At 65.7% G+C, this 114,649-nt stretch carries 99 protein-coding genes, 2 tRNA genes and 3 riboswitches (1 of these 104 cut by a window edge); of the genes, 33 read left to right on the top strand and 68 right to left on the bottom strand.

Annotated elements, in window-relative coordinates; all coding sequences use genetic code 11:
- The 8 genes in view from ACTIFP_RS06520 to ACTIFP_RS06485 are tightly spaced (at most 23 nt apart) and all read left to right on the top strand, a layout consistent with a single transcriptional unit that may run on beyond the window.
- Positions 1-276, top strand: partial view of a LacI family DNA-binding transcriptional regulator gene (locus ACTIFP_RS06520; RefSeq protein WP_439567913.1) — the 3' portion only. The gene continues 768 nt to the left of window position 1, outside the view; the window shows 276 of its 1,044 coding nt (coding positions 769-1,044); its start codon lies beyond the left edge, outside the window; it ends in the stop codon at positions 274-276.
- 16 nt (positions 277-292) lie between these two features.
- Positions 293-1,561 (top strand): extracellular solute-binding protein, encoded by a 1,269-nt coding sequence (locus tag ACTIFP_RS06515; RefSeq protein WP_439567912.1) that lies wholly within the window; start codon positions 293-295, stop codon positions 1,559-1,561.
- Positions 1,558-2,454, top strand: coding sequence for a carbohydrate ABC transporter permease (locus tag ACTIFP_RS06510; RefSeq protein ID WP_439567911.1), 897 nt, complete (start codon positions 1,558-1,560; stop codon positions 2,452-2,454). The genes ACTIFP_RS06515 and ACTIFP_RS06510 overlap by 4 nt, the downstream gene beginning before the upstream one ends.
- Complete coding sequence (locus tag ACTIFP_RS06505) at positions 2,451-3,266, top strand: carbohydrate ABC transporter permease (RefSeq protein WP_439567910.1); 816 nt, start codon at positions 2,451-2,453, stop codon at positions 3,264-3,266. The genes ACTIFP_RS06510 and ACTIFP_RS06505 overlap by 4 nt, the downstream gene beginning before the upstream one ends.
- A 23-nt stretch (positions 3,267-3,289) precedes the next feature.
- Complete coding sequence (locus ACTIFP_RS06500) at positions 3,290-4,045, top strand: alpha/beta hydrolase-fold protein (RefSeq protein ID WP_439567909.1); 756 nt, start codon at positions 3,290-3,292, stop codon at positions 4,043-4,045.
- Positions 4,042-5,388, top strand: a complete 1,347-nt coding sequence (locus tag ACTIFP_RS06495) for a GH1 family beta-glucosidase (protein WP_439567908.1) — start codon at positions 4,042-4,044, stop codon at positions 5,386-5,388. The genes ACTIFP_RS06500 and ACTIFP_RS06495 overlap by 4 nt, the downstream gene beginning before the upstream one ends.
- Entirely contained in the window at positions 5,385-6,248 is an 864-nt protein-coding gene (locus ACTIFP_RS06490) for an endonuclease/exonuclease/phosphatase family protein (protein ID WP_439567907.1), read from the top strand. Before ACTIFP_RS06495 ends, ACTIFP_RS06490 begins: the two co-directional genes overlap by 4 nt.
- Before the next feature lie 2 nt (positions 6,249-6,250).
- Complete coding sequence (locus tag ACTIFP_RS06485; protein ID WP_439567906.1) at positions 6,251-8,419, top strand: glycoside hydrolase family 2 TIM barrel-domain containing protein; 2,169 nt, start codon at positions 6,251-6,253, stop codon at positions 8,417-8,419.
- On the opposite strand, the gene ACTIFP_RS06480 is transcribed toward ACTIFP_RS06485, so the two are convergent.
- The 3 genes from ACTIFP_RS06480 to ACTIFP_RS06470 form a co-directional block, all read right to left on the bottom strand.
- Positions 8,416-9,579: an SGNH/GDSL hydrolase family protein gene (locus ACTIFP_RS06480; protein ID WP_439567905.1), complete on the bottom strand. Its 1,164-nt coding sequence runs from the start codon at positions 9,577-9,579 to the stop codon at positions 8,416-8,418. The genes ACTIFP_RS06485 and ACTIFP_RS06480 overlap by 4 nt on opposite strands.
- 3 nt (positions 9,580-9,582) lie before the next feature.
- Positions 9,583-11,076 carry a glucoamylase family protein gene (locus tag ACTIFP_RS06475; protein ID WP_439567904.1) on the bottom strand — a complete coding sequence of 498 codons (1,494 nt, stop codon included), beginning with the start codon at positions 11,074-11,076 and terminating at the stop codon, positions 9,583-9,585.
- A gap of 70 nt (positions 11,077-11,146) precedes the next feature.
- The gene (locus ACTIFP_RS06470) at positions 11,147-14,182 is read right to left on the bottom strand and encodes a TonB-dependent receptor (RefSeq protein ID WP_439567903.1); all 3,036 of its coding nucleotides are present in this window, start codon (positions 14,180-14,182) and stop codon (positions 11,147-11,149) included.
- 247 nt (positions 14,183-14,429) lie between these two features.
- Here ACTIFP_RS06470 and bglX point away from each other — a divergent pair, with 247 nt between their 5' ends.
- Both bglX and ACTIFP_RS06460 read left to right on the top strand, forming a co-directional pair.
- Positions 14,430-16,754: a beta-glucosidase BglX gene (gene bglX / locus ACTIFP_RS06465; protein WP_439567902.1), complete on the top strand. Its 2,325-nt coding sequence runs from the start codon at positions 14,430-14,432 to the stop codon at positions 16,752-16,754.
- Positions 16,755-16,764: 10 nt separating this feature from the next.
- Positions 16,765-18,378 (top strand): sulfatase family protein, encoded by a 1,614-nt coding sequence (locus ACTIFP_RS06460; protein WP_439567901.1) that lies wholly within the window; start codon positions 16,765-16,767, stop codon positions 18,376-18,378.
- Here ACTIFP_RS06460 and ACTIFP_RS06455 read toward each other — a convergent pair.
- A complete protein-coding gene (locus tag ACTIFP_RS06455) occupies positions 18,344-19,294 on the bottom strand; it encodes a winged helix-turn-helix transcriptional regulator (protein ID WP_439567900.1) in 951 nt (316 codons plus the stop codon). The two genes, ACTIFP_RS06460 and ACTIFP_RS06455, sit on opposite strands and share 35 nt — an antisense overlap.
- Positions 19,295-19,415: 121 nt before the next feature.
- A complete protein-coding gene (locus ACTIFP_RS06450) occupies positions 19,416-21,704 on the bottom strand; it encodes a TonB-dependent receptor (RefSeq protein ID WP_439567899.1) in 2,289 nt (762 codons plus the stop codon).
- 115 nt (positions 21,705-21,819) lie between these two features.
- Between ACTIFP_RS06450 and ACTIFP_RS06445 the strand changes: the two genes are divergently transcribed.
- From ACTIFP_RS06445 to ACTIFP_RS06400, 10 genes are all read left to right on the top strand, one after another.
- A complete protein-coding gene (locus tag ACTIFP_RS06445) occupies positions 21,820-22,788 on the top strand; it encodes an NAD(P)H-dependent flavin oxidoreductase (protein ID WP_439567898.1) in 969 nt (322 codons plus the stop codon).
- Complete coding sequence (locus ACTIFP_RS06440) at positions 22,785-24,281, top strand: carotenoid oxygenase family protein (protein ID WP_439567897.1); 1,497 nt, start codon at positions 22,785-22,787, stop codon at positions 24,279-24,281. The genes ACTIFP_RS06445 and ACTIFP_RS06440 overlap by 4 nt, the downstream gene beginning before the upstream one ends.
- Position 24,282: 1 nt before the next feature.
- Entirely contained in the window at positions 24,283-25,974 is a 1,692-nt protein-coding gene (locus ACTIFP_RS06435) for a class I adenylate-forming enzyme family protein (RefSeq protein WP_439567896.1), read from the top strand.
- A 1-nt stretch (position 25,975) separates the two neighbouring features.
- On the top strand, positions 25,976-27,205 hold the full coding sequence (locus ACTIFP_RS06430; RefSeq protein WP_439567895.1) for an acetyl-CoA acetyltransferase: 1,230 nt from the start codon (positions 25,976-25,978) through the stop codon (positions 27,203-27,205).
- A 4-nt stretch (positions 27,206-27,209) separates the two neighbouring features.
- Positions 27,210-28,364, top strand: a complete 1,155-nt coding sequence (locus ACTIFP_RS06425) for an acetyl-CoA C-acyltransferase (RefSeq protein ID WP_439567894.1) — start codon at positions 27,210-27,212, stop codon at positions 28,362-28,364.
- Between the two features lie 53 nt (positions 28,365-28,417).
- Positions 28,418-28,636: riboswitch (cobalamin riboswitch) on the top strand.
- Between the two features lie 177 nt (positions 28,637-28,813).
- Positions 28,814-30,658 carry a TonB-dependent receptor plug domain-containing protein gene (locus ACTIFP_RS06420; RefSeq protein WP_439567893.1) on the top strand — a complete coding sequence of 615 codons (1,845 nt, stop codon included), beginning with the start codon at positions 28,814-28,816 and terminating at the stop codon, positions 30,656-30,658.
- The gene (gene cobO, locus ACTIFP_RS06415; RefSeq protein WP_439567892.1) at positions 30,658-31,266 is read left to right on the top strand and encodes a cob(I)yrinic acid a,c-diamide adenosyltransferase; all 609 of its coding nucleotides are present in this window, start codon (positions 30,658-30,660) and stop codon (positions 31,264-31,266) included. Before ACTIFP_RS06420 ends, cobO begins: the two co-directional genes overlap by 1 nt.
- Complete coding sequence (locus tag ACTIFP_RS06410; protein WP_439567891.1) at positions 31,266-32,120, top strand: ABC transporter substrate-binding protein; 855 nt, start codon at positions 31,266-31,268, stop codon at positions 32,118-32,120. The genes cobO and ACTIFP_RS06410 overlap by 1 nt, the downstream gene beginning before the upstream one ends.
- Positions 32,117-33,109, top strand: coding sequence for a FecCD family ABC transporter permease (locus ACTIFP_RS06405; RefSeq protein ID WP_439567890.1), 993 nt, complete (start codon positions 32,117-32,119; stop codon positions 33,107-33,109). Before ACTIFP_RS06410 ends, ACTIFP_RS06405 begins: the two co-directional genes overlap by 4 nt.
- Positions 33,103-33,879, top strand: a complete 777-nt coding sequence (locus ACTIFP_RS06400) for an ABC transporter ATP-binding protein (protein ID WP_439567889.1) — start codon at positions 33,103-33,105, stop codon at positions 33,877-33,879. Before ACTIFP_RS06405 ends, ACTIFP_RS06400 begins: the two co-directional genes overlap by 7 nt.
- Here ACTIFP_RS06400 and ACTIFP_RS06395 read toward each other — a convergent pair.
- Together ACTIFP_RS06395 and ACTIFP_RS06390 are read right to left on the bottom strand one after the other, a co-directional pair.
- The gene (locus ACTIFP_RS06395) at positions 33,868-34,188 is read right to left on the bottom strand and encodes a DMT family transporter (RefSeq protein ID WP_439567888.1); all 321 of its coding nucleotides are present in this window, start codon (positions 34,186-34,188) and stop codon (positions 33,868-33,870) included. The genes ACTIFP_RS06400 and ACTIFP_RS06395 overlap by 12 nt on opposite strands.
- 92 nt (positions 34,189-34,280) lie before the next feature.
- Positions 34,281-34,356, bottom strand: a tRNA-Trp gene (locus ACTIFP_RS06390).
- A 92-nt stretch (positions 34,357-34,448) separates the two neighbouring features.
- On the opposite strand from ACTIFP_RS06390, the gene ACTIFP_RS06385 reads away from it, so the two are divergent.
- The 3 genes from ACTIFP_RS06385 (at position 34,449) to ACTIFP_RS06375 (ending at position 36,428) form a co-directional block, all read left to right on the top strand.
- Complete coding sequence (locus tag ACTIFP_RS06385) at positions 34,449-35,387, top strand: DMT family transporter (RefSeq protein ID WP_439567887.1); 939 nt, start codon at positions 34,449-34,451, stop codon at positions 35,385-35,387.
- On the top strand, positions 35,384-36,022 hold the full coding sequence (locus tag ACTIFP_RS06380; protein ID WP_439567886.1) for a glutathione S-transferase family protein: 639 nt from the start codon (positions 35,384-35,386) through the stop codon (positions 36,020-36,022). Before ACTIFP_RS06385 ends, ACTIFP_RS06380 begins: the two co-directional genes overlap by 4 nt.
- Positions 36,023-36,137: 115 nt before the next feature.
- A complete protein-coding gene (locus tag ACTIFP_RS06375; RefSeq protein WP_439567885.1) occupies positions 36,138-36,428 on the top strand; it encodes a hypothetical protein in 291 nt (96 codons plus the stop codon).
- 35 nt (positions 36,429-36,463) lie between these two features.
- On the opposite strand, the gene ACTIFP_RS06370 is transcribed toward ACTIFP_RS06375, so the two are convergent.
- The 32 genes from ACTIFP_RS06370 to ACTIFP_RS06215 form a co-directional block, all read right to left on the bottom strand.
- Positions 36,464-38,023 carry a fatty acid--CoA ligase gene (locus tag ACTIFP_RS06370; protein ID WP_439567884.1) on the bottom strand — a complete coding sequence of 520 codons (1,560 nt, stop codon included), beginning with the start codon at positions 38,021-38,023 and terminating at the stop codon, positions 36,464-36,466.
- A 101-nt stretch (positions 38,024-38,124) separates the two neighbouring features.
- Positions 38,125-38,763, bottom strand: a complete 639-nt coding sequence (locus tag ACTIFP_RS06365) for a DUF938 domain-containing protein (RefSeq protein WP_439567883.1) — start codon at positions 38,761-38,763, stop codon at positions 38,125-38,127.
- Entirely contained in the window at positions 38,763-39,209 is a 447-nt protein-coding gene (locus ACTIFP_RS06360) for an ABA4-like family protein (protein ID WP_439567882.1), read from the bottom strand. Before ACTIFP_RS06360 ends, ACTIFP_RS06365 begins: the two co-directional genes overlap by 1 nt.
- Positions 39,206-39,859 (bottom strand): TMEM175 family protein, encoded by a 654-nt coding sequence (locus ACTIFP_RS06355; protein WP_439567881.1) that lies wholly within the window; start codon positions 39,857-39,859, stop codon positions 39,206-39,208. The genes ACTIFP_RS06360 and ACTIFP_RS06355 overlap by 4 nt, the downstream gene beginning before the upstream one ends.
- A gap of 32 nt (positions 39,860-39,891) precedes the next feature.
- Complete coding sequence (locus tag ACTIFP_RS06350; RefSeq protein ID WP_439567880.1) at positions 39,892-40,230, bottom strand: hypothetical protein; 339 nt, start codon at positions 40,228-40,230, stop codon at positions 39,892-39,894.
- On the bottom strand, positions 40,227-41,747 hold the full coding sequence (gene gcvPB / locus ACTIFP_RS06345; RefSeq protein ID WP_439568224.1) for an aminomethyl-transferring glycine dehydrogenase subunit GcvPB: 1,521 nt from the start codon (positions 41,745-41,747) through the stop codon (positions 40,227-40,229). Before gcvPB ends, ACTIFP_RS06350 begins: the two co-directional genes overlap by 4 nt.
- Before the next feature lie 32 nt (positions 41,748-41,779).
- On the bottom strand, positions 41,780-43,138 hold the full coding sequence (gene gcvPA / locus ACTIFP_RS06340) for an aminomethyl-transferring glycine dehydrogenase subunit GcvPA (RefSeq protein ID WP_439567879.1): 1,359 nt from the start codon (positions 43,136-43,138) through the stop codon (positions 41,780-41,782).
- A 3-nt stretch (positions 43,139-43,141) separates the two neighbouring features.
- Positions 43,142-43,924: a glycosyltransferase family 2 protein gene (locus ACTIFP_RS06335; RefSeq protein WP_439567878.1), complete on the bottom strand. Its 783-nt coding sequence runs from the start codon at positions 43,922-43,924 to the stop codon at positions 43,142-43,144.
- 83 nt (positions 43,925-44,007) lie between these two features.
- Positions 44,008-44,379, bottom strand: a complete 372-nt coding sequence (gene gcvH / locus ACTIFP_RS06330) for a glycine cleavage system protein GcvH (protein ID WP_439567877.1) — start codon at positions 44,377-44,379, stop codon at positions 44,008-44,010.
- A 3-nt stretch (positions 44,380-44,382) separates the two neighbouring features.
- The gene (gene gcvT, locus ACTIFP_RS06325) at positions 44,383-45,525 is read right to left on the bottom strand and encodes a glycine cleavage system aminomethyltransferase GcvT (RefSeq protein ID WP_439567876.1); all 1,143 of its coding nucleotides are present in this window, start codon (positions 45,523-45,525) and stop codon (positions 44,383-44,385) included.
- A 54-nt stretch (positions 45,526-45,579) separates the two neighbouring features.
- Positions 45,580-45,686, bottom strand: a riboswitch (glycine riboswitch).
- Positions 45,687-45,788, bottom strand: a riboswitch (glycine riboswitch). It abuts the riboswitch before it with no gap.
- 61 nt (positions 45,789-45,849) lie between these two features.
- Positions 45,850-46,497, bottom strand: coding sequence for an NAD-dependent epimerase/dehydratase family protein (locus tag ACTIFP_RS06320; protein WP_439567875.1), 648 nt, complete (start codon positions 46,495-46,497; stop codon positions 45,850-45,852).
- Entirely contained in the window at positions 46,490-47,662 is a 1,173-nt protein-coding gene (locus tag ACTIFP_RS06315; protein ID WP_439567874.1) for a deoxyguanosinetriphosphate triphosphohydrolase, read from the bottom strand. The genes ACTIFP_RS06320 and ACTIFP_RS06315 overlap by 8 nt, the downstream gene beginning before the upstream one ends.
- Positions 47,659-49,503 (bottom strand): SPOR domain-containing protein, encoded by a 1,845-nt coding sequence (locus ACTIFP_RS06310; protein WP_439567873.1) that lies wholly within the window; start codon positions 49,501-49,503, stop codon positions 47,659-47,661. Before ACTIFP_RS06310 ends, ACTIFP_RS06315 begins: the two co-directional genes overlap by 4 nt.
- 75 nt (positions 49,504-49,578) lie before the next feature.
- Entirely contained in the window at positions 49,579-51,042 is a 1,464-nt protein-coding gene (ftsZ, locus tag ACTIFP_RS06305; protein WP_439567872.1) for a cell division protein FtsZ, read from the bottom strand.
- A gap of 153 nt (positions 51,043-51,195) precedes the next feature.
- Complete coding sequence (gene ftsA, locus ACTIFP_RS06300; RefSeq protein WP_439567871.1) at positions 51,196-52,452, bottom strand: cell division protein FtsA; 1,257 nt, start codon at positions 52,450-52,452, stop codon at positions 51,196-51,198.
- Between the two features lie 3 nt (positions 52,453-52,455).
- Entirely contained in the window at positions 52,456-53,394 is a 939-nt protein-coding gene (locus tag ACTIFP_RS06295; RefSeq protein ID WP_439567870.1) for a cell division protein FtsQ/DivIB, read from the bottom strand.
- A complete protein-coding gene (locus ACTIFP_RS06290) occupies positions 53,391-54,314 on the bottom strand; it encodes a D-alanine--D-alanine ligase (protein ID WP_439567869.1) in 924 nt (307 codons plus the stop codon). The genes ACTIFP_RS06295 and ACTIFP_RS06290 overlap by 4 nt, the downstream gene beginning before the upstream one ends.
- A 127-nt stretch (positions 54,315-54,441) precedes the next feature.
- Entirely contained in the window at positions 54,442-55,341 is a 900-nt protein-coding gene (gene murB / locus ACTIFP_RS06285; protein ID WP_439567868.1) for a UDP-N-acetylmuramate dehydrogenase, read from the bottom strand.
- 115 nt (positions 55,342-55,456) lie between these two features.
- Positions 55,457-56,890, bottom strand: coding sequence for a UDP-N-acetylmuramate--L-alanine ligase (gene murC / locus ACTIFP_RS06280; RefSeq protein ID WP_439567867.1), 1,434 nt, complete (start codon positions 56,888-56,890; stop codon positions 55,457-55,459).
- Positions 56,890-58,074, bottom strand: a complete 1,185-nt coding sequence (gene murG, locus ACTIFP_RS06275) for an undecaprenyldiphospho-muramoylpentapeptide beta-N-acetylglucosaminyltransferase (RefSeq protein WP_439567866.1) — start codon at positions 58,072-58,074, stop codon at positions 56,890-56,892. The genes murC and murG overlap by 1 nt, the downstream gene beginning before the upstream one ends.
- A 10-nt stretch (positions 58,075-58,084) precedes the next feature.
- Positions 58,085-59,323, bottom strand: coding sequence for an FtsW/RodA/SpoVE family cell cycle protein (locus ACTIFP_RS06270; protein WP_439567865.1), 1,239 nt, complete (start codon positions 59,321-59,323; stop codon positions 58,085-58,087).
- The gene (gene murD, locus ACTIFP_RS06265; RefSeq protein WP_439567864.1) at positions 59,320-60,624 is read right to left on the bottom strand and encodes a UDP-N-acetylmuramoyl-L-alanine--D-glutamate ligase; all 1,305 of its coding nucleotides are present in this window, start codon (positions 60,622-60,624) and stop codon (positions 59,320-59,322) included. Before murD ends, ACTIFP_RS06270 begins: the two co-directional genes overlap by 4 nt.
- Entirely contained in the window at positions 60,621-61,691 is a 1,071-nt protein-coding gene (mraY, locus tag ACTIFP_RS06260) for a phospho-N-acetylmuramoyl-pentapeptide-transferase (RefSeq protein WP_439567863.1), read from the bottom strand. Before mraY ends, murD begins: the two co-directional genes overlap by 4 nt.
- On the bottom strand, positions 61,691-63,067 hold the full coding sequence (locus ACTIFP_RS06255; RefSeq protein ID WP_439567862.1) for a UDP-N-acetylmuramoyl-tripeptide--D-alanyl-D-alanine ligase: 1,377 nt from the start codon (positions 63,065-63,067) through the stop codon (positions 61,691-61,693). The genes mraY and ACTIFP_RS06255 overlap by 1 nt, the downstream gene beginning before the upstream one ends.
- Complete coding sequence (locus tag ACTIFP_RS06250) at positions 63,064-64,503, bottom strand: UDP-N-acetylmuramoyl-L-alanyl-D-glutamate--2,6-diaminopimelate ligase (RefSeq protein ID WP_439567861.1); 1,440 nt, start codon at positions 64,501-64,503, stop codon at positions 63,064-63,066. The genes ACTIFP_RS06255 and ACTIFP_RS06250 overlap by 4 nt, the downstream gene beginning before the upstream one ends.
- Positions 64,503-66,197: a peptidoglycan D,D-transpeptidase FtsI family protein gene (locus ACTIFP_RS06245; protein WP_439567860.1), complete on the bottom strand. Its 1,695-nt coding sequence runs from the start codon at positions 66,195-66,197 to the stop codon at positions 64,503-64,505. Before ACTIFP_RS06245 ends, ACTIFP_RS06250 begins: the two co-directional genes overlap by 1 nt.
- Complete coding sequence (locus ACTIFP_RS06240) at positions 66,194-66,781, bottom strand: hypothetical protein (protein ID WP_439567859.1); 588 nt, start codon at positions 66,779-66,781, stop codon at positions 66,194-66,196. Before ACTIFP_RS06240 ends, ACTIFP_RS06245 begins: the two co-directional genes overlap by 4 nt.
- Positions 66,781-67,761 carry a 16S rRNA (cytosine(1402)-N(4))-methyltransferase RsmH gene (gene rsmH / locus ACTIFP_RS06235; protein WP_439567858.1) on the bottom strand — a complete coding sequence of 327 codons (981 nt, stop codon included), beginning with the start codon at positions 67,759-67,761 and terminating at the stop codon, positions 66,781-66,783. Before rsmH ends, ACTIFP_RS06240 begins: the two co-directional genes overlap by 1 nt.
- Positions 67,758-68,258: a division/cell wall cluster transcriptional repressor MraZ gene (locus ACTIFP_RS06230; protein WP_439567857.1), complete on the bottom strand. Its 501-nt coding sequence runs from the start codon at positions 68,256-68,258 to the stop codon at positions 67,758-67,760. The genes rsmH and ACTIFP_RS06230 overlap by 4 nt, the downstream gene beginning before the upstream one ends.
- Positions 68,259-68,533: 275 nt before the next feature.
- The gene (locus ACTIFP_RS06225) at positions 68,534-69,694 is read right to left on the bottom strand and encodes a Gldg family protein (protein ID WP_439567856.1); all 1,161 of its coding nucleotides are present in this window, start codon (positions 69,692-69,694) and stop codon (positions 68,534-68,536) included.
- On the bottom strand, positions 69,691-70,077 hold the full coding sequence (locus ACTIFP_RS06220) for a hypothetical protein (protein WP_439567855.1): 387 nt from the start codon (positions 70,075-70,077) through the stop codon (positions 69,691-69,693). The genes ACTIFP_RS06225 and ACTIFP_RS06220 overlap by 4 nt, the downstream gene beginning before the upstream one ends.
- Entirely contained in the window at positions 70,074-71,054 is a 981-nt protein-coding gene (locus ACTIFP_RS06215) for a cysteine synthase A (RefSeq protein ID WP_439567854.1), read from the bottom strand. The genes ACTIFP_RS06220 and ACTIFP_RS06215 overlap by 4 nt, the downstream gene beginning before the upstream one ends.
- Before the next feature lie 193 nt (positions 71,055-71,247).
- On the opposite strand from ACTIFP_RS06215, the gene ACTIFP_RS06210 reads away from it, so the two are divergent.
- On the top strand, positions 71,248-73,362 hold the full coding sequence (locus ACTIFP_RS06210; protein ID WP_439567853.1) for a TonB-dependent receptor: 2,115 nt from the start codon (positions 71,248-71,250) through the stop codon (positions 73,360-73,362).
- Positions 73,363-73,519: 157 nt separating this feature from the next.
- Here ACTIFP_RS06210 and ACTIFP_RS06205 read toward each other — a convergent pair whose 3' ends face one another.
- Genes ACTIFP_RS06205 through ACTIFP_RS06190 form a run of 4 tightly spaced genes read right to left on the bottom strand, consistent with a single transcriptional unit; the run spans position 73,520 to position 76,669 of the window.
- Entirely contained in the window at positions 73,520-74,059 is a 540-nt protein-coding gene (locus ACTIFP_RS06205) for a hypothetical protein (protein WP_439567852.1), read from the bottom strand.
- 34 nt (positions 74,060-74,093) lie between these two features.
- On the bottom strand, positions 74,094-74,834 hold the full coding sequence (gene fabG / locus ACTIFP_RS06200; RefSeq protein ID WP_439567851.1) for a 3-oxoacyl-[acyl-carrier-protein] reductase: 741 nt from the start codon (positions 74,832-74,834) through the stop codon (positions 74,094-74,096).
- Positions 74,835-74,859: 25 nt separating this feature from the next.
- Positions 74,860-75,798, bottom strand: a complete 939-nt coding sequence (gene fabD / locus ACTIFP_RS06195; RefSeq protein WP_439567850.1) for an ACP S-malonyltransferase — start codon at positions 75,796-75,798, stop codon at positions 74,860-74,862.
- 43 nt (positions 75,799-75,841) lie between these two features.
- Entirely contained in the window at positions 75,842-76,669 is an 828-nt protein-coding gene (locus ACTIFP_RS06190; RefSeq protein ID WP_439567849.1) for an LD-carboxypeptidase, read from the bottom strand.
- Positions 76,670-76,767: 98 nt separating this feature from the next.
- Between ACTIFP_RS06190 and ACTIFP_RS06185 the strand changes: the two genes are divergently transcribed.
- The 4 genes from ACTIFP_RS06185 (at position 76,768) to rplI (ending at position 79,558) form a co-directional block, all read left to right on the top strand.
- Positions 76,768-78,153: a Mur ligase family protein gene (locus tag ACTIFP_RS06185; protein ID WP_439567848.1), complete on the top strand. Its 1,386-nt coding sequence runs from the start codon at positions 76,768-76,770 to the stop codon at positions 78,151-78,153.
- A gap of 156 nt (positions 78,154-78,309) precedes the next feature.
- Positions 78,310-78,678 (top strand): 30S ribosomal protein S6, encoded by a 369-nt coding sequence (gene rpsF, locus ACTIFP_RS06180; protein WP_439567847.1) that lies wholly within the window; start codon positions 78,310-78,312, stop codon positions 78,676-78,678.
- Positions 78,679-78,689: 11 nt separating this feature from the next.
- Positions 78,690-78,914 carry a 30S ribosomal protein S18 gene (gene rpsR / locus ACTIFP_RS06175; RefSeq protein WP_088440322.1) on the top strand — a complete coding sequence of 75 codons (225 nt, stop codon included), beginning with the start codon at positions 78,690-78,692 and terminating at the stop codon, positions 78,912-78,914.
- Positions 78,915-78,928: 14 nt separating this feature from the next.
- Positions 78,929-79,558, top strand: coding sequence for a 50S ribosomal protein L9 (rplI, locus tag ACTIFP_RS06170; RefSeq protein WP_439567846.1), 630 nt, complete (start codon positions 78,929-78,931; stop codon positions 79,556-79,558).
- Positions 79,559-80,059: 501 nt separating this feature from the next.
- On the opposite strand, the gene folE is transcribed toward rplI, so the two are convergent.
- Complete coding sequence (gene folE / locus ACTIFP_RS06165) at positions 80,060-80,662, bottom strand: GTP cyclohydrolase I FolE (protein WP_439567845.1); 603 nt, start codon at positions 80,660-80,662, stop codon at positions 80,060-80,062.
- Between the two features lie 436 nt (positions 80,663-81,098).
- Between folE and ACTIFP_RS06160 the strand changes: the two genes are divergently transcribed.
- A complete protein-coding gene (locus ACTIFP_RS06160; protein ID WP_439567844.1) occupies positions 81,099-84,125 on the top strand; it encodes a TonB-dependent receptor in 3,027 nt (1,008 codons plus the stop codon).
- Between the two features lie 114 nt (positions 84,126-84,239).
- On the opposite strand, the gene ACTIFP_RS06155 is transcribed toward ACTIFP_RS06160, so the two are convergent.
- From ACTIFP_RS06155 to ACTIFP_RS06050, 22 genes are all read right to left on the bottom strand, one after another.
- Positions 84,240-86,882 (bottom strand): TonB-dependent receptor, encoded by a 2,643-nt coding sequence (locus ACTIFP_RS06155; protein WP_439567843.1) that lies wholly within the window; start codon positions 86,880-86,882, stop codon positions 84,240-84,242.
- A gap of 209 nt (positions 86,883-87,091) precedes the next feature.
- Positions 87,092-87,637, bottom strand: coding sequence for a pseudouridine synthase (locus ACTIFP_RS06150; RefSeq protein ID WP_439567842.1), 546 nt, complete (start codon positions 87,635-87,637; stop codon positions 87,092-87,094).
- Positions 87,638-87,700: 63 nt separating this feature from the next.
- Positions 87,701-87,776 (bottom strand) — tRNA-Phe (locus ACTIFP_RS06145).
- 96 nt (positions 87,777-87,872) lie between these two features.
- Positions 87,873-88,055 carry a DNA gyrase inhibitor YacG gene (locus ACTIFP_RS06140; protein ID WP_439567841.1) on the bottom strand — a complete coding sequence of 61 codons (183 nt, stop codon included), beginning with the start codon at positions 88,053-88,055 and terminating at the stop codon, positions 87,873-87,875.
- On the bottom strand, positions 88,045-89,028 hold the full coding sequence (locus ACTIFP_RS06135) for a ribonuclease (protein ID WP_439567840.1): 984 nt from the start codon (positions 89,026-89,028) through the stop codon (positions 88,045-88,047). Before ACTIFP_RS06135 ends, ACTIFP_RS06140 begins: the two co-directional genes overlap by 11 nt.
- Entirely contained in the window at positions 89,021-89,623 is a 603-nt protein-coding gene (locus ACTIFP_RS06130; RefSeq protein ID WP_439567839.1) for a Maf family protein, read from the bottom strand. Before ACTIFP_RS06130 ends, ACTIFP_RS06135 begins: the two co-directional genes overlap by 8 nt.
- Positions 89,620-89,838 carry a translation initiation factor IF-1 gene (gene infA, locus ACTIFP_RS06125; RefSeq protein WP_010162480.1) on the bottom strand — a complete coding sequence of 73 codons (219 nt, stop codon included), beginning with the start codon at positions 89,836-89,838 and terminating at the stop codon, positions 89,620-89,622. Before infA ends, ACTIFP_RS06130 begins: the two co-directional genes overlap by 4 nt.
- Positions 89,839-89,910: 72 nt before the next feature.
- Entirely contained in the window at positions 89,911-91,857 is a 1,947-nt protein-coding gene (locus tag ACTIFP_RS06120) for an alpha/beta hydrolase family protein (protein WP_439567838.1), read from the bottom strand.
- Positions 91,858-91,923: 66 nt separating this feature from the next.
- The gene (locus tag ACTIFP_RS06115; protein WP_439567837.1) at positions 91,924-92,790 is read right to left on the bottom strand and encodes a cupin-like domain-containing protein; all 867 of its coding nucleotides are present in this window, start codon (positions 92,788-92,790) and stop codon (positions 91,924-91,926) included.
- On the bottom strand, positions 92,787-93,971 hold the full coding sequence (locus tag ACTIFP_RS06110) for a GNAT family N-acetyltransferase (protein ID WP_439567836.1): 1,185 nt from the start codon (positions 93,969-93,971) through the stop codon (positions 92,787-92,789). The genes ACTIFP_RS06115 and ACTIFP_RS06110 overlap by 4 nt, the downstream gene beginning before the upstream one ends.
- A gap of 158 nt (positions 93,972-94,129) precedes the next feature.
- A complete protein-coding gene (locus ACTIFP_RS06105; RefSeq protein ID WP_439567835.1) occupies positions 94,130-96,025 on the bottom strand; it encodes an XrtA/PEP-CTERM system amidotransferase in 1,896 nt (631 codons plus the stop codon).
- Positions 96,026-96,298: 273 nt separating this feature from the next.
- Positions 96,299-97,777: an exosortase A gene (xrtA, locus tag ACTIFP_RS06100; RefSeq protein ID WP_439567834.1), complete on the bottom strand. Its 1,479-nt coding sequence runs from the start codon at positions 97,775-97,777 to the stop codon at positions 96,299-96,301.
- Positions 97,774-98,988 carry a TIGR03087 family PEP-CTERM/XrtA system glycosyltransferase gene (locus ACTIFP_RS06095; RefSeq protein ID WP_439567833.1) on the bottom strand — a complete coding sequence of 405 codons (1,215 nt, stop codon included), beginning with the start codon at positions 98,986-98,988 and terminating at the stop codon, positions 97,774-97,776. Before ACTIFP_RS06095 ends, xrtA begins: the two co-directional genes overlap by 4 nt.
- Positions 98,989-98,997: 9 nt before the next feature.
- Positions 98,998-100,044 (bottom strand): FemAB family XrtA/PEP-CTERM system-associated protein, encoded by a 1,047-nt coding sequence (locus ACTIFP_RS06090; RefSeq protein WP_439567832.1) that lies wholly within the window; start codon positions 100,042-100,044, stop codon positions 98,998-99,000.
- Positions 100,045-100,061: 17 nt separating this feature from the next.
- Positions 100,062-100,922 (bottom strand): XrtA system polysaccharide deacetylase, encoded by an 861-nt coding sequence (locus ACTIFP_RS06085; protein WP_439567831.1) that lies wholly within the window; start codon positions 100,920-100,922, stop codon positions 100,062-100,064.
- 45 nt (positions 100,923-100,967) lie between these two features.
- Positions 100,968-102,218: an XrtA/PEP-CTERM system-associated ATPase gene (locus ACTIFP_RS06080; protein WP_439567830.1), complete on the bottom strand. Its 1,251-nt coding sequence runs from the start codon at positions 102,216-102,218 to the stop codon at positions 100,968-100,970.
- A gap of 22 nt (positions 102,219-102,240) precedes the next feature.
- Positions 102,241-103,959, bottom strand: coding sequence for a hypothetical protein (locus tag ACTIFP_RS06075; RefSeq protein ID WP_439567829.1), 1,719 nt, complete (start codon positions 103,957-103,959; stop codon positions 102,241-102,243).
- Positions 103,959-104,981, bottom strand: coding sequence for an AAA family ATPase (locus ACTIFP_RS06070; RefSeq protein ID WP_439567828.1), 1,023 nt, complete (start codon positions 104,979-104,981; stop codon positions 103,959-103,961). Before ACTIFP_RS06070 ends, ACTIFP_RS06075 begins: the two co-directional genes overlap by 1 nt.
- Before the next feature lie 14 nt (positions 104,982-104,995).
- On the bottom strand, positions 104,996-106,543 hold the full coding sequence (locus tag ACTIFP_RS06065; protein ID WP_439567827.1) for an XrtA system polysaccharide chain length determinant: 1,548 nt from the start codon (positions 106,541-106,543) through the stop codon (positions 104,996-104,998).
- A 49-nt stretch (positions 106,544-106,592) separates the two neighbouring features.
- Positions 106,593-107,249: an XrtA/PEP-CTERM system exopolysaccharide export protein gene (locus ACTIFP_RS06060; protein WP_439567826.1), complete on the bottom strand. Its 657-nt coding sequence runs from the start codon at positions 107,247-107,249 to the stop codon at positions 106,593-106,595.
- Between the two features lie 172 nt (positions 107,250-107,421).
- The gene (locus ACTIFP_RS06055) at positions 107,422-108,651 is read right to left on the bottom strand and encodes a pyridoxal-dependent decarboxylase, exosortase A system-associated (protein ID WP_439567825.1); all 1,230 of its coding nucleotides are present in this window, start codon (positions 108,649-108,651) and stop codon (positions 107,422-107,424) included.
- Positions 108,648-110,180 (bottom strand): acyl-CoA ligase (AMP-forming), exosortase A system-associated, encoded by a 1,533-nt coding sequence (locus ACTIFP_RS06050; protein WP_439567824.1) that lies wholly within the window; start codon positions 110,178-110,180, stop codon positions 108,648-108,650. Before ACTIFP_RS06050 ends, ACTIFP_RS06055 begins: the two co-directional genes overlap by 4 nt.
- Before the next feature lie 35 nt (positions 110,181-110,215).
- Here ACTIFP_RS06050 and ACTIFP_RS06045 point away from each other — a divergent pair, with 35 nt between their 5' ends.
- From ACTIFP_RS06045 to ACTIFP_RS06030, 4 genes are all read left to right on the top strand, one after another.
- Positions 110,216-111,211: a GNAT family N-acetyltransferase gene (locus ACTIFP_RS06045; RefSeq protein ID WP_439567823.1), complete on the top strand. Its 996-nt coding sequence runs from the start codon at positions 110,216-110,218 to the stop codon at positions 111,209-111,211.
- The gene (locus ACTIFP_RS06040; RefSeq protein WP_439567822.1) at positions 111,208-111,474 is read left to right on the top strand and encodes an acyl carrier protein; all 267 of its coding nucleotides are present in this window, start codon (positions 111,208-111,210) and stop codon (positions 111,472-111,474) included. The genes ACTIFP_RS06045 and ACTIFP_RS06040 overlap by 4 nt, the downstream gene beginning before the upstream one ends.
- 124 nt (positions 111,475-111,598) lie before the next feature.
- Positions 111,599-112,285, top strand: coding sequence for a hypothetical protein (locus ACTIFP_RS06035; RefSeq protein WP_439567821.1), 687 nt, complete (start codon positions 111,599-111,601; stop codon positions 112,283-112,285).
- Positions 112,270-113,076 carry a hydrolase 1, exosortase A system-associated gene (locus ACTIFP_RS06030; protein WP_439567820.1) on the top strand — a complete coding sequence of 269 codons (807 nt, stop codon included), beginning with the start codon at positions 112,270-112,272 and terminating at the stop codon, positions 113,074-113,076. The genes ACTIFP_RS06035 and ACTIFP_RS06030 overlap by 16 nt, the downstream gene beginning before the upstream one ends.
- Here the strand turns inward: ACTIFP_RS06030 and ACTIFP_RS06025 are convergent.
- Together ACTIFP_RS06025 and trxB are read right to left on the bottom strand one after the other, a co-directional pair.
- Positions 113,073-113,459 carry a hypothetical protein gene (locus ACTIFP_RS06025; RefSeq protein WP_439567819.1) on the bottom strand — a complete coding sequence of 129 codons (387 nt, stop codon included), beginning with the start codon at positions 113,457-113,459 and terminating at the stop codon, positions 113,073-113,075. The genes ACTIFP_RS06030 and ACTIFP_RS06025 overlap by 4 nt on opposite strands.
- Positions 113,460-113,552: 93 nt before the next feature.
- A complete protein-coding gene (gene trxB / locus ACTIFP_RS06020; RefSeq protein ID WP_439567818.1) occupies positions 113,553-114,518 on the bottom strand; it encodes a thioredoxin-disulfide reductase in 966 nt (321 codons plus the stop codon).
- Between the last annotated feature and the right edge of the window lie 131 nt (positions 114,519-114,649).

Raw genomic sequence — 114,649 nt, 5'->3', positions numbered from 1 at the left:
TCGGGCCTGTCGGTGCCCGGCGACATCATGGTCGCGGGGTTCGACGACATTCCCCTCGCCCGCCACCTCAATCCCTCGCTGTCGACGATGCAGGTCAATATCGACCGGCTGGGATCGACCGCGATGATGATGCTGCTTCGCATCCTGCGCGGCGAAACGCTGGGCGCGGCGAGCGCGACGATCCTGACCCCGACGCTGGTCGCGCGCGGCACGACCGGCGGCGCAGTGAGCGTTGCGGCCAACGAGAAGATGCCGGTGGTCGGCGCACGCCCATGACCGATTGCGGCGCCCGATGCAGGTGACGCGGCGCCAGATGACGGGCGCGCTCGCGGCGCTGCCACTGCTGCCGATGCTCGGCGGCTGCGGCGCGCGCGGCGGCGACGCGCTGACGATCTGGGCAATGGGCAATGAGGCGGCGAGCCTGCCCGCGTTGCTGGCAAGCCTGGGGCGTCCCGGCAACGCACCCAAGGTGACGGTACAGCCGCTACCGTGGACCGCGGCGCACGAAAAATTGCTCACCGGGTTCGCCGGCAATTCGCTGCCCGCGATCGGCCAGGTCGGGAATAGCTGGATCGCCGAAATGGCCGCGATCGGCGCCATCGCCCCCGTCCCCGCGTCGGCGCGCGGCCTGCTGGACGACCAGTTCGCCGCCGTCGTCGACACCAACCGCATCGCGGGCCGGATTTGGGCGGTCCCCTGGTATGTCGACACCCGGCTGCAATTTTACCGCAAGGACATGTTCGCGCGCGCCGGTTACGCCGCGCCGCCGCTCGACTGGGCGGGATGGAAAGCGGCGCTGCACAAGGTCAAGGCGCTGGCAGGCGACGGCAATTATGCCGTGCTGCTGCCGGTCAACGAATTCGAGCAGCTGCTGACCATCGCGCTGTCGGCGGGCGCCCGGCTGCTGCGCGACCAGGGCGCCCGCGGCGCCTTTGCCGATCCCGAATTCAAGGCGGCGCTCGCCTTTTACAAATCCTTGTTCGACGAAAAGCTGGCGCCGGTCGCGTCGGCAACGCAGATTTCGAACATCTGGAACGAGTTCGCGCGCGGATTTTTCAGCATTTTTCTGTCGGGGCCGTGGACGATCGGCGACATGAAGACCCGCCTGCCCGACGCGATGCAGGACAAATGGGGCACCTCCGCCAACCCCGGCCCGAACGGCATCGGGTCGGCGGCGCCGGGTGGATCGAGCCTGGTCGTGTTCGCCGGGACGGAAAATGCCGACGCCGCATGGGACATTGTGGCGCGCCTGCTCACCCCATCGGCACAACTCAAATTTCATCAGCTGACCGGCGACCTGCCCGCGCGGCGATCGGTGTGGCGTGGCGCCGGGCTCAGCAGCGACCCGGTGGTCGCCCCCTTCGCCACCCAGCTTGAGCGCGCCACCGCGCTGCCCAAGGTGCCCGAATGGGAACGCATCGTCACCGAAATGCAGGTCGTCGCCGAACGCATGGTGCGCGGCCAGTACAACGTCGATGAAGCCGCGGCCGAGATCGATCGCCGCGCCGATCGCCTGCTCGAAAAGCGGCGCTGGATGCTCGACAAGGGTTTGGCGCTATGAGCGCGGCGCGCCGCGTCAACGAGGCCCGCGCGGGCTGGGCGATGTCGTCCCCGGCGCTCGCCGCGATCACGCTGTTCTTTGTGTTTCCGGCGATCGCGTCGCTGTTCCTCAGCTTCACCGATTTCGACATCTACGCGCTCGCCAACCTCGACAATCTGCGCTTCGTCGGGTTCCAGAACTATGCGCGGCTGATCGAAAATCCGTTGTTCTGGAAAGCGATGACGAACACCTTGCTGTTCGTGGTGCTGGGGGTGCCGTTCATCGTCGCGCTGTCGCTGTTCGCCGCGATGCTGGTCAATTCGCGCTGGCTGGCGTGGCGTCCGGTGTGGCGCGTCGCACTGTTCGCGCCCTATGTGACGACGCTCGTCGCGACCGCCGTCGTGTGGCGCTATCTGCTCCACACTCGCTATGGCCTGGTCAATTATCTGCTGTCGCTGGTCGGGATCGCGCCGATCGACTGGCTGGGCAGCCCCGACGCCTCGCTGCCCGCGATCCTGATCTTCGTCGGGTGGAAAACCTTTGGCTATAACATGATCATCTTCCTCGCCGCGCTCCAGACAGTCCCGCGTGAGCTCGACGAGGCGGCGCGCATCGACGGTGCAGGGTGGTGGACGCGGCTGCGTCACGTCACCCTGCCCGCGATCGCGCCGACCGTGTTGCTGGTGTCGGTGCTGACCGTCGCGGGCATGTTCCAGCTGTTCGCCGAACCCTATGTGATGACGCAGGGCGGCCCCGCTCAGTCGACCGTCACCGTCCTCTATTTCATGTATGAAGAGGGCTTCAAATGGTGGAATCTGGGGTCGGGCGCGGCGGTCGCCTTTCTGCTGTTCCTGTGCATCCTGGCGGTCACGCTGGTGCAGTTGCGGCTGGCCCGGCGCGGAGGCGCGCTATGAGCGCGCGCCGCTGGATGGTGACCCTGCTCGCGGCGTTCGTCGCGCTGCTCACCATTGCCCCCTTGCTGTGGATGCTCTCGGTCAGCTTCATGGCGCCGGGCGAAGCGGCGCAATTCCCGCCGCCTTTGCTGCCCGCCGATCCGACGATGGAAAATTACCATACCCTGTTCGGCAGCTATGGCATCGGACGGTTCCTGGCGAACAGCCTGCTCGTCTCGACGCTCGCGACGATGCTGGCGCTGATCTTTACCATCCCCGCGGGCTACGCCTTTGCGAAACTGCGCTTCAAGGGCCGCAACGCGACCTTTCGCCTGCTCGTTGCCGCGCTGGTCGTGCCGGGGCAGATCGGGATGCTGCCGCTGTTCCTCGAGCTGAAGGCGATGGGGCTGGTGAACAGCTATGCCGGTGCGCTAGTGCCATGGCTCGCGGGCATTTTCGGCATCTTTCTCGTTCGCCAATATTGCCTGTCGATTCCCGACGAGATGCTGGAGGCAGCGCGGATCGACGGCGCCAGCGAGGGGCAGATTTTGCGCCGCATCGTGCTGCCGATCCTGACCCCGATCATCGTCACGCTGGCGCTGTTCGTGTTTCTCGGCAGCTGGAACGACTTCATGTGGCCGCTGATCGTCCTCGCCGACCAGAATCTCTACACGCTGCCGGTGGCGCTCGCCGCGCTGAGCCGCGAGCATGTGCAGGATAACGAGCTGATGATGGCGGGCGCGGTCGTGACGACGCTGCCCGTCCTCATCCTCTTCCTCGCGCTCCAGCGCTTTTACCTCGGCGGGCTTTTGACGGGGAGCGTCAAAGGATGATGTTTTTGGCCAAGGACAATCGAATGACATATTGGACCGCGGCGGTGCTGGGGATTGCCCTCGCCGCCGCCCCCGCAACCGCAAGGACAAAAATGCCCCCCATGGTCGAGGGGCAAACGCCCCAGTCGGCGATCGAGCCCGGCAGTTATCCCTTTCAGCTGTTCCTGCCCAAGGGCTATCTGGCCGACACGGCGAAACAATATCCGCTGCTGATCTTCCTGCACGGCTCGGGCGAGCGCGGCGACGATGTCGCCAAGGTCAAGGTCCATGGCCCGCCGAAGATCGCCGACCGCGATCCCGCCTTTCCGTTCCTCACCGTTTCGCCGCTGCTCGGCGCCGATCAGGATTGGGAGATCGACAAGCTCGACCGGCTGGTCGACCATATCGCCCGGACCTATCGCATCGATCCGGCGCGCGTCTATCTTACCGGGCTCAGCCGCGGCGGCCATGCGAGCTGGCGCTGGGCGATTGCCCAGCCGCGGCGCTTTGCTGCGGTCGCACCGGTCGCCGGGCGCGGCGATCCGGGCGGCGCGTGCCGGCTCATGGACCTGCCGGTCTGGACCTTTCACGGCGACCGCGACGACGTCGTCATCCCCGAAGGCAGCTTTACCATGGCGCGCGCGATCCGCGCCTGCGGCGGCCGCAAGGTCCGCCTGACCATCTATCCCGACCTGGGCCATAACGCCTGGGATCCCGCCTATGACGACCCGGCGCTCTACGCCTGGCTGCTCGAACACCAGCTCCCCTCCCCGACGATCACCAACAAGGACAAGAAATGACGCAGACTGTTTTCCCCGACGATTTCCTGTGGGGCGCGGCGACTGCCGCCTATCAGATCGAAGGATCGCCGCTCGCCGATGGCGCGGGCGCGAGCATCTGGCAGCGGTTCAGCCACGACCCGCGGTTGATGGCGGCGAAGGGCGACACCGGCGATGTCGCCTGCGATCATTATAACCGCATGCCCGCCGACGTCGCGCTGATGAAAGAATTGGGGCTGAAAGCTTACCGGTTCAGCGTCAACTGGGGCCGCGTGCTGCCCGAGGGGATCGGGCGGGTGAACGAACCGGGGCTCGATTTCTATGAGCGGCTGGTCGACGAATTGCTGAAGCACGACATTGAACCGCTGCTAACGCTCCACCATTGGGATTTGCCCGCCGCTCTCGACGACAAGGGCGGCTGGCTGAACCGCGACAGCGCCGACTGGTTCGCCGACTATGGTTCGGTGATGTATCGCCGCCTCGACGGCCGGGTGAAGAAATGGGTGACGCTGAACGAACCCTGGGTGATCACCGACGGCGGCTATCTCCACGGCGCGCTCGCGCCGGGTCACCGCAACCTTTTCGAGACCCCGATCGCCAGCCACAATCTGATGCGCGCGCACGGCCGCGCGGTGCAGGCCTATCGCAGCGAGGGCGCACATGAAATCGGCCTCGTCGTCAATATCGAGCCCAAATATCCGGCGAGCGACAGCGCCGAGGACGTCGCCGCGACCGCCCGCGCGCACGCCTATATGAACCGCCAATATCTCGACCCGGCGCTGAAGGGCAGCTACCCCGCCGAACTCGCCGAAGTGTTCGGCGAAGCCTGGCAGGACTGGCCTGCCGAGGATCTGAAAGACATCTGCCAGCCGGTCGATTTCATCGGCATCAACTATTACACCCGCAACGTCGTGAAAGCCGACCCGAACCAGTGGCCGGTCGGCGCCTCGCCGGTCAAACAGATCGCGACGCACACAACGACCGACTGGGAGGTTTATCCGCCCGCGCTGACCGACATGCTTGTCTGGTTCCGCGACACCTATGGCGACATCCCCGTCTATATCACCGAAAATGGCGCGGCTTTTTACGATCCGCCGACCGCGGGGCCCGACGGCATCGACGATCCGCTGCGCTGCGATTATTTGCGCACCCACATCGCGGCGATCGGCGACGCGATCAAACAGGGCGTCGATGTCCGCGGCTATATGGCGTGGTCGCTGCTCGACAATCTCGAATGGTCATTGGGCTTTTCGAAGCGTTTCGGCATCGTCCATGTCGATTATCAAACGCAGGTCCGCACGCCCAAGCGCAGCGCGCGATTCTACAGCAATGTCATCGCAACCAACGGCGGCAACCTGGGATGAGGTTGCTGCTGATCCTGCTGGCGGCACTGTTCGCGCTGCCCACGGCGGCGAAGGACCGCGCCGACCGCTACAGCGCGATGACGTATAATATCCGGCTCGACATCGCGTCGGACGGCGACAATGCCTGGCCGCACCGGCGCACCGCGCTGACCAGCCTTGTCGCTTATTACGCTCCTGATCTGGTCGGGATGCAGGAGGTGTTGCTGCACCAGAAACAGGCGGTCGAAACCGACCTGCCCGGCTATCAATTCGTCGGGGTCGCGCGCGATGACGGCAAGGACAAGGGCGAGTTTTCGCCGATCGGTTTTCGCCGCGACCGGTTCGCGCTGGTTGCATCGGGCACCTTCTGGTTGTCGCCGACGCCCGCAGTTCCCGGCAAAGGCTGGGACGCTGCTTACCCGCGCGTCGCAAGCTGGGCGCGGCTGAGGGACAAGGCCGCGAAGCGCAACCTGCTCGTCGTCAACACGCATATGGACCATGTCGGCCAGGTCGCGCGGCTGGAAAGTGCCCGCCAGATCCGCCGCTGGCTCAGCGACAATCGCAAGGTGGGCGAAACATTGGTGCTGATGGGAGATTTCAACAGCCCGACCGACAGTCCGGCTTACGCGGCGATTGTCGAAGCGGGCGCAAGCGCGCTGCGCGACACGCTGGCGATCAGCCGCACCCCGCATTTCGGCCCGCTCGGCACCTTTACCGCGTTCAAGATCGAGCAGGTCGCAGCCAGCCCGATCGACCATATTTTCGTGAGTGACGACGTCGCGGTGCTGCGCCACGCGACGCTGACCCAGCAAAGCGGCGGCAAGCTGCCGTCCGACCATTATCCGGTGCTGGCGGACCTGTGCGTCGGCAAGGGCTGCTGACGATGGCGCGGTGGCTGGCGCTGGTGCTCGCGGTGCTGGTTACGGGCTGTGCACCCCGCCCTGCCCCATCCGCGCTGCCCGCCGCGCCCGCGGCGACGCGAACCGCGACCGAGCTTGCCGCCGGGTGGCAATTTCGCTTCGACAACAGCTTGTCCCCCGAAATCGCGTCAACATTGCCCGACAGCGACTGGCAGGCGGTGAGCGTGCCGCACACCTGGAACCGGCTGGGCGAATATCGCATCGGCCGCACCGACGCGACCGACAACCGGCAGGGTCAGGGCTGGTACCGGCTGCGGCTCGACGGCGCATCGCTTCCCGTGGGCAAGCGCCACGTCATCGAGTTCGAGGCGGTCGGCAATCTTGCCGACCTGTGGGCCAATGGCCGGCACATCGGCAGCCACGCCGGCGCCTTCTCGCGCTTTCGTTTCGACCTGACCGACCATCTCGATCCAGCCGGGCCGAACCTGATCCTGCTGCGCGCCGACAACAGCGCGCCGAGGCCTGGCAGCAGCACCGAGCATATCGTCCCGCTCGACGGCGATTTCTTCATCCACGGTGGCATCTATCGCCCCGCGCGCCTGCTCCACGTCGCGCCCAGCCACATCGCCCTCGACGATCAGGGCGGGCCGGGGGTCTATGCGACGCCGACGATCGGTGCCGACGGGGCGGGACAGCTTGCAATGCGCGTCCGGCTGACCGGAACGGCGGACGGACAAAGTCTTGTCGCGATACTGCGCGACGCGGCAGGACGTACGGTGGCCGAGGCGACAACACCGCTGACCGCGGGCCAGCGCGAGGCGGCGCTGCGCCTGAACGTCGCGGCGCCGCGGCGCTGGAACGGCCGCGCCGATCCCTATCTTTACCGGCTCGAAACGCGGCTGGCCGAGGCGGCGACCACGCTCGACAGCGTTGCCGTGCCGGTCGGTTTCCGCGCGTTCAGGATCGATCCGAACACGGGTTTCCATCTCAACGGCAAGCCGCTGCCGCTCCATGGCGTGTCGCGGCATCAGGATTATCTGGGCCAGGGCTGGGCCTTGAGCGCCGAGGACCATGAACGCGATATGGCACTGATCGCGGAAATGGGCGCGAACACCGTCCGCTTTGCGCATTACCAGCACGCGGCCAACTGGTTCGAACTTGCCGACCGCCACGGCATGATCGTGTGGGCCGAAATCCCCTTCGTCAACAAGGTGGCGTTCGGCGATGCGCCCGCGTCGCCCGAACTGGTCGCCAATGCGCGTCAGCAGACGGTCGAGCTGATCCGCCAGAATTTTAACCACCCCTCGGTCGTCACCTGGGGGATCGGCAACGAGGTCGACATCGACCTGGCCGGCGGACGGCTCGGTCCCAGGGCCGACGCGCGTCCGTTGCTGCGCGATCTGAATGCGCTGTCAAAGGCTGAAGACCCGACGCGTCCGACCGTCATCGCCGATTGCTGCGAAGCGACGCATGAGGATTTGTTGTCGGGCAAGACACCGATCCAGCCGCCGCTCAGCGGCGAGGCCGACCTGATGGGCTATAACCGCTATTATGGCTGGTATTATGGCAAGGTCGCCGACCTTGGCCCGCACCTCGACAAGCTGCACGCCCGTTATCCGCGCATCCCGCTGTCGGTCAGCGAATATGGCGCGGGCGGGGCGCTAAGCCAACATGTGGCTGACCCGGCGACGCATCAGATCAAATTTTCGGGCCGTCCGCATCCCGAAGAGTTCCAGAGCTGGTTCCACGAACAAAGCTGGCCGCAGCTGCGCGATCGACCGTATCTGTGGGCCAACTGGATCTGGAACATGTTCGATTTCTCGTCGAAAATCCGGCAGGAGGGCGACGCAACCGACATCAACGACAAGGGGCTGGTGACCTTTGACCGCAAGGTGAAGAAGGACGGTTTCTTCTATTACAAGGCGCAATGGTCGGCGGACCCCGTTGTCCATATCACCAGCCGCCGCTGGACGACGCGCACCGATCCGCTGACCCAGCTGCGCGTGTACAGCAATGCCGATCGGGTCGCGCTGACGCTGAACGGCAAGGCGCTGGGCGAGGTCGTATGTATCGACCGTATCTGTGCGATGGATGGCGTCCGGCTGGCGGCGGGGTCCAATGTCGTGACGGCGCGTGCGACGTTCGGGGCCAAAACCGTCGACGACCGCGTCGAATGGACGCTAACGCCCTAACGGAACAAGGAGAGCGGAATCGCTTCGCCCATCGCGCGCTGGCCCGCGGCATTGGGGTGCAGATTGTCGCCGACCTGCAGGTCGCTGCGCAGCCGCTTTGGGTTGGCGGGATCGGCGACGACCCGTTCCATGTCGAACACGCCGTCGAATATCCCGGCGCTGCGGATCCACGCATTGAGCCGGTCGCGCATCACCTCGCGCTCGGGCGTGTGATAACCCGCGCCTGCAAACGGCGTCACCGTCATCGCGATCACCTTGATCCCATGCGCCTGCGCGCGCCGGGTCAGCTGGCGATAGCCGTCGATCAACTCGTCGGCGGTGACCCCCGTATCGCCCGACTTGCCGACATCGTTGATCCCTTCGAGTAACAGCAGATGCGTGACACCGGGAATGGCCAGCACATCGCGGTCGAGCCGCGCCTGCGCACTGGGCCCGGTCACCGGCGCGACGATCGTGTTGCCACCGATGCCCTGGTTGACGACCACATGCGGTCGTCCCGCGGCGAGCAGGCGGCGCGCCAGAACGTCGCTCCAGCGGCACGGCCGGGGGTCGCGGTTGGGGCAGCTGTTCGCATCGGTGATCGAATCGCCAAAGGCGACAATCACCGGGCGAGCGCGCGGCCCGAGTACGTCGATCCCCGCCACCAGCGGCCGCAGATTGTGCGTCGCCGCCGCGTTCCAATGTTCCGCCGCGGAGAAATCACCCGGCGGCGAGATGTCCAGCTTGTCGGCGCGCGCATCGTGAACCCCGACCAGCGTGACCGGTTCGGGCAGATAGACCAGTATCTCCAGGATCTCGAACGGCGCGATTTTCACCGCCACCGGGTCGCTGGCGAGCGACGCCCCGACCGCGATCCGCGTCCCATCGCGCCCGCCGAAGCGAAGCGGCAATATGCGCCCATCGGCGGTGCGAACGCTCGCTTTGCCGATCCGCACCGGCATGCGGCCGAAATCATTGCCCAACCAGACGCGAACCGCCTTGCCCCCGGCATTGACACGAATTTGGGTCCGCAGCGTCTGGTTGCCGACTGTCACCACATCGCGTTCGCCCGGCTGCCACAGGCTGGCGGTGAAAGCGCGCGTCCAATGCTCCTGTGCGGTGGCGGCCGGTGCGACCGTCAGCGACATGGCCGCTACCCAGGCGAGAAGCGGTCGGTGCATCGGTTATTTTGGCGCCTTGTCCAGCCAGCCGCCGGTAAAGCCGATGCGCGTCAAGCCGCGCGCGATATGCGGGTTCTTGCGCATCACCTTCCACACGAAACCGCTGCGATGATTTTCCATCATCGCTAGGATCGGCCCCTGGTCGATGCCCAGATAGTCGTTCGCGACCCAGCCGTGGACCGGATCGACCGCGCCGCTGCGCGATGCCGCGGCGGCAAAGGTGAAGCTGGGGTTGAACGCATCCTTGAAGCCGTAACGCGTATAGAGCCGCTCGCCATACTGCGTCCGCATCGCCATCAGCGCCGGAATCGTCACTTCGGGCGCAAAAGGGATTGAACCGCCCGCTGCGGTCGGAACGATCGTCCCGTCGTCGACGACGCGGATCGCGCTGGCGCCGCGCGCCATATAGCCGTTGAACTCGCGCGGCGCGCCGTTCACGCTATACTGGCCCTTGAAATAGCCGGGGCCGTCCGATGCCGTCCAGCCCCAGATGTCGGCGCTATACCCCGTCCATTTGTTCGGATTGTCGGCGCCATAGCCGCGCTGCGCCAATGTCGCGCGGCGGCTGTTTTCGAAATAATCGATGCCCTTGCCGCGCATGAACGCGTCGCGGATGCCGCGGAAATCGATCCACACATGGCTGTATTGGTGGCCGAACAACGGCTCGAATTGCAGATGTTCCTGCCCGTAATAGGTGCCCCAGTCCTTTTCGAGATGAGCGGCCCAGCCCTTGTCCCACGCGTCCCTACCGACGGGGTGGGTCGGCGACCCGAGTGCGAGTACATAGACCAGCATGCCCTCGTTATACCCGACCCAGTCGTGCGTTTCGAAACCCTTTTCGGGCTTCCATCCCATGGTGATGCCGTGCGAATCCGCCAGGTTGCGCGCCTCGGTCCCGGTGTTGGTGCGCTGGACAAAGGTCCAGTCGACGCGGGTGTATATCTTTTCCGCCAGATCGCGGATCTCGGCCTCGACCGGATCGTCGCGATCGTAATAGCTTTGCGCGAACAGCGCGCCGCCCAGAAACAGGCTGGTATCGACCGTCGACAGCTCGTTGGTCTTGTACCGTGTGCCGTCGTCATTCTTCAGAAAATGATAGAAAAAGCCCTTGTAGCCCGTGTTGCCCGCGGCCTCGGGCCCCTGCGGCGCGGTCCAGTAGAAACGCAGGCAGTCGCGGGTGCGCAGCGCCGCCTCGGCGCGCGTCACATAGCCGCGCTCGGCGCCGATGCCATAAGCGGTCAGCGCAAAGCCGGTCGCCGCAATGGATGAGAAGGGATTGCTGGGCCAGCGGTCGGGCGCCAGGCAGCGCTGGGTGTCGGTGGTGTCCCAGAAATAGCGGAAGGTCCGCTCGGTCAATTCTTCCGAAAACGCCGCTTCGCTGATCGGCGCTAGCGCCGGTGGGGATGCCGCGCCCGGCGCGATCGGCGCGGGGGTGGCGGTGCAGGCGGCGGTCAGCGCCACCAGGGGCAACGCAAGCGCCCCGATCCGGAACGACATTCGATACTCCAAAAAATCAGGCGCCCGGCCCACGGGAGGGGGGTGCGGGCCGGGCGCCTAGTTCAGCCGGTCAGAAAGAAAACCCGGCCGATACCTTTACCGTGCGCGGCGGGTTGCCGCCAACTCCATTGCCCGAAATGCTAAGGTAGTTGGGCGAGCTGGGATCGTTGTTGAAATCGACATAGTTGCGATCGTTGAACAGGTTCAGGATGTCGACGCGCAGCCGCAGCCGCGATTCGTCGGTGATGAACCGCAGCGGGATATATTTGGTGATCGCGATATCCATCTGGCGGAAACCCCAGCGATCGCCGTTGCCGTCGACTTCGTTGGAGATCACATCGCGGATCGGGTTTGCCCCGCCAATGTTGAGGAAAGCTTTCCGATAGATCGGCGATGCAATCTGGAACTTGCCCGACAGCGTCATCCCGATCGGCAGATCGACCGACCCCGTGGCGACCAGGCGATGCTTGCGCACCCCGCTCGACCGGGTGACCGGATAATCGTCGATCGACGGGAAATCGAGGCTGAAGGTCTCGCCGAACTGGCGGTTTTCCTCGGCTTCGGTATAGGTGTAGGTCGCCGAGAAGCTCCACGGCGAAGCCAGCGTGTAGTTTTTCACCAGCTTCAAATAGGCGGTGTCGGCGCTCGTTTCGATCCCGTTGGTGCCGATGATGATCGACCCAAATCCCGGCGGTGCAAAACCGAACGGCGAGTTGGGTGCCGCCGGCGCCGGCGGGAAGAAGGTGCCGTCGGGGCGGCGGTTGCCGAGCAGATAGGCAAAGCCGTCCTTGCTCTCGACATGGCTGTAGCCAACCTCGGCTTCGAACAGCGGCGTCACGCGGGCGCGGAAACCGATGCTGGCCTGGTCCGAATAGGGGACTTTCAGGTCGTTATCGATAAAGCGCAGCTCGCGGCCGCCGCCCGGCCCGGCGCCCGCCAGCAGCTGCTGACGACCGGCGGGGGTCAGGAAGATCGGGTTCCATGCGACGCAGGTCGGCCCGGCGACGCACGTGTTGAGCGGATCCCCCGTCTGGAAATTGAAGGTGCGGGTTGTGAACGAACCGACGCTGATTTCCTGTTGCAGGAAGTCGAACTGGTTGCGGTCATACGACCGGCCGATACCGCCGAACAGGACATAGCGCCCCTCGTCGTCCAGCTCGTAGCTGAACCCGATGCGCGGCTGCCAGGCGCCCTTGAACGCCTTACGTTCGCTACCCGTCGAGATGAAGTCGCGGATATTGTAATCGGCGTTGACCAGGTTCGGATAATTGGCCGGCGACACCGCATTGACCGCATCGGCCGGATGGACGAAGTCGAGGAAGGCCGGTGTCCGTTCATAATCCCAGCGCACGCCGAGGTTCAGCGTCAGCCGATCGGTGACTTCCCAATCGTCCTGCACATAGATGCCGAACTGGAAATTCTTCGAATTGATGATCGGACTGCCGTTGCCGGTCGAGGCACCGAACTGGACGCGGTAGGGAACATCGTCGTTGAACGTCCCGCCGCCCGGGTTGAACGCGGGGTTATAGGTATAGACGGGGTTGAAGGCGTTGAGCTGCAGCGAGTTGAGCTCGACCCATTTCGCCTTGGCGCCGACCTTGATCGTGTGACCTTCCAGCCCGGTCCAGGTGAAGTCGTTCTGGACGCCCCAGCCCTTCTGGCCTTTTTCCTGATAGTTGCTGCCGCCACCGACGCGCAGGATGTCGCCGCGCACGACGACGCCCGGCTGCGGATTGGTCGGCGACGGGCCGGCGTAGGCGAACAGGAAACCATTGCCGAACTCAAAGGGCGTCGGCGCCCATTTGACGTCTTCGTAGGTGACCTTGAAATCGTTGATCCAGTTTTCGGCGGTATGTTCCCAGCGCGCGGTGCCGCGGATTTCCTCGACATCCTGGGAGCTGATCGTGCTGCGCGCGTTGATGCCGCTGCCCAGGAACTCGCCGGTTTCCTTGCGATACTTGCCCGACAGCTCGATCAGATCGCTGTTCGACGGCTGGAAGCTCAGTTTGCCGAAATACAGATCTTCGTTGAACGTCGCGTTGGTCGGCCCGAACACGCCCTGATATTCGGACGGGAAATAGGTGATCGGCAGATTGAGCCCCGGGGTGACGTCGACCGGATTCTGCTGACGCTTGCCTTCATAGGTCACGAAGAAGTGCAGCATGTCCTTGATGATCGGGCCGCCGAGCGCGCCGCCGAACTGGAAATCCTTGGTCTTGATCTTTGTCCCGAGCAACTCGTTGGGCCGGCGGTCGCGGAAGCTCTGATCGGTGTAGTCGATGAAGGCTTCGCCGTGGAATTCGTTGGTCCCCGACTTGGTCACCGCGGTGATCGCCACCGAGCTTACCTGGTCGAATTCGGCCTTATAGTTGGACGAAATAACGCGATATTCGCCGACCGCGAGCTGCGGAAAGGGGTTGCCCTGTGTCGAATCCTGGCCGGTGATGCCGTTTTTCAGGACATAGTCCTTTTGCCCGACGCCATCGATGAAGATGTTGACGCTCCGGCTGTCCTGCGCGCCGCCCTGCAGGCGCGACTGACTGTTGCCGCCGGTCACGAACTGGACCCCCGGCGCCAGGTCGGCAAAGGCCAGGAAGTTGCGGTTGTTCTGGGGCAGCACCTCGATCTGGCGCTGGGTGATGTTCGAACCGACCTCGCCGCCCTCCATCGATCGGATGCGGGTGCCGGTGACGATGATCGCGTCGCCTGCCGCGTCGGCGATGTCAGGCTGCGAAAAGTCGAAATCGAGCACGGCGTTCTGGCCGACCGACAGGGTGAATTCGTCGGTGTTGCGTACCCCGCCGGGGGTCGTGATTTCCAGGCGATAGGTACCGACCGGCAGCGATGCGATGTTATAGACGCCGCTCTCGCCGACCGCGACGCTGCGCGTCAGGCCGGTGTTCACATTGACCGCGGTGACCTGCGACACGCCGCCGTCGGCCTTTACGGTGCCGCGCAGCGATGCGTTCGACACCTGCGCATAGGCGGGGGTGGCAACGGCGACCGCGAGCGCCGCACCCGCGCTGCTCCACGCCAGCGCCGCAGCAACGGCCTTGGCGCGCGACCGGCGCGCGGAATTGATCGAGATTTCACGTTGAAACTTCACGGCATCCTCCCTTTTAGTGCCCCGACATTTCCCGCTTTCGCATGTACTCGCTGACCGGCCTTGCCACCGGGCAACGACGAATCGCGGGAAATCGCGTCGTTGTTTTTTTGATTTGTAACCGGTTTCACGATCACTGTATAGGGGGAAGAGACACAGATGGATGCGATCGGGGACCAGCCGGTTTTGCGCCGAATTTCGGCCAATCCGCGTGAGAATCTATAAGTAGAACGACTGGGAAGGACGAATCATGCCGCCGATTTCGCGCAACCTGACATGCCTGACGCTGGCCACGCTGTTGCTGGCCGGGCCGCTGGCCCCTGCCCCGCTGATGGCAAAGCCGACGACCGGCGCCAGCACGACCGCGAAAGCGCCCATCGATGCGGCGGGCTGGATGCGCCCCGATCCCAGGATGGACCGCTTCATCGCCGACCTGATGGCCAAGATGACACTCGACGAAAAGATCGGCCAGCTGACGCTGCTCACCAGCAATTGGGAATCGACCGGCCCGACGATGCGCGAGGGCTATAAGGACGACATCCGCGCCGGCCGCGTCGGTGCGATCTTCAACGCCTACACCGCCAAATATACGCGCGAACTACAGGCGCTCGCCGTCGAAGGCACGCGGCTAAAAATCCCGCTGATCTTTGGCTATGACGTCATCCACGGCCACCGCACCATCTTTCCGATCTCGCTGGGCGAGGCGGCGAGCTGGGATCTTCAGGCGATTGAAAAAGCAGCACGAATCTCCGCGATCGAGGCGTCCGCCGAGGGAATTCACTGGACCTTTTCGCCGATGGTCGACATTGCGCGCGACCCGCGCTGGGGGCGCATTTCCGAAGGCGCGGGTGAGGATGTCTATCTGGGCAGCCTGATCGCCAAGGCGCGGGTGCGCGGCTATCAGGGTGACGATCTGTCGCGCCCCGACACGATCCTCGCCACCGCCAAGCATTTCGCCGCCTATGGCGCGGCGCAGGCCGGGCGCGACTATCACACCGTCGACATGTCGGAACGCACCCTGCGCGACATCTATCTGCCGCCGTTCAAGGCCGCCGCCGATGCGGGCGCCGCGACCTTCATGACCTCGTTCAACGAAGTCGATGGCGTCCCCGCATCGGGCAGCCGTTACCTGCTGACCGACGTTCTGCGCGAGAAATGGGGCTTCAAGGGCTTTGTCGTAACCGATTACACGTCGATCAACGAGATGGTCCCGCACGGCTATTCGAAAGACCTGAAACAGGCGGGCGAGCAGGCGATGGCCGCCGGGGTCGATATGGACATGCAGGGCGCGGTCTATATGGAAAATCTCGCCAAATCGGTCGCCGAGGGCAAGGCCGATACCGCGCGCATCGATGCCGCGGTGAAATCGATCCTCGAAATGAAATATCGCCTGGGGCTGTTCGAGGATCCCTATCGCTACGCCGACGAAAAGCGCGAAAAGGCAACGATCTACAAACCCGAGTTCCTCGATGCGGCGCGCGACGTCGCGCGCAAGTCGATCGTGCTGCTCAAGAACAAGGACAATGTTCTCCCCCTCGCCGCCGCGGCGAAATCGATCGCGGTGATCGGCCCGCTGGGCAACAGCAAGGAAGATATGATCGGCAGCTGGTCGGCCGCGGGCGACCGCAAAACGCGCCCGATTACGCTGCTCGAAGGCTTGCAGAAGCGCGCGCCGAAGGGAACCTCCGTCACCTATGCCAAGGGCGCCAGCTATGCCTTTGAGGATGCGGGCAAGCACGACGGCTTTGCCGAAGCGCTGGCGCTGGCCGCGAAATCGGACGTCATCATCGCCGCGATGGGCGAACGCTGGGACATGACCGGCGAAGCGGCAAGCCGCACGTCGCTCGACCTGCCCGGCAATCAGCAAGCGCTGCTTCAGGAGCTCAAGAAAACCGGCAAGCCGATCATTCTGGTGCTGATGAGCGGGCGCCCGAACAGCATCGAATGGGCCGACGCGAATGTCGATGCGATCCTGGAGGCCTGGTATCCGGGCACGATGGGCGGCCATGCGATCGCCGATGTTCTGTACGGCGATTACAACCCGTCGGCCAAATTGCCCGTCACCTTCCCGCGCAATGTCGGGCAGGTGCCGATCCATTATGACATGAAGAACACCGGGCGGCCGATCGAACTGGGTGCGCCGGGCGCGAAATATGTCTCGCGCTACCTAAACACCCCCAACACCCCGCTCTATCCGTTCGGCTTTGGTCTCAGCTACACCAGCTTTAGCTATTCGCCGGTGACGCTCGACAAGGGCAAAATCCGCCCCGGCGAGCCGCTGACCGCCAGCGTGACGGTCACCAACAGCGGCGGTCGCGACGGCGAAGAGGTGGTGCAGCTTTACGTCCGCGACCTCGTCGGATCGGTCACCCGGCCGGTGAAGGAACTGAAAGGCTTCGAAAAAATCAGCCTCAAAAAGGGCGAAAAGCGGACGATCCGCTTCACCCTGACCGACGCCGATCTGGCCTTCACGCGCCAGGATATGAGCTGGGGCAGCGAGCCCGGCCAGTATAAGCTGTGGGTCGGCCCGTCGTCGGCGTCGGGATCGGAAGCGAGCTTTGAACTGACCGAATAGGAGAAAGCCGATGCGCCGGATACTGATCGCCGCGATCGTTGCCGCGCCGCTGTTGACCGCCGGAACCGAGGCCGCCGCTCGCGCGGCCGCGCCGGGTCCGGCGCGGCCGAACATCGTCTATATCATGTCGGACGACCACGCCTATCAGGCGATCTCGGCCTATGGGTCGGCGGTATCGAACCTGGCGCCGACGCCGAACATCGACCGGATCGCGCGGAACGGCGCGATCTTTACCAACAGCTTTGTCGGCAATTCGCTGTGCGGCCCCAGCCGCGCGACGCTGCTCACCGGCCGCCAAAGCCATGCTCATGGCTTTCGGCAGAATGGCGCGACCTTTGACAACAACGCCTGGGTATGGCCGCGCGCGCTGTCAGAGGCGGGTTATACGACCGCGATGTTCGGCAAATGGCACATCAACTATTCACCCGCCGGGATCGGCTTCGACGACTGGAAAGTGCTCGACGACCAGGGCGAATATTATAACCCCGACATCATCACGCCCAAGGGACGCAGCGTCGTCGAGGGCTATGCGACCGACCTCATCACCGAATATAGCCTCGACTGGCTGAAAAACAGGCGCGACAAAAGCAAACCGTTCGCGATCCTGATCCATCACAAGGCGCCGCACCGCAATTTCATGCCGGCGCTGCGCCATGTGCAGAAATATCAGGGCGTCAGCTTTCCCCTGCCCGCCAATTATTTCGACGATTATCGCGGCCGCAAGGCGGCGGCGGCGCAGGAAATGAACATCTATCGCGACATGTATGAGGGTCACGACCTCAAGATGACGGTCGCGGCAGGATCGCCGCAGCTGCGCTACAACCGCTGGCCCGGCGCCTTCGACCGCATGACGCATCGGCAGCAGGCCGAATGGGACGCGCTGATGCAGCCCGACAACGACCGGATGAACGCCGCGAAGCTGACCGGCCCGGACATGGCGCGCTGGAAATACCAGCGTTACATGCAGCAATATCTTGGCACCGTCGCAGCGGTCGACGAGGGGGTCGGCGCGGTGCTCGACTATCTGGAGGACAGCGGTCTCGATCGCAACACGATCGTCGTTTATACATCAGACCAAGGCTTTTACCTCGGCGAACATGGCTGGTTCGACAAGCGCTTCATCTATGAAGAATCGATGCGGACGCCCTTTCTGATCCAGTATCCGGGGCATATCCGCCCCGGCTCGCGCGTCGCCGCGCCGATCCAGAATATCGACTACGCCCCCACCTTCCTCGACTTCGCCGGGGTAAAAGGTGCGGACACGATCCAGGGCCGGTCGCTACGCGCGCTGTTCGGCGCCCGCCCGCCGGCCGACTGGCGCAAAGACGTCTATTATCATTATTACGAATATCCGGGCTTTCACGCGGTGCGCGCGCATTATGGGGTGCGCGGCGAGCGGTACAAACTCGTGCGCTTTTACGGCGCCGACGTCGACGAATGGGAGCTTTACGATCTGAAAACCGACCCGGGCGAAATGCACAATCGGATCGCGGATCCGGCGATGGGGAGGGTAATTACGGCGCTGAAGACGCGATTAATTGCGCTGCGCCGCCAATATGGCGACGACACCGGACCCGCTATCGCCCTGACTAATCTGCGGCAGCGTCGGCCTGCTCGATCGTGAACCGGCTATTTTCGATCTGCAATTGGTCGCCGCAATGGCTGCACGCGACCAGCATATGGAGATCGTGGCCGCAACTGCGATGGGTGAGCAGGACCGGCGGCCCGCGCTCGTCCGAAAACCAGCGGTCGCCCCATTGCAGCAACGCGAGCAGCACCGGATAAAGATCGCGGCCCTTAGCCGTCAGCCGATATTCGAACCGGTCGCTGCGGTCGGAATAAGGAACCGCCCGAATGATGCCCTGCCGGATCAGGCGCTCCAGACGGCCGGTCAGGATATTGGTCGCCATCAGCGTATCGCGCTGAATGTCGTCGAAACGGTTGATCCGCGTGAACATCGCGCGGACGACCAGCGTCGCCCAGCGGTCGCCGAACAATTCGATCATCGTGTCGACCAGCGGCCGCCCGCCGGGGCGCCGGGTGCCGACGTCGCCGTTGAAGCGGCGGCGTTCATAATGCGGGACGACCTGCGCCAGCCCCGGTCCCTCGCGCCAGTCGACATCGCGCGGATCAATCTCGCCGCGGCAATGCGCGCAGGTCGGCACCGGCTCGGTCGCGTGGCCGCAGCTCGCATGGTGCAGCCGGACCTGGAAATCGCGGCTGTCCGCCTCCCACTTATGCTGCCAGCGCAGCATCATCAGGCCGTTGGGAAACTGGTCGCGGCCCTTTTGGGTGAGCATATAGTGAAAGCCGCGGCCGCCCTTGCGCGGTACCTTGGCCAGGCAATCTTCCTCGACCAGTTTTTTCAGCCGCCCGTTGACCACCGAGCGCGCCAGCCCGGTGCGCGCGACAAATTCGTCAAAGCTGTGGATGCCGAGCAAGGCCTGTTCCATCAGCAACAGCACCGGCACATCGCCGACGACGTCGAGCGCGCGCCAGATCGAACAGGCCCTGATGGTGCGGTCGTGTTTCAAGCCCAAGCCATTTCTTGCTCCCCCGCCGCCCTACCCCAGCGACCTGGCATCGACAAGGCAGCGGGCGGGAGAGGGAGCGGTGCCCACGCCCCCTCGTCCCTGGGGAGAGCCGGTCAGAAACGCATCATCAAAAGCGCCCGGTCAATTGCACCGCAATCGTGCGCGGGCGATCGACAATGCCGTTATACGCATTGCCCGCGTTGCGGGTGATCGTTGTCGCCAGCGGCATCGCGCTGCCGGTTTGAAGGATGCGCTGGTTGGTCAGGTTGCGCCCGATCAGCGCCACTTCCCAGCGATTGTCGATCTCGGCCAGCGCCAGCCGCGCGCCAAGCTTCACATAGCCGTCCTGCTTCGTGCGCGGATCGAGGTTCGCCGCCGCGATATAGGAGGAGGAGAAGTCGGCGTTGATGTTGAACGCAACCTTCATGTTGCTGCTGACCGGGGTGGTGTAATCGACGTTGAGATTGCCCGACCATTTCGGCGACAACGCGTTGCGTAGCCCGGTATAATCGCAGAACCCGCCCGGCCCCGGGGTTTGCAGATAAAAGCATTGGCCCGAGGTGAAATTGGTGAATTTGAAGTCGAGATAGGCGACCGCGCCGCTGACCGTCAGCCCGTCGGCGATCGCGGCGCGGAAATCGGCCTCGACCCCCTGTGTGCGTGCGCCGGCGGCGTTGCGGACGTTGAAGTTCAGCGTGCCGTCAAAGATGTTGACCTGCAAATCTTTGTAGGTGGTGCGATAGAGCGACAGGTTGAACGCAACATTGCGGCCCTTGTACTTCAGCCCTGCCTCATAATTGTCGGCGCTTTCATCCTCGAACTGAAACGCCCCGGGGCGTGCGACGGTGGTCGATCCGGGCAGCGAGTTGGAGCGGATGTCGAAACCGCCCGCCTTGGTCCCGCGCGCGAACGAGGCGTAGAGCATCAGATCATCGGTCGCGTCGAACTGGACATTGACCATCGGGTTGAAGCTGTCCTCGCTGAGTTTGCCTGAAATGCTGTGCGCCTCGATATTGAGCGCGCGGAAGGTGCCCGCGACAACCAGCGGATTGAAGGTGTTGAGCGGCCCCTGGACGATCCGCAGGTCGCGGCTGCCGCTTTTCTTCTCATGGTTGAAGCGCGCGCCCGCGGTGATGCGGAACCGGTCGCTGACCGCCAGCTCGCCCTGCGCAAAAACCGAGATCAGGTCCGATTTCTGCGAATAGACGCGGTCGTTGCGGGTGTCGCCCAGCGCGTTGAACGGCGGACCCAGCGCGAGGAAGGTCGAGTTGAACAACACCTGATCGTCGACGTCCAGCTTGGCGTTCTGATAATAGGCGCCCGCAATGTAGTTGAAGGTCTCGCCGCCGGGCGATGCCAGCCGCAACTCCTGCGAAAACTGCCGGTAATCTTCCTGCAAATTGGTGCCGTCGAGGAAACTGATCCCCGAAAAATCGACATCGACGATCTCGCGCGTCTTGTAATCGAGCAACGATGAAACCGAAGTCAGCGTATGCTCGCCGATCTCCAGATCGGCGTTCAGCGTTGCGCCGAACACCTTGTTGCGGCTTTGATAGCCATTGTCTTCGCGGACATAATCGGGATTGGTGCTGACGAAGAACGGCCCCTGGAACACGGTGTTGTAATTACCGACCGCACCGAACACGTCGCGCGGCTGGCCCTTGGCTTCAAAGTCGGCATATTCGACCTTCAGCTCGACCGCGAGCGGGCCGCCGCGATCGAACTCAAGCTTGCCGCGGATATATTTCTCATCGACGTTCGGCTCATCACGGTCGAGCTTCTGGTTATAGAAATAACCGTCCATCTTGCGATAATAGCCGACGACGCGCGCCTCGACGCCTTCGCTCAGCGGCCCCGACAAGACACCGGTCAGCTGCAATTCCTTGTGATTGAATTCATAGAGGCCGCTCACCGACCCTTCAAATTCGTCGGTCGGGCTGCGCGTCGTGATGTTCACCGCACCGGCAATCGCATTTTTGCCGAACAGGGTCGGCTGCGGCCCGCGCAGCACCTCGACACGCTCCATGTCGACCAGCGGCAAGCGCGACAGCTGGTCGCGGCCGTAATAGACGCCATCGACGAACATCGCGACCGACTGTTCAAAGCCCTTGTTGTCGCCCGACGCGATGCCGCGGATCGCGATGCGGTTGGCGATCGCGGTCTGGGTGATTTTCAGGTTCGGGACCGACGATGAAATCTGTTCGAGGTTGGTCTGGCCGTAATTTTCGACCTGCTTGCCGCTGATCGCCGAGATCGAGATCGGCACGTCCGACAGACCCTCGGCACGTTTTTGCGCGGTGACGATGATTTCCTCGAGCCCGCCCTGATCCTCAGCGGGCGCGGCGTCCTGCGCGAAGGCGGCGGCGGGGCTGGCGAGCGCCGAAACGGCGAGCAGCGCGGCGAATTGCTTTTTCATGATATGTCTCCCTCCCACCATCGTCGGGTTCGCCCCGCGATGTTTTTCTGGCCTTGCGACTCATATCGTCTTTAAGTATCGTTATGCAAGTCAGATAATTTGGGAGAGCGTAAACGTGCCGAAAAACGGCCTTCCACCCGCGCTGACGCGCAATTTGCGGTTGCCCGCGATCGCCGCGCCGATGTTCCTTGTCTCGGGACCGGAGATGGTGATCGCCGCATCGCGCGCGGGCGTGATCGGCAGCTTCCCTGCCCCCAACGCGCGGACCTCGGCCGACCTTGAGGATTGGGTCAGCCGAATCGATGCGGCACTGTCGCACGATCCCGACGCCGCGGCATGGGCGGTCAATCTGGTCGTCCATCCGTCGAACAGCCGGTTGCCCGAAGACCTCGCCTGCGTCGTGCGCCACAAGGTGCCGCTGGTCATCACCGCGCTCGGCAGCCCGGCGCGCGTGGTCGAGGAGATCCACGCCTACGGCGGATTGGTGTTCGCCGATGTCAATTCGGTCGGCTTTGCCCGCAAGGCCGCCGCCGCCGGGGTCGACGGCCTCGTACTCGTCGCCGCGGGCGCGGGCGGGCATACCGGCGCGACCGCGGGCTTCGCATTCGTCGAGGAGGTGCGGCAGTTCTGGGACGGGCCGCTGGTGCTCGGCGGCGCGATCTCGACCGGCCACGCGGTGCGCGCGGCAGAGATTTTGGGCGCCGACTTCGCCTATCTCGGCACGTCGCTGATCGCCTGCGCCGAGAGCATGGCGGTTCCGGGGTACAAGGAGATGGTCGTCGCCGCGGGCGCCGAGGACATCGTGCCGTCGAAGGGCATCACCGGGGTGACCGCCAACTGGCTGAAATCTAGCCTGATCACCGCCGGATACGACCCCGCAAATATGCCCGAGGACAAGCGTCCGAATTTCTCGGACGCGCAGGACGACGCGAAGGCGTGGAAGAATGTCTGGTCCGCCGGGCAAGGCGTCGGCGCCGTTCGCGGTATCGAGCCTGTTGCCACCATCGTCGACCGCCTTGTTTCCGAATATGATGCCGCCGCCGTGAGGCCGCGCTTTGCTGCCGCCGAAGGAGTCCCCGCATGACCGCCGAACTCGTCGACACGATCCGGACCACGATCCAGCCGAACGACCATCCCTATATGAAGGACGCGTGGCGCCCGACCTATAATGAGTGGAACGCGATCTTCGCCAATGGCGATGCCGAGGTGATCGGCACGATCCCTGACGACATCGACGGCGTCTATGTGCGCACCGGCGAGAATCAGATCCACGAACCGATCGGCCGTTACCACCCCTTCGACGGCGATGGCTTCATCCACGCGATTTCTTTCAAGGACGGTGGAGCAAGCTATCGCAGTCGTTTCGTGCGCACCAAGGGATTCGAGGCCGAGAAGGAAGCCGGCCGTTCGCTGTGGGCGGGGTTGATGGAACCGCCGCACAAATCGTCGCGCCACGGCTGGGGTGCGCAGGAATGGCTCAAGGATTCATCGTCGACCGACGTTGCGATCCATGCGGGGAAGATCATCTCGACCTTCTATCAGTGCGGCGAGGCGTACCGGCTCGACCCGTTCACGCTCGAACAGTTCGGCACCGAAAGCTGGGTGCCGCTCGACGGCATTTCGGCGCATTGCAAGGTCGACCTCGCGACCGGAGAATTGATGTTTTTCAATTACTCGAAGCACGCACCTTACATGCACTATGGCGTCGTCGGCGCGGACAATAAGCTCAAACATTATATCCCGATCCCGCTCGCCGGGCCGCGCCTGCCGCACGATATGGCGTTCACGAAGAATTACACGATCCTCAACGACATGCCGCTCTATTGGAACGAGGAATTGCTTGAGCGGAACCTGCACGTCGTCCAGTTCCATCCCGACGAAAAGACGCGCTTTGCGATCATCCCGCGCCACGGCCAACCCGAAGACATCCGCTGGTTTACGGCCGAGCCGACCTATACGCTGCACTGGCTCAACGCGTGGGAGGAAGGCGACGAGATCATCCTCGACGGCTATTATCAGGAAGAGCCGATGCCGAAGTCCTATCCCAATGCCCCCGAGGGCTTGGAGCGGATGATGGCCTATCTCGATCAGGGGCTGCTCAAGCCGCGGCTCCATCGCTGGCGCTTCAACCTGAAGACCGGCGCGACGGTCGAAGAACGGCTCGACGACCGCGACCTCGAATTCGGCATGTTCAACCACCGCTATGCGGGCAAGCCGTACCGCTACGCCTATAGCGCGATCCCCGAGCCGGGCTGGTTCCTGTTCCGCGGGCTGGTCAAGCACGACCTCGAAAACCGCACGAGCGAAGCATATGAATTCGGCCCCGGCCGCTTCGGCAGCGAGGCCCCCTTCGCGCCGCGCATCGATGCGAAGGACGAGGACGATGGCTATCTCGTCTCCTTCATCGCCGACCTCGAAACCGATCGCTCCGAATGTGTCTTGATCGACGCTAAGAATGTCGCGGCAGGGCCGGTGTGCCGGATCATCCTGCCCGAACGCATCTGTTCGGGCACGCACACGGTCTGGGCGAGCGGCGACGATATCGGGATGGGCGACAACAGCGTGCTGGCCGCCTGAGATGATCGCGGCGGGCGAGGACAAAAGACGGCAGCATCGGGCCAGCGGTTGGTGGGGCGATCAAACCTTCGCCGACCTGTTCGCGGCCAATGCAGCGGCGCATCCCGAGCGGATCGCGCTGGTCGACGCGCCGAATCGCGGCGACTTCGCGTTCGGCGAGCCGCAGCGGCTGGATTATACCGAGCTCGCGGCGGAGATCGACCGGCTCGCGGGCGCGCTAGTCACCGCCGGGATCGGCAAGGACGATGTGCTGCTGGTCCAGCTTCCCAATATCAGCGAGTTCGTCGCGCTCTATTTCGCGGCGGCGAAGATCGGTGCGATCGTCAGCCCCGCCGCGGTGCAATATCGTAGCCACGAGCTGAGAGGCATGTTTGGCGTCGTTCAGCCCAAGGCCTTCGTCTGCGCGACGACGGTCAAGGGGTGCGACCATGTCGGCGTCGCACAGCCGTTGCTGGGCGGCATCGCGCTCATGACCTTCGGCCCCGATGCGCCCGCGAACGCGCTCGATCTCTCGACCGCCGAGGGCGACGCCGAAGCGCTCGCGGCGCATGTCGCGGCGAATCCGGTCGATGCCGACGATATCTTCACCATCTGCTGGACCTCGGGCACCACCGGCGTGCCCAAGGGCGTGCCGCGGAGCCACAATCATTGGATCGCGGTCGCGGGCGCGGGGTATGAGGCGATGAAGGTCGGGCCGGGCGATGTGCTGCTCAACCCCTTCCCGCTCATCAACATGGCGAGCATCGGCGGCATCACCATGTGCTGGCTGACCAGTGCGGGGACGATGGTGCTGCACCATCCGTTCGACGCCGGCGTGTACCTGAAACAGGTCGCGACCGAACGGCCGAGCCTGACCATCGCGCCGCCCGCGGTGCTCAACATGCTGTTGCAGAATGAGGCGTTGCTCGCGTCGGTGGACCTGTCCAGTCTGCGCGTCATCGCCTCGGGATCGGCACCGCTCGCGCCCGCTATGGTGCGCGGGTTTCAGGAAAAGCTCGGGATCATCATCGTCAACGTCTTCGGGTCGAACGAGGGGATGAGCTTCATCACCGGCGAAGGCGACATGCCCGACCCCGACAAACGCGCGAGCCTGTTCCCGCGTCGCGGGCAGTATCAGCGCCCCTATGGCGAGGGACGCGCGCCCAATATCGAAAGCCGCCTCGTCCCGCCCGGCGGCGGCGATGCGATCGAGGTGGACGGCGTTTCGGGCGAATTGCAGATCCGCGGGCCGACCTTGTTCGAGGGCTATCACAACGCCCCCGAGCGCACCGCCGAAGCCTTTACCGACGATGGCTGGTTCCGCACCGGCGATCTGTTCGAGATCGCCGAAGGCAGCGATTTCTACCGCTTCGTCGGCCGCTGCAAGGACCTGATCATCCGCGGCGGGGTGAACATTTCGCCCGAGGAAATCGACCAGTTGCTCGGCGGGCACCCGTTGCTCGCCGAGGCGTGCACCTTCTCGCTGCCCGACCCGACGATGGGCGAGCGCATCGGCCTCGCCTACGTCCCGCGCGGTGACAACGACGTCGGCTTGCCCGAGGTCACCGACTATCTGCGCGGCCACGATCTCGCGGTATTCAAACTGCCCGAGCGATTGTTCCGCTTTGACGCCTTGCCGCGCAACGTCACCAACAAGGTGATGCGCAGCGAAGTGCGCGAATTGGCGCTCGCCACTCTCGAAAAGGAAGCCTGACATGGCGAAAGACGTCTTCATCCTCGGCGGCGCGCAGAGCGATTTCGCGCGCAACATGGAACGCGAGGGCGGCGGGCTGTTCGAGCTGTTCCGCGACGTCGCCGAAGCAGCTTTCGTCGCGACCGGAATCGAGCCGAAAGAGGTCGAAACCGCGCATGTCGGCAATTTCGTTGGCGAATTGTTCGCGGGGCAAGGCCAGCTCGGCGGCTTCTTCGGCCATGTCCACCCCGACCTCGCGGGCATTCCGGCGTCGCGCCACGAGGCAGCTTGCGCGTCGGGCAGCATCGCGATCCTCGCCGCTGCGGCCGAGATCGAGGCCGAACGCTACGGTCTCGCGCTGGTGCTCGGGATCGAGCTGATGCGCAACGTTCCCGGCCAGCGCGCCGCCGAATATCTGGGCGCCGCGGCCTGGGCGGGCCGCGAGGCGCAGGAGGCGCGCTATCTGTGGCCATGGATGTTCGCGCGGGTTGCCGAGGAATATGACGAGCGCTTCGGGCTCGACCGTGCGCATCTGCGCGGCATTTCGGCGAATAATTTCGCCAATGCCAAGAAGAACCCGAACTCGCAGACGCGCGGCTGGGCGGTCACTGACGATCATCTGGGTGAGAACGACGAGCATAATCCGCTGATCGAAGGTAGCCTGCGCAAGTCCGATTGCGGGCAGGTTACCGACGGCGCGGCGGCGATCTTCCTCGCGTCGCGCGAGGTGGCGGAGGCCTATGCCAAGCGGCGCGGCATTTCGATCGACAGCATCCCGCGCATCAAGGGCTGGGGCCATTCGACCGCACCCCTGCTCTACTCGACCAAGGTCGCGGGCAGTCGCGGCGAGTCCTATGTCTTCCCGAGCGTGCGCAAGGCGATGATGGACGCGCTGCGCCGCGCCGAAATGCCCGATGTCTATGCGTGCGACGGGGTCGAGGTGCATGATTGTTTCTCGATCACCGAATATATGGCGATCGACCATTTCGGGATCACGCCGCCGGGCGAAAGCTGGCGTGCGGTCGAGGACGGCACGATCGCGCTGGGCGGCAAGCTGCCGGTCAACCCGTCGGGCGGGCTGATCGGGCTCGGTCACCCCGTCGGGGCGACGGGGGTGCGGATGATGCTCGACAGCTGGCGGCAAGTCACCGGCAATGCGGGCGACTATCAGGTCGAGGGCGCGAAGAATTTCGCGACGTTCAATGTCGGGGGCAGCGCGACGACCGCGGTCAGCTTCGTCGTCGGCGTCTGATCTTTTGAACGTTTATCTTTATGACGCCGTGCGCACCCCGCGCGGCAAGGCGCGGCCCGACGGCGGGCTAGCGGGGCTGAGCCCGCAGGAACTGGTCCGCCAGCAGGCGGCGGCGCTTGTCGCACGCTGCGGGGACGTGGCGCGAAACCCCGATGCGCTGCTGCTCGGCTGTGTCACCCAAGTCGGCGCGCAGGGCGGGCATATCGCGATGCTCTCGAAGCTGCATGCGGGATTGCCCAACATCACGGCGGCGCACAGCATCAACAATTATTGCGCCTCGGGGCTGTCGGCGATCGGTCAGGCGGTCGCGAAGGTTGCGAGCGGTGAAGCGACGCATATCCTCGCGGGCGGCGTCGAGTCGATGAGCCAGAGCCCGTTCCTCGGCGACCGGGCGGCTTTCTATGGCAACAACGAGCTGCCACCCCGTGCGCGTTTCGTCCCGCCGGTGCTCGCAGCCGACCGTCTGGCAAACGCCGAGGGCATCACCCGCGCCGACCTCGACGCCGTCGCCCTCGCCTCGCAGCAAAAGGCAGGGACCGCGGAAAGCGACACCGCCCTCCAGAAATCGCGGATAGCAACCGGAGCGCTCGACGGCGAAGAGTGCATCCGGCCCCGGACAAGCGCCGAATCGCTCGCCGCCGCGCCGCCCGCGTTCGGCACGTTGCAGCAGGAATATGCCGGCGCGCTCGACGGTGCGACCTTCGAACCGCTGCACAGCATCGCCCACGCTCCGCCGATCTGCGACGGAGCGGGGTTGGCGCTGATCGGCGCCGCCGGGCTTGCCCCCCCTCCCCGCGCGCGCGTTGTTGCCTTTGCGGAGAGCGGCGGCGATCCCGCAGCGTCGCTGACCGCCGGTTTCGCCGCGATGGACAAGGTGCTGACGCGCGCCGGGCTGACGCTCGCCGACCTCGACCGGATCGAGTTTATGGAAGCCTTCGCCGTCACCATCGCCAAATTCCTGCGCGACCGCGACCCCGATCCGGCGCGCGTCAATGTAAGCGGCGGCCATCTGGCCAAAGGCCACCCGATGGGGGCCAGCGGCGCGATCCTGACCTCGACTCTGCTCGACGCGCTAGACGCGTGCGGCGGGAAATACGGGCTCGTGGTGCTGACCGGCGCTATGGGAGTCGGCGCCGCGATGATCGTCGAGCGCCAATAAAGCCGATTGCGCAAAACCGCCATTCCGCTATGGGCGGCGCGTGCGGGGCTTGCCCCGCGCATGATCGCGCCGGTGCCCGAAAGGGCTTAAAATGGGAACGCGGTAACGGGGTTCGTCCTGAACCCCTGAAGCCGAGGCTGTCCCTGCAACTGTAAGCGGCGAGCAAGATGCACTGATCCGGATTTGCGGATCAGCCACTGGGGCAACCTGGGAAGGCGTGCATCAAGCCCTGACCCGCGAGCCAGGAGACCTGCCGGCGTGGGTCGCTCACTGCCAAGGCCCAGGGAAAGGCCGCGGCACGGACACATCCGTCGAGCGACGACCAAGCGGCTGGAGCCGCTTCGGTGTCAGGGCCGCAGGCAGTTACGCCGTCCGCGACCCGAGCATCGGTCGATCGCACGTGCGTTTCGGCAGACTCCGCCTTCGTTGCCGGCGTGCGGGGTTTTTCCATGTTGAAATTTGCGACCATTTCCTTGTTTGCACTGGCAGCGGCAACGCCCGCCTTTGCCCAAACCGCCGACGACATCGTCGTCACTGCGTCGGGCATTGAACAGCCCCGCGACGAGGTGGGCCAAGCGATCACAATCATCGACGCCGACACGATCGAAAAGCGCCAGACGGTCGATGTGGTCGACCTGCTCGCCACCACCCCCGGCGTCCGCTTCAACCGCACCGGCAGCACCGGCTCGGTCGCGGGCATATCGCTGCGCGGCGCCGAGACGACGCAGACTTTGGTGCTGATCGACGGCGTGAAGGTCAACGATCCCAGCGGCATCGGCGACGGCTATGATTTCGGCCCCCTGCTGACCGGCAATATCAGCCGGATCGAAGTGCTGCGCGGGTCGAACTCGGTGGTTCACGGTAGTCAGGCGATCGGCGGCGTGGTGAGCCTGATGACTGCAACGCCCGCCACGGGTTTCGCTGCGAATGCTTCCGCCGACTATGGCTACAGCGATACGCTCAATGCCCGGGCCGATGTGTCGGGCACCTCCGGCCCGGTGTCGGGCGGCATCGGCGGCGCTTATTTCCGCACCGACGGTATCTCGTCGGCCGCGGTCGGCACCGAAAAGGACGGTTACAAGAATTTCGCCGGCAACGCGCGGCTGAAGATCGCGTTCAGCGACGCGCTCAGCCTCGACCTGCGCGGCTACTACATCAACGCTGACCTTGATTATGACAGCTTCTTCGGCGCCCCCGCCGACAGCCCCGACATCGCGAAGCTCGATCAATATGTCGGCTATGCGGGCCTGAACCTTGCCCTGTTCGACGGGCGCTTTACCAGCCGCGCGGCGGTGACCTGGCTCCGCAACGACCGCGATTATTATTTCGTGCGCGGAACCGCGCCCGACTATGGCTATTCGGGCACCAACCTGCGCTTTGAATATCAGGGTGTCGTGACCCCGACCGACCAAGCCAAGCTGATCTTCGGCTATGAGTATGAGTGCCCCGATTATGATTTTTTCGGCTTTGGATCGACCGACAGCCAGCGCGCCAACATCGACAGCGTCTATGCGCTGGGCATCGTCCAGCCCTTTGCCGGTCTGTCGGTCACCGGCGGCATCCGCCACGACGACCATAGCCAGTTCGGCGGCGCGACGACGCTGGGCGCCAACGCCAATTATTCGCCGAACGACGGCGCGACCAATGTCCGGCTGAGCTATGGCGAGGGGTTCAAGGCACCCTCCCTCTACCAGCTCTACGATGCGTTCAGCGGCAACGCCGCGCTGCGCCCCGAACGCTCGAAAAGCTATGACGTCGGCATCGACCAGAGCCTCGCCGACGGCCGCGCGCTGATTTCGCTCACCGCGTTCCTGCGCAACACCACCGACCAGATCAACTACGACAACGCCACCTTCACCTATGGCAATATCGACCGCACCCGCGCCAAGGGGGTCGAGGCGACGCTGGCGCTGCGCCCCGTCGATGCGCTCAATGTCACCGCGTCTTACAGCTATATTGATGCGCGCGACCGGTCGGGGCGCCCGGCCTTCGACGGCAAGCGCCTGCCGCGCCGCGCAGAACATGCGGTCAGCCTGTCGGCCGATTATGACTGGTGGTTCGGGCTGTCGACCGGCGCGACGCTGACCCTCGTTGGCGACAGCTTTGACAATGCGGCGAACAGCGTGCGGCTTGACGGCTATGCGCTCGCGGGCGTCCGCGCGTCGATGCCCATCGGTCAGAATCTCGAACTTTACGGCCGCGTCGATAATCTGTTCGACGCCGATTATGCGACCGCCGCGGGCTTTGGTACCTATGGCCGCGCCGCATATGGCGGCGTGCGGGTCAGCTTCTGATGAAGGCGCGCACCGACGCCGAACACACGGCGAAGATGAAAAAAATCCAGGCGGCGCAGAACAAGAAGGTCGCGGCCAAGACGGTCGAAAAGGGGCTGGTCATCGTCCACACCGGCCCCGGCAAGGGCAAGACGTCGGCGGCGCTCGGCATGGCGATCCGCGCGATCGGGCACGGGATGAAAGTCGGCGTGGTGCAGTTCGTCAAAGGCGCGATGACGACGGGCGAAAAGGTGGTGTTCGACCGCTTTCCCGACCTCATCGAATTCAAACCGATGGGCGAAGGCTTTACGTGGGACACGCAGGACCGCGCGCGCGATATCGCGGTGACGCGCATCGCGTGGGAGGAAGTAAAGCGCATGATCGCCGACCCCTCCTACGCGATGGTGATCGCCGACGAGCTCAACATCGTGCTGCGTTATGACTATCTGCCGGTGGGCGAAGTGCTGGAGGTGCTCGCCGCCAAACCGGATATGACGCATGTCATCATCACGGGCCGAAACGCGCCGCAGGAGCTGATCGACGCGGCGGATCTGGTGACCGAAATGGCGCAGGTGAAACATCCGTTCCGCGAACAGAATGTGAAAGCGCAGGCGGGGATCGAGTTCTGATGCCGCGGCGCGGCGTTCTGGTGGCGACAGCTTTGCTCGGCGGGGCAGCGTTGCTGTGGGCCGCACCCCCTGCCCCAGCCGCCAAGACCCCCGCGGTGCCGCAGCGCATCGTATCGATCAACCTGTGCGCCGACCAGCTGGTGCTCGCGCTCGCCGACCGCAGCCGGATCGCCGGGCTGACAAAAAATGCCACCGACCGCGAAATGTCGGGCGAGGCGGCGGCGGCGCGCGGTATCCCGCTGCTCAGCAATTCGGCCGAGCAGATACTGGCGATCGAGCCCGACCTGATCGTCGGCATGCCCGCCAGCCGCAGCGCCGCGCTCGCCGCCTTGCCGCAGCACGATTACCCGCTGCTCGACCTCGACACCGCGAACACCCTCGACGAAATCCACATCTCGATCCGCCAGACCGCCGCCGCCGTCGGCCATCCCGCGCGCGGCGACGCGCTGATCGCCCGGATGAAGCGCGAGCTGGCGGGACTTCCCAAGCCGGGCCAAGGGCGGGTCGCCGCCTATTATCAGCGGCGCGGTTATATGACCGGGACGGGCACGCTGATCGACGAACTGATGACGCGCGTCGGTCTCGTCAACCTCGCCGGCCAACTCGGCAAGCCGCCGCTGTCGCAGCTCAGCCTGGAGGAGATGGTCGCGGCGCAGCCCGATTTCCTGATCGTCGAAAGCGCCACCGACACAGTGATCGATCAGGGGAGCGAAATGTTGCACCACCCGGCGCTGAAGGACATCCCGCGCATCAGCGTACCGCAGGCGTGGACGGTGTGCGGCAGCCCGGCCTATACACAGGCGGCGCGCAGCATGGCGGACCAGATCATGCGTTTGGGGAGCAAGCCGTCATGACCCTCCCCCGCTGGACATTGATCACCGCATTGTTGTTGCTGACGCTCGCCGCCGCGATCGCGTCGCTGCTGTTCGGCGCCGTCGATCTGTCGGTCGCGCGATTGCTCGCCGCCGCGACCGGCGACGGCGACAAGGTCGCGTCGATCATCCTGTTCGACCTGCGCCTCCCGCGCACCGTGCTGGCGCTCGCGGTCGGCGCGATGCTGGGGCTCGCGGGGGCGGCGCTGCAGGGCTATTTGCGCAATCCGCTGGCCGAACCGTCGGTGCTCGGCACCTCGAACGCCGCTGCGCTCGGCGGGGTCGCGGCGATCTATTTCGGACTGGCCGACATCCACCCGGTCGTTTTGCCGCTGCTCGCGACGGGCGGCGCGCTGGTGTCGCTCGCCCTGCTCGTCGCGCTGGCGGGACAGGCGGAAAGCCCGCTGACCCTGATCCTCGCGGGGATCGCGGTCGGGACGCTGGCGGTCGCAGGAACCAGTCTCGCCCTCAACCTGTCGCCCAATCCCTTTGCCGCGATGGAGATCATGACCTGGCTGCTCGGCAGCCTCGAGAACCGCTCGTTCGATCATGTCTGGATCGCGCTGCCGTGCATCGCTATCGGCACTGCGATGCTGCTGTGGAACGGCCGCGCGCTCGACGCGCTGACCTTGGGCGAGGATGCGGCGCAGGCGCTGGGGACCGACCTCAAGCGCACCCGCCTGCGGCTGCTGCTCGGCACGGCAATCGGGGTCGGCGGTGCGGTCGCGGTGGCGGGCGCGATCGGCTTTGTCGGGCTGATCGTGCCGCATCTGATCCGCCCGCTGACCGATCGCAGCCCGTCGGCGATCCTGCTACCCTCGGCAATCGGCGGCGCAGCATTGCTGACCCTCGCTGACCTCGGGGTGCGGATCATTCCCTCGACCAACGAACTGAAACTCGGCGTCGTCACCGCTTTCCTGGGGGTACCGGTCTTCCTTGTCCATCTGATGCGGGAGCGGCGGCTATGGTGAGCCTCGTCCTCGACCATGTCGGCGTAACGCTGGGCCGCCGCACCGTCGTCCGCGATGTGTCCGCCGAATTTGGCCCAGGCACGCTGACCGCCATCGTCGGCCCCAATGGCGCCGGCAAATCGACGCTGGCGCGGGCGATGCTCGCGCTTGTCCCCGCGACCGGGAAGATCCGTGTCGATGGCGTCGATGCCGCCACGATGCCGCGCGCCGATCTGGCGCGGCGGATCGCCTATGTTCCGCAGGGACAGCTGCTGCACTGGCCGCTGACCGTCGAGCGCCTCGTCGGGCTGGGCCGCCTGCCCCACCTTGCCCCGATGTCGCGGATCGGCGCCGCCGACACCGCCGCGATAGAACGCGCGATGGAACGCGCCGACGTGCTCGATCTGCGCGACCGGATCGCCACCGAATTGTCGGGGGGTGAACGTGCCCGCGTGCTGTTCGCGCGCGCGCTGGCGGTCGAGGCGGCGGCGCTGATCGCCGACGAACCGCTGGCCAGCCTCGATCCGGGGCACCAGATCGACGTCATGGACATGCTGCGCGCCGAAGCGGCGGGCGGCGCGCTGGTCATCGCGGTGCTCCACGACCTGACCCTCGCCGCGCGCTATTGCGACCGGCTGCTGCTCATCGACGCCGGGCGGATCGTCGCCGACGGCACCCCTGCCGAGGTGCTGACCGCCGAACGGCTCCGGGCCGTTTACGGCATCGACGCACGCGTCGAAACCGGCGGCGACTGGCCGACGATCACCACTTTTGGCCGGTCAGCCCGGTGATGCATATTTCATCAGCATCAGTCCGCTGACGATCAGCAGCGCCGCGATAATCCGCATCGCGCTCGCCTGTTCGCCCAGCACCGCCACCCCGACGACGAACGCGCCGACCGCGCCGATCCCGGTCCAGATCGTATAGGCGGTGCCGAGCGGCAGCGATTTCATCGACAGCGCGAGCAGCGCAAAGCTGGCGAACGCCGCGACAAGCGTGATCAGTGACGGGCCCAGCTTGGTAAAGCCGTCCGATTGTTTCATCGAAAACGCCCAGACGATTTCGAGCGCACCGGCAATTGCGAGATAAATCCAGGCCATGACAGCCTCCTTTGCAAGGCTGCCGGGCCGTCCCGGACTTGAAAACCCGCGCGCGGCGCGGGGAGGACGTGGCCTCTTGGTGATTTAAGGCCTGGCAGGGGCAGTAGGACTCGAACCTACGACCCTCGGTTTTGGAGACCGATGCTCTACCAACTGAGCTATACCCCTAGGCCGGAGTGCGCCACTAGCCCGATTGCGGGGGCGGAGCAAGGGGGATCGCAGCTTGCGTGCGCGCACCCGCCTGATATGCGCAAATTCGCATGACATCCGCCGCCGCCCCCTCCGCCGCCGCGCCGCAAAACTATCTCGGCGGCATCGCGCTGCGGCTGCTCGCGATGGCCAGCCTGTCGCTGATGTTCGTGGTGGTCAAATATATCGACCGGGCGGGCATCCATATCGTCGAAAGCCTGTTCTGGCGGCAGGCGCTGGTCCTGCCCTTCCTGCTATTGTGGGTAAAGGCGACCGGCGGCTTTGCCTCGCTGCGGACGAATCGCATCGGCGCGCACACGCGGCGGATGCTGATGGGGCTGACCGGCATGGCGTGCAATTTCGGCGGCATGATCCTGCTGCCGATGGCCGAGGCGACGACGATCAGCCTGTCGGTGCCGATCTTTGCGGTGATCTTTGCCGCGCTGCTGCTTGGCGAAGCGACCGGGTGGCAGCGGTGGAGCGCGGTGATCATCGGCTTTGTCGGCGTGCTCGTCGTGCTCGACCCGTTGGCGAGCTTTGCAGGCGGGTTCGGCGGCGCGCATGGCCTCGGCACCCTCGTGGCGCTGGCGGGCGCGATAATGACCGCGCTGATCACCATCGCCGTGCGCGATCTGGGCCGCACCGAAAATGCCGCGACGATCGTCTTCTGGTTCAGCCTGCTGTCGATGGTGCCGCTGGGCATCGCGCTGCCCTTTGTTTTCACCCCGCACAGCGGCAGCGAATGGCTGCTCCTCCTCGCGCTCGGCTTTCTGGGGGCGATCGTGCAGATGTCGCTCACCGGCGCGCTGCGTCTCGCGCCGGTCGCGGTCGTGATTCCGATGGATTATTCCAGCCTGCTATGGGCGATCGCGGCGGGCTGGTGGTTTTTTGGCACCCTGCCCGCCGACACGACATGGGTCGGCGCGCCGCTGATCGTCGCCAGCGGCCTGTTCATCGCGTGGCGCGAACATCGCCGCCACATCGCCCGGCCCAAGGAGGTTGCCGCATGACAAGCCAAGAAACTCGGGCGATTTTGTACCACTGCCCCGACGCCCGCTCGCTGCGCTGTCTGTGGGCGGTCGAGGAGACCGGGATCGACGTCGACCTGCGCGTTCTGAAATTCCCGCCGCGCGCGTTCGAGCCCGATTATCGTGCGGTGAACCCGCTGATGACGGTTCCGGGCTGGGTCGAGGACGGGCGGCTGATGACCGAGTCCGCCGCAATCTGCGAACGGATTGCCGAGGGAACCCCGCTGGAGGTGCGCCGCGACGAAGGTGATTATTGGGACTATCGCAACTGGCTGCACCGCAGCGATGCGACGCTGACCTTCCCGCTCGCAATCATGATCCGCTATACGCGCGTCGAAGCGCCTGAGCGGCGGCTGGCGCAGGCGGTCGACGACTACAGAGCCTTCTTCGGCGGGCGCACGAAGAGCATCGAAGCGGCGCTGGGTGACGGGCGCGAGTGGCTGGTCGCGGGACGGTTCACGATTGCCGACATCGCGATCGGCTATGCAGCGTTCCTGGCAACGACGCTCGGCGCTGAGGATATGCTGGGCGAGGCGACCAAGGAATGGCTGGCGCGGTGCGTGGCGCGTGAGGGGTTCAAGCAAGCACGCGAGCGGCAGCGGCCAACTCCCGCCTGACCCCGCGCCAGACCGAGCCCGCGGCGCGCCGAACCGCGCGCCGGCCGCGCAGCGTTCAGCTTGCGTATCGCTTCATCCGGTCAGGATGCGTCATCCATCAAGCCGGAGACGTCTTATGATCCGTTACGCGCTGCTCACCACCGCCGCTCTGCTGACCGTCACCGCGGCACAGGCGGCCAGCCAGTCGTCGAACACCAGTTCGAACAGCTCGTCGAACAATGGCGTCACCCGCGAGCGCATTGTCGATCGCTATTGCGAGGACGGCTATTGCCAGCGCTACGAGCGCCGCAGCATCTATCGCGACGGGCGTCGCGGCGGCCGCTACCGCGACGACGACCGCCGATATTATCGCGACGATAATCGCCGCTGGTCGCGCGACGACGACGATGATGACGACGACGATTAATCCGGCCCACGCGACCGCGCCTTAACCGACCGCCCTTAGTTCACCATCCGCGCATAGCCCGCCCAGTACGGCGCGCGCAGATCCTTGCGCAAAATCTTGCCGCTGGCGTTGCGGGGCAGCGCGTCGATCACGTCGACGCTGCGCGGGCATTTGAAAGGCGCGATGCGCTCGCGTGCCCAAGCGATGATGTCGGCTTCGTCGACCGTCATCCCGGGCTTGGCGACGCATACCGCCTTGACGCTTTCGCCCCATTTGTCGTCGGGGATGCCGAACACCGCCACCTCCTGCACCGCGGGGTGGCCGAAGATCGCGCTCTCGACCTCGGCAGGATAGATATTTTCGCCGCCCGAAATGATCATGTCCTTCATCCGGTCGTGGATGAACAAATAGCCGTCTTGGTCGAGATAACCTGCGTCGCCGGTGCGGATCCAGCCGTCGGCGCTGACCGTTTTTGCGGTCGCTTCGGGCAGGTTCCAGTAACCCAGCATGTTGTTCGACGACCGAGTGACCACCTCCCCAACATCGCCGACGGGCACCTCTTCGCCATCGGGGCCAAGGATCCTGATCTCGACCCCCGGCAGCGGCTTGCCCGCCGAGCGCATCCGCGCATTGCCCGCCGGATCATGGTCCTCGGGCGGCAGCATCGAGATGGTGCCGGTGGTTTCGGTCATCCCATAGGCCTGGATAAACTGCGCCCCGAACATCTGGATGCACTGGCGCAGCAATTCGAGCGGGATCGGCGCGGCGCCATAGAGGATATATTTGAGCCGGCTGTAATCGACGGTCGCGCAGCGCGGGTGCATCAGCAGGAATTGCAGCGCCGCGGGGACCATGAAGAAACGGGTCACGCCATGCTGCTCGACCGCGTCGAATACCCCATCGGGGTTGAATTCGGCCAGGATGATACCGGGCAGTCCTGCCGCGAGCGCCATGATGCCCAGCCCGGTGCCGCCGATATGCGCGCAGGGCATCGCGACCAGCACCGCCTCGTCATCCTCCCATTTGGTGTACGGCAGGTCGAGGTCGTTCGAATGTTTGCGCAGCGCGAACAGATTATGGTTCGACAGCACCGCCCCCTTCGGGTTGCCGGTAGTGCCCGAGGTGTAGAGTTGCAGCACCGCGTCATTGGCACCCGACGGGACGAAAGCGATCCGCGCCGCCCCGTCGATCATCGTCCGCGCCGCCGCGGCGTCGACGATGACGGGGCCATGGTCGAGTTTGCCCGCCAGCTGGTCGGCGAGCGTTTCAAATCCCGGCCCCGCAAACACCATCTTTGCCTGGGTGTCGTTGACGATGAATGCCCATTCGGTCGGCGACAGCCGCCAACCGATCGGCGCCATTACGATCCCGGCGCGCGCCGCGCCGTAAAACAGCAGGAAATAGAGGTCGCTGTTCTTGCCGATCCACGCGATACGGTCGCCCTTTGCCAGTCCCGCGGCGATCAACGCCGCGGCGACTTTTGCCGTCGCTTCGTCGAGCTCGGCGTAGCTATAGACGCGGTCTTCCTCACGCAACGCGATGCGGTCGGCGCGCTCGCTGGCCCAATGGGTCAGGAATTCGTCGAATGTGAAAAGCTCCGAAACGTCGCGCGGCATGGGCTCTCTCTCCTCGAATCGCATCTTTTGCGTGCAATTGCGGAAAGGCTAGCGGCTGCACCGGTCAGGTAAAGCGGCGATCGCCCACCCTGTCACCAGCATCAGGTGCGGCGGAACAGCAGCATCAGATTGTTCGCAGGCATCGTGCGGCGTGCGGCAAAAGCCAATCCAGCAGCGGCAGCTGCCGCCTTGACGTCATCGGTCCGGCGCAGCCCCCACGCCGGATCGCGCATCCGCAGGCTGGCGTCGAAGGCCAGGTTGCTGTCCGCCGTCGGCCCATCGGGTTCGATATAGGGGCCATAGAGGATCAGCGGCGCGCCCGGCGTCAGCAAGCGCGCCGCGCCCGCAAACAGTCCCAGCGTCGCCGCCCATGGGCTGATATGCACCATGTTGATGCACAGCACCGCGTCGGCCTGCTTGGCGGGCCAGTCGTCTGTCGACGCATCGAGCGCGAGCGGCGGTGCAATATTGGCCAACAACGCTTCAGCGCACCATGCGGCGATCGACACCAGCCCCGCCGGATCGGGGTCGCTCGGTTGCCAGCGCAGTGCCGGGAAGGTCGCGGCGAAATGGACGATATGCTCGCCCGATCCGCTCGCGACCTCCAGCACCGTGCCGCCCGCGGGCAGCCATTCGGCGAGCACCGCAGCAATCGCCTCGCGGTTGCGCAGCGTCGCGGGCGCGTGGCGCTTTTCGCCGCTGCCGCCGTCGCCGGGCATCCACGGCGGCGATGACGCCATCAGCCCTTGGCCTGCGCCCGCGCGCGGCGGTCACGGACGATCAGCCACGCCATCAGCCCGACCGGCCCGACCATCAGGGTCAGGAACAGGAACGGGAATTGCACGATGCGGCTGAATCCCTTTTGATCGGCGTCGCGCGCGATCCACATGCCGGTGAACAGGTCGAACGCCAGATAATGCGTCCAGCCCAGCGTGGCGCCGCCGGGGCTGTCGAACAATTTCATCACCCCCGCCAGTGTCGTGAAATCGCCGCCGCCGGGACCGCCGGGGTCGATCCCGCCCGACAGGAAACCGACGATCATCACCGTATAGGCAAGGCAGAGCAGAAACACGCCGGCATAGAGGATCGCCGCGAGCATCTTGGGACCGCGCGGCAGCAACGCCAGCGCGATCCAGCTTGCGACGGCCCAGTAATTGACGAGCAGAAAGATCATATCCCAGGTCATGCTTGCTCCTTTTCTGCCGTCGCGGCGGCGGGTTCGGTCCAGCGATAGCGCGAGGCAAAAATGCCGATGCTGATCGGCAGCGTCGCATACACCATTGGCGCCAGCGGCACCGTTGCGCGAAAAAAGGTCATGACAGTCGAAACCAACCCCGTCGCACCCAGGATCAGCCAGATGATGACCTGACCAAAGGCTTCGCGATGCCCCTGCGCGTCCATCAGCGGATTGCGGCGGGCGGCAGCGAACAGCCCTGCCGTCAGCAGCGACATCAGGATGAAGCCCGCGCCATAGAGCGCGAACATCTGCCCCAGCCGGCCGCCATAATCGTCGGCCTGCCCCGAAATAAACGCCGCGAAGCTCGACGCCATCGCGCGCAGCGGGTGGACGTAAAGCAGCACGGTGAACACCAGCGCAAGGGTGAGCAGCAGAAAGCGCCAGTCGCCGTTGCCGACCATCCGCCGCGCGCGAACATGCGCGAGCCAGAACATCGCGATCAGCGCAAAGGCCATCAGGAAACTGGGGGCGGCGGCAATCGCCGCCTCAAGCTGGCGATAATCGGGCGCCATGCCGCCGGTACCCGCAACCATCAGCGTCACCGCAAAGGCAAAGGCCGCGTCGGTAAACGCGTCGAGCCGCTCCTGTCCGTTGGTCATGGCCCCTCCCCCTCGGCTGCTTCTTGCCAGCGCTAGATCAGCCCGCCAAGCCCGAACAGCAGGACACCGCCGAACAGAGCAACCAGCGCGGTGACGATGATCAGCATGGTGACCCGCGCCGCCGGGAAGCGCCGCGCAGCGACGAACACCAAGGCCGTGCCGCACCCGATCGCGATCAGCGGCGCATAGAGAAACGCCCAGTCATAGCTGAATTCGCGGCGAACGCGGACGAGCTCCCACTGCTCGACGACCAGGCCATAGAGCGTGATCGCGGCGAGCCAGACGACCGCAAAAACGACCGCGAACAGAGCGCTGGCGGCGAGGCAGCCGACGTCGCCGTGCGGTGCGCCGTTTTGGCCGTCGGCGCTCAACTGCCCCCGATCTCGCTCCACGCCAGGATCGGCTTGCGCGCCGCCGCCGTCTCGTCGAGCCGTGCGCGCGGTGCGAAATGCGGGGCGGTTTTCAGCGCCGGGTCGCCGTTGCGGGCGCGCATCGCGATGCTGCGCAACGCGCCGATAAACTGGTCGAGCGCCGCCTTGCTCTCCGTCTCGGTCGGCTCGACGAGCATTGCGCCGTGGACGACAAGCGGGAAATAGACCGTCATCGGGTGATAACCCTCGTCGATCAGCCCCTTGGCGATGTCGAGCGTCGAGAAGCCTTCGGCCAGCCCCTTGTCGCTGAACAGCGCCTCGTGCATGCACGGGCCCGACGCCGCGAAGGGCGCGTCGAGCACATCCTCCAGGCTGCGCAGGACATAGTTCGCGTTGAGCACCGCATCCTCGGCAACCTGCTTCAGTCCGTCGGCGCCGTGGCTGAGGATATAGGTCAGCGCGCGCGTGAACATCCCCATCTGGCCGTGGAACGCGGTCATGCGCCCGAAGGTCTGCGGATGATCCTCGCCCGCGCTTTCTTCTTCGATCAGGCGGAAATCATCGGCGTGCTTCGTCACGAAGGGCAAGGGCGCGAAGGGTGCCAGCGCTTCGGACAGCACCACCGGTCCCGAACCCGGCCCGCCGCCGCCGTGCGGGGTCGAGAAGGTCTTGTGGAGGTTGATGTGCATCGCATCGACGCCGAGGTCGCCGGGACGCACGCGGCCGACGATCGCGTTGAAGTTGGCACCGTCGCAATAGACATAGCCGCCCGCGGCATGGACCGCGTCCGAAATCGCCTTCATATCGCGCTCGAACAGCCCGCACGTGTTCGGATTGGTGATCATGACCCCCGCAACGTCGGGGCCGAGCCGCGCCTTCAAGGCTTCGAGGTTCACGCGGCCCGCCTCGGTCGCCGGAATATCTTCGACGGTAAAGCCAGCGAACGCCGCGGTCGCGGGGTTGGTGCCGTGCGCGCTTTCGGGAACCAGAATGACGCGGCGGTCCTCGCCGCGCGCTTCGAGCGCCGCCTTGATGCACAATATGCCGCATAATTCGCCGTGCGCGCCGGCCTTGGGCGACATCGCGACGCTGTGCATGCCGGTCAGCGTGATCAGCCATTCGGCGAGTTCGTGGATCACTGCATAGGCGCCCTGCACCGTTTCCTGCGGCTGCAACGGGTGCGCGTCGGCAAAGCCCGGCATGCGCGCGACCTTTTCGTTGAGGCGCGGGTTGTGCTTCATCGTGCAGCTGCCGAGCGGGAACAGGCCGAGGTCGATCGCATAATTCTGCCGCGACAGGCGCGTATAGTGGCGCACGGTTTCGGCTTCGCTCAGCCCCGGCAGGCCGATCGGCGCGGTGCGCGCGAGTGCGCCGAGGTCAGCGACGGGGGTCGCTTCGTCGAAATCGACGCCGGTGGTTTCCGTCGAGCCGATCTCGAAGATGAGCGCTTCTTCAAGCATCAGCGCACGGTTGCCGGTGAAGGTCGTGCTGTCATCGGCGCCGCCGGCAACGTTCATTTCGGGGCGCCAGCCGGCGCGATTGAGCGCGGTCATGCCAGCACCTCCTTCAGAGCGGCGGCGAAGGCGGCAATATCCGCCTCGGTGACGGTTTCGGTGACGGCAACGACTAGGCCGTTCGCGAGCGCCGCATTGTCGGGATAGAGGCGACCGAGCGAGATACCGCCCAACACCCCCTTCTCGGCCAGCTTGTGGACAACCGGGCGTGCCTCGGTCGGCAGCAGCAGGGTGAATTCGTTGAAATAGCTGGTGTTCAGCACCGACACGCCGGGGATTTTCGCCAGTTCGGCCGCGGCCGTCTTGGCGCGGCTATGGTTGATCGCCGCGAGCTGGCGCAGTCCGGCTTCGCCGAGCAAGGTCATATGAATGCTGAAAGCCAGCGCACAAAGCCCTGAATTGGTACAGATATTGCTCGTCGCTTTTTCGCGGCGAATATGCTGTTCGCGCGTCGAGAGCGTCAGCACGAAGCCGCGCTTGCCGTTCGCGTCGACCGTCTCGCCGCAGAGGCGACCCGGCATCTGGCGGACATATTTGGTCTTGCAGGCGAACAGGCCGACATATGGCCCGCCGAACTGGAGCCCGACGCCGAGCGATTGTCCCTCGCCCACCACGATGTCGGCGCCCATTTCGCCGGGCGCCTTGATCAGCCCGAGCGCGACCGGTTCGGTGACCACCGCGATCAGCAGCGCGCCCGCCGCCTGACACGCCACGGCGAGCGCGGTCATGTCGTCGATGCGGCCGAGGATGTCGGGATATTGGACGACAACGCAGCTCGTTTCCTTGTCGATGCTGTCCGCGAGCGCCGCCCAGTCGGTGCCAGCTTCGAGGCTGGGATCGCCGTCGACCAGCACATCGCCGGTATATTTCGCCATCGTGCGCGCGACGCTGCGGTAATGCGGGTGGAGTCCGGTCGACAGCAGCGCCTTGCCGCGCTTGGTGATCCGCCGTGCCATCACGATCGCCTCCCAGCACGCGGTCGAGCCGTCGTACATCGAGGCATTGGCGACATCGGTGCCGAGCAGCCGCGCAACCTGCGACTGGAATTCGAACAGCATCTGCAGCGTGCCCTGCGCGATTTCGGGCTGGTACGGGGTGTAAGCGGTCAGGAACTCGCCGCGCTGGATCAGATGATCGACGCTGGCGGGGACATGGTGACGATACGCCCCGGCGCCGAGGAAGAAGGGACCGTCGCCCGCGGCGCGGTTGCGGCGCGAGAGTGCCGCCATATGACGCTCGACCGCGAGCTCGCTGGCGTGCAGCGGCAGATCGGCGATCGGGCCATCGAGCCGCGCGTCGACGGGAACATCGGCGAACAGATCATCGATCGACGACGCGCCGATGGCCGCGAGCATCGCGCTCCGGTCATCGGCTGTAAGGGGCAGGTAACGCATGAACTACTCCGCAGAAGAAGCTGGTTTTTCGGAAAAAAGCTGGACGGTGTCGGCAAGGGTGCCCGAAAAGATCGCCGGGCCGGCGTGGGTCGTGCGGACCCACGGCGCCAGCCAGATGCGAAAGCCCGCGTCGCGAACGCGGCGACAAAAGGCATAGTCATCCGACAGCAAAGCCTGGCTTTCAGGCTCGATATAGGGGCAGAAAAAGGCGGGCGCGGTCTCTCCGACGCCATGTGCCTGACGTTCGGCTGGATCGGGCCGGAACACCAGATCGGGCAGCGCCGCCGCCATGCCCTCGAGCACTTCGCGGCGGATCAGCATCATCGCGGTGCCGAGCCGCGACAGCTCGACCAGATCGTTCATCTGGAAATTCTGGTCGGGGTGCAGGAAATGCAGTGCGAAGTCGCCGGCGTAGCGTGCGAGATCGGCTGGGTTATTCTTCGCCAGCCCCAGTTCGACCGCGCGCGCGACATTCGCCCAATTGGTCATCCGCCGCGGATAGGCACCGCCCAGTACCCCGCACTCGGGGCGCGCCGTCATCGCCTCGATCAACGAAAAGACATCGTCGGCCGAAAAGTCGATGTCGGCGTCGACGAACAGCATGTGGGTGCAGTCGCTGGCGAGGAACATGGCAGCCAGCATGTTGCGCGCGCGCGTGATCGACGGCTGATAGAGGATGAATTCGAAGCGCACCGAAACGCCCATCGCCTGCGCGCGCAGCGCCAAAGCGAGCGCGGCGCGGACATAGGTACCCTGCGCCCCTTCATAGATGGGCGTCGCCACCATCAGGCGGCAATTGGCAAGGGCGGCGGTGGTCGCGATGGCTTTTTCCCTAAAAGCCCCTCCCCTGAAGGGGAGGGGTGAAATCGCTAGAGCGCGTCGCAGAAGGCTTTGTACGCGGCGGCGTCCATCAGGCCGTCGAGCTGGCTCTTGTCGCTCAGCGCCAGTCGGAAGAACCAGCCTTCGCCCTCGGGGTCCGAATTGACGAGCGCAGGGTCTTCCTCCAGCTGGCTGTTGCCTTCGGTGACGACCCCATCGACGGGGGCATAGACGTCGCTTGCCGCCTTCACCGATTCGACCACCGCAGCGTCGCCGCCCTGGCTCAGCTCCGCGCCGGTGTCGGGCACTTCGACGAAGACGATGTCGCCAAGCTGGCCCTGCGCAAAATCGGTGATGCCGACCGTCGCGACGTCGCCGTCGACATCGATCCACTCATGCTCTTCGGTATAATAACGCGGCATCGATCAAGCTCCTGTTTTACGAACATAATTATGCGGAACAAAGGGCATGGCGGCGACGGTGCAGGCCACCCGTTTGCCGCGGACTTCGGCGGCGATCGCGGTGCCCGGCTCGGCATGGTCGCGCGGCACATATCCCATCGCGATCGGCGCGCCGACGCTGGGGGCAAAGCCGCCCGAGGTCACGACGCCGATTTCGGTGTTGCCGTCGAACAGCTTGGCGCCTTCGCGCACCGGCATTTTTCCATCGACCAGCAGCCCGACGCGCTTGCGCGGAGCGCCGGTTTCCAAATGGCCGAGGATGCGCGCCGCGCCGGGAAAGCCGCCTTCCTCGCGGCGGCGCTTGCTGATCGCGAACGCCAGATCGCCTTCCACCGGGTCGATCGCCGGATCGAGATCATGGCCGTAGAGCGGCAGTCCCGCCTCGAGCCGCAGCGAATCGCGCGCGCCGAGCCCGATCGGCTTGACCTCGTCCATCGCGCACAGCGCATCGGCAAAATCCGTGAGCGCCGCGTTCGGCAGCGAAATCTCGAACCCGTCCTCGCCGGTATAGCCCGAGCGGCTGATCCCGATCGCGTGGTCGTTCCACGTCGCCGGGATCGCCTGCATGAACACCAGGCCCGCAGCCTCGGGCACCAGCCGCGCCAGCGCGGTGACAGCTTTCGGCCCCTGCAATGCAAGCAGGCCATAGTCCTCGTTGTGATTGAGCGTGATGTCGTCGGGCAGATTTTCGCGCAGATGCCCGATGTCTTCCCACTTCACCGCGCCGTTGACGACGATGCCGAACTGGTCGCCCTCGTTGGTGATCATCAAATCGTCGAGGATGCCGCCATCGTCACTCAGCAGCAGCGAATAGCGCATCCGGCCGGGCTTCAGCGCCGAAATATCGCCGGGGACCAGCGTTTCGAGCGCTTCGGCGACCTTGTCGCCCGAAATCAGCAGCTGCCCCATATGGCTGACATCGAACAGGCCGGCATGTTCGCGCACCCACAGATGCTCGGCCATGATGCCTTCATATTGAATCGGCATCCAGTAACCGGCGAATTCGACCATCCGGCCGCCCTTCGCGCGGTGCCAGGCATCGAGCGGCAGCACCTCGGTCGCTGCCGCGATCGCGCCTTCGTCACCCGTCTGTTCGATTTCGGTCATGTCAGTCTCCCGCGGTTGCACGGCGGATGCGCAGCAGGGTGCCGCGCCTTTCGCCATGCCCCCTCTGTCACGGGAACCTGAGAGTTTTCCTCCGCTAAATCACGGAGTTACCCCTTCGGTGGTTCCAGCCGACAGCCGGAACGCTTTCCAGAGTGTCCGTTCCAGCCTGCGCGGTCCTGCTGACCTGAGAGTTTCCGGGGCGGTTGCTCCTTCGGTGGTGAGGCGCCGGTTGCCCTGCCCTCACGCTCTCCCGCGCGGCCGGTCGAATCTCTTTAGGGGAGGCCCGACAGACGCTGCGAGCCTTGGCGCTGCCCCCGGGCGGAGTCAATCGGCGAGCGCGCGGATGGCGTCGTTTTCGTGGATATGCACGCCCGAACCGCCCTGCCCCGCCAGCCGCGCGATCGCGGCGGCAACCTTGGCGCCCGGAATCGAACGATAGCGGCGGAAAGACCCGTGCAGCAACGCATCGGCCAGCGGCGCCGCGATCGTCGCGAGCCTCTCACCCAGTCGCGGCGGCCCGGGCCGGTCGCCGAGCAACAGCCCGGGACGGATCAGGTCGAGCCGGTCGAACCCCAACGCGCGCAATCCGTCCTCGGTTTCGCCCTTGGTCCGCAAATAGAAATTGCCCGCTTTCGTCGCCGCCCCGACCGAGCTGACGACGATCATATGCGGCGTGCCGCCCCGCCGGGCGCCGCGCGCCGCGTCGAGGATCAGGTCATGGTCGACGGCGCGGAACGCCGCCTGCGACCCCGCCTGACGGATCGTGGTGCCAAGGCAGCTGATCAGCACCGCGGGCTGCTGGGCAGCGATCAGATCGGGCCAGCTTTCGGGCGGCGCGACGCACTCGGCATGGTGCGGCGCCAGTCCTTCGACTGGGCGGCGGGTGACCACGGTGATGCCTCGATCCCCAAACGCCTCGATCACCGCACGCCCGATCAGCCCGGTCGCGCCGACGATCAGCGCCTCAGACATGCGCCAGCGCCTCGGGCACCGCGGCGCGTCCAAAAATGTCGGCATAACGGTCGATGGCGAAACGGTCGGTCATTCCGGCAATATAGTCGCCGATATGGCGGATTGTCGCGGTCATTTCGCCGGGCAGCCGCGACGACCAATCCTCGCCCATCAGGCGCGGGTCGTCGGCATAGGCGGCGAACAGGCGCCCGACGACCTCATTCGCCGCGGCAGCGGCGGCGACCTGTTCGGGATGATGATAAAGATTGGCATACATGAAGCGCTTAAGTTCGCGCTCCTGCGCGGCAAGCTCGGCCGAAAAGCCGCCGAGCGGACGGCCCGCGGCGCGCACCTCAGCGGCGCTGGCAACGCCCGCCGCTGCGACATTGGCGGTGGTCGCGGCAATGACGTCGTTGACCATCACCCCAATCTGGTCACGCACCAGCTCGCGCAGCAACCGGTCGCGCGGCGCGCCGGGGAAGCGTTCCTCGACGGCGTGGAAATTCGCGGCGACAAACGACTGCGCCATCAGCTGATCGAGGTCGAGCAAGCCCGCGCGCAGCCCGTCGTCGATATCGTGGTTGTCGTAGGCGATGTCGTCGGCGACCGCGGCGATCTGGGCCTCGAGGCTGGCATGGCTGCCAAGGTCGAGACAAAAATCAGCGTCGATCGCCGCAAGCGCCCAACCGGGATTGGCGATCGGTCCATTATGCTTGGCCAGTCCCTCGAGCGTTTCCCAGGTCAGGTTGAGCCCGTCGAAGCGCGGATAAGGGCATTCGAGCTGCGCCAGCGTGCGCAACGTATGGCCGTTGTGGTCGAAGCCGCCATGGTCTGCCATCGCCGCCTTCAGCGCATCCTCGCCGGCGTGTCCGAAGGGCGGATGGCCGATGTCGTGCGCTAGACACAGCGCCTCGGTCAGATCCTCATTCAATCCCAGCGCACGCGCAATCCCCCGCCCGATCTGCGCAACCTCGATACTGTGGGTCAGGCGGACGCGATAATGATCGCCGTCGGGGGCGACAAACACCTGCGTCTTGTGGCGCAGGCGGCGAAAGGCGATCGAATGGATGATGCGGTCGCGGTCGCGCTGGAAATCGTCGCGCGGGCCGCGGACGACGCGACCCAGCTCGGCATAGCGGCGCCCGCGACTGTGCGCGGGGTCGCTGGCGCACGCGGCGACCCTCACTTGATCGGATCGACGGTCTGGCCCGCCTCGCTGTTGAACAGGAAACCGTCGCCGCCGGCCTTCTTATAGTCCGCCAGCCAGTCCTGCGCCGCCTTGCGGTCCTTGAACGGCCCGACCAGCAGGCGGCGGGTCTTGCCCCATTCCGCCGTGGCGCCGGACTTGCCCTTGAAAACGGCAGGGCTCTTCTTGGCGAATTTGCCGAAGTCGGTCGCGAGCGCGCGCGCGTTGGCGCCGGTCGCAACCTGCACCCAGATACGCGCCGGATTGGCCTTTTTCTCTGCGGCTTCGGCCTTCGCCTTGGTATCGGCCTCGGCCTTGGCTTTCGCAGCGACGGCGTCCTTTTCGCGCTTCGTATCTTCCGCGGCGTCGGCGCGGCGCTTGTCCTCGAGCAATTTGGCGAGGGTGTCGGCGCCGATCGCATTGTCGGACTGGGTCAGTTCCTCGGGCGGTATCTCGATCGAGCCGACGATGTCGGCCAGCGATGCGAGTGGCGCGGACGCCGCGGGTAACGGCGCGGCTGCGGCGGGCACCGTCGGCGTCGCGGCCACCGGTGGCCCGCCTGCCGTCCCGCGGCCCATGTCGGCAATCGAGAAGCCCGGGCCGACCGGCCCGGCCGACTGGACCGGGTTCGCCCCGATGGGCGCCGCCGAAGACGCGGGCGCGGGCTGTGCGGGAATCGTTTTGGCCTCAGCCTCGACAAACACCGGGGCGGGTCCGGAGGCGGCGGGGAAAGGATTCTCAGGCGTCGGGCCGACCCTGACGATGGTCGGCGCCGGGCTGCCCGCCGCAGGAAAGGGATTTTCGGGCGTTGGGCGTGACGCTTCGACCGGCGACGGCCGCGGCGGCGCCGCAACCGTTGTCGGCGGCGTCACCGCGGCGCGCGGCTGGGCATAGGCCGGGCCGAGCGGCCGCGTGCTGGGCGTCGGGGTCGGCGCTGCCGCAACCGATGCGGCGGGCGGGCGCCGGGTGCTCGGCGCCGGGCGGTTGCCCGATGCGGCGGGCGGCGGAGGCGGCGTCGCGGCTGCCACCTGCACCGGCTTGCGCTTTGCCGCGAGCTGGCCGTTGGGAAAGCGCCCGAAATGCGCTGCCGCGGCCTGCTGCGCCGGATTCAGCCGGTCCATCTGGGTCAGATACGGCAGGATATTCTGCGCCATCGCCGGCGGCATCGTCGCATTGACGATCTCGCTCGCTTCGCCGTCGCGGCCGTTCATCGCCAGGATCATAGCACGCAGCCGCCAGGCGCCGCGATCCTGCGCGCGTAATTGCGGCGTCAGCATCTGGATCGCGCGGTCGGCCTCGCCGCTGATCCCCAGCGACAGTGCGTAGCGGCGCGTCAGCTCGTCATTGGGGGCGATCGCCAGCGCGAGCTGGTAATCGCGCTGCGCCGCATCCTGCTGTCCCAGCAGGTCGCGCGCCAGACCGCGATCGGACAGGAACAGGCGTTCGGGCGCGCCAAGCAGCTGCGCTTCGCCGAAATAGTCGAGCGCGCGGGTGGGGTTTTCCATATGGACCATCGCCGACCCCAGCGCCGCCTTGACCGCGCCGTCACGCGGGCTCGCCTGTTCGGCGCGGACCAGAAAGCCCAGCGCGGCGCGATAATCGTCGAGCTCGATCGACGCGCGCCCGGCATCGAGCAGCGCGCGCGGGTCGGCATTGTTCGCAGCGATACGGGCGAGCGCCGACGACAGCAGGGTGCGCGCCGCGGTGCGCTTTTCCATCGCGGCCTTGGTTGCTGCGTCGGGCGGCGTCACCTGCGCGACCGCAGGCGCAGCCAGCAGCCCCAACAGCAGCGCGCCGAACGCGCCGACGCGGGGCCGGACGCGCGCCGGCTTCGCCGTCATTTTCGCTTGCCGCATGGGCAAATCATCCCGATTTCCGGCCCGCCGTGCCCGGTGGGCGGCCGTTCGCTAGCCCCGTTACTGGTTGTTCTGACGCCCCAGGAAGCGCGGGATGTCGACCCCGTCTTCCTTGTCGCCACCCTCGCCCTCGGGCGGGGTCGCGCCGCGCGACAGGCGCGACATGCGTTCGAACAGGGTGCCGCCGCCGACCGAGCGCGCCGACGACTCTTCGCCTGCGCCCGCATCGCCGCCCGATGCCGGGGCCGTGCGATAATCGGTCGCGGGGACTTCGGGGGCGTCGAGGACCAGTTCTTCCGCCGTGTCGTCATAGCTGGCGGCGACCTGCGACAATTCCATCGGCTCTTCTTCGGCCGCCGGAGCTTCGACTTCGACCGTATCGCTCAGCGAAAAACCTGGCGCCGGGTCATTGGTTTCGTCGATCAGCACTTCGGCGACGGGTTCTTCGTGGGCGGCCGGTTCGAATGCCTCTTCGGCCACCGGCACGGGGGTTGCCGCGCGCGCCGGAGCAAAGGAGAAGCTGCGCGTCGCAGGCGAGGCCTGCGCCGCCATCTCGCCATTATTGTCGATCCCGGTGGCAACCACCGAGACCCGGATCTTGCCGTCCAGATTGTCGTTGAACGCGCTGCCCCAGATGATGTTCGCGTCGGGATCGACCAACTCGCGGATATGGTTCGCGGCCTCGTCGACTTCCATCAGGCGCATGTCCTCGCCGCCGGTAATCGAGATGATGACGCCCTTGGCGCCCGCCATCGACACGCCGTCGAGCAGCGGGTTGGCGATCGCCTTTTGCGCGGCTTCGAGCGCGCGGCCATCGCCTTCGGCTTCGCCGGTGCCCATCATCGCCTTGCCCATTTCGCGCATCACGCTGCGCACGTCGGCAAAGTCGAGGTTGATGAGGCCGGGCATCACCATCAGGTCGGTGATGCCGCGCACGCCCTGCTGCAACACTTCATCCGCCATCGTGAAGGCTTCTTTGAAGGTCGTGTTCGGATTGGCGACCAGGAACAGATTCTGGTTCGGAATGACGATCAGCGTGTCGACATGATCCTGCAGTTCGGCAATGCCCGAGTCCGCCGAACGCATGCGGCGCTGGCCTTCGAAGGTGAAGGGTTTGGTCACGACGCCGACGGTCAGGATGCCGCGGTCGCGCGCCGCCTTGGCGATCACCGGCGCCGCCCCCGTGCCGGTGCCGCCGCCCATGCCCGCCGCGACGAAGCACATATGCGCACCGTTCAGCGCCTCTTCGACCTGCGCGATGCTTTCCTCGGCCGCCGCGCGGCCAACTTCGGGCCGCGAACCCGCGCCCAGCCCCTGGGTGATCTGTGTCCCCAGCTGGATGCGCCGCTCGGCGGGCGACGCGTTCAGCGCCTGCGCGTCGGTGTTGGCAACGATGAAGTCGACCCCCTCGACCCGCGCTGCAATCATGTTCGCGATGGCATTGCCGCCGGCACCGCCGACGCCGATCACCGCGATGCGCGGCTTCAGTTCATCGACCTGCGGCGGGCCAATATTGATGCTCATCAAATAGTCTCCCTGCAGCGGCGGACAGGTGCCGCTTCCCCAACCTTGCGACCCAAACGAGCGGGTGTCCCGCCGCCCGGTTTCCTGATCCCGCATTGCACTATTGTGACGTGGGAATCACCCAAAAAATTAACCTTTTTTCGCGTTTCACCGCTAAAAACTGCTTTTTAACGCCGCCATCAACCGGTGGAGGATCGAAGTGCCCGCCGGGCGATAGACATCCTGCGACATCATCGGCAAATCGCGCAGATCGACCGGATCCGACGCCGCGTAGAGAACCAGACCCGCCAGCGTAGCGAAAGCGGGACCGCTGTGCGCATCGGGTAGTCCGTGCAGCCCGCGCGGTCGCCCGACGCGGGCGGCGCGGCCAAGCGCGCTCTGGGTATAGTCGGCGATGCCTTTCAGGTCGGCGCCGCCGCCGACGAGCACCACCTGGCGCCCGATCGGGCCAACGAAATGCAGGTCTTTCAACGTCCTGCCGATCTCTCCCATCATCGCGTCGAGGCGCTGGCGGATCACCGACACCAGTTGTGCGCGGGTAATGCGCGGGGCATCGCCCGTCGCCGGCGCGCCGGGTTCGAGTTCGATAATCTCGTTATTGTCGCGTGGGGACGCCGACGCCGAGCCGTAAAAGCTTTGCAGGCGCTGCGCCTGGCTGCGGCGGATACCAAAGGCCGATGCGATGTCGTCGGTGATGTCGCTGGCACCGAAGGGCAGCGACGCCATTTCGACGAGCATGCCGCCGGCGTAGAGCGACACGGTGGTAACCGCGGCGCCAAGTTCGACAAGCGCGACACCCAGGTCGCGTTCCTCGTCCGACAGGCACGCCAGCCCCGCCGCGATCGGCGAGGCGACCACCGCGTTGACGTCGAGATGCGCCTGCCGCACCGCCGCCTCCAGGTTCCGCACCGGGGCGCCGTCGGCCATGATGATGTGGATGTCGACCCCCAGCCGGTCGGCGTGGAGGCCGATCGGATTCTTGACCCCGGTCAGCCCGTCGAGCGTGTAGAGCGCGGGCTGCGCGTGCAGGATCATCCGGCCTTCGGGATCGATGCCCGCGCGTCCTGCGGCGAGCAGGTCGTCGACATCTTCCTTCTCGATCCGGTGCCCGCCAAGCTCGCTTTCGATCGGCGCGACGTCGCTGATCAGCCCGCCCGCCGAAAAGGCGACCCAGACGTCATCGATATTGAGCCCCGCGATCCGTTCGGCCTGTTCGATCGCCTCGCGCACAATATGTTCGGTCTGCTCCATGTCGGCGACATAGCCCCGCTGGACGCCGCGGCTTTCGCGCTGGCCGGTGCCGAGCACATGCAGCTGGCCATCGGCGGTCTGCCCCGCGATCAGCGCACAGACCTTCCACGACCCGACATCGAGCGCGGTGATGATCTTTTCGATGCGCGGCGGCGCCATGGCTTATCCCTTCTCGGCCGACGCGTCGGCGACGGCATCGACCGCAGCGCGAGCCTCGTCGAGCTTCGCGGGTGCCACCTGCCCTTCGTGCGGCAGGCGCAGCACGAAGCGCGCGGGGTCGCGCATGTCGAAGCGCAGGATGCCACGGCCGAGCAGGCGGTTGGCGCCGTCCATATGCGCGAATTTGGCGAGCGCAGCCTTCGCTTCGACCTCACCCTCGGGCAGCGACAGCGTCTCACCGCTACGGAAACGCAGATCCCAGCGGCGGTTGCCGACCCAGGTCGCCCCGGCGAGCAATTCCTTGAGGCTGCTCGCCTCGGCCAGCAGGCGGTCGAGATCCTGCGACCGCTGGTTTGCCTTCGGCCCGATGACCAGCGGCAGGTCGGGCATCGTCGCGACCGTCACCGGTTCGAGCACCACCCCCTTGTCGTCGATCAGCGACAGGCGGTTATTATGCTGCCAAATCGCCGCCGGGGTGCGCTCGACGATGTCGACGACCAAAGTATCGGGCAGCCGCCGCGACACGCGCGCATCTTTGATCCAGCCATAGCGCATCAGGTCGCCGCGCACCCCGTCAAGGTCGACCGCCGCCATCGAACGGTCTTTTTGCGCGAGCGCGATGTCGTAAACTTTCAGCCGGTCGATGCGGTCGGCGCCGACGACCTCGACCTTCTTGACCTGGAACCCGGCGCGGCCGACCGCCTGCGCCCATTCTTCATGGACCTTGGCGGTCACCCCGGTCGCGTGGGCGCCGATCGCTGCGACGGCAAACAGGCTGAGGCCGATCGTCCAGTTCGCCAGCCGCTGCAATCGCTGCGGGCTGATCGGCAGCGCGTTGATGATCGCGTTCAGCCGCGACGTCTGCACCTTGCGCCGTTTCTTTGGCGCGCGCGCCGGGCGCCGTGGCGGCGAGCTGCCGCGCTTGATCTGTGTCTTGCTCATAACGCTTCCCCCACGATGCGTTCGACCAGTTCGGCATAATCCATGCCCACCGCCCGCCCCTGTTCGGGCACGAGGCTGAGCGGTGTCATCCCCGGCTGGGTGTTGACCTCGAGCAGGAAGATGCCCGCGAGCCCATGTTCGTCGTCCCAGCGGAAATCGGAACGCGAAGCGCCCTTGCAGCCGAGCAGGCGGTGCGCTTGCAGCGCCAGATCCATCATCCGCTGCGCGACATCGACGGGGACGTCGGCGGGGCAGACATGTTCGGTCAGCCCGTCGGTATATTTGGCGTCATAGTCGTAAAACCCCGATTTGACGCGCAATTCGGTGACGGCAAGCGCCCGATCGCCGAGCACCGCGACGGTCAGCTCGCGGCCCTTGATGAAGGGTTCGGCGAGCAGGCGATCGAATTCCTGCCATGGCCCCACGGCTTCGCGCGCGATGGGATTGCCGTAATTGCTGTCGTCCTTGACGATCGCGACCCCGACCGACGAGCCCTCGTTGACGGGTTTCAGCACATAGGGGCGCGGTAAGGGGTCGACTGTGAAGAGGCTCTCGCTGTCGACCATCGTCCCCGTCGGCATGGGGATACCATGCGGCACCAGCGCCTGCTTCGTCAATTCCTTGTCGATCGCGATCACCGAGGTGACGAGGCCGCTGTGGGTGTATTTGAGGCCCATCAAGTCGAGCATGCCCTGCACCGTGCCGTCCTCGCCCGGAACGCCGTGGAGCGCGTTGAACACGACGTCGGGCTTCGCCTCGGCGAGCCGCTGCGCGACGTCGCGGTCCATGTCGATGCGCGTGACCGTGTGCCCGCGGCTTTCGAGCGCGTCGGCGACGCCGTTGCCGCTCATCAGCGACACTTCGCGTTCCGCCGACCAGCCGCCCATCAGGACGGCGACATGCCAAGGACCGCGGCTCATAATTCAACTCCGCTATTCAAAACCGTTTGTCCTGAGCTTGTCGAAGGACTGTTCTTCCTTGTTGACGTTGAAAGAAAAGGACGGCCCTTCGACAAGCTCAGGGCGAACGGAGTGGGGTAGCTCGGCGTCACTTCGCCACTCCCACGCGTTGAATTTCCCATTGCAGTTCGACGCCGCTCTTCGCCTTTACGCGACGGCGGACCTCTTCACCCAGCGCTTCGATGTCGGCGCTGGAGGCGTCGCCAGTGTTGATCAGGAAATTGGTGTGCTTCTCGCTCACCTGCGCGCCACCGACCGCAAAGCCGCGGCACCCGGCCTGATCGACAAGCTGCCACGCCTTATGCCCGTCGGGGTTCTTGAAGGTCGAACCGCCGGTCTTCGAACGCAGCGGCTGCGAGGCTTCGCGGCTCGCCGAAATGCGGTCCATTTCGGCCTGGATGGCCGCGGGCTCGCCGGGCTGGCCACGGAAGGTCGCGCCAATCACGACCGCGCCGTCGGGCAAGTCGCTATGGCGATAGGTGTAGCCAAGGTCGGCGAGCGGCAGCGTGCAGCGTTCGCCCGAGCGCAGCACGACGTCGGCGTCGATCAAGATGTCCTTGACTTCGCCGCCATAGGCACCGCCGTTCATCCGCACGAAGCCGCCGACGGTGCCGGGGATCGAGCGCAGGAACTCCATGCCGGCGATCCCCGCGTCGCGCGCGGTCGAGGAAACGAGAATGCCCGAGGCGCCGCCGCCGCAGCGCAGCGTTATGGCGTCGATGGCTTCAACTTTGCCGAACGCCTTGCCGAGCCGGACGACAACGCCCGGAAAGCCGCCGTCGCGGACAATCAGATTCGAGCCGAGGCCGAGCGCCATAACCGGCGTGGCCGGATCAAGATCGCGCAGTAAATCGGCGAGATCGTCGGCGTCCTTCGGTTCGAACAGCCAGTCGGCGGGGCCGCCCGACTTGAACCAGACCAGCGGCGCGAGCGGGGCTTGCTGCGTGAGTTTGCCGCGCACGGTTGGAAGGGTGGCAAGGTCGCTCACAACCGCACCCCTTCCCCGTTTGTCCCGAGCGAAGTCGAGGGACGCCTGGCGCTGCGCTGGCGTGTCTCGACTTCGCTCGACACAAACGGAGGTGGGATGGGAACGGAGAAGTTTGTCACGCCGCACCCTCCACCGCGCTTGCCAGACCCGCCGCCATCTTGGTGATGTCGCCTGCGCCAAGGCAGATGATCTTGTCACCCGCGCCCAGCTCGCCCGCCGCGATGCTCGCCGCAAGGCTGGCGGCCAGCGCTCCCGCATCGGCGATGACGTTCGCCTGCCGATGGCCACGATCGCGAAGGCCCGCGACCAGCGCGTCCGACGACACGCCGTCGATCGGCGCCTCGCCAGCGGCATAGACGGGCAGCGCAAGCACAATGTCGGCGTCGTTAAACGCCTGCTGGAAATCATCCATATGATCGCGCAGCCGGGTGAAGCGATGCGGCTGAACCACCGCAACAACGCGCCCTGCCCCCGCACCCTCGCGCGCCGCCGACAGCACCGCGCGGATTTCGACCGGGTGGTGCGCGTAATCGTCGATGACGGTCACCACGCCGCCGCCCACAGCGATCTCGCCGACCTTGGTGAAACGCCGCTTGACCCCGGCAAAGCCGTTGAAGCCCGACACGATCTTGTCGTCCGACACGCCCATGTGCAGCGCGACCGCAATCGCGGCCAGCGAGTTCTGGACGTTGTGTCGACCCGACATCGGCAGGTGGATGCCCTCGATCGTCCGGCTGTTGCCGTCGCGGTCGCGGACGACGACGTCGAAGCGGTTGCCGTCGGGGCCGGGCACGACATTGGTCCCGCGCACATCGGCCTGTGCCGAAAAACCATAGGTCACGATCCGTCGGTCGCGGATGCGCGGGATGATCGCCTGCACCTCGGGATGGTCGAGGCAGAGCATCGCGGCGCCATAGAAAGGCACATTTTCGATAAACTCGACGAACGCATCCTTGATCGCGTCGAAGCTGCCATAATGGTCGAGATGTTCGGGATCGATGTTGGTGACGACCGCGATCGTCCCGTCGAGGCGCAGGAAGCTGCCGTCGCTCTCGTCGGCCTCGACCACCATCCAGTCGCTGGCGCCGAGCCGCGCGTTCGAACCGTAATTGTTGATGATGCCGCCGTTGATCACCGTCGGATCGATCCCGCCCGCATCGAGGAGCGCGGCGACCAAGCTGGTCGTCGTCGTCTTGCCGTGGGTGCCGGCGATCGCGACGGTGGATTTCAGCCGCATCAGCTCGGCGAGCATTTCGGCGCGACGGACCAGCGGGATGCGGTGCGCGAGCGCGGCCTCGACCTCGGGATTGCCGCGCTGGACCGCGGTCGAGGTGACAACCACCGACACGCCATCGACGTTCGCGGCGTCATGTCCGATTGCCACCTTGATCCCGCGTTTGCGCAGGCCTTCGATCACATAGCCGTCGGCAATGTCGCTGCCCTGCACCTGATAGCCAAGGTTGTGCATCACCTCGGCGATCCCCGACATGCCGATGCCGCCGATGCCGATGAAGTGGATGGTGCCGATGTCGGTCGCGACGCCGCGCATCATTCGCCTCCCATGCGGGCCGACGCCATGCCGCTGGCCGCGGCGCGCTGGCCGGACGGCGCCCCGACGCGGATGACGTCCATCATCGGCGGTGCGGCAAGCGATTCGACCAGGTCGGCGAGGTCGCGGGTCGCGTCGGGAAGGCCGCAGCTCGCGGCGCGCGCGGCGGCATTTTCCAACGCACCGGGTTCGAGCGCCATGCGCTGGATCTGCTTGGCGAGTTCGCTGGCGGTGAATTGCGGCTGCGGGATCGAACGCGCTCCGCCCGCCTGCACCATATCGACGACATTATAGGTCTGGTGATTGTCCATCGCGTGTGGATAGGGAACGAAGATCGCGGGCCGTCCGGCGCAGGCCAGTTCGGCCACCGTCGACGCCCCGGCGCGCGCGATTACCAGATGCGCCCAGCGCAACCGGTCGGGGAAATCGGCGATATAGGTCGCGCATTCAGCGGCGACCCCCATCTCGGCATATTTACCGCGGACCTCGTCAAGGTCGGCTTCGCGGCATTGCTGCACCACCTGCAACCGGTCGAGCAGCGCCCGCGGCAGCATCGCGATCGCCGCCGGAACGACGTCGCTCAGCACCGTCGCGCCTAGGCTGCCGCCAACGACGAGCAGACGAAAAATGCTGTCCTCACTCAGCGGCGGGAAGCCTTCTTCACGGATCGCGACAATCTCGTCGCGCACCGGATTGCCGGTTATGTGCTTTTTCAGCTCATGCCCAGCCGGGTAGCGCTGGATATTGTGATAAGCGACCGCGACGGCGTCGACGCGCGGCGCCATCATGCGGTTAACCCGGCCGAGCACGGCATTTTGTTCGTGGAGCACGCGCGGCCGCTTTGTCGCGCCCGCGGCGAGCAGGCTGGGCAGCGACGGATAGCCGCCGAAGCCGACGACGACCGCGGGGTCGAAGTCGCCGATCAGGTCGATCGCCATGCGCCGCCCCTTGCGGATCGCGAGCGCGGCCTTGAGCCAGCCGACGGGTCCACCCGACACGCGGCCGGCGGGCAGCACATACGTTTCGAGTTCGGCGGGGGCGCCCGGAATGCGCAGGCCGCGGTCGTCGCTGACCAGCGCGACGCGATGCCCGCGCGTTATCAGCTCACCCGCCAAGGCATAAGCGGGCAGCATATGGCCCCCGGTTCCTCCGGCGGCGAGCAGATAGTGGCGCGTGGCACTCATGTTTCGGCAGTCATTTCTTGTTCCAGTTGCGGGTCATCGACACCCGCGCCGCATAGGGGTTTCGCCGGGTCAGCGACAAGAGCAAACCCATGCCGATCGACAGCGCGATGAACGACGATCCGCCATAGCTGATGAACGGCAAGGTCATCCCCTTGGACGGGAAGATCTGCGTGTTCACCGCCATGTTGATCACCGCCTGACCACCAAACTGCGCGATCAGCGCCGCGACCGCGAGGATCAGAAAGCTGTCCTCTTCATCAAGCAACCGCACCAGCACCCGCACGATGATCGCGAGATAGAGGATCGCGATCGCGATGCACGCGATCATCCCGAATTCTTCGCCGATGACCGAGAAGATGTAATCGGTGTGCGCCTCGGGCAGCTGGAACTTGGCGAGGCCCGCGCCGGGGCCAGTGCCGATCAGTCCGCCCGCGGTCAGCGTCGCATGCGCCTTGTCGACCTGGAAACTGTCGCCCTCGGCGAACAGCCAGATGTTGATGCGCTGCTGCGCTACCGGGTAAAAGAAATAGGCGAGGACGATACCGACGACCCCGGTTGCCGCGAGCATCCCCATGATCCGCATCGACAGCCCGGCGACCAGCACCAGCACCAGCCAGGTCGCGGCAAAGATCACGGTCTGGCCCAGATCGGGCTGGCCCATCAGCAGCATCGCAATCACCCCGGTCAGCACAAAGCTGAGCGGGACGACCGGCAGGCTCTGGTCGTGCAGGCGCAGCGACAATATCCACGCGAGCGACACCGCAAAGAACGGCTTGAGAAACTCCGAGGGTTGCAGCCGGAAAACGCCGCCGCCGATCCAGCGCTGCGCCCCGTTGACCGTGGTGCCGAGCAGCGGCACGAGGAACAGCAGGATCAGGAAGGCGACGGTGCCGTAAATCGCAAAGCGCCGCGCCTGCGGCTTGGGCAGCATCGACACGCCCAGCATCACCGGCACCCCGACGACAACCCACATCAGCTGGCGGTAGAAATAATAAAGCGGGTCGAGCGACGCGGTCGTCGTCGACAGTTTCTGGGCCGCGACCGGCGACGCCGCCGCGACCGCCACCAGCCCGACCGCGACCAGCATCGATACCAGCAGCAGCAGGACGCGGTCGATTTCCCAGAACCACAGCCCTAGCGGGGTGCGGTCGGCGCGGCTGAGGCGCGGGCCGCGGCGCTTGACCGTGCGCGTCGCCGCGATCACCGGCCTCTCGGTCGTGGCGTCCATATTGTCCATTCCCCCGCTCATGCCCCAAGCGCCGCGACAAGTCCGCGAAAAACATCGCCGCGCTGCTCATAATCCTTGAACTGGTCGAACGACGCGCAGGCGGGCGAGAGCAGGACGATGTCGCCGGGCCGCGCCGCTGCCGCGGCATGCGCGACCGCGCTCGCCATGTCGCCCGAGCGGTCGACCGGAACCGCATCACCGAGCTCGGCAGCGAAAGACTCCATCGCCTCGCCGATCAGATAGGCTTGGCGGACATGCCCAAACCACGGGCGGCACGCCGCCAGCCCGTCGCCCTTGGCCTGCCCCCCGGCAATCCAGTGCAAACGCTGGTCCGGCGCCGGCGGAAACGCCGCCAGCGCCGGTGCAGCGGAAGCCGCGTTGGTAGCCTTGCTGTCGTTGAACCAGCGGACCCCCCCGACTTCGCCGACCAATTCCATACGATGCGGCAGCGACGTGTAGGTCGCGAGGCCGCGCTCAATCTGTTCGTCGTTCAACCCCAGCACGCGGCACACCGCGACGGCGCAGACGGCATTCTGCGCATTGTGCGGGCCTTGCAGCGCGGGCCAGCGGTGCTGGTCGACCGGGTCGATGTCCTTGCCCGACACGCGGTGCAGGCGATGGTTGATCCGCCCCGCGATCATCTTTGACGGGTCGTCGTCGACCGCGACGATCGCGACCTGATCGCGATGCTGGAGTGAAAACAGCCGCGCCTTGGACGCGGCATAGCCGGTAAAGCCGTCATAGCGGTCGAGATGGTCGGGGCTGAGGTTGGTCAGCACCGCGACGTCGCACGCTAGGCTGTGCGACAGGTCGATCTGGTAGCTCGACAGTTCGAGCACATAGACGCCGCCTTCGGGAAGCGGGTCGCGCGACAGGATCGGAAGGCCGATATTGCCGCCCATCAATGACGGCACCCCGGCGCTTTCGAGCATATGATGGATCAGCGCGGTGACGGTCGACTTACCGTTCGTGCCGGTGATGCCGACGACCCGGTGCGGCGGCAGGTCGCCGCGCGCCTCGGCGAACAATTCGACGTCGCCGATCACCGGGACATGCGCCTCGCGCGCATGCGCTGCGATCGGGTGACGGTTCAGCGGCACGCCGGGCGACACGACGACCCCGGCAAAGCCGATCAGGTCGATCTCGAGCGGATTGCCGATGTCGGCGCCCAGCGCCATCGCATCGTCGCGCGCTTCCTCACGGTCGTCCCACGCGGTGACCCCGGCGCCGCTGGCGACGAGCGCCTCGACCGTCGCCAGCCCCGAGCGCGCCAGCCCCAGCACCGCATAGCGGCGACCGGCAAAGGCGCGCGAGGTGATCACCGCAGTTTCAAGGTCGCGAGTCCCGCGAGCGCAAGGACGATCGACACGATCCAGAAGCGGATGACGACGGTCGATTCGGGCCAGCCCAATTGTTCGAAATGATGGTGGATCGGCGCCATGCGGAACACCCGCTTGCCGGTGCGCTTGTACCAGAACACCTGGATGATCACCGACAAGGCCTCGACCACGAACAGCCCGCCGACCAGCACCAGCACCAGTTCATGCTGCGCCGTCACCGCGATCGTCGCGAGCGCGCCGCCGAGTGCCAGGCTGCCGGTATCGCCCATGAACACCGCCGCGGGCGGCGCGTTGAACCACAAAAACGCCAGACAGGCGCCGATGATCGCGGCGGCGAACACCGCGAGTTCGCCTGCGCCGGAGACGTGCGGAATGCCCAGATAGCCCGCGAATTTCACATTGCCCGACAGATACACGATGACCAGGAAGGTCAGGCTGGCGATGATGACCGGGAAGGTCGCGAGCCCGTCGAGCCCGTCGGTCAGATTCACTGCATTGCCGAAGCCGACGATCAGCACCATCGCAAAGACATAATAGAGCGGCCCGAGTTCGAGCACGATGCCGCTCAAAAAGGGCAGATACAGGTCGGTGCCGGTGCGCGACACGATTAGGAACACCGCCACCCCGGCGATCAGGAATTCGATCAGCAACCGCACCCGCCCCGGAATCCCGCGGTGGCTGGCCTTGGTGACCTTGTCGAGATCGTCGAGGAAACCGACCGCGGCGAAGCCGCCGGTCACGAAAATACACGCCCACACAAAGCGGTTCGACAAGTCCATCCACAGCAGCGCCGAGATCATCAGCGAGATGAGGATCATCAGCCCGCCCATCGTCGGCGTGCCTTTTTTGGCGAGGTGGCTTTGCGGCCCGTCCTCGCGGATCGGCTGGCCCTTCCCTTGCCGCATCCGCAGCATCAGGATGAACCGCGGTCCGATCCACAGCCCGATGATCAGCGCGGTTGCGACCGCGGCGCCCGAGCGGAAGCTCAGATAGCGAATGAGGTTCAGAACCCCAGGAAAGCCCAGCCATTCCGCCAGCCAATATAGCATCAATAATCCCCGTTGGTCAGCGCCGTCACCAGATGCGACAGGCCGACGCTGTTCGACCCCTTGATCAGCACCGTATCGCCGGGGCGGATCAAGGCGCCCAGCCGCGCCTTGGCGGCAGAGTGGGCGGCGACATGCTCGAAATCGAGGCGACCCTCAAGCGCTTTGGCGAGCGGCGCCATCTCTTCGCCGACAAGCAGGGCGAATTGCACTCCGGCTGCGACGAGCGGAGCCGCGAGGTCGGCGTGATAGGCCTCACCGCCAGGGCCAAGCTCTTTCATCGCGCCAAGAATTGCCACCTTGCGATCACCGGATTCGCTGCCGAGCTGTTCGATCGTCGCGACCATCGACGCCGGGTTGGCGTTATAACTTTCATCGATCAGCAGGATGTGCCCGCCTTCGACCGGCACCCGGTGCCGCGCGCCGCGCCCGGTGAGCCCCGCCATTTCGGCAAAGGCCAGCCCCGCCGCGGGCAGATCGCCACCGACGGCCTTGACCGCCGCCAGCACCGCGAGCGAATTGGACACCCAATGCACCCCGGCCTGCGCGATGGTGAAGCAGAGCAGCGCGTCCTGCACCTGCGCCGTGACGAGCGAACCGCCCTGCCCATCGGGCAGCCAGTCGACCGCGCGAACGTCGGCTTCGGCGCCAAGACCAAAGCTGATGACATGCGCGGCATGTTGTTCGGCCTTGGCGCGCAGCCGTGCATAATGCGGGCTGTCGAAGGGGACGATCGCGGTACCGCCGGGTTCCAGCCCTTCGAAAATCTCGCCCTTCGCATCGGCTATGGCTTCTTCGCTGCCGAAAAATTCCATATGCGCCGGGGCGATGGTGGTGACGATGGCGACATGCGGGCGCACCATACGCGTCAGCGCCGCGAGCTCGCCCGCGTGGTTCATTCCCATCTCGAAAACGCCGAAATCGGCGGTCGAGGGCGTCCGCGCCAGGCTGAGCGGCACGCCGACATGGTTGTTGTAGCTTTTGACCGAGCGGTGCGCGCGGCCCGGCCGAAAACGGTCGAGCGCCGCGAACAGCGCTTCCTTGGTGCCGGTCTTGCCCGCCGACCCGGTCACCCCGATGATCCTGCCATGGCTGCGCGCGCGCGACGCGGTGCCAAGCGCGTTCAGCGCCGCGGCGCTGTCGGCGACACGGACATGCGGATGGTCGATCGCGGTTTCGCAGACGATCCCCGCAGCCCCCGCGGCAATCGCCTTGTCGATGAACTTGTGCCCGTCGGTCGCCTCGCCGCGCATCGCGACGAACAGGTCGCCGGTGGTGACCTCGCGCGAATCAAAGGCGACGCCGTGCGCAGTGAAATCGGCGCTCGCGCTGCCGCCGGTCGCGCTGGCGATGGCGCGTGCGGTCCATAGCGGGTTCATGCCGCACACTCGCGCGCGACCGCGACGTCGTCAAACGGAATGACGCGCATATCGGCACCCGCGCCGACGATTTGCCCCTGTTCATGCCCCTTGCCCGCGATGCAGACGATGTCATCGGCGCGCGCCTCGGCGATCGCGGTCGCGATCGCGGCGCGGCGGTCACCGATGACCTGCGCGGTCGGCGCGCCGCCCGCAATCGCGGCGCGGATCAGCGCCGGGTCTTCGCCGCGCGGATTGTCGTCGGTGATGATCAACACATCGGCCTTCGCGGCGGCCACCCGCCCCATCTCGGGGCGCTTGGCCTGATCGCGGTCGCCGCCGGCCCCGAACACCAGGATCAGCCGCCCGCTCGCATGCGGGCGCAGTGCGTCGAGAGCCGCCTCGATCGCGTCGGGGGTGTGCGCATAATCGACATAGACCGGCGCGCCCGCCCGGGTGATCGCCGCACGTTCCAGCCGCCCGCGCACCGGCTGGAGCCGCGCCAGATTGCCGAGCGTCTGCGCGACATCGCCGCCGGTCGCGATGACCAGCCCTGCCGATACCAGCGCATTGGCGACCTGATAGGCGCCGATCAGCGGCAGATCGACCTTCTGAGTCAAATCGCCCGCCGCGATGACCAGCGACTGGCCAAGCTGGGTCGGTTCGCGTGAGACGAGCCGCAGGTCGTCGCCCGCCGCCCCGACCGTCATCAGCCGAATGCGTCGCGCCCGCACCGCGTCGACCACGGCGGCCGAATAGGCGTCGTCGTTCCACACCACCGCCGTGCCGTCCTGCGCGACCACTTCGCTGAACAGGCGCAGCTTGGCAGCGAGATAGGCGTCCATCGTGCCATGATAGTCGAGATGATCGTGGCTGAGGTTGGTGAAGGCCGCCGCCTTTACCGGCAGGCCTTCGGTGCGATATTGGTCAAGCCCGTGGCTCGACGCCTCGAACGCCGCATGGCCGACCCCCTCGACCGCCAGCCCCGACATATTGCTGAGAAAGGTCACGATGTCGGGCGTCGTCAGCCCGGTCGAGGCGCTGTCGTTCGACGTGGTGATGCCCAGCGTGCCGATCGACGCCGCATTGAACCCCGCCATTCGCCACAGCTGGCGCGTCATTTCGACGGTTGAGGTCTTGCCGTTGGTCCCGGTCACCGCGACACAGGTTGCGGGAAAGCGGTGAAAGAAGCGCGCTGCAATATGCGCAAAGGCGCGGCGCGGATTGGCGTCGGCGATGTGCACCGCGCCCGCGACCCGCGCTTCGGGGCGCGCGACGATGGCGATCGCCCCGGCTTCGATCGCTGCCGGAATAAAGTCCTCGCCGTTGAATTTTTCGCCGACAAAGGCGCCGAATATCGTTCCCGGCGCCACTTTCCGATGGTCGATGGCGAGGCCGGTGACGACCGGGTCGGTACCTGCCGGACGTCGATCGTCGAGCAGCGCGGACAGGCGCATTATTCGTCTTCCCCGTTTCTCCACAGCAGCGGGGTGAGTTCGGAGACGTCGACGTCGCGGCTTTCGTCGGGGAAGACGCCCAGCATCGGACCGGCGCGCATCACGACCTTGCTGACGACCGGCGCCGCGGTCCAGCCCGCGGTGCGCTGGCCCGAACTATAGGCATTGCCCTTCGGCTCATCGATCATCACCAGCACGACATAGCGCGGATTGTCCATCGGGAACGCGGCGGCAAAGGTCGCGACGACCGAACTGCGGCGATAGCCGCCTGCGCCCGGCTTTTCGGCGCTGCCCGTCTTGCCGCCGACGCGGAAGCCCGGCGCTTCGGCTTTTTTGCCGGTGCCATCCGACACGATCAGGCGCAGCAGCTGGCGCATCCGTGCGCTGGTCGCCGCCTTGAACACGCGGCGCCCCTTGGGCGGCGCCTGGTCGCCCAGCTTCGTAATCGTCGCGGGACGATAGATGCCGCCGTTGACCAACGCGGCATAGGCGCTGGCAAGATGCAGCGGCGTCACCGCGATGCCATGGCCGAATCCCGTCGTCATCGTCGTCAGGCGGCCCCAATTTTTGGGCCAGATCGGGAAAGCGCGTTCTTTCAGGTCAATTTTGGGCCGGGTATTGAAATCGAGCTTCCGGAACATCGCTTCCATATTTTCGCGCCCCAGTTCATCGGAAATGCGCGCGGTCGTGATGTTCGAGCTGTGGATCAGCGTTTCGGGGACGTTCAGCCAGCGGTTCGACGGATGGCTGTCGCGGATGCGATAGCCCGCGATCGCCAGCGGCGCCGTTGCGTCATAGCGGCGCGCCATGCTGGTGACGGTGCCGGCGTCGATCGCGGCGGCGACGGTCAGCGGCTTGAAGGTCGAACCGAGTTCATAAAGATTATGCGTCACCGCGTTGCGCCGCGCCGCCATATTCTCGGGCACCAGCTTGTTGGGATTATAGGTCGGTAGCGACGTCATCGCCGCAATTTCGCCGGTGTGGACGTCGAGGATGATCCCCGCACCACCGATCGCTTCCAGATTGGCGACCGCCGAACCCAGCTCGCTTTCGAGCACCCCCTGCACCCGCGCGTCGATCGACAGCGCCAGCGGTTCGCCGCGCGTCGCCTTGTCGATCAAGCGGCTGTCGAACGCACCCTCGGCGCCGGTGACGCCGTGCCCCGCGGCATCGGTGAAGCCCAGCACATGCGCGGCAAGGCTAAGCTGCGGATACAGCCGTTCCTTTTCGCGCGGAAAATCGAACCCGACGTCGCCGATCGCGTTCACCGCCGCGACCTGATCGGGCAGCGCGCGGCGGCGGATATAGGTCGGGCGCGGCCCGCTGACCTTCGCCAGCAGTTCGGCGCGCGGCATGTCGGGGAAAATCTTGTGCAGCTCGTCGGCCAGATATTGGCGGTTGTTGAGCAGCTTGGCCGGAACGACGCGGATCGAATAGCCGTCGATCGTCCGCGCCAGCGGGATGCCGTTGCGATCGACGATGTCGGCGCGCGCCGGCAGAAAAGCCGCCGATGCCGACCCATTGCGCGACGCGGTGTCGAACATCGCAAAGTAGAGCAGCCGCATCGACACCAGAAAAAATGCCGCCATGAACAGCAGCATCAGGATCATCAGGCGCTGCTGCGCGGTCAGCAAAATCTGCTGCCGCACCCCAGCGGTACGCACCCGGGTCGGACGGACGACCAGCGTGTTCATCGGGCGGGCTTCCCTCCTGCGGCTTCGGCGGCAGCAGCGCGCTTCAGATCGGCGAGGGTCGATTCGGCGAGCAGCTGGTCCTCGATCATCTTCAATTGTTCACGCCGGCGGGTCGGCGCCATCCGCGGCGCGGCGTCGCTGCGAATTCCCGTCTCGGCCTGCGCCAGCACCACCGGCTTGGCCGCAGCAGGCTTTGCGGCAACGGGGCTTTCCTTGGGCGCGGCGGGGACGGCAACCGGCGACACCATCGCCATCAGCACCGGTGCGACCTCGTTGGCGCCGCGCGCGCGCGGCAGGCGGTCGAGCGAGGCGAGCTGGCGCTCGCTGGCCAGATACTGGCCAGCGCCGGGCGCCGAGTAGCCGAACGTATCGGCATTCCATTGTTCGAGCTGGCGCATCGAGGCGCGCACCGCGAGTTCGGATTCCAGGTAGCGGATATTGTCGCGGCTCCGCTCGATCTCCTTTTCGATCCGCGTCAGCTCGCTGCGCGTCGCCGCGACCTTCAGCGACACGGGATAGAGCATCATCGCGAAGATAAGCACGAGCAGGACCAGCCCGATACCCTGAAGTTTGCGCGCCGCCATCAGCATGAGATCGCCTCCTTCATTATGGATTGACCCGGCCAGGCCGGCGCTGCCGTCCGCACCGCGCTGCGCAGCGTTGCCGACCGCGCGCGCGGGTTGCGCGCCTCTTCGGCCTTGCTCGGCCGCACCTTGCGCGCCGGGGTTTCGAACGTGGCGGCCCGCGCCAGAGGGAGCGGCGCGGGCCGGTGACGCGAACCGGCGGCATCGCCTCCGCTGCGTTCGCGCAGAAAATTCTTCACGATGCGATCTTCGGTGCTGTGAAAGCTGACCACCGCAAGCCGGCCGCCGGGACGCAATACGCGTTCCGCAGCGGCCAAGCCGGCGACCAGCTCGTCGAGTTCGGAATTGATGTGGATGCGGATCGCCTGAAAGCTTTTGGTCGAGGGATCCTTGGGCGCCCCCGGCGGGTGGCGCAGCGCCTTGCGGATCACCGTCGCCAGTTCGCCGGTGCGGCTCAGCGGACGCGCAGCGACGATCGCGCGCGCGACGCGGCGCGACTGACGCTCGTCGCCATAGCGGAACAGCACGTCGGCGATCTCGGTCTCGTCGGCGCGGTTCAGCCATTCGGCGGCGGTTTCGCCGTCCTGCGCCATCCGCATGTCGAGCGGCCCGTCTTTCTGGAACGAAAAGCCGCGCTCGCCTTGGTCGAGCTGCATCGACGACACCCCGATGTCGAAGGTGATGCCGTCGACCGCGTCGATGCCGCGCTCGGCAAGCAGCCGGTCGATTTCGCCGAAACGACCGTGGATCAGCACCAGTTTGCCATCGGCCGCGGCGACCAGCGCCTGCCCGCCCGCAATCGCATCGGGATCGCGATCGCAGGCGACGACGTCGGCGCCCGCGGCGAGCATCGCGCGGGTATAGCCACCGGCACCGAAGGTCGCGTCGACATGACGCTCACCCGGCGCGATCGCGAGCGCCGCGACCACTTCGTCGCGGAGGACCGGATCGTGGCGGGGATCGCGGGCCAGCTCGCTCATTTGCGACCCTTCCCTTTGGTCGCATCCCAGGCGGCAGCGAGCCGCTGCAACACCGGATCGGCATCGGCGCATTCGGCGAGCGTCGGCAACCACCAGATTTCGAAGCGCCGGCCCGACCCGACGAACGCGGTCGCCCCGGCATCGCCGACGCGGTCGCGATGGGTAAAGCCGGGCAGAAAGCGTCCGCTGTCATCGAGCGCGTAAGCCTCGGTATAGCTGAAGCGCTTCTTGAACTCGGCATCCTCGTCGAAATCGAGGTTGCGCGACCGCGCGGTGTCGCGGTCGCGTTCGATCTCGCCGTTCAGCCGGTCGTACTGATCGTGGCCATAGGCGACGAGGCAGGGCAGTTTTTCGTGGAAACCGACCCAAAGCACGCGCTGGCCGTCCGCAGAAAGGGGCACATTATTGCGGAACTGAGAGGGGACGGCGATCCGCCCCTTGCCATCGATCGCGGCGAAATTGGTACCCGCATATTGGCCGGGCGTCACAATCGCCATCGCTCTGCCCCCCTTATGCGCCACCGGGCAATGTTTTCCCGCGCCCGGAATCGCTTGAATTCCAGTCGGTTCGGCGTTGGTGGAGATTGCCCCTCTCCGATTCCTGACTATCAACTATAGATCGGGGTGAAAAGGGGTAATTTAGGGTAAAATAGGGAATCTAACCCCTATTTGCCGCAAAATGCCCGAATAGATCGTCGAAATGCGGTCGGCACGCCCTGAGGCGGCCGCGTGGCGCAGCCGAATTGAGCCAAAATGGGATGAGAAACGACGCCTCAGTCGGCGCGGGCGCGAATCCACAGCGGTTCCAGCGCCGCGACTCCGGCGCCGGGCCACAGCCGCGCCGCCAGCCATTCGATCGTGTCGGCGCGCCGCAGATGGTCGGCGCCGGGCACGACCGGTGACCATAGGGGCGCGAACAGCAGGTCGGCATCGCCCACCAGCCACGCCTCGCCGGCCCCGATCGGGCAGCGCGCGATCCGGCGACCAGCAAAGGCATCGCACTTCGGCGGCAGCCGCTCGAACGCTCCCGCGCTCGACAGGCGCAGCCGCGCGCCGCCCACATCGACCGATCGCACGCCATTGTCGTCGACCGGCGCCGCGCCGAGGGTCACCCCCCAATGATCGAGCAACGGGGTAAGCAGGCTGGTGATCGGCGGATTGCGCGGATCGCCGAGCGGGTGGCGAGCCGGCCAGCCCGACAGCGCGTCGGCCAGCACCACCGCCTTGCCGCCGCCGCGGACAAAGGCGTCGATCGCCACCAGTTCCTGCGGCGCCAGCGCGCGCGGGTGCGCGACCAGCAGCGCGCTGCCCGGCGGCACCCCTTCGACCAGGCTATCGACCAGCGACACCGGTCCCAGCGATTCGAGCCGCGCAAGCGCCGGATCGTCCCCTGCCCCATCGGCGATGATGGCGGCGATGTCGCCGCTTCCCGACCAGCGCAGCGGCAGTCCGGTCAACATCGTCGCCGCGGGCGCGCCAGCCGAAGCAGCAGCGGGCCGATAGAGCGCAGCGAGCAACATATGCGCCGCTGCGAACCAGCCGATTACCAGCACCAGCCCGGCGAACCACGGCAGCCATCGCGCGCGCGAACGCCAGTGCACCAGCCGATCGGCAACCCATCCCGCCGTTGCGCCCGCCACAAAGACGAGCGCCAGTTGCACCCAACCCGCCGAACCCGCCAATGCGAGTCCGAGCAATGCTTGCACTGCCGCCAAGATGGCGAGCACCGTCAACAGGGTGAACCGCCGCAAAGCCGCTCCTTCGCCGCGCTGCCAGATCGCAAGTAACAGCATCGGCAGCGCAAGCATCGGCAGCGCCAGCGCGGGATCGATGCGGTCGAGCAACGTCTGCCCGCCGCCGACCCACGCCAGCAGCACCGTCAATGCAGCGATCGAGACAGCGCGCCCCATCGGACGGCGCGATATTGTCGTCACGGGGCCGATTTGCGCGCGCGCTGCAATTCGGGGTCGGGCTCGAGATCAGGAACGGTGGCGGGCGACGGGGCCGCCTGCGGCACCTTTACCGGCGTCTCGGCATTTTCATCCTTCGTCGACGGCGACACCGGCTGGACCCCCAATTCTTCGAGCGGGGCGCCGCTGCCCTGTTCCTCGCCGGGCATCTTGACCTCGGCAGAGGCGGCCGCGTCGCTCTCGACATTCTCGCGCGCGCGGTCGCCGATCAGCCCGGCCATGCCGACCAGCAACAGCACCGTCAGCACCCCGGCGATGCCGATCTGCAGCCGCCGCATCGTGTCGTTCACCGGGGCCGGCACTATCGGCGGCGGCACCGTCTGCTTGTCGGTGCGGATCTGGTTCATTCTGCCGTCTCCGTCAGCCCTTTGCTCGCCAGCCATTCGGGGTTGTAAAGCGTCGACAGGTACCGGAACCCACTGTCGCAGAGGATGGTTGCGATGCGTTTGCCCGGCCCCAGCTGCCGCGCCAGCGCCATCGCCCCGGCGACGTTGATCCCCGACGACAGCCCGAGGCACAGTCCTTCGTCGTCGAGCAGGCGGCGCACCACCGCCAGCCCCTCGGCATCCGAAATGCGGAACTGGGTGTCGATCGGCGCGCCGTCGAGGTTGGCGGTGATGCGGTTCTGGCCGATCCCTTCGGCGACGCTCGTCCCTTCGGCCTTCAGCTCGCCGCACTGGTAATAATTGTAGAGCCCCGCACCATGCGGGTCGGTGAGCGCGATGACGATGTCTGGATTATGCGCCTTCAGCCCCAGCCCCGTGCCGGCGATCGTTCCACCGGTGCCCGCCGAGCAGGTAAAGCCGTCGATGCGGCCGCCCATCTGCTCCCAGATTTCCTCGGCGGTGCCCATCACATGCGATTTGCGGTTGGCGATATTGTCGAACTGGTTGGCCCAGATCGCATTGTCGGTTTCCTCGGCAATGCGGCGCGAGGTGTGGACGAAATGGCCGGGATTGGCAAAGGGCGCCGGCGGCACCAGCACCAGCTCGGCACCCAGCGCACGGATCGTCGCCATCTTTTCCGCGCTCTGGTTGTCGGGCATGACGATGATCGTCTTGTAGCCCAGCGCGTTACCGACCAGCGCAAGGCCAATGCCGGTGTTGCCCGCGGTCCCCTCGACGATCGTGCCGCCGGGGCGCAGGCTGCCGTTCGCTTCGGCATCGCGGACGATATAGAGCGCAGCGCGGTCCTTCACCGATCCGCCGGGGTTGGCATATTCGCACTTGCCCCAGATTTCGCAGCCGGTGGCTTCGCTCGGCCCCTTCAGCAGTACCAGCGGGGTGTTGCCGATCAGGTCGAGGCTGTTTGCAGCAATGGTCATGCCCCTGATCTAAGGCCGCGCCCGCGGCCTCGCAAGACAGCTTCGCTTGCCCCGGCAAAGATCGGCCTTTGTCGACCAACCGCCATGGCTGTCCGACCAACGACGATCCAGGTGACGCGCAGGGCTTGTCATTGTAACAGTATATCATTACTGGAGCCCGCACAGGTCGTCATAGAACAGGACTCTCCCCCTCATGCGTTTGCTTTGCTCCGCCGGTTTTACCTTTGCCATGCTGCTCGCCGCCCCCGCCTTTGCGCAGGACCGCGCTGCCGCTGGCACCGACGACGACGTCCACACGGGCGATCCGATCATCGTCACCGCACCCTATGTCCGCAGCCTGGACATCCTGGGCAATGTGTCGGTGCTCGAAGGTGACGAGCTGGCGCGCGACATTCGCGGCCAGATCGGCGACACGCTGACCCGCCAGGCGGGCGTCTCGGCGACCAGCTTTGCCCCCGGCGCTTCGCGCCCGGTGCTGCGCGGCTTTTCGGGCGAGCGGGTGCGCGTCCTGACCGACGGGATCGGATCGATCGACTTGTCGAACACCTCGGCCGATCACGCGGTGACCATCGATCCGCTGACCGTCGAGCGCATCGAAATCCTGCGCGGCCCCGCGGTGCTGCTGTTCGGCAGCCAGGCGATCGGCGGCGCGGTCAATCTGTTCGACCGCCGCATCCCGCGCAAGGTGCCGACCGATCACGTCCATATCGACGCGATCGGCGGCTATGCGACCGCCGCCGACGACCGCAATATCGGCAGCTCGATCGACGTCGCGCTGACCCCCAATATCGTCGCGCATCTCGACGGCAGCTGGCGCAAGACCGGCGACGCGCGCTCGGGCGGTTTCGTCTATGCCCCAGGCATCCGCAGCGACCTGCTCCATCTGGCCGAACATGAAGTTGAGGACGGGCATCTGGACGAAGCCGCCGAGCTGACCGCCGACGCCAACCGGCGCGGCAAGATTCCCAACACCGCCAGCGAGACCTGGACCACGGCGGGCGGCCTGTCGCTGATCAACGACGGCGGCCAGCTGGGCGTGTCGCTGAGCTATTTCGACAGCAATTATGGCGTCCCGTCGCGGCCGAACACCGCGCATCACGATGAGGGCGAGGAAGAAGAAGGCCATGACCATGGCGAAGGTCCGGTCACCATCGGCCTGAAGCAATGGCGCGCCGATGTCCGCGGCGAAGTTGAGCTGGGCGATGGCTTCTTTGACAAGCTCCGTCTGCGCGGCGGCTATGCCGATTATGAGCATACCGAGTTCGAGGGCGACGAGGTCGGCACCGTCTTCACCAACCAGGGCGTCGAAGGGCGGCTGGAGCTGGCACAGAACGACCGCGGCGGCTGGCGCGGCGCGAGCGGCATCCAGTACAGCCACCGCGATTTCAACGCGATCGGCGCCGAAGCGTTCGTCCCGCGCAACCTGACCGACCAGTTCGCGCTGTTCACCTTGCAGGAATGGACGCTCGGCCCGCTCGGGATCGAAGCCGCGGCGCGGTATGAAGCGACCAGGGTCAAGGCCCCGACGCTGGGCATCGCGCGCAGCTTCGACACCTTCTCTGGGGCGCTCGGCGCCAATTACGAAATCACCGACGGGGTGAAATTCGGGGTGTCCGTGGCCCGCGCGGTGCGCGCGCCATCGGCCGAGGAATTATTCTCGAACGGCCCGCACATCGCGACCCAGTCGTTCGAGGTCGGCGACCAGACCCTCAAGCGCGAAGCGAGCTGGGGCGCCGAGGCGTCGTTCAAGCTCAAGACCGACGCGCTCAACCTCAGCCTGTCGGCCTATTCGAACTGGTTTGACGACTTCATCTTCTCGAATGCGACCGGCGCGGAAGAGGATGACCTGCCCGTCTTCCAATATTTCCAGCAAAGCGCCCGCGTCTGGGGCTTCGAGGCCGAGGCGAGCGCGCGGCTGGCACAGATCGGCGGCTTCAACATCGTCGGTGACCTGACTGCCGACATGACGCGCGCCAAGATCAAGGGCGGCCAGTTCGTCCCGCGCATCCCCGCGATGCGCGTGCTCGGCGGGCTTGAAGCACAGGGCGAACGCATCGACGCGCGCGCCGAAGTCGAATGGACCGACGACCAGACCCGCATCGCGCCGTTCGAAACCGCGACCAAGGGATTCACCCTGGTCAACGCATCGATCAGCTGGCGGCCGCTGCCCGACACCAAAAACCTGACGCTGTCGCTGGCGGCGAACAACATCTTCGACGTCGAAGCACGGCGCCACGCCAGCTTTACCAAGGATTATGTGCCGCTGACCGGTCGCGACATCCGCATCACCGCGCGGGCGAGTTTCTGAGCACTTAGCATTAAACAGCCTCGTCATTGCGAGGAGCGAAGCGACGCGGCAATCCAGAGTAGGCGCAAACCCGCTCTGGATTGGTTGGCCTAGGGCCGCGTGCGGCCCGCTTCGCTCGCAATGACGAAACAGCGGGAAGCATCTCCCCAATCGATCGTCAAAACGGCAATTGCTTGCGCTTGTTCCAGTAAATCGAGGTAGCGGCGGCGTAGGCGCCGACCTTTTCCCACACCGTTTCATCGACCTTTTCGATGTCGACGCCGCTGTCGATATAGGCCTGAACTATTTTCATGATCTGATCCTCGGTCATGTCGCTCGACAGGTCAGGATTGGCGCCTGCCGGACCGAAGTCGAGCGCCTTGTCGACAATCGCCGACGACAGGTTGAGCTTGGCGATGTCACCGACCAGCCATTCGCGCGAAATGCGCGCGAGGCTGTAGTCGAAATAGGCGGCCTTCTGGGCTTCGGCGATGCCATGTTTCGCAACGCAGCCTTCGGTGACGGTCGAGAGCTGCTGGAACAGCGCGTCGCGCGACACATCGTCGCCGGCGCCCGCCATCGCGGCGCCGATCGACGCCTTGGTGTCAGCCGCAACCGCGGCCACCACGCAGTCGAACTTTTCGCCTTCCTGCGCCGCGGCCGCGGCGGGCAGCGCCGCCAAAGCCAGCGCGGCGCCCGCGATCAAACCTTTCAGCATGCCGATATTCCCTTCACCGTCACCGCGCGATCCCTCAGGACAGCATGGCCATCCCGCCGTTCACATGCAACGTCTGTCCAGTGACATATCCGGCCTCTTTCGAGGCGAGATAGACGACCGCCGCGGCAATATCGCTGCCCTCGCCCATCCGCCCCGCCGGAATGCGCTGGTTGAGCGCTTCCTTTTGCGCGTCGGGCAGGTCGTCGGTCATCGCGGTCGCGATAAAGCCCGGCGCGACGCAGTTCGCGGTCACCCCCCGGCTCGCCAGTTCCTGTGCCAGCGCCTTGGTCATGCCGGTAACCCCGGCCTTCGACGCCGCATAATTGGCCTGCCCCGGATTGCCGGTGGCACCGACGACGCTGGTGATCGAGATGATGCGTCCGAAACGCGCCTTCATCATCGGCTTCGCGGCGGCACGCGCGAGGCGGAAATTGGCCTCGAGGTTGATGCGGATGACATCCATCCACTCCTCGTCCTTCATCCGCATGATCAAATTATCACGCGTCACCCCGGCATTGTTGACGAGGATGTCGAGCTGCCCCAGCGCCTCGACCGCCGACGGCACCAGCGCATCGACCGCAGCGCCATCACCCAGATTGCACGGCAGCGCGACATGATCACCGCCGAGCGTGTCGCGAAAGGCATTGAGCTTGTCCGCATTGGACCCCGAGACCGCCAGTCGCGCCCCCTGCGCCGCGAGCGCTTGCGCAATCGCCGACCCGATGCCACCCGAAGCGCCGGTGACGAGGGCGGTCATGCCGGTGAGATCGAACATCTGAATTTCTCCTGAAATCTTTGGATTAGAGCGTTTTGAGCAATGCTTCGATGTCATCCATCGAAATGACGCTGACCGTCTCGACTTCGCCAGCAGCGCTGCGCTTCACCATCGGCGATAGCACCTTGCCGCCGAATTCGACGAAATGCGTCACCCCGACATCTTCCATCGACGCGACGCTTTCGCGCCAGCGGACGCGGCCCGTGACTTGTTGTACCAGCAGGTCGCGGATCGCGTCGGCGTCGCTCACCGGGCTGGCGGTGACGTTGGCGACCACGGCGACCAGCGGTGCGGCGGGCGGGTTGGCGCCCAGCGCTTCGGCCATCGCATCGGCGGCGGGCTGCATCAGCGGGCAGTGGAACGGCGCCGACACGGGGAGCAGCAGCCCGCGCTTGATGCCATAATCCTTGACCAGCGCGACGGCGCGTTCGACGGCGCCCTTGTGGCCAGAGATGACGACCTGCGAGGGATCATTGTCGTTGGCGACGGTGCAGATTTCGCCTTCGGCCGCGGCATCGGCGAGTTTCTGCGCGGTGTCGATGTCGGCACCGAGCAGTGCGGCCATCGCACCGATGCCGACGGGCACCGCTGCCTGCATCGCCTGCCCGCGGGTCTTGAGCAGCCGCGCCGTGGTCGCCAGATCGAACGCACCCGCGGCGCACAGCGCGCTATATTCGCCCAGGCTGTGGCCCGCGACATAATCGGCCTTGGCCGTCAGCGTCACACCGCCTTCCTTCTCGAGCACGCGCAGCGTCGCGATCGCGTTCGCCATGATCGCGGGCTGGGCATTTTCGGTGAGGACCAGCTGGTCCTCGGGCCCCTCGGTCATCAGCTGGAACAGCTTTTGCCCCAGCGCGTCGTCGACCTCCTGAAACACCTCGCGCGCGACCGGCGACGCGTCGGCGAGCGCCTTGCCCATGCCGACTGCCTGGCTGCCCTGACCCGGAAAGATGAATGCGCGCATGTTGCGTCCCCTAGCGTTATCGATTTGGCCCGCGCCTATTCCCTCACCCGGCGCGATGCAAGCCGAAGGGCACGACCTTGTTGTCCGCATCATGCCCGATGTCGGCGCGGCCAAGGTAAGGAATGTTGCACCGCGCACACCAGCCTTGCGCAATCTCTTCAACCTCCAGCCCGAACGGCCGGTCGTTTTCGAGGATGTCGCTGACGCGCCCAAGCCGGATGCCGGCAATGCCGCGCGGGCCAAGATAGGTTGCGACGTGGAAAAAGGCGCGGTCAAAGGCGTAGAGATATTCGCTGACTTCTTCGAGGAGCAGGACATGCCCCGCCAGATCGGGCTCGAGCGGGGTGCCGAGCAGCATAGACAGCGTCATCAGGTTAAACGCCGCGTGGCGCCCACCATGCTGCAAGCCATTCTCGCACGCGCCCGGATCGCGCGCGACCAGCCAGTCGAGCGCGCGCAGCACCGCCGCGTCGCCGCCCTCGCGGCGAATATCGGCCACCATTGGGCCGTGCGCGACATGGTCGAATCCGTCACGATACAGCGCGCCAAGCAGATTGCCCTGGTCCGAATAGCCGAGAAACGCCTTGCCCCGCGCGACGTCGGTCATCGCGGCGACCGCATCCTCGGTGATCCGGCACGCGCCATAACCACCGCGCGCGAACCAGACCGCGTCGATGTCGGGGCGGTTCGCCATTTCGACCAGCGCGGCAAAGCGATGGCCGTCCTCGCCCGCGAAATGCCCATGGGTGGCGAAGCATTGCGGGTCGAAGACCAGCTCGACATCGGGATAGCCGAGGCTGGCGAGCGCGCGCACCGCCTCGGCATCGTCGGGCAGGATCGAGGTTGACGGGGCAACAATGCCGATGCGCATAAACTGGCTTATCCCTCGATCCGTTCGCACCTCGACACGAGCGGTTATTGCGGTGGGTGCTGGTTGCAAACCCTTCGTCAAAGCCATAACGCCGCGCCATGTCGGAAAACAAATCCTATTTCTTCTGCGGCATCGGCGGGTCGGGCATGTTGCCGCTGGCGATGATCGTCGCGGCGCGCGGCGCCAGCGTATCGGGGTCCGACCGCAGCCGCGACCAGGGGCGCTCGCCCGAAAAATTCGCCTGGCTCGAACGGCAAGGGATCGCCTTTTATCCGCAGGACGGCAGCGGCCCCAAGCCCGGCCAGATCCTCGTCGCGTCGGCGGCGGTCGAGGACAGCGTTCCCGACATCGCCGCCGCCAACGCCCTTGGCCTCGCCCGCATGACCCGCGCCGACCTCAACGCCGCGCTGTTCAATGCCGCCGACAAGGCGATCGGCGTCGGCGGGACCAGCGGCAAATCGACCGTGACCGGGATGATCGGCTGGATCCTCGACCGCGTCGGGAAAAAGCCGACGGTGATGAACGGTGCGGTGATGCGCAATTTCGCGCACGACGACCGGCCCTTTGCCAGCGCGCTGGTCGGCGATGACGCGCTTTACGTCAGCGAAGTCGACGAAAGCGACGGCTCGATCGCGCTCTATCGCCCCGACGTCGCGGTGGTCACCAACATCAGCCTCGACCACAAAAGCCTCGACGAACTCCATGCGCTGTTCGGCGATTTCGTCGCCAAGGCGCGGATCGCGGTGATCAACGCCGACGATCCCGAATCGGCGCCGCTGTTCAATCCCGACAATAATCTGCGCTTCGGGTTCGGCGACGGCGCGGCGCTGCGCGGCAGCGATTTTACGGCGCTGCCCGATGGGTGCCGCTTCAAGGTTCATTTCCTCGCAACGACGCACGAGGTGCGACTGGGTATGCCCGGCCGCCACAATGCGATGAACGCCCTCGCCGCGATCGCGGCGGCGCGCGCGATCAACATTTCGGTTGCAGACTCGGTGGCCGCGCTCGCCGATTTCACCGGCCTCGCCCGCCGTTACGAAGTGCTCGGCCAGGTCGGCGGCGTCACCGTCATCGACGATTTCGCGCATAATCCCGACAAGGTCGCCGCGACCCTTGCCGCCGTCGCCGAGCTGCCGGGCCGCGCCTTGCTGTTTTTCCAGCCGCACGGGTACGGCCCGCTGCGCCAGATGGGCCGGGAACTCGCGGCGAGCTTTGCGGGTGGGATGCGCGACGGCGACAAACTGTTTGTCTGCGACCCCGTCTATTTCGGCGGCACCGTCGACCGCAGCGTCGGCAGCGAGGCGCTGGTCGCTGCCATCGTGGCGGGCGGCGGCGATGCGGTGCACCTCACCACGCGCGCGAACTGTGGCGCGGCGATGCTCGATGAAGCGAAGCCGGGCGACCGCATCCTGATCCTCGGCGCGCGCGACGACACGCTGACCGACTTCGGGCGCGACTTGCTGGAAAAGCTCCGCACCGCTTGATTTTGCCCCGCGAATCTGTATAGGCGCGCTCCATTGGGGCGAGGCTCTTGGCCGTCGCCCCATTTGCTTTGCACCGATTTCGCAGGGCAAGACGACAGCCGGAGGGGCCTGCGATTGGCGCAGGTCAGCGATCGGCCAAATCGAAGGAAGCGCACCATGCCGTTCTACGAGCATGTTTTTATTGCGCGTCAGGATCTGAGCCAGGCTCAGGTCGACGCGCTGGCGGAAACCGTCACCAACGTCATCACCGAATATAAGGGCGAGGTCCACAAGACCGAAACCTGGGGCCTGAAGCAGCTCGCCTACAAGATCCAGAAGAACCGCAAGGGTCATTATGTGATGTTGTCGGCCGAAGTGTCGGGCGAAGCGATCGCCGAGATCGAGCGTCAGGCGGCGATCAGCGAAGACATCATCCGCTGGATGACGATCAAGGTCGACGAACTCGAAAAGGGCCCGTCGGTCATGATGCGCAAGCAGGAACGTCGGGGCGGCCGTGGCGGCCGTGACCGCGACGGCGAAGAATAAGGATAAAGACCATGGCACGACCCTTTTTCCGCCGCCGCAAGACCTGCCCCTTCACCGCGAAGGACGCACCGGTCATCGATTACAAGGACGTCCGCCTGCTCCAGGGTTACCTGTCGGAGCGTGGCAAGATCGTCCCGTCGCGGATTACCGCGGTGTCCGCCAAGAAGCAGCGTGAGCTGGCGAAAGCGATCAAGCGCTCGCGCCACATCGGCCTGCTCCCCTACATTGTGAAGTAAGGAGGGCTGGTCTGATGGAAATCATTCTGCTCGAACGCATCGAGAAACTCGGCGGCATCGGCGATGTCGTCAACGTCAAGAACGGCTTTGCCCGCAACTATTTGTTGCCCAACAACAAGGCGCTGCGCGCGAACGACACCAACCGCAAGCTGTTCGAAGCGAACCGCGGCAAGATCGAGGCCGACAACGCCGAACGTCGCGGCGAAGCCGAAGGCCGCGCCAAGGACATCGACGGCAAGCAGATCGTCCTGATCCGCCAGGCGTCGAACACCGGCCAGCTGTACGGTTCGGTTTCGGTTCGCGACATCGTCGACGCGCTGGTCGAAGACGGCGTCACCGGCGTGACCAAGTCGATGGTCGAACTCGAACGCCCGATCAAGGCGCTCGGCCTGGTCGACGTCAAGGTCAAGCTGCACCCCGAGGTCGCGGTGACCGTCGGCGTCAACGTCGCGCGCTCGCCCGACGAAGCCGAAATGCAGAAGCAGGGCATCGACGTCATTGCCGCGATGTTCGAAGAAGAACAGGCCGAGGCCGTTGCCACGGCGCTGGAACCCGACAGCGAAGACGAATTCGAAGACGCGACACCGCCTTCGGAACGCACCGCTGACGAAGCTCCGGCTGCGGACGAGGAAGAAGAAGCTTAACCGCTTCGCTCTCGCACGAGACAGGAAAGGCTCCGGAACCTGGCGTTCCGGGGCCTTTTTCTTTGGCTTTCAATTGGGTCCAATGTCAGCCCATGGGCAGGAAGCGGACATTTCCGTTCTCGGTTATCGCAGACCGGGTCAGCGATCCGGGCGGCGCGTGCCCCGCGCCATCATCCCAAAGCTCAGGAAAGTTCAGCCCATTGCAGCGCCCCATTCGTCGAGCTCGGCGGACATAGGGCTCGGACCCTGGTCGCGTCCGGAATCCGGGCGGCGACCGCTTTTTACCTACATATGGAAAGAACTGAGACGAAGGCTGGCACAGCCGAAAATTGTAGGAAAGCGTTTTTTTAGCGGCGGATGGCAGCTTTGGGGTGGTGAGCGGTCGTTCTCACCTAATTTCGTCATCCCCGCGAAGGCGGGGATCCCGCTTTGCGACGGCGAAGGAAAAAGCGGGATCCCCGCCTTCGCGGGGATGACAGGAAACGGTCGAAACCGGCCCCCTCAATACCCCATCAAACTCAGCACTTCCTTGCGGCTGCGCTGGTCATCGAGGAAACATCCGAGCAGGCGGCTCGTCACCATCCCAACCCCTGGGGTGCGCACGCCGCGCCCGGTCATGCAGCCATGCTGCGCGTCGATCACCACCGCGACCCCATGCGGATGCAGATTGTCCCAGATGCAGCGCGCGACCTCGGCGGTCAGTCGTTCCTGCACCTGCAAGCGCCGCGCATAACCGTTGAGCACGCGCGCCAGCTTGGAAATGCCGACGACGCGGTCGCGCGGCATATAGGCGATCGACGCCTTGCCGGTGATCGGCGCCATATGATGTTCGCAATGCGACTGGAACGGGATGTCTTTCAGCAGCACCAGTTCGTCATAGCCGCCAACCTCTTCAAAGGTGCGCGACAGGTGGATCGACGGATCGTCGGCGTAGCCGCTGCAATATTCCTTCCACGCCCGCGCCACGCGGCGCGGCGTATCGAGCAGCCCTTCGCGCGCCGGGTCGTCGCCGGCCCATTCGATCAGCGTCCGTACTGCATCCGCGACATGGTCGGGAACAACCACCTTGCCGTCCGATCCCGTTTCAACTTTTCCGTCGCCCATCGCCCCGCTTTCACTGTTGCATTCTTGCCGCACATTTCGGTGCGCATGCCCCGATAAGCAAGGGCAGGACAACAACAAATCTGCCCGGCGCGCAAGTTTACGTTGCGGAAACTTGGCTTTTTGCTTTTTTTCAGTTGTTCAGTTTCGTGTCGCTTTTCGGATCGAACAAGTGACTTGACGCTCGCGTCAACTAAGCGCACCTTTAAGTTGCATTACAGAACCCGCTCAAGCGGGTCGTGATCCGGAGAGGCCGGCGTTTTCCCCGACGCCGGTGGGAGAGGACGATGACCAGCACAGCTGGCAAGTGGGATACACGCGGGCATCCGGCCATCGGGATCGGCTGCCCTTTGCCATGTCTGGTCTTATCCCCTCCCCTTACCACAATCTGAATTTGGGCGGCCCCGCAGCGCGCGGGATCGAAAAAGGGAGGCTGTAAATGAAGTTCAAGGCACTGATCGGAACGTCGATCCTGGCCATGTCGGTGGCGACGCCGGCATTTGCGCAGGGCGCAGCGGAGGAAACGGAACGCGATGCTTTCGGCGGCGAAATCGTCGTCACGGCCCAGCGCCAGTCGGAACGTCTGCAAGACGTGCCGATCGCGGTCAGCGCCTTTTCGTCCGAAGCGCTTGAGGCGCAGCAAATCGAGAACAGCTCCGACTTGCAACTGACGCTGCCCAATATCACGTTCACCAAGACGAACTTCACCTCGTCCAGCTTCACGATCCGCGGCATCGGCGACCTTTGCGTCGGCGTATCATGCGATCAGGCGACCGCGATCCACCTCAACGGCTCGCCGCTGTTCCAGACCCGCCTGTTCGAAACCGAATTTTTCGACCTCGAGCGCGTCGAAGTGTTGCGCGGGCCGCAGGGAACCCTGTTCGGGCGCAGTGCGACGTCGGGCGTGGTCAACGTCATCACCGCGAAGCCCAAATTGGGCGCCTTCGAAGCCGCAGCCGACGCCGAATATGGCAATTACGAGGCCATCAAGGTCAAAGGAATGGTCAATATTCCGCTGGGCGACACCTTCGCCGCCCGCGTCGCCGGCGTCTATGTCAATCGCGACGGCTATACCAAGAACCTGTTCAACGACACGCGCATCGACGGACGCGATCTTTACTCGGTGCGCGGATCGCTGCGCTGGGAACCCAGCGACAACACGGTGGTCGATTTCATGGGATCCTATTTCCGCGAGAACGACGACCGCCTGCGTATCCAGAAACAGCGCTGCCAACGCGATCCGACGGGCGTTCTTGGCTGCTTGAACAATCGCCGCGACGCCTCGGCCACCAATGGCAATGCGACCCTCGCCTCGATCTTTGCATCGCGCGAACTCTTTGCGATCCAGGGCCTTCCGACGGCGCTCGCGCTCGGCAGCCTCTACGGCACCGACTTTTATCATAACGCGGTCGTCCCCGACGATCCGCGAGCGGTTCGCACCGCCTTCACCCCCGAATATTTCGCCAGCGAACTCACCTTCGAAGGCCGCATCCAGCATAGTTTTGGGCCGATTTCGGCGCAACTTTCGGGTTCGTATCAAAAGATCAAGGTCGATTCGCGCAACGACTACAACCTCGCGGTGGGCGACCGCACCCTTTATGCCGGCGCGCTCAACACGCTGGCGTTTTTCGCCGCCAACGGCATCCCAACCGGCTTGCCAGCACCGGCTCCGGCTTTCGTGCCCGGCTCCGCTGCTTATTTTGCGCCAATCGCCGCGGCATTGATACCGACCGGCCCCAATGGCCAACTTTGCACGTCCGACACCGACCCCACCGGCCTCGGCGCCTTTGGCGGCAACCGGATCTGTTCCGACCAGTCGCTGCAGTTTGACCGATCGAACCAGATTGGCGATGCCTGGTCGGCCGAACTGATCCTGAACAGCGATTTTGACGGGATGTTCAATTTCCTGGTGGGCGGCATCTATGCCCGCTCGAACACCACGGAAAACAGCTATTATGTGAACGCCTTCGGTCTCGACTATGCGTCGGGCATCCTCGGCTCCTTCTCGACCTTTGCCGCGGGCTTGCCGCCGGCGCATCTGGGCCAATCCTTCTTCCGCAACAACACGTCGGATTTCTCGCTGAAATCCTACGGCTTGTTTGGCGAAGTCTATTTCGACTTTAGCGACCGGGTCAAACTGACCGCCGGCCTGCGGTACAACAACGACAAGAAGGATATTCAGGCGCGGTCGATCCTGCTCAGTTCGAACGGCAACCTGCTCGTTCCCTACAACCAGACAGGAACGATCTACGACAGCCCGTTCGCGGCGCTTTTCGACGCCGATCCGTTCACGACCTGTACGGCAACCTCGCCGGTCGGCGCGGTCGGCTCGCGGCCGGGCTGCGAACCGTTCCAGGAACGATCGGTCAGTTTCAACAAGCTGACCGGCCGTGCGGTCATCGATTTCAAGGTGACAGAGGACAATCTCCTCTACGCATCCTATTCGCGCGGTTATAAATCGGGCGGCATCAACCCGCCGCTGCAGGCCAGCACCGGCGTTCAGGAAAGCTTCCGGCCCGAACAGGTCGATGCCTTTGAAATCGGTTCGAAAAACACCTTCGGCGATGGCGCGCTCCAGCTCAACATCACCGCCTTCTATTACAAATACAAAGATCTCCAGCTCAGCCGGATCGTTTCGCGAACCGCCGTCAACGACAACATCAACGCCAATATCTGGGGCGCCGAGGTCGAAGCCGTCATCCGCCCCGACCCGAACATGCTGGTCAATCTTGGCTTCAGCTACCTGAAGAGCAAGGTTAGCGGCGATTCCTTCTTCGCCGATACCCGCGACTTTGGCGGCGGCCGCGCTGATGCGGTCATCATCAAGGACATCAGCAACGCGGCGAATTGCGCGGTGCGTCCGAATACCCCGGGCAATGCCGTCGGCGTCAACACCTTTGTCGGCGCGGTCAACACGGGGCTTGGCCTGCGCGCGCCGACCGCCTTCCCCGCCGACGGCGGGATCGCGTCAACCGGTGCTTACAGCATCTGTAGCGTTCTCGCCGGTGCGATCGCCGCTCCGTCGGCGCCGCTGCGGGCGCTGTTCGCGACGCCAACCGGCGCCTTGCCCTTCACGGTCGAATTCGCGGGCATTCCGGTGAATATCAAAGGCAACGAGCTGCCGCAGGCCCCGAATCTGAAATTTTCGGCAGGCGCGCAGTATCGGATCGACTTCCAGAACGACATGAGCCTCGTCCCGCGCTTCGACATCGCCTATACCGGCGAAAGCTTTGGCACGATCTTCAACGGCAACGTCAACAAGATCAAAGGCTATGCGCAGGTCAACGCGCAGCTCCAGCTCAACGGCGCCGACGATCGCTGGTATGTCCGCGGTTTCGTTCAGAACCTGTTCGACAGCGCATCGACGACGGGCCTGTATGTGACCGATCAATCGTCGGGCCTGTTCACCAACATCTTCACGCTCGAACCGCGCCGCTACGGCATCGGTGCCGGCATGAAGTTCTAACCCGTCCGGCGGCAACGCCGACAAAAAACCCCGGCCTCTCGATCGAGAGGCCGGGGTTTCTTTTTTGCCCGATGTCGAGCGGGCCGGGGCGTCGCCGCCCCGGCCCGCACCCGATCAGAATTTGAAGCGAACGGTGCCGCCATAGGTGCGCGGCTGGCTGGGGTAGCCCGACACGCTGCCCGACTGCGCCACCGCCGGGAAGATCGTCGTGAGGTACTGCGCATTGGTCAGGTTGCGACCCCATACGCCGACGTCCAGCCCGTTGGTCAGGCGGATCGTGAACGATGCGTTGAGCGAGTTCACCTCGCGCTGCAGGCTCTGCACGACGCCGGGGGCAAAGCCGCTCAGGCCTTCGACGATCTGGACCGGGCTTTCATAGCTGTAGTCGAGATGCGCGATCGCCTTGGTCCCGCCCGCAAATTCATGCGTATAGGTGCCGCCCATCGACAACGACAATTCGGGGATGCCCGCGGGCGTGGTGCCCGAAATGTCGCCGAACGCCGAATTGACGAAGCTGTCATATTTGGCGTCGAGGTAGGTCGCCGCCAGCGTCAGGTTGAGCCCGTCGATCGGCCGCACCGAACCGTCGAACTCGATCCCGAAGGTCGACTGCTTGCCCGCGTTGGCGAGCGCGAAGCCGGTGCCGGTGAACACGTTCGACTGGAAACCCTTGATCGACTGTTTGAACACCGCGACGTTGACCGCCGCGACGTCCCACTGGCCCTTCAGGCCGAACTCATAGACGGTCGATTCCTCGGGCGCCGCAAAGCGCGACCCGGCGACCAGGTTGGTCGTCCGCAATCCCGCCGAGGTGATCGCCGGCAAGTCCGACGCCAGCGGACGGCTGTCGCGCGACAGGTTGACCGAGCTCGCCTTGAAGCCCGTCGCATAGGTCGCATAGATGTTGACCGTGTCGGTCAGCTCATAGGCGGCGCGGACGCTGTACGAGAAATCGCCGTCGTTGGTCTTGGCGTCCTCGACAGCGTTCGGCACATTGAGGAACGGCGGCAGGAACTGGAACGCCCGCAGCCCGCCGAGCGGGTTTGCCGCCGGATTATTCTGGTTGGCGTTGGCAAAGGCCTGTACGCCCGCCGAAATCTGGCCGAACGCTGCCGGGTTGGCACCGGCGAAGGCGCCGATTTCAGCCGCCGTCGCCGAACGGCCGAGCCCGAGGACGGTGCCGACCTGCGAGGCGAGACCGCCCTGGAACAAGAGCTGGTTGCGGAACGGCGCATATTGCGGCGCGTCGAGGTTGATCCCCGAAAACACGTCGGTGCTGATCACATTGGTCGAGAAATTCTTGCGATCCTTGGTGTAGTTGCCGCCCAGCGTCAGCGTCAGCCGGTCGCTCACCTCGAAATCGAGGGTGCCAAAGATCGAGAAAGCCTCGTCCTTCATCCGATACGCTTCGTCGAGGCCGTTGCCGGCGCGGAAGAAGGTGCCGACATAGCGGGTCGGCGCGCCTTCGAGCGCCCCGAAGGTCTGTTCGAGCAGCGCGACGTTGAGCGCATTGCCGCTCGCGGCGCGGATCAGCTGGTCGCCATAGGGACGGAACTGGGTGCCGAAACGGATGTCGTTCTTCTGGTCGATCTTTTCGTTGAAATAATAACCGCCGAGCAGGAAGTTGACCGGGCCGTCGAAATCGGACGTCAGGCGCAGTTCCTGGGTGAAGGTGTCGATCCCCAGATCCTGGCTATTCTCGCCGATCAAATCGGCGCCGGTGAAGTCCGAATCCTGGTTGGTCAGCGCCTTGACCTGGCGATAGGCGGTGATCGAGGTCAGCGCCATCGTGCCAAGGTCATAGTCGATCTGCGCCGAACCGCCGTAATTCTCGATCTCGTTCGACGACAGGAAATTATTGTACACATTGTACGAGAAGGGGTTGTTTGCATCAACGCTGGGGCCACCCGCCAGCGCGTTGGTGATCGCGACGGTCGGGCCGGCGATCACATTGCCGGCGATGCAGCAATTTTCATCGATCTTGTCATAATCGCCGATCAGGCGGATCGACAGCGCGTCGGTCGGTTCGAACAGCAACTGGCCGCGCACGCCCCAACGGTTGCGGTCGTTGACGTCGGTGTCAAGCTTCAGATCCTGCGCATAACCATCGCGGCGGTTGTAGCTGCCGCCGATCGAAAAGGCGACGGTTTCGCTGAGCGGGCCGGTGACGTCGGCCTTGACGGTGATCGCGTTATAATTGCCATAGGTGGCTTCGGCCGAACCGCCGAAATCGAACTGCGGCTTTTGCGTGACAATGCTGATGACGCCCGCCGACGCGTTCTTGCCGAACAGCGTCGATTGCGGGCCGCGCAGCACTTCGATGCGCTCGACATTGGGAAGGTCGCCGATCTGGGCGGCCGAGCGCGAGCGATAGACGCCGTCGATGAACACGCCGACCGACGGTTCGATACCGGCATTGTTGGCGCCGTTGCCGAAACCGCGGATGATGAAGTTGGTGTTGGCGCTCGACTGAAGCTGCGACACGCGGAGGCTGGGGACGGCGGTCTGCAGGTCGATGAGGTCGCGGATCTGCGATTCTTCGAGCTGCGCTGCCGACGTCACCGACACCGCGACCGGGGTGTCCTGCAACGTCTGCGACCGCTTCGACGCGGTGACGATGATGTCGTTGCCATAATCGGTGTCGTCGACCGCGACCGTGCTATCGTCGGCGGGGGCGGCATCCTGGGCAAAAGCGATGGCGGGAACGGTGCTGGCACACAGCATCGTGGCGCCCAGCAAAAGGTTGCGCAAAGTCATGATGTCTCTCTCTCCAAACCGGTGAAAGCGCGGCCTTTCGCCAAAGAGGGAGATGCCCCACCGGAGCGTTTCGCTGTAATAACACCGAGCGCCGCGTCAACGCGGCGGCACGGCACTAGGCCGATTTTCTCGCGTTTTGTGACCGAAAAGCAACAGTTTGCACTGCAACATAAATCGCGTGCGTAGCCCCGAAAGGCGCCGCAGGCGCCTCACCCCACCTCACGCCATGCACCTGGTGCCAGGTCGCCAAGTTCCCACGCACCGATGCGTAACCGCACAAGCCGTAGCGTCGGATAGCCGACCGCCGCGGTCATCCGCCGCACCTGACGGTTGCGCCCCTCGGTAATCACGATCTCCAGCCAGCTGTCGGCGACGCTCTTGCGATACCGCACCGGCGGATCGCGCGGCCACAGCGGCGGCGACGCGACCCGCCGCGCCTCGGCGGGCCGGGTCGGGCCATCGTTCAGCACGACCCCCGACCTGAGCCGGTCGAGGCTCGCCGCATCGGGCTCTCCCTCGACCTGCACCAGATAGGTCTTGGGCGTCTTGTGCCGCGGCGACGCGATGCGCGCCTGCAACGCGCCATCGTCGGTCAGGATCAACAGCCCCTCGCTATCGCGGTCGAGCCGTCCGGCGGGATAGACATGCGGAACCGCGATATAGTCCGACAGCGTCGCGCGCGCTTCGGGCTGGCTGCGATCGGTGAACTGCGACAGGACGCCAAAGGGCTTGTTGAACAGGATGATACGGCCCACGCTATTCGCTCCCGTCCGGCCGGGTCAAAGCCGCGGCCACGCTGTCGATGCCTGGCAAAGAAATGGTGCCCGGGGACGGGATCGAACCGCCGACACTGCGATTTTCAGTCGCATGCTCTACCAACTGAGCTACCCGGGCTGGGCCGCGGCGGCCCGATGGCCGCGCTGGCGAGCGGCGGCTATAGGCATGGCTTTTGATCCTGTCCAGTGGCTTTGTGCCCCCCGATTTTCAGCCTCAGCCTTCGTCGAAACGGTCGGCGTCAGCGGTGCCGTCGGGCGCCTGTGCGGCGGGTACGCGATAGTCTTCGCCGAACCAGTTCAGCAGGTCGCGGTCGCGGCAGCCGCGGCTGCAAAAGGGTTTGAATTCCTCCTCGCGCGGCTTGCCGCACAGCGGACAGCGCGGCATTCTATTGGGCATGCCCGGCTCCTTTGACGGCGGCATCGGCGATCAGTTGCGCCGGGCGCCCGGCGCGGTTTTGCAGCGTTGCGATCCACGCCGGATGCGCCGCGACACGCTCGATCACGCCAGCGCGCGCCGTCAGCGTCAGCGCCCCCGTCCCCACCGCCCGCTCGGCCTGGCGCAGCAGCAGCGCCGCGTCGGTCGCTATGGGGTCCAGCACGACCTGTTCGATCAGCGACGGACGGTCGCGGCGGCGGATGATCTGCATCAACCCGAACCCGTTGACCGCGGTGCGTTCATAGGGTTGCGGCAGCGCGGCGTCGACCGCGGCGTCGATCGCGTGGCGCCCGGCGCGATCGGGCAACGAGGGAAAATCGATCCCGATCGACCCGCCGATGTCGCAGCAGCGGATCACCCCCGCGGCGGCGCGTGCGCCCGCTTTGGCCAGCGCCAGCGCATCGCCGTCGCCATCGATGTCGATCAGCACCATCGCCGGGGTCGCATCGACCCACAGCGCTCCACCCACGAACGGCCAATGGCCGGTGCGGACATGATCGATCAGTTCGGACCAGCCCGCCTGCTCCAGCCGGTCGGGGTCGGTCGAGCGCAATTCGGTCACCGGCACGCCGCTCGCCGCGATGCGGGCGCGCAGGTCGGGGCCGTCGCCGATCGCCGCGCCCGCCTCGGCCGCTCGCACCCGCGCCGGCTTGTCGCGGCCGCGTTCGCGCAAGGCCATGCGGGTGACCTCGACCGTCAGCGCCGCACCGATCGAGGTCGCAGAGGGCAATGCTGCCAGCGATGCGGTTGGCGCGCCGGGCCAGTCGAGCGCCACCAGCGGCGCCTTCCCGGCCTCGACCAGCCGCGCCTGGGCGACCGCGCCGACGCGCGGCCCCGCGCCTTCGCGCTCGATCCGCGCTTCGATGATGGTATCGCCGTCGACCAGCGCCGCGCGCGCCTCACCGATCCCGGCTTCGTAAAGCCATTCAGCCAAGGGGGATGCCCGCGCTGGTGAGCAGCGTGCGCGTTTCGAACAGCGGCAGGCCGACGACGTTCGAATGACTGCCCGACAGGAAGCGGACGAAGCTTTCGGCGCGGCCCTGGATCGCATAGCCGCCCGCCTTGCCCATCCCCTCGCCCGATTCGACATACCAGTCGATCTCGGCGGCGCTCAGCACCTTGAACGCGGCGATGGTGTCGGCGACGCGCACCCGGGCCTTGCCGTCGGTGCCAACAACGCACAGCCCCGAATAGACATGGTGCCGCCGCCCCGACAACAGGCCGAGCATGCGGCGGAGGTCAGCTTCGTCAGCGGGCTTTTCGAGGACACGGCGTCCGATCGCGACGGTCGTGTCGCCTGCCAGCACCACCTCGTCCGCGGCGCGCGCAACCGCCAGCGCCTTGCCCCTGGCCAGCCGGGCGACATAATCGCGCGGCAGCTCGCCCTTCAGCGGCGTTTCGTCGATGTCGGGGGAGGCAATGCGCGTCGGCGTAACGCCGATCCGCGCCAGCAATTCACGCCGACGCGGCGAGGTCGAAGCCAGTACGAGAGCCGGATGTGGCGCGGGAATGTTCGCCGCGCCGCTCACTTGAAGCGATAGGTGATCCGACCCTTGGTCAGGTCATAGGGGGTGAGTTCGACGAGCACTTCGTCGCCGACCAGCACGCGGATGCGGTTCTTGCGCATCTTTCCGGCCGTGTGGCCCAGAATCTCGTGATCATTTTCCAGTTTGACGCGAAACATCGCGTTGGGCAGCAGTTCGACCACTTGGCCGCGCATTTCCAGAAGTTCTTCTTTCGCCATCAGTCCTCTATGGGCTCGATATTCAAGGATGCGCGCCCATAACGCCAATTTGCGGCAATTGAAAGCAATCTGTCATTCGGCAGGATTATGCTTCGCCAGAAAGGCATCAAGCCTGTCGAACCAGTCTTTTTGATTGGCCGGGTCCGAAAATCCATGCCCTTCGTCGGGATAGGCGACATATTCGAAATTGCTGTTCCCGGCGGCCTTGAGCGCCGCGACCAGTTTCTTCGACTGGCTGATCGGAACATTGCTGTCATCCTCGCCGTGCGCGATCAGCACCGGTCGCGCGATCCGGCCCGCCTGATGGGTCGGCGACACGGCCGCCAGGTCGAGTTCGCCGGCGCCGGTGACACGCGCTTGCCAGCTGGCGTTCGCTTCCTTGGTCAGATAGCGCGCGTCATATTTCAGCATCGCCTTCCAATCGGCGACCCCGGCAAAGCTGGCGGCACAGCGATAGCGATCGGGATTGCGGGCGACCGCCCAGAGCGCTGCGTAGCCGCCATAAGAGGCTCCGATCATGCACACGCGCGCCTTGTCGACGGTCCCCTCCTTGACCAGCCAGTCCATGCCGTCGTCCAGGTCGTCCTGCATCTTCTTGCCGATCTGGCCGACTCCGGCTTCGCCAAAGGCCGTGCCATAACCACCCGAACCCCGGTAATTGGGCTGAAGCACTGCATAGCCGCGGTTGGCAAAGAACTGGACATGCGGATCATAGTCCAGCCGGTCGCGCACCCCATAAGGGCCGCCGTGGGGATAGACGATCAGCGGCAACCCCCTCGCCCCCCGCCCCTTGGGCAACGTCAGATAGGCCGGGATCTTGGTGCCGTCGCGCGCGGTATAGGTCACCGGCTTCGTCTCGGCGAGCATTTCGGGCGGCAGGCCGCGCATCATCGCTGCAATGGGCGACATCTCGCCCTTGGTCCGGTCGAGCAGATAATAGAGGCCGGGTTCGTCGGGCGCCGTCGCAAGCACCAGCAACCGCTTGGCATCGCGGCTCTTTGATACCACCCACGCCTGGCGGTTCGGGATCGCCCGGTCGAGCTGCCCTTGCAATTTCTTCGATCCGGCGTCGAACCATTCGATGCGGCTGCGATCGTCGGTATAGGACACGCCTTCCAGCGCGGTGCCGTCGACGTTCAGCCAATAATCGTCCACGTCATAGACGTCGTGACCATAAACGAGATCGCCAATCTCGCGCGTGCGATAATTGAATTTGTGGAGCGCCTGACGTCCGGTTTTTTGGTCGCTGAGGACATAGCCTTCATCCGATCCGGCTACCACGTTGGCGATGTCGAAAAAGGCCTCGTCGTCGCCGGGCTTGATCGCGCCGATCTGTTCGAACTTTTCTGCCTGGGTGCGGCGATAGAAGAATTTGAGCTTGCGATTATCCCATCCCACCCCTGCACGCACGATACCCGCATCATCGGCATACCATTCCCACACGGGGGCACGCGCCCGCACGATTTCGCTCATCTTTCCATCGGGGAGCGCGACGCGAAATACCGATGGATAATCATAAATCGTCCGCTGGATCGAGAGGAGCAGATATTGGCCTTCGGGATCGACGAACAGCACGTCGTCGCCCTCTAGCCCCTGCCCGTCGCGGCCAATGATGCTCGTCTCACCGGTGGCGAGATCACGCATCGCCAGGACCGTCTGGCGCGCTTCTTCGCCGAAATAGGGAATGTTGCGACCGATGCTGAACAACAGTTTGTTCGGTCCCGCCCAGCGCAGCCAGTTGAAGTCGACCTTCTCGGGCAGGTTGATCGGCTGCCCCGCCTGTTCATGGAGACCGCGATAGACGATTACCTCGCGGCCTTTGATGCGCGCCAGAAAGGCCAGGCGGGCGCCATCAGGCGACATCGCCGCGTTCGATATCTCGGGTAGCTGCGCCAGGTCGACCGTCGCGATGCGGGCCGGACGCTCCGGTGCTGCCGTCGCCGCCTCCCCGGTGCTTGCGCCTGCCGGAACACCGCATATTGCCGCCGACAGCAGCAACGCCCCCAATCGAATTTTCATCAGCCCCGCAAACCTTTGCCCCATTTCCCAGCAGGATAGGAAATTGTAGGGGCAACGCAATCGCAATTAGTGCACCATGTGCAGCTTTCGCGCGATCCGCCACGCTACCGTCTTCGCCCAGGCATAGCTCGGCCAGCGCGGCGGCATTGCGGGATCGAGGCCCATGCGGCGCAGCGCCGCGTTGGCGGCATGCGCTTCGGATTCGCGGTAGCTCCACTCGCTGCGCCAGGTGATCGACAGCGAGATCGACGGGGCATCGCCATTGGCGACAAAATGCGGCGCCATCACCGGCATCAGCACCGCATCGCCGGGGCCGAGCGGCACCTGCTGCGCGCCCTCGCGATACGCATCCTCCCATGGCAGGTTGCGGTGGCCGCCGGTGTGATAGCGCTCATGCTCGCGGCGGTGGGCAAAGCGCTCGTCGCCCGCGGGCCACACGTTCATCACCTTGGTGCCGCGCAATTGCAGCAGGATATTATGCTCGGGATCGAAGTGAAACGGCGTGATCGACCCCGGCGACGAAATGAAGATGAACCCCTGCGGCGTCAGCATCGCGCCGGTGCGCGGGTTCACCACCGGCTCCAGCTCACCGAGCAGGTCCATCAAAAGCGCGCGATAGGCCGGAACATTCTCGATATTCTTGAGCACCGCCCAGCTGCCGTTGCCGTCGATGGTGCGGATCGTTTCGCCGATCGACAGGCCGTTCGAGGGAATATCTTCGGGGCGGATGCCGATCGGAACATCGCCCGGATTATATTCGACCTCGCTCGCCGGCAGCCCTTCGCCAAGCTCTGCCAGCGCTTCGAGCGACAGCAACGGATGGTCGGGCAGATGATGGTGAAGCAGCCCCGCCTGCTGCGGATACAGCGCCGCCATCGCCGCCAGCGTGGCGGGCGGAAAGACGGGCGCGGCGATCGGCTGGGGCGCGGTCATGTCGGGCTTTCTATCGTATTTTCGGTCGCGGGGGCACCCTTGCGGCGCCGCCAGAAACGCTCGGCGCGCGTCAGCATCGCGAACCGCAGCCGGTCGGCGGGGGCTGACAAAGCGGCGTTGACCCAGACCAGCGCGCGGCGCTCGCGCCAGACGCTGTCGATCATCGGATGGTCGGGCGCGGCGCAGCTGTCGACCCACGCGATCACGGGATCGCCCAGCAGGTCGAGGTTCGCCTGTTGCAGCAGCACCCCGGGCGAAAAGCGGGCATAATCCTCGTCGAACGCAGTCTTGAACGAAAAGCCGCCCGGCGGCGCCAGGAAGTTGATCAGCATCGCCAGCGGCCGGTCGTCGAGATCAAGCGCGCGCATATCGAGCCGCCCTGCATCGGCGGCGCCCGCCACGATCGCGCGGAACCACGCCTGGGTGTCGCTGTGGCTGGCGAGCGCCGATCCGGCGCGGCCTTTCCAGCCGCGCGCTTCCAGGTCGAGGAAGGCGTCGATCCACGGATCGATCGCCTCGCCCGCCTGCCAGCGGCGAAACCGCACCGCCCCCTGTTCGGCGAGCCGGTTCGCCTGCCGCCGCAATTCCTTGCGCTTTTTGGCGCGCACCGCGGCGTCCCAATAATCTTCGGGCGACAGCTGACTGTCGAGCAGCGCGCGTTCCTCGCGGTGCACCACCTCGGCCTCGCCGCCGCGCACCCGCGCGACATCGACCAGCGCGCGGTGCAACGGACCGTCCGCGGTCAGGCGCGGCACATGCAGCAGCGTGCACGCCCATGGGGCCGCGTCGCACCAGCCGAGCAGGATCGACCAGAACAGGCTTTCAAACCCCGCGCGGACCAGCGGCGCGCCATGGAAATGATTCGGATGCGCCCAGCCCGTCACGTGGCGCAGCGGCAGGCGCCCATAACGCGCCGCGGCGGCGATCGGCATGATCCCGATCACCGGTCCGTCGCTGCCATCGCGCACCATCACCAGCCGCGCCTTGCGCTCGGGGTCGAGCAGGTGCAGCGCCGATTGCAGGCACCAGCGTTCGGCGAACGGATTGGGTTCGCTCGCCTCTGCCGCCAGCCGGTCCCACGCCGCCGCCAGCTCGCCCGACAGCGCCAGCGGATCGACGACACGGACGATCAGCGGATCGGCGGGGGCGGCGTTGGCAGGAAAGGCGGGGTGCACCGTCATCGGGTGGAGGTTAGCAGGAAAGCGTTAAAATGGGGTGGCGATTTCTACTGTCCCCCTCCCGCTTGCGGGAGGGGCTAGGGGAGGGCATGTCAAAGATCGCTGCGCACGAAACAGGCCCTCCCCCGACCCCTCCCGCAAGCGGGAGGGGAGACAAGGCGTCAAATCCCGAACAGTTTCGCCAGCGACTTCTCGAGCATGAAGAACTGCCAGATCAGCCGCCCATGATCACGCCGCCCCGACTGATGCGCCGCGACAATGCGTTCGATTTCGGCCATGTCGAACCAGCCCGACCGCGCCAGCGTCGACGACGTCGCCAGCCCCTTCGCCTGCTCGACCAACGCTCCGCGGAACCATTGCGACACCGGCGTCACAAACCCCATCTTCGGCCGATAGAGGATGTCATGCGGCAGATAGCGTTCCATCGCCTGCTTCATGATCGCCTTGCCCGTCCCGCGCTTGACGCGCATCGACGCGGGCAGGCTCGCGGCAAATTCGATCAGGCGATAATCGAGCAGCGGCTCGCGCGCCTCCAGGCTCACCGCCATGCTCATCCGGTCGGTCTTGGTCAGGATGTCGCCGGGCAACCAGATCATCAGATCGGCATATTGGGCGCGGTCGAGCGGCTCGCGCGCCGGTGCCTCGGCCATCGCCTTCCAATAGCGCGCCTCGGCGACATGATCGCCCAGCGCATGGTGCGCCGCGTCGTTGAACAGCCGCGACCGCTGCGCCTGCCCCGTCACCCCGACTGCTTCGGCATAACCCTCGGCCCCGCTCTTCGACAGGCTGGCGAGCGTCGCCCGCGCACGCAGCGGACGCGGGGCCCAGTCCATTTGCGGCCACATCTTTGCCAGCGGCCCAAGCACGCCGCGGCGCATGAAGCCGGGGATCAGCCCGCGCAGCCGTTCTTCCTGATGCTGGAACACCAGCCGCCGGTATCCCGCGAACGCCTCGTCGGCGCCGTCGCCCGAGAGCGCTACCGTCACCTCTTCGCGCGCCAGTTCGCACACGCGGTAGGTCGGCAGCGCGCTGGCGTCGGCAAAGGGCTCGTCGAAATGATCAGCGATCGTGTCGACCAGCCCGAAGTCGCCCGACGACACGGTGCGGGTGCGGTGATCGGTCGCGAAACGCTCGGCGATTTGCTGCGCATATTCGGTCTCGTCGAGCGCCGCCTGATCGAAACCGATGGTGCACGTCTTGACCGCCTTGGCGCTCGCCTCCGCCATCAAGGCAACCACCGCGCTGCTGTCGACCCCGCCCGACAGAAAGGCGCCCAATGGCACATCTGCGACCATGCGGTCGGTCACCGCGGCGCGCATCAGGTGGACGAGATGCTCGGCCGCCTCGCCTTCCGAAGCCCGGACGCGTTTGGAAAAATCGGGCGCCCACCAGCGCGACGGCACGGGTACCGGCTTGCCGCGTTCGAGCAACAGGAAGTGCCCCGCGGCCAGTTTCTCGACCCCCGCGACGATGCAATTGTCGTCGGGAACATAACCAAAGGCCAGGAAATCCTCGATTGCGGTCAGGTTCGCTTCCTGCCGCAGCAGCGGATTGCGCAGCAGCCCTTTCAGCTCCGACGCGAACGCCACCGACCCATCCGACAGCCGTGCATAATGCAGCGGCTTCACCCCCAGCCGGTCGCGCGCCAGAAACAGGCAGCCGCGCTGATGATCGTGGATCGCAAAGGCGAACATGCCATTGAGCCGCGACAGGCAATCGGGCCCCCATTGCCGCCACGCCGCGATGATGACCTCGGTATCGCCGCTGGTGCGGAAACGGTGACCGCGATCCTCCAGCTCGCTCCGCAACTCGCGGAAATTATAGATTTCGCCGTTATAGGTAAGCGTCACCGCCTCATCGTCGCTCGCCATCGGCTGCGGGCTGCCATCGATGTCGATGATCGACAGGCGAAGGTGACCGAGGCCAACCCCCGGCGCCGTCCATTCGCCCGATCCGTCAGGGCCGCGGTGCTGCATCGGCGACAGCATCGCGCGCAGCCGAGCCGGATCGACCGGCTTTGCCGTCTCGAGATGATAGATGCCCGCGATCCCACACATATCAGGGTCAGAACCTCCTCAATGCACGTTCGAGGCATCGAAATGGCGAAGATATCGGACGGGAATGTCCGCCGGGAACAGTGGTTCTGTTTCCAAGGACATTTCCGTCCGATATCGAAGCCATTTCGATGTCCCTTCGGGATTTGACCAATTTTGTCCATGGCTGCGTCGGCAAGCCTTGGAATATTCTCATATGCCTTCGCCTTGCCTTCTTGCCCTGAACAAAATTGCTTCAAACCTCGATCGTGCATTGAGGAGGTTCTGACCCTGGGCCTAGCGGGTTTTCAGCGCGCGGTCAGCCATGGCCTTGGCTCCGCCCGACGCGGAAACGAAATCCTCCACCGCATCGCGCCCACCCTGCCCCGTCTCGCTCGACGCGATCAGCGACAAAGCGCGCGGATCGCCGCCGAGCAATCGTGCCTTCAGCCCCGCCAGTTTCGCGCGGCGGGCATTGCCCGTCACCGCGCCATCGACGACATACCAGGTCGCCGCATCGCGCAGCACCGGGCCGGGGTGCAGAAGCCGTTCGGTCTTCGCGCCGTCGATCGCGGGCAGCGCCGCGCTCCACGCCCACCCGCCGTCGGGATCGACCGCACCCTGTCCAAACGCGACGACCTCGCGCCCTTCGGCCTGGCGTTCATAGCCGCCGATCGCGACCGTCACGTGGCGCCCCGTTGCATCGGTGAAATGCCGCAGCAGCCGCTGATCGGCGCCGTCGAAGCGCGGGGTCCATGCCATGCCGTCGGCGCGCGTTTCGTTCCAACCGCGCGGCGCCTCGACCGCCATCGTCGCGGGCAGCGGCGCGCTGCGCCCGCCGACCAGCCATGCCCAGCTGGCAAAGAGCAGCGGGATCGCAAAAGCGATTGGCAGCACCGCCTTCGCCGGACCAGCAAAGCGCGGCGCCTCATCAAGCCCCGCGACATCGACCGCAACATCGTTCGCAGGCCGGTCGAACCAGCGCCGCGCGACCAGCATCACGATCAGGATCACCAGCCCGAAAAAGATCCAGCCATAGAAAATATGGTCGATCCCGCCCGCCGCTTCGATCCCCCAGATTTCGGCGGCAACCATCGTGCCATAGGCCCGCAGCGCGTTGGCGAGGATCGTCGTCGCCAGCGCCGCCGCGACAAAGACGATCCGCCGCGTCCAACTTTTGAAACACAGATGCGCCGCGAACACCGCATAAGCGAGCATCGCGATCAGGAAATTCACTCCCGAACATTCCTCGGCGACCTCGAAAAAGCCTGCGGGGGTGGTGATAAACACCCCCTCCATCTCGGCGGCGATGCCCGACAGATGAAGCAGGATGACGCTGATATGCGCGGTAAAGGTCTGGAGCAGCGGCACCAGCTCCTCGCCGAACGGCACCAGCAGCAGCGCATAGGCAAGCGGGAACAGCAGCCCGCGTACGAGATTCTCGCCCAGCGTCGCCGCAACCGCGCCCTGCAACATCAGCACCAGCCCGAGCTGCCGAAACAGCCCGACCCCCGCCGCCTCGCCGACCAGCCATACCAGCCCCGCCCCCGCCATCCAGACAAGCGCGGGCCACCAAAAGACGGGAGCCAGCGGGCGCAACAAATCGGTTCGCTGCGACACCAGCCAGCCGATCATCGGCACCATCAACAGGCAATGGGTAAAGGTCGAGCTGTACCACCAGATGCCCGCCATATCGGCGGCATCGCGCCAGAAGATCGCGAGGATCGCAAACGACAGCAGCGCGAGCGCGCCCAGATGACGTTGCCACAGCGTCATGCGGGCAGCCCCAGCAGCTCGCCGAGCGGCGCCAGCCGCGCGTCCCAGCCGTAGCGCGCGATCATCCGCGCCCGCGCCGCCTGCCCCATCGCGGCAGCAGTGTCCGGATTGGCGAGGAGGATGGCGAGTTCGCGGGCGAAAAAGGCGCCGAGGTCGGCGCTGTCGGCGACCATTAATTGGCTGCCATGCTCGGCGTCGATGCCTTCGGCAGCGGCAGGGGTCGCGACCACGGGCCGCGCCATCGCCATCGCTTCCAGCAATTTATTCTGGACCCCGCGCGCGAGCAGCAAAGGTGCGACGACGGCGTCGGCGGCGGCGAGCCACGGCCGCACATCGGGCACCTCGCCCGTCACCTCGACTCCTGGCAGGTCTTGCAACGCCAGCACTTCGGCGGTCGGCGCGCGGCCGACAATGGCAAAGCGGGTCGCCGGAAATCCGCGACGCACCAGCGGCAGGACATCCTGCGCGAACCAGCGCACGGCATCGATATTGGGGCGGTAATCCATCTGGCCGGTGAACACGAGCAACCGGCCCTTGCGCTTTTTCAGGCGAACGAAATCGGCCGACGGGTCGAAATGCGCGGTATCGATGCCGTTGCCGACCGCATGAACGCGGTCGCTTCCCAGCCCGCTGCGATCGCGAAACAGCGCCGCTTCGGCCTCGCTGACGAAGAGGCTGGCGTCGACCCGCGCCGCGACCGCCGCTTCATAATCGCCAAGCCGCTTCGCCTCGCGCGCATGCACCCAGTGCAGCGGCTGACGCTTGTCCTGTTCGGCATAGCTCGCGAATTTGGCCGAATCGACGTCGACAAAGTCCATCAGCACCCGGCCGCTGAAATGGTCGGGCAGATATTGCGCCATCTGGCCCGAGAAGCCCACGATATGGCTGATCGTTCCGCCGCGAACCAACGCATCGACGCGACGCGCGAGCGCGGCGTTTCCAAACAGGCGGTTCGACACCGGTTCACCGCGCAGCACCGCTTGGGCCAACGCAATCGGTCGCGATACGCGCCGCACCTCGATCGCCAAGCTCTCGCAAAGCGGCGTCATCTTGTCGTGCGCGATTGCCATGTCCGCCGCATTGTCGGCGAGCGCGGCAACATGCACCGGCGCCAGCTTCGCCAGCGCCTCGAACATATGCCAGCTGCGGATGCGGTCGCCGCGGTCGGGGGGCCAGGGCGCACGGTGAACGAGGAACAGGATTTCGGGCATCACCCGCCTCTACCCCAATCCGCGCGCGATCAGCGGCCCGATCCGGTTCGCTGCCCACAGCGGCAATTTCTTCCACAGATCGACCTGCAGCCGATATTTGGCGCTGTTCGGATTGGTATCGCGCGGCGCCTCGCCCGGCGCCAGCCAGCGCGCATAGACGAGCGGCTGCGGCGCAAAGCCCCAGTTCTTCTTGTAGCTATAGGGTCCGGTGCCAACCTTTGACCGCCCGAAATCGAACCGCGTGCAGCCCTTCGCCCGCGCATGGCGCATCAGCGCGAAATACATCAATTCGTTGGCGCGCAGCCGCCGCGCATCGGCGATCCCACCCCCCCAATAGGGCATGACGGTACCGCGCCAATACAGGCTGAGCACGCTCGCGACGGGTTTCCCGTTGTCGCGGACGGTCAGTATGTCGGCATCGTCGCCGAACGCATCGAGCACCGCGTCGAACAGCGCCTTGGGAAACACCGGCGTCCCGAGGTTGCGGACGCTGGTCGCATAGACGTCGTAATGGTCACGCCGCTCGCCCGCATCGCACCCGCTGGTCACGGTCAATCCGCTCTCCAGCACCTTGCGGACTTCGGCGCGTTGCTTGCGCGGGATCGCGAGCAGTTCGGCGTCGTCGTCGCCGGCAAGGTCGCGCGCAAAGCCTGCATAGACGCCCTCTTCGCGGCGCCAGCCGTCGCTTTCGGGCTGCGGCCCGCCGCGCAGTTCGACCGACGGTACCCCAAGCGATTGCGCCATCGCCGCCGCTCCCTCGGCCAGCGTCGCCGCGACCGCCGGATCATCCGCCAGGATGCCGCCATCGACGGCAAAACCGCTGCCGACCAGCGCCTGCCCGAACAGCGGCGAGCGGACATGGTGCAGCGGCAGCAGCCCGGTCAGCGCCCCGTCCGCATCGCGCGCCGTAACCAGATGGCAAAGATGGCCGGTCGCCGCCGTGATCGCCTCGCACCAGGCGCGGCTATGGAACGGCGTCGCGTGCGGGTGCACCGCGACATAGGCATCCCAGGCCGCGGCGTCGGACAGCGGCGCGCCGGAAAAACCCTGCTTCATCGGACGCGCCGGCGCATTCACGCCGCGGTGCGCCACGGCTCGGCGCGCTGCTGCTGCGCGGGCAACAACGCATCGGCGCGCGTCCATTCGAAATCGGCAAGCAGTTTCTTCAGTTTGCCAGCCATGGCTGACAAGCCGCTGTAATGGCGTATTTTTGACTTGATCGGCGCGTCGGCGACGCGCGGCTGGCCGGGGTCGATTTCCCACGGGTGGAAATAGAGGATCGCCGGATGCCCCTCGGCGTTCATCCGCGCGATTGCCCAGCGCGTAAAGCCATAGGGCAGCATCCGCATGAAACCGCCGCCGCCCGCGGCCAGCGTCCTCCCGGCGAAGCGCGCCGTGGTCACCGGCCATTCGACCAGATCGCTGTCGGGCAGCGGCCGCCAGGCATGGCGCGGGCTTTGCGGCCAGCCATAATGGTCGTGCACCACCGGCGCGACGCTGCTCGAATAAGCATAGCTTTGCTCGGCGAGCACCGCGTGCGCCCAGGGGGTCCGCGCATCGACCGAAAAGCTCGGCGCGCGATAGCCGCGCACCGCGACCCCGCCGAGATCCTCGAGGATCGTCCGCGTCTGTTTGAGGTCGGCAGCAAATTCATCGGCGGTCATGTTGAACACGCGCTTGTGGTCATAGCCATGGCTCGCCAGCTCATGCCCCGCGCCGACGATCCGCTTGATCAGCGCCGGATAGCGCTCAGCCACCCAGCCCAATGTGAAGAAGGTGCCCGTCGCCCCGGCATCGGCGAAAATCTGCAGCACCGCGTCGCAATTCGCCTCGACCCGGCACTCAAGCGTCGGCCAGTCGGCGCGGTCGATCGTGCGCTCAAAGGCGCCGACCTGGAACCAGTCTTCGACATCGACCGACAGGCCGTTCTGCATCGTTTTTCACCTTTATCGGCAGACTAGCCGATTTCGCGGCGGCTGTCAGGCCGCCCAGGTCCGCGACGTCGCCGGGTTGGGTGCATTCTCGGGATCGCGCTCGACCCATTCGATCAGCAGGTCGAGCACGCGGCGCAGCGCGGCGTCCTGTTCGACCAGCCGCGTTTCGAGCGAAGCGATCTGCGCTTCGAGCGCCGCAAGCTGCTCGGGATCGATCGCGGGTGCTGTCGGGGCGGCACCTTCGGCCACGGACATCCGCTCCAGCACCTCATCCGCGGTCGGATCGGGCGGGGTCAGCATGACCGCGGGGGCCGGCTCGGCAAAGGGCGGACGCGCGTCCGCAGCACGCTGCGGCCATTCGAGTGCGGTTTCGTTGGCGGGCGTCGGCGTCGTAAAGGGCGCCGGGGTCGGCGCAACCGCACTGGCCGCCGCCGCGACGACCTCTTCGACCGGCAACGGCGCCAGCGTCGATGCGTCGATGCCGCGGTCGGCCTCGATCTCGGCGACCACCGACCGGACATTCTGCGCCGTGATCCGCGTCATCTGCTCGACCGCGCCATAGAGCAGCAGGCGGCTGACCAGCACGTTCAATTTGCGCGGCACGCCCTCGCTATAGTCGAAGATTTCCTCGAACGCGTCGGGGCTGAAGCTCGGGTTGCCCGTCCAGCCGACCTTGCCGAGGCGATGCAGGATATAGGGCTCGACCTCCTCGGGCTCCATCGGGTCCAGGTGATGCGTCGCGATCACCCGCTGGCGCAGCTGCTCCAGCGTCGGAGAATGGAACAGCGTCTGGCGAAATTCGGGCTGACCGAGCAGGAAAATCTGCAGCAGCGAATGACCACCAAGCTGGAAGTTCGACAGCATCCTGAGCTCTTCGAGCGCCGATATGGCAAGATTCTGCCCCTCATCGACGATCAGCAAGGTGCGCTTGCCGGCGCGCGCCTGCTCGCGCAGATATTGCTCCATCGAGCGCAGCAATTCGGCCTTGCTCTGCCCTTCCCATTCGGTGCCGAACTGTTCGGCAACCAGGCGAAGCAGGTCGTCGCCTTCGACCTGCGTCGACACCAGCTTGACCGCGGTCAGCCGATTGGGATCGATCGTGTTCATCAGATGGCCGACCAAGGTCGTCTTGCCCGCGCCGACATCGCCGGTGATGACGATAAAGCCCTCACCCTGCGCGAGGCCATAGCCCAGGTAGGACATCGCCTTGCGGTGCGTGCCGCTTTCAAAATAGAAATGCGGGTCTGGCGTCAGCTGAAACGGACGCCCGGTGAAACCATAGAACTGATCGTACATCGCTGTTATTCCCGTTGCTTGGTCAGAAGTTGTAACGCAGTCCCACCAAAGCTGAACCAATAAGCTGGCTGTTGAAGCCGTCCTGATCAAAGGCGTTGAGGCTGGCCGCCGCGGTGCCGGTCAGTCCGCGCCAGAACCGCCGCGCATAGGCCGCGGACAGCCCCGCCGACTGCACATCGCCCGCCCCCGGCGCGCCATTGTCGAAATAATTGACATACCCCGACAAGCTGAGGTCCGAATCGACGTCGAGCTGGCGCCCCGCCGACAGGAACAGATAATAATTCTCGTCCTTGATCCCGTTCAGGCTGGCGATCGGCGACAGCAACGGCGCCAGCAGCTTGCGCTGGTCATAACCGATCCCGACGCCATAGCTCCAGCCCGCAAAGCGCGATCCGATCGTCGCCTGTACGCCGCGGCTGCGATATTGCGCCGAGGTCGCATTGCCGAGCTGATTGCTCAGGCATCCGCCGCCCTGCTGGCCGAACACGCACGGGTTGATATTGCCGCCAATCGGGTTGCGCGTCGGGTCGAACTGCGTCGGCAGCGCCGCCAGCCCGCCCGACAGCCCGCGGCCCAGGCTCGACAGCCCGTCATAGACGCCAACCTGGATCGTCGTCGCATGGTCGGCGCGATAGGCAAAGCTGCCCGTATAGATGGTGTCGCCATAGCGGCGGCCGACCCGCGCCGTCGCCGACGTCCGGCGGCTCGGCTGCCACATCACCCCGGCGTCCCAGATCAGCCCGTCGGTGTCGAACGACAGCTGGCGCGGGGTCGATTTGTCGGTGATGAAGCGGCCGTTGGCGTCGCGCACCGGCACGCCATTCACGTCGAGCACCGGATCGCGCTGGCCGATCTCGATGTCCTCATAACCGACTCCGCCGAGCAGCGCGACGGTCGGCCCGATCGGCATCGTCACGTCGGCGCGGGCATATTTGCCCTCGAACCTTTGGTCTAGCTGGCTCGCATCCTCGCGCTCATAACCGCCCGAAAGCTGCCAGCCGAACGGCAGGTCACCCGGCCGCGCCCCAACGCTGGCCCATGCGACATGGTTGGTCGAGCTGTCGAAAATATCCTGCGGCTGCGACCCCGGCGACAGGATCGCGGGTTCGTCGACATCGACCTTGGTATAGCCGAAACGGTAACCGGCGCCGACGTCGAGCCCGCCGATACGGCGCGCAAAGGTCGGTCCAGCATAGACGGAATAAAGGTTCGCGACATTGCTGGCGTCGCCGATGAACAGCCCGCTATCGGCGCCCTGCCCGTCGGCGCGGGTGCGGGTGGCGAGCGCCCCGCCCTCCAGATTGAGCCCGCGCGCCACTTCGATCCGGCCGCGGGCGAGGCCGCTGATCGTATCGGAATCGCCGCTGTCGCCGCCCCATCCGAAACGATGCTCATAACGCACCGTCGCGGCCAGTTCGGCGCGGTTGGTCACGATCGCGGCATCCACGCCCGCCGCCACCGTGGTATAGGTCAGGACGTCGCCGCCGTTCTTCAGATCGGCGGTCAGCACCTGCCCGACTTCCAGATAGGGGCTGACGTCGATCTGCCGCTGGCTGCGGCGCGCCTCGGCGCGCTTTGCCGAACGGCCCGGTTCGGATGCCGGGGCGCTCGTCGGCGCGTCGCTGGCGCCGGGCCCGGGATCGCCCGAAAATTGTGCGTGCGCGCCCGTCGCGGTACCCGCGAGCAGCAGCGCAGCGGCGGCGCCTGCATGGTGCAAACCGGTGGTGACGGTGGTGCGCATCACGCGCCTCCTTGTCCGTAATAGGTGCCGAAGCGGCGGCCGCCCGGCGAGAATTTTACCCCGTTGAGGAGCAGCTGGATATGCGGACACGCGCCCATCAGGCCGATCGCGTCGCGCAGCGACGATTCCAATGTTTCGTCGGCGCGCACGACCATGATCGTCTGACCGACATGCCCCGCCAGCACCGCGGCGGGCGATGCCGCCAGCACCGGCGGCGAATCGATGATCAGGATGCGTCCCTGCGCGCCTTGCTCAAGCTGAGCGAGCAGCGTCTCGGTCCGCGCTGACGCGAGGAGTTCGGTGTCGTGCATATGGCCGGTACCCGCCGGCATGACCTTCAGCCCCGGAATATCGGTCTGGATCAGGCAATCGCCAAGCGGCAGGTGCGGATCGGCAAGCGCGTCCATCAACCCCGGACCATCGTCCAGCCCCAGCGCGGCCAGCACGCTCGGCTTGGCGATGTCGGCGTCGATCAGCAGCACGTCGTGGTCGGCCTCGACCGCCAGGCTCAGCGCCAGGTTGACCGCCGAAAAAGTCTTGCCCTCGCCCGGGTTCGCCGACGCGATCAGCACGCGGTGGCCGCGCGGCAGGATCGGGCGATTGCCGACACCGCCGAAATTGCGGATCAGCTCGCGCTTCACGATACGATATTCTTCGGAAATGCCCGTCACCGGGGTGCCGGGCACGATCATCCCGCGCGCCGCGAGCCGCGCCCGGTCGATGGTGCCTTGACGCGCCGGGACGACCGCGGGCGCCGCCTTGGCAACGTACTTGCGCGGCGACGGCTTTGGCGCCGGCGCGGTTTCGACGACCGGTGCGGCCTCGACGACCGGATCCAGGATTTCGGCGTGCGGCGCTTCGATTATCGGTTCAGCCTTGGCCCGCCGCGCCTTTTTGGGCGGTTCGGGCGGCAGGTTCGATACGTCGATCGTCGGCGCATTGGCGGCGGGATCGAGCCCGAACATATCGGCCGCGCGTTCGAGGAGCGAGGGCGGGCGCTTGACTTTGCGTTGGTCGTTCATGTCATCGTCCCCCGTCACGCAACCATGCCGCGCTGGATGAATTCGGCGACCAGCAACAGGGCGTACAGCCCGACCAGCGCGCCGCCGCCGCTCGCCAGCCAGACGAGCCGCTTGCGCCGTTCGACATGGCGTTCGGGGGTGACCACTTCGGTAATCGATCCGATCACCGGCAAGCCGCTGGCGCGCTCCAGCTTGCCCGCGGTCGCATAGCTGGTGCGGACCTGACCGAGGCCAAAGGCGACCCCGATGCCGCCGCCGATGCCGGCGAGCAGGACCAGGGTCAGGAACAGCGGCCGATTGGGCGCCGCGGGGCTGGTCGGCTTCGACGGCGGATCGAGCAGCTCGATCTTGATCGCGTCGGTTTCGGTCTGCACGTCGCCGCGCATCCGCACCTGCTCGCGTTGGCCCAGCAGCTTGTCATATTGCGCCTTGAACGCGGTATATTCGCCATTGATCCGGTCATATTCGGCGGCGATGCCGGGGTTCTGTATCTGTTGGCTGGTGATCCGCGCGATGTCACCGGTCAGCTGCGCCTTGCGCGCATTGAGCGCGCTGACCGTCGCCTGCCGCTCGGCGCGCATCGCAGCGAGCGAAGCATAGGCCGGGTTCTGCGAATTGCCACCGCCACCGCTACCCGTGCCTTCGCGGTCGGCCATGGCCTTCAGCGACGCAATCTGGCTTTTCAGCGCGATGACGTCGGGATGCGCATCGGTCAGGCCGCGTGCGCGCATCGACGACAATTCATTCTGCGCCCCCGCTAGCTGCTGGCGCGCCACCCCGCCGCCGACGCTGCCCATGCCGGGAACGTTGATCGTCGCGGGGGTCGACGCGAGCTGGCCATTGGCGGCGGCAAGCTGCGCCTGCGCCGCGACCAGCTGCGAATCGATCTGGCCGAGTTCGGCGCGCGCCGCTTCGACGCGCTGCGCCGGCGATCCGGCACCGCCGGGGATCAGCCCGATATTCTGCGCCTCGAACGCCGCCCGCCGCGCTTCGACCTCGCGCAGCGCCTTTTCGCGGTCGGCGATCTGCGAATCGAGGAATTTCAAGCCTTCGCGTGCGTTCATCCGGCCGCCGCGCAGCTGGTCGTCGCGGAACACCGTGATCAGGCTGTCGAGCACCCCCGACGCCAGCTTGGCATTGTCGGCGTCGGACAGGCTGCCGACTGCGATAGCCGACGTTATTTCAAAGATATTATCCTGTTGCGGAACGACCTTGATATTCTTTTGCAGCATCGCGACCGCGCTTGCCTTTTCGCGCTCGCCGGCGCCCGCGGGCAACAGGCCGGTCGTCGCCGCGACCTTTTCCAGATTGCGCGCGCTGGTCAGCGTCTCGCGGATCTGATCGATCTGCTGGCGGCCGCCATAGGAACCGCCCTGCGCATCGTCGGGCAGGATTTCGTTGATGTCGACCAGCAACCGGGCGCGCGAGTCATAGCGGTTGGGGATCGACGCGATCGCCAGCCAGCCCAGGATGCAAATCCCCCACGCCACCGCCAGCACGAGCCACCGGCGCGTCCAGACGCTGTGCAGCGCCACCCGGAATTCGTCGTAAAGGCTGTTCATCGGTTGCGATCAATCCTTGGGAGATGGGTTTAGTGGCGGTCGGTCTGGGTCAGAACATGCTTTCGGGGATGATGATGACATCGCCGGGCTGCAACCGCACATTGGCCTTGATATCGCCGCGCTTGATCAGGTCGTTCAGCCGCAGGGCAAATTCCTGCTGCTTGCCGCTGCCCTTGTCGAAACGGACGAGTCGTGCCTTGTTTCCAGCCGCATATTCGCCCAGCCCGCCGACTGCAATCATTGCGTCGAGCACGGTCATGTTGGCGCGGAACGGAATCGAGGCGGGCTTTTCGGTCGCACCGACGACGCGCACCTGCTGCGAAAAGGTGCTGTTGAACGTCGTCACGATCACGCTGACGATCGGATCAGTGATATATTGGCTGAGCTGGAGCTTGATGTCCTGCTGCAACATCGTCGGGGTCTTGCCGACCGCGGGCATGTCGGTGATCAGCGGGGTGGTGATCCGCCCGTCGGGCCGCACCTGGACCTTGCCGCCGAGTTCGGGGTTGCGCCACACGAAAATCTGGAGCTCGTCGAGCGGGCCGATGATATATTCCTCGCCCGGACCCTCTTGATTCTGCACGAAATTCGCGCTGGGAAGCTGCGGCGCGCTGCCGCCGGTGCTCGCGCAGCCGGTCAGCGCGGTCGCCGCGATGCCACAGACGAGCGCGGCGCGCGCGACGCGAAGCGAGGGGAACGAAGCCATAATCAATCAACCTTTCGAGCCGCCGCCGATCGCCGCAGCCCCATTCGCCGCGACGACAGACTTTGCGTCAGCTTTGTCCTTGCGCGAAAAGGGTGAACATAGAGTTAGTCTTGCGGTAAGTTTGATCCGTACCCCGGCAAAGCTGTCCCGATAAGGAACAGCTTTTGGGCGATCAGACGAGCATTTCGCGCGCCGGTCCCTGCCCCAGGAACGCCGCCGGGCTCGCGCTCGCACCATAGGCGCCCGCCTGAAAGATCGCGATCAGATCGCCGACGTCGGCGCGCGGCAGCGCGACCTGATCGCCCAGCCGGTCGAGCGGGGTGCACAGGCAACCGACCACCGACACCGTTTCGTCCGGCGCATTGCCGAACCGTCCGGCGACCGCGATCGGATAGTTGCGGCGGATCACCGTCCCGAAATTGCCGCTCGCCGCCAGTTGGTGGTGCAACCCGCCGTCGGTGACCAGAAACGTCTCGCCATGGCTGATCTTGCGGTCGACGACGCGGGTCAGATAGACCCCTGCCTCGGCAACCAGCCAGCGCCCGAGTTCCATCGCAAAGCGGCTGTCCGCCAGCGCCGCGGGCCGCCCGGCGAGCGTCTCGCCCAGTCCTGCGCCGACCGCGGCGGCATCGACCGCGGTATCGCCGGGGAAATAGGGCACCCCCATCCCGCCGCCCAGATTGACCAGCGGCGGCGATGCTCCGATCTCGTCCGCCAGCCGCGCCGCCAGCGCCACCGTCTGCGCTTGCGTATCGGCGATCGCCGCGGCATCAAGTGCCTGCGATCCAGCAAAAATATGGAAACCTTGCCAGTCAGCCCCCGCCGCGATCAGGTGCCGGACCAGCGCCGGAACCTCGGCCGCATCGACCCCGAACGGCTTGGCGCCGCCGCCCATCTTCATCCCCGACCCTTTCAGGTCGAAATCGGGATTGACCCGCACCGCAAGGCTTGGCGTCAGGCCAAGGCGGCTGGCGATCGACAACGCACGCTCCGCCTCGCCCACCGATTCCAGATTGAGTGTTGCCCCCGCATTGATCGTCGCTTCGATTTCGCGGTCGCGTTTGCCGGGGCCGGCAAAGCTGATGTCGCCCGCCGGCATCCCGCTGGCAAGTGCGGCTTTCAGCTCGCCGCCCGATGCAACGTCGAACCCGTCGACCAGCCGCGCCATGAAAGCCAGCAGCGGCGCATAGGGGTTCGCCTTCATCGCATAATGCAGCTGTACCGCCGCAGGCATCGCGGCGCGCCATGCGGCCACCCGCGCGGCGAGGGCCGCGCTGTCGTAAACGAACAATGGCGTATCGCCCGCCATGTCGGCCAGCGCATCGGCGCGGTCGCCGCCGATCATCAGCATCCCATCATCATCGGCGGCGTAGCCCGGAGGAATGGGTCCGTGCGGTTTCATGCCGCCACCTCATGCGCCCATTCGGCGGCGATCGCCACCCGATCGAGCTTGCCATTGGGATTGCGCGGCAGCGCATCGCGCCATTCGATCGCCTGCGGCTGCATGAAATTGGGCAGGTTCTGGCGCAAATAGGCGCTCAGCCCCGCGTCGTCGGCGACCCCGCCCTTGCCGCGGACGATCAGGATAATCGCCGCGCCCAGCCGCGCGTCGGGTACCCCGAACGCGACGGCTTCATAAATCAGCCCCGACGCCACCGCGACATCCTCGACCTCGGTCGGGCTGACGCGGTTGCCCGCGGTCTTGATCATCGCATCGTCGCGGCCGACGAAATAGAGCAGGCCATTGGCGTCGCGGCGCACCGTGTCGCCCGACCACACCGCAAAGCCGCCATAGGCCGAGGCGCGCGGCGCCGGGCGGAAGCGCTCGGCTGTGCGCTCGGCATCCCGCCAATAGCCCTTGGCGACCAGCGGCCCGCAATGCACCAGCTCGCCCGGTTCCTCGTCGGCGGTGATCGTCCCGTCGGGGCGGCACACCAATATTTCGGCATGCGGGATCGCGCGGCCCATCGACGTCGGATGGTCGGCGACGAGTTTCGGTTCCAGATAGGTCGAGCGAAACGCCTCGGTCAGCCCGTACATCGGAGTGATGTCGGCGTTCGGAAAGGTCGCCGCCATCGCGTCGATCAGCGACGGCGTCAGCGCCCCGCCGCTGTTGGTCAGCCGTTTCAGACAAGCTGCCGCCTCGGCAGGCCAGTCGCTCTCGACCAGCTGCACCCACAAAGGCGGCACGCCCGCCAGCGTCGTCGCACGGTGCCGCGCGACCGCTTTCACAACGTCGCGCGGGGTCAGATAATCGAGCGGTGCAGCCGCGGCGCCCGCATACCAGCTCGACAGCAGCTGGTTCTGCCCATAGTCGAAACTCAGCGGCAGCACCGCCAGCACCCGGTCATCGGGCACGATCTCCAGATAGGAAGCGACGCTTTCGGCCCCCAGCCACAGATTGGCGTGACTCAGCATCACCCCCTTCGGTCGCCCGGTCGACCCGCTGGTGTAGAGGATCGCCGCCAAATCGTCGGGGTCAGCCGACGACGCAGCCAGCCCGTCCCTGTCCGAATCGATCGCCGCCTCAGCGACCGTCAAATCCTGCACGGCGCATTCCGCAGGCAATCCGTCGCCCAGCATCTGCGCCCGCGCGCCGTTGGTGATCAGCAGTTTGGCGCCGCTGTCGGCCAGGATATGCGCGACCTGCGGCCCTTTCAGCAACGGATTGACCGGCACATGGATCAGCCCCGCGCGCGCCGCGGCCAGCGGCATCAGGCACGCCAGGCGGGTCTTCGCACTCCAGCTCGCCACCCGCTCGCCCGGCGCGCCCGCCTGGTCCAGCAGCCACGCCGCCAGCCGCCCGACCCCGGCGTCAAGCGCGGCGAACGTCATCACCCCATCGCCGATCAACAACGCAGCCGCGTCCGGCGCGCCGCAGCGGGCGAGATGGTCGATCGGTCGCGAAGATGGCTTTTCGGGCGTGGTCATCGGCTGTTAGGGGTCAAGTGATAGAGGGCGGCACCATGCAAGGGAACGGTGAACATCACGCTAATGATGAGCGGTTGCCCGCCACAGCGCGCGCGGCGGGCTTTGCCTCGCCCTTCGACCGCGCGGCATGGTTCGACCTGCTCGAAGCGCATGGCTTTGCCGGGCAAGGCCGGATCGACGCGCATGGCCGCGCCGGCGTCGTCACCGCATGGCTGCCGCTGCGCACCGAAAGGCCGGACGATCTCGCAGGCCTCACCAACTGGTACAGCTTTGCGATCCGCCCGCTCTACACCGGCGATGGCGACCGCAGCGCCGCCCTGCGCGCGCTCTTGCACAATCTCCGCCGCTCCGCCGCGCACCTGACCCTCTACCCGGTCAGCGACCCCGACGACCTCACCGCCGCACTCCGCGCCGCAGGCTGGTGGGTCAAAGCCACCCCCGCCGGTGACCGTCACTGGCTCGACCTTGGCGACATGGACCATGACGCCTGGTGGGCGAGCCGCCCCGGCGCGCTGCGCAATACCGTCCAGCGCAAGGCGAAAAAGGGCGTCGTCGACATTCAGTTGCTCACCAGCTTCGACCCTGGCAGCTGGGCTGCCTACGAACAGATTTACGCCGCAAGCTGGAAACCCGAAGAAGGCCACCCCGCGCTACTCCGCGCTTTTGCCGAAGCCGAGAGCGCCCGGGGCAGCTTACGCATGGGCATCGCCCGCATCGACGGTATCCCCGTCGCGGCGCAATATTGGACGGTCGAGGACGGCACTGCCTTCATCCACAAGCTCGCGCATGTCGAGGACAGCCTGAAAGCCTCGCCCGGCACTTTGCTCTCGGCGGCATTGTTCCGCCACGTGATCGAGATCGACAAGGTGACGCGCGTCGATTTCGGCACCGGCAACGATGGCTACAAGCGCGACTGGATGAACCGCCACGACCCGCTGTGGCGGATCGAGGCTTTCAATCCGTCGCGCCCCGCGGCATGGGGTCCGGCATTAAAGGCCTTTGCCCGCGCCCTGCTGAGGAAAGAAAAGTGACCGCACCCGATACCGTCGACGCCACCCTCCGCGCCCTGCTCGCCGATGTCCTCGGCCTCGGCGAAGATCGCGCCGCGGCGCTGACCGACGACAGCGGCCTGTTCGGGGCGCTGCCCGAGTTCGACTCGATGGCGGTCGCCACGGTGCTGACCGAGATGGAAGACCGCCTCGGCATCCTCATCGACGATGACGAGATCGACGGCGAAATCTTTGAAACCTACGGCAATTTGCTCACCTTCTCGCTGCGCAAAGTGACCGATTGAGAGTTATCGGTTTGGATACGCACCCCTTTCATCGTCATCCCGGCGAAGGCCGGGATCTCGCCGTTGCGGAATACGCCACGACGAGATCCCGGCCTTCGCCGGGATGACGACAGGGAGCATGCGCATGGCACCCCCCGGCCCCGAACATGTCCTCCGCATCACCCCCACGCGCGCCCCGCGCGCCACGATCCTGCTCGTCCCGCCGCTGTTCGAGGAAGCCAACCGCACTCGCCGCACGCTCGTCCTCGCGATGCGCACGCTGGCAGCCGACGGGTTCGCCACGCTGCTCCCCGACCTACCCGGCCAGAATGACAGCCTTGTACCACTCGAACGGGTCGACCTTGCCCGCTGGCAGGACGCTCTCGCCGATACTACCGCAACCATCGACGGCCCGCTGATCATCGCGTCGCTGCGTGGCGGCGCGCTGCTCGACCACCACGCCAACGCCGCTGCCTGGTGGCGCCTCGCTCCCGTCAGCGGCGCTTCGCTGCTCCGCACCCTGATGCGCGCGCGCGTCGCCGCCGACCGCGAAAGCGGCGTAACGTCGTCGCTCGACAGCCTGCAAGCCGAAGCCGCCACCACGCCGCTGCTACTCGCGGGCAACCGGCTCTCGCCCACGATGATGGCGCAGCTCGGCAGCGCCGAGGCCCGACCCGTCGCCCCGCTCCGCACCGTCACTCTCGGCAACGGCGCCGACGCCATTGCGGGGACGCCACTGTGGCTGCGCGCCGAACCCGGCGAGGACGCCGCGATGGCGGCAGCGATCGCCGCCGACATCGCCGCGTGGAGCCAGACATGCGGCATCAGCTGAGCTTTCCCTGCGAAGGCGCCGCGATCGCCGCGACGCTCGACGAAGCGCCCGGCACCACCGGCCTGCTGATCGTCTCGGGCGGCAATGAAATCCGCAGCGGCGCGCATCGCGGCATGGCGCTGCTGGCGCAGCGCATCGCCGAGGCCGGTCACCCCGTGTTCCGCTTCGACCGCCGCGGCATCGGCGACAGCGAGGGCGAAAACGGCGGCTACACCAGCAGCGCCCCCGACATCGCCGCCGCAATCGCCGCCTTCCGCGGCGCCGCGGCGCAGCTCACCCGCATCATTGCCTTCGGCAATTGCGATGCCGCCAGCGCGCTCCTGCTGCATAAGCCGCTGACGCTCGACGCCCTGATCCTCGCCAATCCGTGGACTTACGAAAGTGACGACAGCGGCGACACCGACGAACCCGCGCTGCCCCCCGCCGCGGCGATCCGCGCGCGTTACCTGGCGCGGCTGACCGATCCCAAAAGCCTGCTCCGGCTGCTCAAGGGTGAGATCGACATCAAGAAACTCGCGCGCGGTCTGTCTGCGCTCGGCCGCGGCACCGCGCCCGCCCCCCCCGACAGCTTGCCCGCGCGCCTTAATTCCGCGCTCGCGAGCCTGCGCTGCCCAGCGACGATCCTGCTCGCCACCGGCGACCGCACCGCACAGGCGTTCGTCGCCAGCTGCGACCCCGGCGCCGTCCCGATCGAGCGCCTCGCCAGCACCTCGCACAGCTTCGCTGGCGACGATGCCGAGTGGCTTGCCCAGAATATCCTCAAAGCGCTGGGGCGGGAAAGCGCAGCCTAGTTTGCATCATCCCGATGCGCCAGGAAGATCGCGGGATCGAGATCGATCCGTGTAATCTGCCGATCCTGAACCCCAAAGCCGATCCGCGCGACCGGCTCTTCGGTTTCGCCGTCGCGGCAGATGAAGCTGCCGACGACGTAATAGAGATCGCCCATGCTCGCAATTTCGCGAACCCCGTCGACCAGCGCCGCATCGGTTATCGACACCAGCGCGCACTGGCTGAAATAGGTCACGAATTCGGCATGCTCATAGGGTGTGCCAACCCCGATTACACCCACGCTGGCATATCGGGAAACAAGGCCGCTGGCGTCCTGCCCTTGCCGCGCGCGGTCGACATAATCCCGCACGACGCGCACCGAACCGGCGGCGCTGTCCTCGGCCATCGCGACCGTTGGTGAAGCAATCAGGGCGAGGGCGCACCACAAATGCACAATTGCATATCGCACCGATCGCCCTCGTCTCACCGCCGTCGCCCCCTACGCCTCCACCAAAGCCCTATATTCAGCCTCAGCCAGAAACCGCTCGGCATCCAGCGCCGCCATGCAGCCCATGCCCGCCGCGGTCACCGCCTGGCGATACACTTTGTCGGTCACGTCGCCCGCCGCGAACACCCCGGGGATCGAGGTCAGCGACGTTCCCGGCGTTACCGCCAGATAGCCGTCGCTATCCAGCGGCAGCTTGCCCTTGAACAGCTCGGTCGACGGGCTGTGGCCGATCGCGACAAAGCCGCCATCGGTCGGCTCGTGGCTCGCCTCGCCGGTCACCGTGTCGATCAGATCGACCCCGACCAGCCCCGAAACGCCCTCACCCGCGACAAAACGATCGACCTTCTTGTTCCACAAAACCTTGATCTTCGGATTGGCGTGGAGCCGGTCCTGCAGGATCTTTTCGGCGCGCAGATGATCGCGGCGGTGGATCAGCGTCACATCGTCGCTGTGGTTGGTCAGGTACAGCGCCTCCTCGACCGCGGTGTTGCCGCCGCCGATCACCACGACCTTCTTGCCGCGATAAAAGAAACCGTCGCAGGTGGCGCAGGCCGACACGCCCTTGCCGCCCAGTTCCTGCTCGCCCGGCACGCCCAGCCATTTCGCCTGCGCCCCGGTCGCGATCACCAGCGTTTCGGCCATATAGACATCGCCGCCGTCGCCGGTGATCTTGAACGGGCGCTGCGACAGGTCGACGTCGACGATCGTGTCCCAGATCATCGACGTGCCGACATGCGTCGCCTGCGCCGTCATCTGCTCCATCAGCCACGGACCCTGCACCACCTCTGCAAAGCCCGGATAGTTCTCAACGTCGGTGGTGATCGTCAACTGGCCGCCCGGCTGCAACCCCTGCACGACGATCGGCATCATCCCGGCGCGCGCGGCATAGATAGCGGCGGACAGGCCGGCGGGGCCGGAGCCGAGGATGAGCATCTTGGTATGGTGGATAGCGGGCATGACGATCTTTCTTCGGCTGTGCGGACCCGCACAGATGGGTGTTGCCAACCGCGCTAGCAAGGGTCACCTTCCGCGCCAAGGGGAGTCCGACAAATGGCAAGCTGGTGGGAACGTCATGGGGTGCCGCGGCT

This window comes from Sphingopyxis sp., assembly GCF_051861155.1.
Taxonomy (GTDB): Bacteria; Pseudomonadota; Alphaproteobacteria; order Sphingomonadales; family Sphingomonadaceae; genus Sphingopyxis.
Note: the sequence above shows the minus strand (reverse complement) of the source record. Positions and strands in the feature narration are given on the sequence as shown.

Excerpts from the sequence above, each read along its gene's own strand:
- ACTIFP_RS06515 (WP_439567912.1), top strand. The coding sequence starts at position 293 with ATGCAGGTGACGCGGCGCCAGATGACGGGCGCGCTCGCGGCGCTGCCA.
- ACTIFP_RS06510 (WP_439567911.1), top strand. The coding sequence starts at position 1,558 with ATGAGCGCGGCGCGCCGCGTCAACGAGGCCCGCGCGGGCTGGGCGATG.
- ACTIFP_RS06505 (WP_439567910.1), top strand. The coding sequence starts at position 2,451 with ATGAGCGCGCGCCGCTGGATGGTGACCCTGCTCGCGGCGTTCGTCGCG.
- ACTIFP_RS06500 (WP_439567909.1), top strand. The coding sequence starts at position 3,290 with ATGACATATTGGACCGCGGCGGTGCTGGGGATTGCCCTCGCCGCCGCC.
- ACTIFP_RS06495 (WP_439567908.1), top strand. The coding sequence starts at position 4,042 with ATGACGCAGACTGTTTTCCCCGACGATTTCCTGTGGGGCGCGGCGACT.
- ACTIFP_RS06490 (WP_439567907.1), top strand. The coding sequence starts at position 5,385 with ATGAGGTTGCTGCTGATCCTGCTGGCGGCACTGTTCGCGCTGCCCACG.
- ACTIFP_RS06485 (WP_439567906.1), top strand. The coding sequence starts at position 6,251 with ATGGCGCGGTGGCTGGCGCTGGTGCTCGCGGTGCTGGTTACGGGCTGT.
- ACTIFP_RS06480 (WP_439567905.1), bottom strand. The coding sequence starts at position 9,579 with ATGCACCGACCGCTTCTCGCCTGGGTAGCGGCCATGTCGCTGACGGTC.
- ACTIFP_RS06475 (WP_439567904.1), bottom strand. The coding sequence starts at position 11,076 with ATGTCGTTCCGGATCGGGGCGCTTGCGTTGCCCCTGGTGGCGCTGACC.
- bglX (WP_439567902.1), top strand. The coding sequence starts at position 14,430 with ATGCCGCCGATTTCGCGCAACCTGACATGCCTGACGCTGGCCACGCTG.
- ACTIFP_RS06460 (WP_439567901.1), top strand. The coding sequence starts at position 16,765 with ATGCGCCGGATACTGATCGCCGCGATCGTTGCCGCGCCGCTGTTGACC.
- ACTIFP_RS06450 (WP_439567899.1), bottom strand. The coding sequence starts at position 21,704 with ATGAAAAAGCAATTCGCCGCGCTGCTCGCCGTTTCGGCGCTCGCCAGC.
- ACTIFP_RS06440 (WP_439567897.1), top strand. The coding sequence starts at position 22,785 with ATGACCGCCGAACTCGTCGACACGATCCGGACCACGATCCAGCCGAAC.
- ACTIFP_RS06435 (WP_439567896.1), top strand. The coding sequence starts at position 24,283 with ATGATCGCGGCGGGCGAGGACAAAAGACGGCAGCATCGGGCCAGCGGT.
- ACTIFP_RS06430 (WP_439567895.1), top strand. The coding sequence starts at position 25,976 with ATGGCGAAAGACGTCTTCATCCTCGGCGGCGCGCAGAGCGATTTCGCG.
- ACTIFP_RS06420 (WP_439567893.1), top strand. The coding sequence starts at position 28,814 with ATGTTGAAATTTGCGACCATTTCCTTGTTTGCACTGGCAGCGGCAACG.
- cobO (WP_439567892.1), top strand. The coding sequence starts at position 30,658 with ATGAAGGCGCGCACCGACGCCGAACACACGGCGAAGATGAAAAAAATC.
- ACTIFP_RS06410 (WP_439567891.1), top strand. The coding sequence starts at position 31,266 with ATGCCGCGGCGCGGCGTTCTGGTGGCGACAGCTTTGCTCGGCGGGGCA.
- ACTIFP_RS06405 (WP_439567890.1), top strand. The coding sequence starts at position 32,117 with ATGACCCTCCCCCGCTGGACATTGATCACCGCATTGTTGTTGCTGACG.
- ACTIFP_RS06400 (WP_439567889.1), top strand. The coding sequence starts at position 33,103 with ATGGTGAGCCTCGTCCTCGACCATGTCGGCGTAACGCTGGGCCGCCGC.
- ACTIFP_RS06395 (WP_439567888.1), bottom strand. The coding sequence starts at position 34,188 with ATGGCCTGGATTTATCTCGCAATTGCCGGTGCGCTCGAAATCGTCTGG.
- ACTIFP_RS06385 (WP_439567887.1), top strand. The coding sequence starts at position 34,449 with ATGACATCCGCCGCCGCCCCCTCCGCCGCCGCGCCGCAAAACTATCTC.
- ACTIFP_RS06380 (WP_439567886.1), top strand. The coding sequence starts at position 35,384 with ATGACAAGCCAAGAAACTCGGGCGATTTTGTACCACTGCCCCGACGCC.
- ACTIFP_RS06375 (WP_439567885.1), top strand. The coding sequence starts at position 36,138 with ATGATCCGTTACGCGCTGCTCACCACCGCCGCTCTGCTGACCGTCACC.
- ACTIFP_RS06370 (WP_439567884.1), bottom strand. The coding sequence starts at position 38,023 with ATGCCGCGCGACGTTTCGGAGCTTTTCACATTCGACGAATTCCTGACC.
- ACTIFP_RS06365 (WP_439567883.1), bottom strand. The coding sequence starts at position 38,763 with ATGGCGTCATCGCCGCCGTGGATGCCCGGCGACGGCGGCAGCGGCGAA.
- ACTIFP_RS06360 (WP_439567882.1), bottom strand. The coding sequence starts at position 39,209 with ATGACCTGGGATATGATCTTTCTGCTCGTCAATTACTGGGCCGTCGCA.
- ACTIFP_RS06355 (WP_439567881.1), bottom strand. The coding sequence starts at position 39,859 with ATGACCAACGGACAGGAGCGGCTCGACGCGTTTACCGACGCGGCCTTT.
- gcvPB (WP_439568224.1), bottom strand. The coding sequence starts at position 41,747 with ATGAACGTTGCCGGCGGCGCCGATGACAGCACGACCTTCACCGGCAAC.
- gcvPA (WP_439567879.1), bottom strand. The coding sequence starts at position 43,138 with ATGCGTTACCTGCCCCTTACAGCCGATGACCGGAGCGCGATGCTCGCG.
- ACTIFP_RS06335 (WP_439567878.1), bottom strand. The coding sequence starts at position 43,924 with ATGGTGGCGACGCCCATCTATGAAGGGGCGCAGGGTACCTATGTCCGC.
- gcvH (WP_439567877.1), bottom strand. The coding sequence starts at position 44,379 with ATGCCGCGTTATTATACCGAAGAGCATGAGTGGATCGATGTCGACGGC.
- gcvT (WP_439567876.1), bottom strand. The coding sequence starts at position 45,525 with ATGACCGAAATCGAACAGACGGGTGACGAAGGCGCGATCGCGGCAGCG.
- ACTIFP_RS06320 (WP_439567875.1), bottom strand. The coding sequence starts at position 46,497 with ATGTCTGAGGCGCTGATCGTCGGCGCGACCGGGCTGATCGGGCGTGCG.
- ACTIFP_RS06310 (WP_439567873.1), bottom strand. The coding sequence starts at position 49,503 with ATGACGGCGAAGCCGGCGCGCGTCCGGCCCCGCGTCGGCGCGTTCGGC.
- ftsZ (WP_439567872.1), bottom strand. The coding sequence starts at position 51,042 with ATGAGCATCAATATTGGCCCGCCGCAGGTCGATGAACTGAAGCCGCGC.
- ftsA (WP_439567871.1), bottom strand. The coding sequence starts at position 52,452 with ATGGCGCCGCCGCGCATCGAAAAGATCATCACCGCGCTCGATGTCGGG.
- ACTIFP_RS06295 (WP_439567870.1), bottom strand. The coding sequence starts at position 53,394 with ATGAGCAAGACACAGATCAAGCGCGGCAGCTCGCCGCCACGGCGCCCG.
- ACTIFP_RS06290 (WP_439567869.1), bottom strand. The coding sequence starts at position 54,314 with ATGAGCCGCGGTCCTTGGCATGTCGCCGTCCTGATGGGCGGCTGGTCG.
- murC (WP_439567867.1), bottom strand. The coding sequence starts at position 56,890 with ATGCGCGGCGTCGCGACCGACATCGGCACCATCCACTTCATCGGCATC.
- murG (WP_439567866.1), bottom strand. The coding sequence starts at position 58,074 with ATGAGTGCCACGCGCCACTATCTGCTCGCCGCCGGAGGAACCGGGGGC.
- ACTIFP_RS06270 (WP_439567865.1), bottom strand. The coding sequence starts at position 59,323 with ATGAGCGGGGGAATGGACAATATGGACGCCACGACCGAGAGGCCGGTG.
- mraY (WP_439567863.1), bottom strand. The coding sequence starts at position 61,691 with ATGCTATATTGGCTGGCGGAATGGCTGGGCTTTCCTGGGGTTCTGAAC.
- ACTIFP_RS06255 (WP_439567862.1), bottom strand. The coding sequence starts at position 63,067 with ATGAACCCGCTATGGACCGCACGCGCCATCGCCAGCGCGACCGGCGGC.
- ACTIFP_RS06250 (WP_439567861.1), bottom strand. The coding sequence starts at position 64,503 with ATGCGCCTGTCCGCGCTGCTCGACGATCGACGTCCGGCAGGTACCGAC.
- ACTIFP_RS06245 (WP_439567860.1), bottom strand. The coding sequence starts at position 66,197 with ATGAACACGCTGGTCGTCCGTCCGACCCGGGTGCGTACCGCTGGGGTG.
- ACTIFP_RS06240 (WP_439567859.1), bottom strand. The coding sequence starts at position 66,781 with ATGGCGGCGCGCAAACTTCAGGGTATCGGGCTGGTCCTGCTCGTGCTT.
- rsmH (WP_439567858.1), bottom strand. The coding sequence starts at position 67,761 with ATGAGCGAGCTGGCCCGCGATCCCCGCCACGATCCGGTCCTCCGCGAC.
- ACTIFP_RS06230 (WP_439567857.1), bottom strand. The coding sequence starts at position 68,258 with ATGGCGATTGTGACGCCCGGCCAATATGCGGGTACCAATTTCGCCGCG.
- ACTIFP_RS06220 (WP_439567855.1), bottom strand. The coding sequence starts at position 70,077 with ATGAACCAGATCCGCACCGACAAGCAGACGGTGCCGCCGCCGATAGTG.
- ACTIFP_RS06215 (WP_439567854.1), bottom strand. The coding sequence starts at position 71,054 with ATGACCATTGCTGCAAACAGCCTCGACCTGATCGGCAACACCCCGCTG.
- ACTIFP_RS06210 (WP_439567853.1), top strand. The coding sequence starts at position 71,248 with ATGCGTTTGCTTTGCTCCGCCGGTTTTACCTTTGCCATGCTGCTCGCC.
- ACTIFP_RS06205 (WP_439567852.1), bottom strand. The coding sequence starts at position 74,059 with ATGCTGAAAGGTTTGATCGCGGGCGCCGCGCTGGCTTTGGCGGCGCTG.
- fabG (WP_439567851.1), bottom strand. The coding sequence starts at position 74,834 with ATGTTCGATCTCACCGGCATGACCGCCCTCGTCACCGGCGCTTCGGGT.
- fabD (WP_439567850.1), bottom strand. The coding sequence starts at position 75,798 with ATGCGCGCATTCATCTTTCCGGGTCAGGGCAGCCAGGCAGTCGGCATG.
- ACTIFP_RS06190 (WP_439567849.1), bottom strand. The coding sequence starts at position 76,669 with ATGCGCATCGGCATTGTTGCCCCGTCAACCTCGATCCTGCCCGACGAT.
- ACTIFP_RS06185 (WP_439567848.1), top strand. The coding sequence starts at position 76,768 with ATGTCGGAAAACAAATCCTATTTCTTCTGCGGCATCGGCGGGTCGGGC.
- rpsF (WP_439567847.1), top strand. The coding sequence starts at position 78,310 with ATGCCGTTCTACGAGCATGTTTTTATTGCGCGTCAGGATCTGAGCCAG.
- rpsR (WP_088440322.1), top strand. The coding sequence starts at position 78,690 with ATGGCACGACCCTTTTTCCGCCGCCGCAAGACCTGCCCCTTCACCGCG.
- rplI (WP_439567846.1), top strand. The coding sequence starts at position 78,929 with ATGGAAATCATTCTGCTCGAACGCATCGAGAAACTCGGCGGCATCGGC.
- folE (WP_439567845.1), bottom strand. The coding sequence starts at position 80,662 with ATGGGCGACGGAAAAGTTGAAACGGGATCGGACGGCAAGGTGGTTGTT.
- ACTIFP_RS06160 (WP_439567844.1), top strand. The coding sequence starts at position 81,099 with ATGAAGTTCAAGGCACTGATCGGAACGTCGATCCTGGCCATGTCGGTG.
- ACTIFP_RS06155 (WP_439567843.1), bottom strand. The coding sequence starts at position 86,882 with ATGACTTTGCGCAACCTTTTGCTGGGCGCCACGATGCTGTGTGCCAGC.
- ACTIFP_RS06140 (WP_439567841.1), bottom strand. The coding sequence starts at position 88,055 with ATGCCCAATAGAATGCCGCGCTGTCCGCTGTGCGGCAAGCCGCGCGAG.
- infA (WP_010162480.1), bottom strand. The coding sequence starts at position 89,838 with ATGGCGAAAGAAGAACTTCTGGAAATGCGCGGCCAAGTGGTCGAACTG.
- ACTIFP_RS06120 (WP_439567838.1), bottom strand. The coding sequence starts at position 91,857 with ATGAAAATTCGATTGGGGGCGTTGCTGCTGTCGGCGGCAATATGCGGT.
- ACTIFP_RS06115 (WP_439567837.1), bottom strand. The coding sequence starts at position 92,790 with ATGACCGCGCCCCAGCCGATCGCCGCGCCCGTCTTTCCGCCCGCCACG.
- ACTIFP_RS06110 (WP_439567836.1), bottom strand. The coding sequence starts at position 93,971 with ATGACGGTGCACCCCGCCTTTCCTGCCAACGCCGCCCCCGCCGATCCG.
- ACTIFP_RS06105 (WP_439567835.1), bottom strand. The coding sequence starts at position 96,025 with ATGTGTGGGATCGCGGGCATCTATCATCTCGAGACGGCAAAGCCGGTC.
- xrtA (WP_439567834.1), bottom strand. The coding sequence starts at position 97,777 with ATGACGCTGTGGCAACGTCATCTGGGCGCGCTCGCGCTGCTGTCGTTT.
- ACTIFP_RS06095 (WP_439567833.1), bottom strand. The coding sequence starts at position 98,988 with ATGCCCGAAATCCTGTTCCTCGTTCACCGTGCGCCCTGGCCCCCCGAC.
- ACTIFP_RS06090 (WP_439567832.1), bottom strand. The coding sequence starts at position 100,044 with ATGAAGCAGGGTTTTTCCGGCGCGCCGCTGTCCGACGCCGCGGCCTGG.
- ACTIFP_RS06085 (WP_439567831.1), bottom strand. The coding sequence starts at position 100,922 with ATGCAGAACGGCCTGTCGGTCGATGTCGAAGACTGGTTCCAGGTCGGC.
- ACTIFP_RS06080 (WP_439567830.1), bottom strand. The coding sequence starts at position 102,218 with ATGTACGATCAGTTCTATGGTTTCACCGGGCGTCCGTTTCAGCTGACG.
- ACTIFP_RS06075 (WP_439567829.1), bottom strand. The coding sequence starts at position 103,959 with ATGCGCACCACCGTCACCACCGGTTTGCACCATGCAGGCGCCGCCGCT.
- ACTIFP_RS06070 (WP_439567828.1), bottom strand. The coding sequence starts at position 104,981 with ATGAACGACCAACGCAAAGTCAAGCGCCCGCCCTCGCTCCTCGAACGC.
- ACTIFP_RS06065 (WP_439567827.1), bottom strand. The coding sequence starts at position 106,543 with ATGAACAGCCTTTACGACGAATTCCGGGTGGCGCTGCACAGCGTCTGG.
- ACTIFP_RS06060 (WP_439567826.1), bottom strand. The coding sequence starts at position 107,249 with ATGGCTTCGTTCCCCTCGCTTCGCGTCGCGCGCGCCGCGCTCGTCTGT.
- ACTIFP_RS06055 (WP_439567825.1), bottom strand. The coding sequence starts at position 108,651 with ATGAAACCGCACGGACCCATTCCTCCGGGCTACGCCGCCGATGATGAT.
- ACTIFP_RS06050 (WP_439567824.1), bottom strand. The coding sequence starts at position 110,180 with ATGACCACGCCCGAAAAGCCATCTTCGCGACCGATCGACCATCTCGCC.
- ACTIFP_RS06045 (WP_439567823.1), top strand. The coding sequence starts at position 110,216 with ATGCAAGGGAACGGTGAACATCACGCTAATGATGAGCGGTTGCCCGCC.
- ACTIFP_RS06035 (WP_439567821.1), top strand. The coding sequence starts at position 111,599 with ATGGCACCCCCCGGCCCCGAACATGTCCTCCGCATCACCCCCACGCGC.
- ACTIFP_RS06030 (WP_439567820.1), top strand. The coding sequence starts at position 112,270 with ATGCGGCATCAGCTGAGCTTTCCCTGCGAAGGCGCCGCGATCGCCGCG.
- ACTIFP_RS06025 (WP_439567819.1), bottom strand. The coding sequence starts at position 113,459 with ATGGCCGAGGACAGCGCCGCCGGTTCGGTGCGCGTCGTGCGGGATTAT.
- trxB (WP_439567818.1), bottom strand. The coding sequence starts at position 114,518 with ATGCCCGCTATCCACCATACCAAGATGCTCATCCTCGGCTCCGGCCCC.